The sequence below is a fragment of the Flavobacterium sp. Root901 genome, from assembly GCF_001429765.1.
Lineage (GTDB): Bacteria > Bacteroidota > Bacteroidia > Flavobacteriales > Flavobacteriaceae > Flavobacterium.
Window position 1 is genome coordinate 230,685 of the sequence record NZ_LMJB01000008.1, and the last position, 115,343, is coordinate 346,027.

Consider the following 115,343-nt stretch of genomic DNA (forward strand, 5'->3'; position numbering starts at 1 on the left):
ATTGTTGTACTGCCATAATAAATTCGGCAGAATCAATAATAATCCCAAAATCAAAGCAAAATATAGTTTCTTCTCAACAAATATTTTTCTATGTTTAGAAAGTATAAGTGCAGGTAAAAGTCCGATTAAAAGAAAAAGAATATTGTATTTATTTAAAAACCCAAAAGCAAAAACAACAGCGCCGATGTAAAACCATTTTGGTCTTTCTGTTACAATATATTGAATTAGAATATAATAAAATGTTGTCCAGCATAAAACATCAAATGAATTTGGCTGATATAACATGTTGATTCTTAATAATGATGAAAATACTATACAAAGTGCACTTAAAATTAGTGCATAAAGATTTCCTTTTAAAGTCTCAACAGTTTTCCAGACAACTAAAAGTGTCAATGCGCCAAAAAGGGCAGAGAAGAACCTGATCCAGAAAACAGAGTTTCCAAGTAATGCTATTATGTAAGAAAACCAAGAAGTTACGGGCGGAACCGATAAATAACCCCAGGCTAAATGATTCGCCTGATCGAGATGTAAATATTCGTCTCGCTGCAAATCATATTCCGAACTTACAAGAACATATTGCAGAATAAATTTTAAAATAATAAACCCAATTAAAATAAGTAATTTTTTATTCATGTGGTTTTTTTTGGTTTTAGAGATAAATGGTTTGATGCCAGTTAATAAACTATAACGAATATAGGATTTATTTTGATTTTTAAAATACCAATAGCTGCTGTTTGAAATAAAAAAGCTCCAGATTTCTCTGAAGCTTTTGCTTAATTTTATTCCTCTATGGTTTCAAATTCCATGTGGTCGATTATTTCTTCATCTGCTTTTACAGGTTTTGAAGCTTTAAGAGCATTAAATCTTTCCAGCATTTCGGTCTCTTCTTCTTCGCCGCTGAAATAAGGAAAAACGTCCATAATGGGTGATTCAGAAATCGCAGGGATCGAATATTCTCCCATTGTGTTTTTCATTACATGAATTGTGTTGTCGAAAGCTTCTCTGACATCATTTGCCTGAACTAACATGTACATGTTTGATTTTCTTTCCTTTCCGCTTTCTTCATCGTAAGCAATCAATGATACTTTTGATTTAAACCAGCGATCTGCATTTTCAAACGGGTGAATTTCGGCATAATTAGCGACTTTAATATTCGTGATTTTAAATTCTTCACTTATATAAGCGGCCATTTCTTCATTGATTCTTTTTTCGGCTTCTGTATAGGATACTGCGTCTACCAGATAAGGTTCTGTTAAAACTTTTTGGCCTCCGGTTTCATCTGTTTTTCTATATTTTACTTTGCATTCGTACCAAATTGCGCTCATTTTTTTCTGTTTTTTAAGGATGCCAAAGATAGATTTTAAAGAAAAATAAATGTGAAATTGATGAAATAGATATTCACAATTTGAAGTTGTTTTTTGTAAAGTGTTGATTGATTTGAGATTAAGATATGTGTAAAAAACAGTCTCAAAAATAATTAAGATTTTACGGAAACTATAAACAGCAATTTTTCTAATTATAACCCATAATAAAATACGGAAATTCCGTAAAAATTATATCCCTAATTCCATAGATTCGTGCTCAAAAATAAGATTTTATTAAGCTCAATGTTGAATGCTATGAATGTGTTTTTAAAGCCTTACAAAAACTAATCAAATTTGAAATAATTATTTGATTTTCAATGGTTAAAAAACTAAATATATTATAAAGTTTTACCTTACTAAAAAAATAAAAATTTAACATTTAAAAATGCATTAATATTGTGTTCAAAATCCGTCTAATTCAATTTTATAATAATTGGCTAATTATATGATCCTTACAAACCAAAACAAACTGAAATCTGTTATTAATTATTTTCTCAAGCAAAAAAGCAATGTTTTTACTTTGTTTTTCTTGTTTTTCGGTTTAAGTGTGAGCCTGTATTCACAAAACATTTCAACTTATTCACCAAAGTTAAGCATTCCTTCTTCTCCTGAGGCAGCACTATTAGGGCGATTTGGTGATATTCCAGTTGGTTACTATACAGGTACGCCAGAAATAGCGATTCCATTATATTCAATAAAAGAAGATGGTATGGAAATTCATTTGACATTAAGTTACCACAGTTCTGGAATAAAAGTAGCAGATGAAGCAACCTGGGTTGGTCTTGGATGGGATTTAAGTCCAGAAGGAACAATATCTATAGAAATACGTGGAGAAGTCGATATTCAAAGAAACCAGCAATATACCTGTATAACAACAGATCCAGATACTAATACATTTAAAAATAGATTTATTTATACTGGTGATTACTATTCATTGAATCAAATTGGAAGATCTATGGCAGCATCTTCATCGCCTTGTCTTGAAGATGGAAATCACGGCTATTGGGATCCTTATTGCGTAATGAATGATTTAATTGGAGGTAAAAGACAACCTGATATTTTTTCTTATAATTTTAATGGTCATTCCGGTAGATTTTATATAAATCCTGATACTAATCAAATTGTAATATTGGATAATAAAAGTGAGGACGTTAGTTTTCAAGTAACTTCTTCGAGTATTACTGCCAGAACAATAGATGGGAATGTTTTTTATTTTAATGTTTTAGAAGATTCTCATGCAAATAATATGTTTGATATATCCGGTTATACATTTAAACTTAGTCAAGTTGTATTGGCCAATGGCAAAATAATAAACTATTATTATACCAATGAACAAACTATTAATTATTTCTATACTGAATCAATAGATTTTCAGGGACCTTCATCATTAATGGGACAGACTTCTGTTTTAGAAAAACATTTCTCATTTATAAATTGTAATAAAAAAACATTAAATAAAATTGTAAGTCCTACTGCCACTATTAATTTTAATTTAGAGGATAGAGACGACATTAATTCAACTTCAGCAACAAAAATTAAAAGATTAAAATCAATTGATATTGTATCGACTGTAAGTGGAACAAAAATTAAATCTTATAATTTCGGATATAGTTATTTTGCAAACAATAATACGGGTTATAATGGAAATTCTACTTACGGAGAACTTAATAAAAGATTGAAGCTTGATGCTGTAAAAGAGATTGGATACAGCACTGACGGTACTCCGGATACTAGTAAACCGGATTATAAATTCAATTATAAAACAGATATTCTTCTGCCTCAAAAAAATTCATTTGCAGTAGATTTTTGGGGATATTACAATGGTAAAAACAATACTACTTACATTCCGAATTTAGATTATTTTCATTATGATCTGGATGAAACTTTTAGTACGATTCAAAAACCATATTTTAAGTTTAGTAATAATTCTGCAAACAGATATACTGACAATATATACGCTGGAGCATATATGCTTAATAAAATTACTTATCCAACTGGTGGTTTTACTCAATTTGAATATGAACCTAATTCTTTTTCAAATCAGTTTATACCTGAGTTTTATAAAAATCAAGCAGCCTACAAAAATAATTATGTTTTAGATAACAATGACTCAGTGAATACTGTTGTACAACCATTTCAATTATCCAGAGAGGTAACAATCGTTTTTTCAAATGTAATAAACGCTTACAATGTAAATAGAGCAGCCTGGACATATGCAGAAATGTCTGGATGTTATATTGAATTTACAAAAACTAAAACTGTAAGTGGAACGCCAAGCACAACTGTTATTAGGAGATGGGATTTAACAACTGTTTTCAATACGGAGTTTACAAACAATAATGGAAAACAATGGGACGAAACGATGGTAGTTCCTTATGATTCAGATCCAACTGTGACTTATGCAGTAAAAGTATTTATGCCAGATGCTTTAGATTATTCGGGTAATACTTATCATTCTTCATCAGTTAATTCCAGATTTTATTATTATGATGATACTAATGTAGATACTTCAGTCAGTAATCAAGGAGGAATGAGAATTAAATCAATAAAAAATTATTCGGCTTTTGGTGTAGTAACTTCAAATAAACAATTTAAGTATTATGGTGGCAAACTGCTTAACAAATTTGAACCATTAACTATGCTTAGATATAGTAATAAAAGTAGTGGTGGAGTTAGCGGTGGTAATGCTTATGAATATATTGGTTTTCATAAAAAAATAGGTTTGTCTTCTGATGACTTTGGTATTGGTGGAGGAAATCCTATTGGTTATGATAAAGTCGAAGAAATAGATATTAAAGATGTTGAAACTAACAATATTGGGAAAAAGGTCTTTTATTATAATAACACTCCAAATAAAACCAAAACAGGCTTGCCAAGTATCCCCAATTTATTAAATGGATTGATTAGTAAAGAAGAAACTTACAATAGTGCTGGTACTCTGTTGACAGATAAGACTTATACGTATGATCCTATAAAACCTGTTGTAAACTTTTTTGGAATTAAACCTGTTTTAAAATCCTTTGGGAGCTATGGAATACCATGCGGAACTGATTATTATGTAGGAGGTACGATTACTGCGTATTTTAACGATAGTCCTTTAAATGGTGTTCAATATCAATATGATGTTTACCCTCTTACTTCAATTTGGTATATGCCGAGCAGTACAGTCTCTAAGCAGTATTTTAATGGCAATGCAGTTACTAAAACAGAAACTCTAACATATAATAGTCAGGGAAAAACAAGAAAATCTGCAAGCACAAATAGTAATGGTGATGAATTATCAACAACATATTATTATGCTAACGATAATCCGGAACTTTTACCAATTGAAAATACTATGATTACGAATCAGATGACAGGTATTCCGTTAGTAACAGAAAATCGTAAAAACACGGAGTTGTTATCAAGACAAAGTACACAGTATGCAAAAGATGCTACGACATCAAATTTAATTCTGCCTAAATATGTTTTTGCAGTAAAGGGAATAAATGGTCTAAGTTATCCAGCTCCAGAAAAAAAAGTTACTATTGACAAATATGATGCAGTGGGAAATACACAGCAATATACTTTGGAAAATGGGACAAGTGTAACCATTCTTTGGGGATATGGAAAAACCTTGCCTATTGCGAAAATTGAAAACGCCACTTATTCACAAGTTGCTGCGGCATTAGGTATAACTACAACTGCTCTGGATGGCTATAATGAGAGTAATTTGGTCGCAATAAATGACCTTAGAAGTAATATTAATTTGGTTAACAGTCCAATTAGCACATATACACATAAACCCTTAGTTGGCGTAAGTGTCATAACAGACCCAAAAGGAGATAAGATCACCTACAGTTATGATTCATTTGCAAGGCTTGAGAATGTAAAAGACAAAGACAATAATATCTTATCAGAGAATAAATACCAGTATCAAAATTAATTTGGAAATGATGAAAAAATACAATTATTACTTAGTGTTCTTTTTATTGATGTTTTTTGGTCAGATCCAAGCCGGAATTTATCCTAATTACTCACAAAATATTACAGTTCCTAATTTAAATAACAATGGACAAAACGGTACTGGCGGCGGTACAATTTCGATCACCAATGATGTACTGACTATCAGCATCAATGCCGGCTGGACTAATTTGAGTTATTTAAAAATTGGTACTGTTGCAACTCTCACTATTTCTCCGGCATTACCCAACATGGAACTTGGGCAGTTATCATCAGCACCAGGAAGCCCACTAGCAAATTTTGCAGCAAAAATTGAAAACAATACATTGATTTTTTACTTGACCAATTCCCCTACACAATGGAATGGCTGTTATTTTAATTTTTCCAGAAATTTAATCTGTCCAAATCCTCAGACATGGTACTACGATGAAGATCTTGACGGATTAGGTGATCCTTCAAATTTTATTGCCCAGCAATGTACAAAACCTAACGGAAATTATGTCCTGGATAACACGGACAATTGTCCGACAATTCCGGGAACAAGTGCTAATTGCAATAGTTTAATACCAGTTCTGCAAAACCGTAATTCAATTAAAAATATTGCCTATAAAACAGAAACAGCGTCAAGCATATTGACTCCAACTATTCTTCAGGCAAATCAAAATATTACATATTTTGACGGGCTGGGCAGACCGGTACAAAAAAACGCTTATCAGTCTTCGGCAACAGGAAAAGATATTATAACACCTATAGAATATGATGACTTTGGAAGACAAACTAAGGAATATCTTCCGTTTGCTTCATCACAAAACAATCTCAGCTATATAGATCCTTCTGCTTTAATTCCTAATCTGATCTCGCAGTATCAGACAAATTATGGAGCGGCAAATAATAATCCATATAGTGAAAAACAACTGGAAGCCTCACCATTAGGGCGTGTCCTACAGCAGGCAGCCCCTGGAAATGATTGGGCTTTAGTAAACAATCACACTATCAAAATGAACTATCAGACAAACATTGATAGTGAAGTAAAATTGTATTTGGCTTATGCAACATGGAATTCAGGTTTAGGTTTATATGACATATCATTAAATTATGGAACAGGTAATGGCTTTTATCCAGCAAATCAGCTTTATAAAACTATTACTTATGACGAAAATACTACTGCAGCCCCAACAGAAATTAACGGATCAACTGTAGAGTTTAAAAACAAAGAAGGACAGTTAATCTTAAAACGCACTTATGATGCCGGAGTAAAACATGATACTTATTATGTGTACGATTCTTACGGTAATTTAACTTACGTAATTCCTCCAAAAGCTGTTGATTTAATTACATCTATCGCTGCACAAAATGATGTAACATCTACTGCTGTTGTAAATTCAGGAAGTTCTCTACAATTAACAGCTACAAACTCTATTCGATTATTACCGGGCTTTAATGCGGTTGCAGGAAGTACATTCAGCGCAACTATTGTAAATAATCAGGGAGTTTTAGATAATTTATGTTATCAGTATAAGTATGATTATCGAAACCGTTTAGTAGAGAAAAAATTACCGGGTAAACAATGGGAGTTTATTGTTTATGACAAATTAGACAGAGTAATAGCCACGGGCCCAAGTTTGTCTCCATTTGCAGACATTACAACTATAGGCTGGTCTGTAACAAAATACGATGCTTTAAACCGTCCGGTAATTACGGCATGGATGCCTGCTTCAGTAACAAGTGCAGACAGAAAAACATTACAGGATACTCAAAATGGATATACTGCCAATTTTAGTGAAACCAAAATTGCAACTGCGACAAATACAACTATAAATGGAGTACCATTCAGATATACTACTGCTGCTTGGCCGACTGCTGGTTATCATGTGTTGACAGTTAATTATTTTGATGATTACAATTATCCAAATGCACCAACAATTCCTGCGAGTGTTGAAACGCAAAATGTATATTATAACACAAAAACAGCAACAACAGAAAAACCTATTGGATTACCTACAGGAAGCTGGACAAGAATTTTAGAAAATAGTACAACATACAGAAATGAACTTGCTTATACACTTTATGATGCAAAAGCAAGACCTATTCGTACTTACACACAAAATTTCTTAGGTGGTTATATGTACACTGACAGCAAACTTAATCCGTTCTCGGGACAGCTGCAGTATAGCATAACAAGACATAAAAGGTTAAGTACAGATACTGAATTAATGACTAAGGATGCTTTTACATATTCTAACCAGGATCGTTTATTGACACAAACACATCAAATAAACAGTGGAACAATAGAACTTATTGCAAGTAATACATATGATGAGTTAGGACAGTTAATTTCTAAAAAAGTTGGAAACACAACGGCTGCTCCAACCCAAAATATTAATTATACTTATAATATTCGTGGCTGGATGACCAATATCAATGATATTAATTCATTAACAAATGGGGTAGATCCTAAAGATCAATTTGCATTTAAAATAAATTATAACACAATATCAAGTGGCATTACAGGAGTAAAAGCTTTATACAACGGAAACATTGCCGAAACCTATTGGACAAGTGCCTCAGAAACAACACCAGTTATTCGTTCGTACGGTTATAAATACGATAATTTAAACCGATTGAAAGATGCAGTTTTTCAAAGAGCTGCGACTACAAATAATGCTTATAACGAAAGTTTAACGTATGATAAAAACGGAAACATTCTGTCTTTAATACGTAATGGTAATAATGAAACCACTGCTGCTCAGATTGATAATTTGATTTACAGTTATGGAGTGTCCAACCAAACCAATCAGCTTACAAAGGTCGTTGACAATGCGCCAGCGGCTTCTAAAGTAAATGGTTTTGCAGATAGTACTGCAAATACTGTTGATGATTATAGTTATGATGTTAATGGCAACATGATCAAAGACAATAACAAAAACATAACGTCAATAACATATAATAATCTTAATCTTCCAGCTCAGGTAACGTTTGCTGCAACAGGAAATATTGTTTACCTTTATAATGCTGCGGGGGAGAAGGTTCAGAAAGTAGTAACAGTTACCTCACCGGCAGGTGTTACTACTACAGATTATTTGGGAGGGTACCAATATGTGAATACAACACTTAAATTCTTCCCAACAACAGAAGGATATGTAGAAGCAGTAACAGCAAGTTCTTTTAAATATATATATCAATACAAAGATCATTTAGGAAATATTCGTTTGAGTTATGATAAAAATCTTGTCACACAGGAAGAGAATAATTATTATCCATTTGGATTAAAACAAGAAGGGTATAATATTCTGAAAAATTCTTCCAATGATGGATTAAAGTATAAGTACCAAGGACAAGAGCGTCAGGATGAGCTATCATTGAACTGGGACAGCTTTAAGTGGAGAAATTACGATTATGCTATTGGAAGATTTATGTGTATTGACCCACTAGCAGAGAAATATACATATAATTCGCCATACGCTTTTGCTGAAAATAGAGTTATTGATGGAAGAGAGTTAGAAGGATTGGAATGGGTTGATGCGAAAGGTAATACTATATACAATACCAATAAAGACAATGGTAAAGTTGGATACACAAGTTATGCAACGGCAGAACATAAAAACTTAGGAAATTCGCTTAGAAGTACTGATGCCGGCTCTCAACAATTTAACAAGTTGGTAAGTATGACTCATCCTGTTGAAATTGAAGTTAACAAAACAGATGCTCCAACTTCAAAAGGAGAGCCTGTATTAGGAGCGACGATTACTCCTAAAGAAAACAATCCTGATGGTAAAACTACGATTACGCTTTTTGATAAAAATATAAGTGCTTTGGTGAATGATGTAGCGGCTGGTGTTGAAGCTGGTGGTACTTCAGTACAGCCATTAAGTGATGGAACTGAATTATCAATAAATGGAATAACGAAAATGGGAATGACAGGAGTTACATTAGGAGAAGAAATTGAACATGCAACACCTGAGAATATTAAGTTGCAACATTCAGGAGCTTCGAGAGCAGATGTAGAGAAAAAACCAAATGAAGTTTCTGAAAAAATATTAAAAGAAACTATGAAAAATTAATATGAAAAAAAACTTTTTATTAAGAAAATCGATGATAATAATCTATTTATTATCATTAAGTGCTACCTCTCAGAGTTTAGAAAATAAGACTTCTACTGGAAAGATGAAAGTAGCCATAAAAGAATTCTTCATTAAAAATGGAGAAATTGATAAACAAAATGGCTTAGATATTGAGGCAAGAGAATTACTAGATGGTTCAGATATTGGAAGTAAAGCTAAAGGTATATATCTTATAAGAACAGTTTATAGAACAGATGGCACTGACTATTTATTTTTTAAAAACGGAGAAGACTTTGAGATTGTAGCTTTAAATGATTTAAAAATAATTTTAAATAAGAGTATCTTACTTTTTAAAGATGAGTCTGACTCAACATTAATGGAATATATTCCTGAATTAATTAAATGGTATAAAGACGACAAGACTGCACATACTAGAAAAACTAAATTTTTAAAATAGGTGCAATCATGCATGACTTTGAAGGCCATTCCATTGGCGGAGAAATCACGGAGATTTATCCTTATGCTTATGCTCTAAATAATCCTGTGTTTTTCATAGACCCTGATGGTATGATGGTTTCTCCTCCTGATTGATTTGTTAATAATGAAACTGGAGCAGTTGTACATGTGGAAGGTGAGTCAAAACTTACTCAAACAACGGCTAATAAAATTGGAGCTGGAGATGCAAAAAAATATGATAGACTTGGAGCTGATATATGTTTGGTGAAAATAATGAAAAGGCAAATAAAATTAGAGAGCTTGGTGCTAGTGTAGTTGAAAATTCAGAGAAATTTATGGAAAAACAAGGATATGCGAAAGCTGACAAAGTAGTAATGAAATCATTATCAACCCTCTCAAAAGGTGGGTTTGGTTCTGAAGAAAACATAAAACAATCTGCCGACGGCTCAAAGCCTATAAGCGATACAAAGATTACATATGTAAAACCCGAAGAATTAGATAAAAAAACAAATCTTAAAGAACGCACACATAACGATAATTTTAGTTCTATCACCACGTCGACTTATACTCTTACAACGCACATGGTAAAAAGATTCATCATCATCTTCGACTACAAATTCACTTATAATGGATTCTTTAAAAATAACCCGATAACGCAGATTTGTAATCTGTGCCCGCAAAGTAAATCGACAAAGATTACCATAAAAAGTACAGTTTTATACTGTACTTTTATATTTTTATGAAAGAAATGGGTAATGTATCAGATGTGTTGGTGGTTAATTAGTGACTCTAACATTTACAGAAAATCAGATATTTATATTAATATCGCATAAAAATTAAAACAGCCATTGGGCTGTTTTTTATTTTATAATGCCTTAATCCAAGACGAGATGGGGCTTGGGGTGTACGACTATGGTGCTAGATTTTACGACCCCGCAGATGGTCGTTGGTGGCAAATTGATCCATTGGCAGAGAAAATGCGTAGGCATAGTCCATATAACTACGCTTTTAACAATCCTATGAGGTTTACTGATCCTGATGGGATGGCTCCTTCAGATCATTGGCGATTAAATAATCAAGGAAAACTGGAAATGACAAAGAAAACAAATGATAACTTCAATGTTTTCTTTGATGAAAAAGGAAATAAATTATTCCAAACCAACCAGCAAAGTACTGAAATGACATCTAAAAAATGGGAAGGTAAAGGAGATGAATACATAAATAAACTAAAAACAGCTTTTATCAATATTGCAGAACAACCTGGAGTGTTTACTACAATGACTGAAAGAGCAAAAGAAACAGGTTTTGATAGTAAATTTGTAACTTTACCTCAAATGAAAGAAGTTGGAGAAACTTATAAAGAAAACGGAGCCGCAATAGGTGGTCTAGAAATGTTGAAACAAATGCCTAAATTCGCAGTAGGTCAAATTTTTGCAGATGCAGGGCCAAATGGTTTTTTACAACAAACTGCGAAAAGTATTTATACCGGAGTAACAGGAACAGATATTACACAAGATGCAAAATCATATTTCCATCAAGCAGCTGAAAGTCTAAAACAATTTACTAAAAATATCGAAGCAGGATTTAATCATGGTATCAATCAAATCAAAATGGGAGCTTTTAAATTTATATTATTATTAGTCTTTTCAGCTTTAATTATGTGCTGTAAAACAAATAAGAAAACAGGTATTGCAAAAGATTGCAATGATATTGATTGTGAAGTTGGCGTATATAAAAACAATCAAAAAGACGGTGTTTGGAAACGGTATGATAAAAGCGACAATTTAATTCAAATATCGAATTATTCAGAAGGTAAACTAAACGGGGCTACTGTTAGTTTCTACAGTAATGGAAGAGTTTATTCAACAGGGAATTATGTTAATAATGAACCACACGGCAATATTACTATATATTCTGAAAACGGGAACATAAATCTTTTGGACAATTATTTTTATGGTAAAAAAGAAGGGTTTAGTTATTTATACTATAAAGATGGGAAACTACAGTCTAAATGGTTTTATGTCTCAGGAAAACGAGATGGGGAACAATATGAGTTTAACGAAAACCAAGATACATTAAAAATTGAATATTATAAGAAAGGCATTTTAACTAATGAGAAAGTATTTAGTAATTAATTTACTTATGCTTTCTTGTTATTGTCATTCTTCTTTTTTGAAGATTTAAGCAAACCAATATATGTTAAAATTTCGATTATCATTTCTATCATAATTGTAAAATTTAATAATTAATCAGATTTTTATATAGTACCTTCTAAGCAAAGGTACCGTATCTGAGGTATCTTTATCATTTTAAGTTTTTAATAATTAAAATCAATATTAAAAATATTTTATCAAGTTATAAAGGATGGATGTAAAAGTTCACCCGATAGCGCAGATTTGCAATCTGTGCCCGCAAAGTAAATCGACAAAGATTACCATAAAAAGTACAGTTTTATACTGTACTTTTATATTTTTATGAAAGAAATGTCTCAAGTACAAACCAACAACCAGCAATATTACTAACAAAGTGATAGCTTTTGTGAGCCAATCTTTGCGGGCACAGATTGCAAATCTGCGCTATCGGGGATTATACTATTAGAAATTTAAATAACTTAAAATAATTAATTATGAAAAATATAATCTTTTTAAGATTGTTATTTATTACCATTATGTTTGCAAGCTGTAATGGTCAAGTAATAAGTAAAGAAGATATTAACGAATATATTAAGAGTAAAGGTGAATTTGACAAAATTTTAACTTCTCATTTTCCAAATAAACTTGTTGCATATCCATATATAATTATCAACAATAAAAATAAATCTAAAAATGATATTTGTTTCATGTTGTATGAGAATGATGTAGATTCATTAAAAATTGATTCAATAATAAATAAATATCATTTTGTTGCAAAATATACATACCAAGATTCGTGTCTTTTTTTAATTAATAGATTTGAAACAAAAAATACCTATGAAAATAGAAAAAAGGTTGAAATATTAGATTCTCTATTAGTAAATAGAGACTGCTATAAAATGAAATATCCAGTACCAAATTTTAAGGTTTATAATCCTACAGATGGAAGAGACTTAAAGCTAGATGAGAGTTTTAATATTTATGTATTAGATGCTAAATCAGGAAATCGCTTTGAAAATTTCAATTTGCTTCCTAATTTACAAATGCCACCTGAATGGCAAAATGGATATTCAAAAGGAATAGCATTTAGCAAAAAAGATAAAACTTTAATATACTGGGGCATTATTTGGTAAATAATATGGATAATGCGTTGGTAGTTAACTATTTTATAAGTAACAATTTTATTACATCATTTTCCCCTCTTTAGCATATTCTTTTTTAATTCCCTGAAGAAGATGATTGAGATTAATACTTTCATTTTTATCTTCTAAGGTTCTTAAGCAGGCATATTGAATAATATTTACAATATTAGCGCCTGTAATATCGTATTTTTTTGAAAGTTCATTCAAGTTTACATCTTCTGCAATTTTGATTCCTTTTGGCAGATTATTTTGCCAAAGCTGTAAACGCTCACCATACGAAGGCACTTCAAACTCAATAATAGACTGAAATCTTCGGGTGAAAGCAGCATCAATATTGGTTTTAAAATTAGAAGCCAGAATAACCAATCCCGGATGATTTTCAATTCGCTGCAGTAAATAAGAAACTTCCTGATTCGCATATTTATCATGTGCATCCCTAACATTGGTTCTTTTTCCGAAAACAGCATCAGCTTCGTCAAAAAAGAGGATCCAGTCTTTATCGGCTGCTTTGTCAAATAGGGAAGAAAGATTTTTTTCGGTTTCGCCAATATATTTCGAGATCACCATCGACAAATCAATTCTGTAAACATCTCTTTTCGTATATTTTCCTAAAAGTGAAGCTGTAAGCGTTTTTCCTGTTCCTGGCGTTCCGTAAAACATAACCCTGAAACCGGGTTTTATTTTGGCTTTCATATCCCATTCATGTAACAGAATTTCGTTGAATTTCAGCCACGTTTCTATTTCTTTTATCTGATTTAAAGTATTGGAATTCAAAACCAAGTCGTCCCAGTCTAATTGTGTTTCAATTAATTGCGCAGGGAATACACTGCTCATTTGGGGCTTAAGGATTTTTCCGGTGATGAATTTTTCGATGTATTCCTCTTCTAAGATTAATAAACCGCTTAATTTAGGTTCGCCATTTGGAACAGATTCTATTTTGATAATTCCCTTTTTATAGAGAAAAGATTGATTGTGTAAATAATTATAAAATGATATTCGGTTTTCCAGATCATTTCCGGCAGCTAAAAACTGAGCCGTTTCTCCGGTTGGTAAAATCCCGCGATGATTCTTGGTTTTTATTCCGCCAAACTCTGGAAGCTCTCCGCCGTTGGGCAGATATTCGGCAATAATCGAACTTAAGAAATCAGGCTTAATGTGAGGAACAAGAGCAAGTCCCAGAATAAGAATATCCATTTCAGACAGATTATTTTCGATAATAAATTCGCCCAGAAAGCCATTTGCATCAAATTGATTTAAAATGGGTTTACCTATCGGATTTTCGGTCTGAAAAAGAGTATCAAGCTGAAATACGAATTGATTTTTGATATATGAGAATACATTTTCCATTTTTTTATTGATTGAGTTAAAACAGACAATTTTAGATAGTATCTATTGGTACATTTTGGCATTTTTAATGAATTTGTCCAGTTCAGGACGATCTATAAAATCATAATCAAATTTGTCATTGTCAATAATTTCCTTTACTAGTTTATTATGGTATGGTTTTATTTTAAATAACGCATTGAGAATTGAAGCGTTGAAAGCAAAATCATTTTTTTTGTACTTTTTTAAAACAGAATTAATAATTTCTTCAATCTCATCTTTATACGTTGGCTCTTGAAGAGCTATTTCTATTAATCCGTTAATTACGATTACTTTATCACCCCATAAATGTTCTTTTTTTATGAAAGCGGATAACGGTTTTATAGCTTCATCTCCAATTTTTCTTATTACAAGAGGCAATTCAATACGATACCAAAATGCCTCCTGATTTTTGTTATCAATTAATGAATTCAAAAGCCCCTTTATAGATTCTTTTGACTGTAATTGCCCCAATGCCCGCCATGCATGCATTGCAGCAAATTCTTCAATTAAAGCTCCCGTTGTAATATTACTAAGGTTTGAAGAAGCAACAATTTGTATAAGGGTTTTTACATCTGTTTTTTTTAAATCCAGCTTTTTGATGTAATCAGGCCAGGTTCTATCAAAGGATGTTATACCAAATTCGTTTAGTTTTTTTAATATTATATCTGATCTTTTCATAATCATTTAATTTTAAGAAGCATTAGGATCAACGTAATAATTGTTACCAACGCGGGTTATTTTTTTAGAAGCTGTCAAATTCTCAAGTTTTATTCGTGTAGCCTCTTGACTCTTAGAAATATCGCCTGCCAAAGTAGAATAGCTAGTGTAAGTTGTTTGGTTATATGTTATGCCATTTATTACCGATGTGTTAGCATTTGTACTGGCTTTTAAGCGGGTCATAATTAATTGACCGATATCAGCAACTCTGCCAATATCCGGGAAGGCTGGTGCCTGAGCATTTGCACTTCCAAGAGAGGTTTTTGAGCCATCATCATTTATTTTATTAATTGGACCGGTAATCGATTTAGCGACATAAAATCCAATTGCTTTTTTCACATCGTCAGTTGTTGGGTTTGCATTTGCAGGAAGAGCATCAGTGGCAGTTTTATCATTTTCGTGATATTGTACGGTCATATCATATTCTATAGTACTTCCTTTATTATCACTTGCAATCTTTTCTGCTGACTTCATTTGTTCATTTAATGTTTTTAGACCAAAAACAATATTAGATGAATTCCATTTTCCAAATAAATGGTGCGCTACAATGTGTACACCTAAAGCAGTTGATTGAGGATGTTTAACGCCAGTTTGTGCTACCCATTGATCAATTAGATTTTGCCCCACAACTATTGATCTGCTTCCGGTTGCCTGACCTGGGCCATCGACTGGTTGTTTACTTGTTAAAGGATTTGCGGTTACTCTGGAAGGTCTTCCATCGGCATCAGGAACTGCATTTATAACAGAAGAAACTACAGTTTTCTTAGGTACACTTTTAACTGCTTTCTGAATATAAGTATAATCCCATGTTTCGCCTCCATCAGCAACAGATGAAATATCAATTACGGAAGAATGATCATTGTTTACTTTATTTTTAATTGCCTGAGCCTCTTCCTGAGTTATCTGACCTTCATCTTTTTCCTTTTCAGATTCACTATCGATCTCGGCTAAAGCGCCTGCAATTGGACCTGCAGCTTCAGGTTCACCTCTTCCCATCACTCTGTCCAACAATGCCATTCCCGTATCCACCGCTTTGTTCACCAGCCAAGTCAGCGCCTCATCAACCATTTGTTGCACAGAAACAATCATTTCACCAATTCTTGCTCCAATTCCGGTTAAACCAACCTGATTTGCAAGGAATCCTATCACGACAGGCATAGCTTGCCCCATAGTTCTTTCGAGATAATTGGCGGCTGTAGTGACATTACCTCGGGCAATATCTGCCACTCCGTTGACAAACGAGTTGACCACTTCGAGCATTTCACGCAGGTATTTGATAAAACTTTGTATCGCATTAAAGAAAGCCATAGCGCCGTTTATCACTGCCATGATTCCGGTTGGGTCCAGCATGCTTAAAAGTCTGGCTGTTATTCTGTTCACAATACGTTCCATGACAAAGTTTTTCACAGCATCCAGAACGGTATTCCACAAATTACTAAGCTGTTCCTGTATTTTATCCCAAATGGCAGCCATACCGCGTTCCTGAACGTCTTTGATAAATGTCCAGATGCCTTCGAGCGTATTAATAGCGCTGCGGAGTCTGGCAACTCTTGCGGGTCCAATTCTAGGATGTGCAGCCAGTTTTTCCCAGATTTTTTCCATCGAGATATTAAGCACTTCCATTACCCAGGTAATAACCCCTCTCAAAGAGAAATCAGTAAGGACCGGAATATTGGCGTCTTTTAACTCGCTCATCAGCCAGCCGGTTACACCGTTTATTAAATGGGTTACGATATTGTCAAAGAACTGAATAAATCCTTGTTTTAAAGCTCGAAGAATATTTTTCAGGAAACCAATTGGATCTTTTTTGATGTCATCAATAGCTTCTAAGGCTCTTGTTATGATATTTCCGATGAGATCGAATGGAAAATTCATAATTTCAAGGATAGCTACAATAACGATTCGAACAATTTCTGCGACAAAAGCAATCAATCGTCCAATAGGTTCTCCAAATTTTTCAATGATTCTCATGAAAGCATCAATCGGGTGAATCAGGTCATCGATAGAAATAGAATCCCAAATGTCTGTAAACAATTGTATTATAGATTGCGGCGTCATGTTAAGTGTCGCTACTGCGGCTTCAATCTGGCCTGCAATTCTGGCTATTGCACCAGATTCAACCATTTGCGCATATTGCTCTTCTCCGCCATCCATAAGGCTCATAAAACCTCGTATTAGATTTGGAACTGTGCGAGGTACAGCTTCCTGTGTAAAAGGATCTCTTCCAATAATCACTTTAATAAGCGAATAACCCCTTACAGTAGCGGCTTGAGAAGACAACCATCCTAATAGTGATTCTTTCACAAGTTCTAACACTTTGAGTGCTACACCTGACGCAAAATCCCAAACGCGCTGCAGAAATCCTCCTGCCTGATCTGCAAGTGCTGAAATATTATCGGCAATGTTAGCCAGATTAGATGGCTCAATAGCATCCCAGGCTGCGGTTATAAGTCCGCGAAGCTCACCTAACAATGAATTAAAAGTTCCAACCTGAGTATCAAGCCAGTCGGCAGTTTTTTGCAGCGTGCCTTTTTCACGCATTTGCTCAAGTTCTGTCTGCTTGTCTATAAGTAATAAGAAATCTTCTAATATTTCGACCGTTGTTGCATTGACAGCTTCGTCGCGCAGCGGATCATATTTGATTATTTTTTTGATTAATGACCAGGCTTTGTTTTCTGCGAGTATAGGCTCTGCTACACCAATTAAGGCTTCTTTAATCCAGGTAATCACCTGATCGACTGTTGCACTTACAAAAGAAGTTATTCTGTTAACTAGTTCATTAAATTTTTCTGTAACTAAATCAATTATACCGGTGTAGGGAAATGATATTTCATCCCAAACCTGTTCAACCAAATCGAGAATACTGTCTATTGTTAATCCAAGTTCCCCTAATTTTCCTTCTACCCAGTCGAAAACCTGCTGAAGAATTCCGTATTCCTGAAGTTTATCAAATATGGCAGTTCCAAAAGGAACAAGTCCCATTAACCCTTCAACCAGATTAATCGGAGTTCGTTCTACATCCATTTGCCGCAGCGGATCGTAACCAATAATTACGGTAAAAAGAGTATAACCCGGAATATGTCGTGCCTCATTGATTATCCAGTCCGGAACGTAATCGAGGAAAGAACCCTGAATCATTTCGGGAGCAGGGGATATAGCTTCCGGTTTTTTTCTAATGGCAGCGCCCTGCTGTACGGTATGGGTTAATTCGTGGGCTAGTAAATGCTTGCCATCTTTTGAATTTGGATTGTATTTCCCTTCGTTAAAATAAATATTATTTCCGGTCGCAAAAGCCTGGGCTCCCAATTGTTTATTCATTTGAACAGCATTAGAATCATTGTGTATGCGGACATTGCTGAAATCGGCTCCAATACCGGATTCCATCTCGGTTTTTATTCTTCCGGAGAGTGGAGAACCTCCGCCTTTACTGCTGTTTAAACTGGATTCTAAATGGGAATTATCGCCGGGACTGGCATCTCCGGCACTACTTTTTTGTATTTGTTTTTCCTCGTCTTTGCCTTGTTTCTCTTCTTCTTTTTTCTGCTGTACATTTTCTTCTTCCCCTTTATTTTGGATTAAAGGTTTAAGTGAAAGTGTGTTTGCAGAAACAGTTTCGGCTTTTTTGACTTCTGTCTTATTCTGAACTGTTTCTTCTTTTTTCTGTACTTTATCTTCGAGTTTATGCTGAATTAACGTTTTTGATCCTGAAAAAGCCGGATTGGTTTCTCGTTTTTCTGTTATTCTGGAATCTAGTTTGGTTTGGATTGATTCCGCTTTAAGCTGTACAACAGGTGTTATGGTTTCGGCTGCCGTTTTTCGCTGAATTTCTTTGTTTTGCTGTTCTTGTTTTTGAACATTTCCTGCTAATTTTTTCTGTACTACTGGCGATGGCGAAAAGAAAGTGTCTGTGTTTGCCGTTTGTTTATTGGAAACGACCTGGTCTGCAACCCTGTCGGCTTCTACTTCATATTTGTCATTTGATTTTCCTATATTGAGTTTTGCCTGAACACCAAAAAAAGAGTCCTTCCCTTTGTCATGATTTGACGAGGAATGTGAAGGATTTGATTTTGATATTTGTTTGAATACAGACATTTTATTAAAGAAATAACCTTATTTAATGACGTTTAATGCTTCCACTTACAGTAAATGTGTCACCCATTCCTTTACATTGCTCCGGCATAGTAAAAAATAATTTATGGATATCGTCATGATTTTTCATTGTAAATGTTTCTTCGAAATGACCTTTTCCGTTGTTATCAATTTTTATTGTTCTTTTTGTTCTGCCAACATGATCTATGCTGATTTCCAAAGTTGAACAATTATGAAACTCAACGATCTGGGCAACAGCATCTATTGTAATGGTAACGTTTGGACATTTTGCAGTACTGAAAAAACCGGCACTTGCTTCACTCTGAAACGGACCTTTATTGAAATTAACAGTACTCTTACAGCCGCCTTTTTTTTCTCCTTTTTCTGCCACCAGTACATTGTCTAATGCGCCTATCGTTTCCGGACCAACAAGACCATCAATTTTATTCAAACTGTTTTCTGTTTGAAAGCCAATTACTGCATTTCGTGTTTCGGTTCCAAAATCTCCGTCTGCTCCAAATTTTGGCAGACTTTGACCTGCTTTCATTAGTCCTTGCTGTAATTCAGAAACATATTGTCCTTTCTGACCCGTAGAAATGAGCATTTGATTATCATTGGCTTTTTCCAATGGAGGGTTGCCCCTGAATTGTGGATTTTGAGGTCTCTCTGCTTGTAAATCTTCAGAATGGTTTTCGATTGATGTTTTTTGTATGGTTCCTGATTTTGATTTGCCTCCTGTTTGCTGTATGGTATGTGTGAGTTCGTGCGCAAGTAAATGCTTACCTTCTCTGGAGTCTGGATTGTATTTCCCTTTATTGAAATAAACATCGTTGCCGTGTGTAAAAGCTTGTGCGCCCAGTTCTTCGCTCATTTGAACGGCTTTGCTGTCTGTGTGGATGTTTACACTGCTGAAATCGGCTCCAAAGCCAGATTCCATTTCCTGCTTTGTGTTTTTGTCCATGCCATTGCCGCTGCCTTTTGAGCTGTTGAGGTCACTTTCAACTCCTTCATTTACAGAATTTGATTCATTGAATTTGGCTTGAATTTCTTCTTTTTTCTGAGCTTTTTTGTCTTCGGCTTCACAATCAGCACATTTTTTCTGCACTTTCTTGTCGTCTTCTTTTTCTCCTTTCTTCTGTATTTTTTTGTCCTCTTCCTTATCAGATTTCTTTTGCACTTTTTTGTCTTCTTCTTTTTCCTTGCCCTTTTTTTGTAGAGGCTGTTCTTGTACCAGATCTTGTTTTTGAACCGTTGAAATGGTTTCTGAAATGGGTTTTTGCTGTACCGCTTCTTCACTTCTGGATTGCAAAAGTCCTCCCGTTTTGCGTTTATTTACTACTTTGTCAGCCACATTATCGGCTTCTTTTTCGTACTTGTCTCCAACAGTTCCTGTGGTTAGTTTTTTTTGAACTTTTGGTCCAAAAAAAGGAGAAGAGGAGTTATTAGCTGGTTTTTTTTGTTCAAATTCTCTCATGATGTATTATTTTACCATTTTGGATTAATAATTTGTTTTAATAAACAAACTGCGGATTATTCGCCATAACACCTTCTTTCTCTAATGCGTTTTTTATTTGCATATACCAATACGGAAATATTTTAGAGAGCCGAAGTTCAATTTCGTCAACAACATATTTTTCATATTTTTTCATTCCAAAAAAATGCGAATACCCAATAGCATCTGCATATTTTCCCTGTTCTGTTATATTTTCTCCTTTCAATAATATTTCAGGATTATTGTTTTTATATTTTAAAAGCGATGCGAGCGTATATTGTTCGATTAAAATGCAGGTTTCATAACCTTCTTGTTTCAATCCGGAAAAGCTGGTTTGGTTTTCTAAATATATTTTCTCCAAATCATAATAGCTTTTTATAAATTCATCGCGGAGCCTGAGATCGTTAAAACCAAATATGCCGCAATTGTATGAATAGCCTAAATTGGTGTTCCAATACGGCAGATTCTGAGTGTATTTACTAAATAATTCTACCTGTTTTCTGTAATGGATTTCATAAGTATCTTCCTTTCGTTCTACAATTACATCATTAAAACTAAAATCTATTTTTTTCCTAATAAATATGTCAGTGTCTATGTGCACAAATGGTTTTGTCTGCAGTTCCATGGCATTGATTTTCGATTTCATCCAAAGTTCAATTCTGTTCTCATTTTGCACTTTGGTAACAGCACAAGGAAGCATATGCAGGAACTTAAAGCCAATTTCGTCTACATAAAGCTCAATTTCTTCATACCACAAATGGCTATATAATATACTCAGAGCAGTCATGTAGATTGTCTCCTTTAGTTTGTCTCCCATATTCCATCTGTTGTTCATTACAGGGAGCACATCAAGGCTGTAAATCATTTTGTGTCTTTGTTTCATATATAGCTGTTTTATAACTTTATTTTAAACGATCCCTTCTTTTGCTAAAGCATTTTTTACTTCTTTGTACCAATACGGAAACAGTTTTGAGAGTCTGTTTTCTATTTCCTGCACAATATCGATCCTGTATTTTTTTTGACCGGCAATGTGTGTATAGCCAATTCTATCTGCCAGCTGACTGTTTTCGTATAAGTTTTTTTTCCAGAGTAATAATGTTGGTTTAATATTTTTATGATGTAATAATGACGCCAGATTATACTGTTCTAAAACAATACAGGGTTCTATTCTTGTTATTCCCGGATTATTATTTTTTATAAAAATATCCTCCAAAGTATAATAAACCTCCAGAAACTCATCCCGAAGTTTTAAGTCTCTAAAGCCTAATACGCCGCAGTTGAAAGCATATCCTAAATCTGGTTTCCAATACTCTAAATCCTGCGTATATTGGTTAAAAAAATCCAAACGATACTGGTACATGCTGTATAATTCGTAATCATTTTGTTCTACAATTACTTTATCAAAATCAAAATTTATTTTTTTCTTTATAAAGGCATCATTGTCAAGATGTATGAAAGGTTTGGTTTGCTTTTCCATGACATCAATTTTCGATTTCATCCAAATAACAGTGTCTTCATTACTGCTTATTTTAGTAACTCGGCAAGGAAGCATATAAAGAAATTTGTACGCAGTTTCATCAGCATAAAGTTCAATATCCTGATACCATAAATGGCTGTATAGAATACTTAAAGCAGTCGAATAAATCGTTTCTTTAAATCTATTGCCTTCATTCCATCGATTATTGCTGATAGGAAATGCATCTAAGCTGTAAATTATTCTAGGCTCTCCCTTCATAAAATATTTTTTTTAATTGTATGAATTAAGTTTTTCTCTTCCAGGAAAGTTATATTGTTGTACAAAGAAGCTTTTCGGCTGTGTTTATACAATCGTCTCCATTGATAGTCAATACCTTTTGCTTCTGAGGTGTTTAGATGGATTTCATTATTATGATTTTTTTTACTGTCATCAAATGAGGTATGCCAGACCATTTTCCCCAACAATGGCGACTGTGTATAAGTTGCGTTAGAAAAGTCCCTTGGAAAACTGTCTATATTAATTGAGTTTTCTCCAACTCTGAATATGTTTACTAACGCTTCTCCGTTTTTTGTTTTATAGAATTTAGAGATATATCTTTTTGTTGCCAATTTGTTTGTCATGGGTTGTAAATCCAGCTCGTTTTCAAAAAGCAGATCGATATCATTAATGGTAATGTCATAATATTCGCGAAGGTTAAGATAGTCTGCAACACCTCCGCAAAAGACTACTTTAGACATGTTTACATTATTAAATAAAAATTCTAAAGCCATTTGCTGAAGGCCGCGAATATTTTTTTTATCGTATTCTAAAAAAGAGGCATTTTCAATATTCATACTTTTAAATTTTACCAGTTAACATATATAATTCGTTTTTTCCAGGCCAATTTTATGATGCTCAAATTCCAGCTTAATTTGTCTAATAAAATATCTTGTGTTTTTCGCTCTATGATTACTGTTGGATTTTCGTCTCCATTAATATTTAGTTTTCCGGTACGCTGTAAAAATTCATTTTCAAGCAATTCTGCCGATGATGTTTTCATGGCATCCCAATTGCTCAATACCGCTTGCAGCATGGCGGCTCCTTCTTTTTTCATTTCTTCAGAGAGTACAATGTTTCTTTCAATAGGCTGGTCTATTGGAATATTGCATAAGAATTTTTCGAAAGCCATTGCATTCTCATAATCCTGTTCTTTTCCGGTTGCTATATAATGCAGAAGATGTGCGGCAGTTTCCGGATTATTGATAGTATTGTCTTTATTGAGCAGTCTGCAATTTTCAAAAAGAGATTTCAAAAAGGGATGAATCAGGACCAAACCGGCATTGTCAACATACAAACCGCTAATATCCGGATCTCTTATATCTTCTTCTTTTTCAAATAAATCATCTTTTTTATCGATTACTTTTTCGTTTTTATTTGAGGTTTTTTCTTTTAAGTCATTTGATGCGGATTCTATATTTTTATCGTCTCTGTCAACAGTATTTTCTTTGCTTTTTAACAAAATTAAATCCGGATCAGATGTTGTCTTTTCATTGTTGTCCTTAATTTGTCCTGTCTCTTTTTCTGTCTCATTTTTTATTTCTTCCTGTTTTTTTGGGAAAGTTTGTGTTCCTTTTTCTTTTTCTTTTAAAATAACTTTGGCTAGTTTTTTTTCGATAATCAAAACAACTGCATCAAGATTAGCAAGCAGTTCCAGTTCGTTTTGGTTTTCTATCTGATTTTCAATTTCTTTTAGAAAAAGTTTTTTGTTTTCGAAAAAACTGTTCTTTTTTTGAAATTTAAAAACACTGCAAATCAATCCGGAAAGCTTTTGTTTTACAATTGCATCGCTTGTTCCCAAAAGATTTAAAATGACTATTTCCCACGTTAAAAATCTTTGATTCGTAATCAACTGGTTTTTTGAAATACTAATTTCAATTTGTTTTTTTATAGTTTCAATTCGGATTATTTTGCTGCTGTCAATATTATTTTTTTTAACTAATATTCCTTTTTTGATAATGGTTGCAATTTGACTATCACTAAATTGTTTGATAAACCTTGTTCTTGCCATTGGTTTTTGAACTGCATTTTTCCATTTAAAAGAAAAACTTTCATCGTTTAGCACCTCATCAAATGTTGTGTCATCTATAATTTTAAAATCATGATTTGAGGTTGTCCACCAGGTATTTGTACCAGTTTCCAGAAAATGAAAAAAGCTTTCTATTTCTTTTTCCTGCGGTCTGATGCGTTTATAACCTTCTGTATTTGAATCTTCTTTCTCAAAAACTTCTTCAACTTGTTTGGTAATTTTCTTGAGAATCTGCTCTTTGAAATCTTCGAAATCCAGATTTTGATTTATAGCAATATCAATATTGAGTTTTTCTAATTGTATGCTGTATGATGGGTTTTTCGAATCCAGTTCATTAAAGTAATTTTCTAAAAACGAGAATATTTCCTTTTGCAAAAACGCATCAATATTGTCCTTGAGATAATATCCCTTTTCTTTAGAATTGGTATTTATCTCAAGGAAAACCTTATTGATAATATGTTTACTTGAGCTTAGCATTAGTTGTAAGGTCTGTTATTTGGATATTTAAATTGGTTAGTATAAAATCGATTTTTGCAAATACTTTCAGCATGCTCGATAAGAACTTTTTCAATGATCCATCAGTATCTGCATTGAATTTTATTTCGACGAAACTTTTAAATAAATTATTAAACAGTAATGCTGCCGGAATAATTTGTTTTTCAGATGCATTAAGAACTTCTGCATCCTGACATTTCAAAATAGTATAATACAAAGAAGTATTTACCGATATAAGGGTTTGTACCGCAGTAGTCTGGTTAGCATTCTGCTGATTAATTGCAGTGGACACAACTGTACCTATAAAATTGAAATATTCCTGCGTAAAGAATTCAGACAATTTAGCATTTGCTTTACCGCTGATGTAACCTTCAAGGTCTTTTTGAACTTCTAAAAGTCTGTTTTCAGTTTCAGAAATGAATTTAACAGTTTCTCTGCTGAATTTATTTAAAATGGCAGTTTCTCTTAAATTGGTTATGGTTTCAATTGATTTTTTTACAAATAAATCTGCATTGTCAAGACATGGATTGGCTTCAGCCGGTTTGTTGATCTCGATAAGTCTTGGACCATCGGTTACTGCTCCGCATTTGCCTTCAGCAGTTAATGAAACAGAAATAGACGATTCATTAAATAAAGAAATTGGTCTTGATAATAGTTCTTTTTTGTCTGTTTTTACTATTTCCTTATTAATTTCCCAAGTATACGACGCTGCATTTATTGAGTTGTTGATTAAATTCAGCATTCCGGCAGGGTCTATATTGAAAGTAAAATTGGCTGTAGGCAGATCTAAAAGTGTGATAGTAAGATTGGATGGTTTGCCGTCTATCAAAATGCTTACACTTGTGATATCGGTAGAAACACCAGCCGGATTAAACTGAAATCCACCTCTTGTTGTTATAACTCCTTCTCCCGAAATAACGGCTCCTTTTATATTTGGTTCAAGTGTAAGCAGCACCGCTTTATCGTTTCTGCAAAAAGATATCTTGTTTATCAATTTGTTATCTACCAATACTTTTGGGTCTTCAATTTCAAAACTCACCGGATGAGTGATTTGGAAACCGCAGTTGCCATTATCAGCACTAAGGATAACATCAAATGTGAATTTTTTTTGTGATTCACTATCGTACTTGTAGAGGTGTTTTATTTCTGTTTTTTCATCTGTAACAGGATCGCTTTTATCTCCAAAGTTCCAGGTATATTTATTACCGGCAAGATTTTCTCCGGTTACGGTAAAAGTAATTTCGGTTTCGCTAATTCCTGAAGGATTTGAAGGAACAGCGATAAAATCGAATTTTGGTTTTTCAAAAATGGTTATGACACATTCGGTGTCAAAATTATTAACTGTAAAAGTTATTGGCTGACCTATTAAATCTTTGCTTACTAAATTTGGATCAAAAACCAGTACTCCAAGTTCATTTACCGCTATTCCTCCGTTTTGATCAGGTCTGACATTGGCTTTTACAAAACCTCCTGCTGGAGATACTTTAAAAGGCAGAGGCGGTGTTTTGCTGTCAAAACAGATTTTATCTACAGGTAAAGTAAGACCTATGTTGTTTTCGTCACAACATAAATACGGTAACGAAAAATCAGCAACAATTGGATTTAAAATTGGGATGCCTTCAGTAAATTTTTCAAAGTCACCCGTTAAAGATGGTCTGCGAGTGTTATAATAGTAATAATATGGTACTTTTTCTTCCAGATATATCATTATAAAGGTACCTCCGGGAGCTACGCCCGCTTTATGCTCGTACCCATTGTTTTTGTTGAGGTAATATTTGGTAAAATTCTGGACGGTTTTATCCAGTTCATTAGCATTTACGGCCAGGATCATTATATTAAATCCTAATCCGTTTTCTAATCTAATTTGCTGGATAGCTTTTAGAGCCTCTTTGTAATTGCGTCCCTGATGACCTTCAATTCTATAAAAATCACTATCGAGGTGGATTTCGAGCGGTTTTTTGGTATTTAATAAATCATCATGATAACTAACATTGTTTTTTTGCAATCCTAAAATTGTTTTATCAAAATCCCAGGCTTTAATAAGCGAATCGTTTACATTATTGTAAAAAGGAATGGCTTTTTTGCCCAATTTACCCAACTGTAGCGAAGGTGTAATTTTTATAAAATCATATAATGGATTGTAGTTTTCTAATAATTGGGCACTTCGCAGAATAAGACTGTACATTCTTTGTCTGGCTGTGTTTTCGCTATAGCATATTTTTATTTCATCTCCTTTAAGCTCTTTTTCTTCTGAATCTTTATCATCTTCAAGGCAGTCATTGCAGGCGGCAAGACTTTCTCCTGTAAGCAGCGGAGATTTGTAAAAGGCATGACGGAATTCAAAACAAGGTTCCGTTTTTATTAATTCTCCCAGCATTAAGTGTTTTGGAAAAGCATTAATATCGGGAAAGCAATTACTATCGTTTATAGTAAGCAGCAATGCTTTGGTTTCGTTGTAAGTATCGACAAGATCGTTAAGCAGATCATACAGATATTGAAAATCTGGAGGAAGTACCGGATCTCCTTCAAAATTAAACAGCTCGGTTATTTTTTTTTGAATAGCCTCTAAAACGAGCGGCATATTTAAGCCTGTCAGCAGCTTATTGTAGCCATCCTGCAAATCCTGAACAACATTATTTTTGAAAATTCCTTTGCTGAAAGTTTGTTTTATAGACTCAAGGTGAACAAAATCGTCTGGTTTTAGTACAATTCTGTTTGATTTTACGTCAGGTAATGTATGGTATAAATTAACATAATTGATCTTGCCAATCATGCTGTCATGATTCATTATTTGTGCGGCAACGGCTTTGCTGACAATTAAAACTTTAAAATTGCCTACAATTTCCAATCCCTGATTGTCACATGAAAGACTTACGCAAAGGTCAGATTCTTTTTCATACGACTCCAGATACAATAGCACTACAGCTTCTTTAAAATCAAATTTTGTATTTGCGGTAAATTCTGTTAAAGCAAAATTGGGATCTTTTTCTTTTTTTTGCTGTTCTTCTGTCAGAAGTTCAAAAAGAGGCAATTGCTTGTTTGCGCCATCATAGAAAAAAGGTTTATAAGCCGCTTTTGTATTATCATAAATTTTGCAATCCGTATACGTTTTGGAGTCAAAATCAATTTTTTTGTTTCCCAATACATCTGCCTGATATAATTTAAAAAGATCACCATCAGTAGTTACACCTGTTCCCTGCGTTATTGAAATAGTATTTTGTGTCTCATCATAAGCTGGATAAAGTCCGCAAACTATACCAACTCCGCTCAGGTAAATGCGGGACAGGCGATCCTGGTCGTCAAAAAAATCTACAACCTCATTAAGGTTTCCTTCTGTAAGTACCTGATTCTTTGTGAATCGACGGTATTGTGTTGTTATTGTTGAAAGTTTAGCTGACATTGGAATTGTTTTTATAGTGATCCTAAATTCGTTTTTCCTAGTATAATTTTATCTGACAATCGCTCGTTTTCATCACTGCAGTCAAATAGTCGCCCTGTTGGGTAAACATTGTCCAGACTTGTTAAGGCCTTAATAAAGCTGATTAATTGAGGTTCCGGCTGCTCCTGATTCAAAGCTGTTTTGGCGAATAAATAGTCTTTATATGTTTTTTCAAATTGAACAAGCTGGTTTTCTGCGGGATCTTTTACATCTTTTTCCCTGTATCCAATCCAGCATATTTTTGCCAGAACGTGCGCAGGCAGTTCTTCCTTAATTATTTTTTCTATATAATTTCTAAAATCGGTATTGGCAAATCGCAGTGTATATCCCGGCAGCACCACACTTACACGGTAGGAGTAAGGGTCTATTGGTTCGCAGCTATCGCACTCATCGGCGCAGATAGGCATGAAAGTGTCAGGATTAACGGTTGTCAGATTTACATCAGGACGGAGCATCATATGTTCTACCAAAAACATTCCTTCTTCGGTAAAATCTTCTTTCATGAATTGAATCAATTCCAGAATCGATTTTTCTAAATCCGACAGATTATTATAGTATTCAAATCTGCGGGCAATAATGCGATTTGGGTTTTTCTTGTCTTTAATTGCCGGATTTATAATGTCATAAGAATATTTTCCGGCATCGGACTCTTGTATTAAAATATTGTCGATAATCGATAAATCTTTTACAGTACCGTTTTTAAAAGCCTCTTTTATTTTATATTCCCGAGTCTGAATAATTTGCAATACGGCAAAATAAAGTTCTTTATTCGCTGCCGAAGTATCGAAGTATTCTGCGGTTGAAGAAAGTACAATCTCATTATGAGTGTCCAGAATACGCCATCTGTAAACAGATTGATTGTCTGAATCAATAAAATTGTACATTTCGACAAACGAATTAGAAAGGTTCCTGCGACTGTAATCTTTAATACCAATAAGTCTCGAAATCCTTTTTTCTGCTCCCGAAACATTATTCGTATTCCATAAATTGGCGATGGGCTGTTTATAATAATCAAAAGCGTTGCCGCGGTCTTTGCTTACTACTTTATAATCTTTCAAAAAGTTTTCTTTGTCACGAAGCACTACCTGATCTGTAGTGTTTCCATAAATGGTTTTGTTAACAAATACGTATTCCGAAAAATTTTCGGCAAAACGGGACAAGAGATGGTCTAAAATTTTATTTCTTCGTTCAATATTATTATCCTGCTGGTCAAAAAGCAATGCTGTAATCGTTTCATCGTCGTAATTTTCATATCCGTTTACAATGTCATTTGCACCTTCAATGTCTTTAATGACCTGAGTAAAAAGGGTTCGGGTCAAATTTCCGCTTACTGAAAGCAATTCGCTGACCTGACCCAATTGTTTAAAATAACTTCCTAATATCTGATCAAAAAATAAAAGATACCCTTTTAGTTGTTTTGCCTTAGCTTTACGCTCAACAGAAGCTCTGGAAGGAAGTCCCACTTCACCAATACCATAAGTTTCAGGAAAATCATTTTGTATGGTAGTGTAAAAATCGGTGTTAAGATATTCGCCATTTGGGATGTCTAGTTCTTTATTCTGGCTGGCGTTGGTTGTAGCTTTATCTTTTTCGGCTTTTATGGCATCTAAATAAATTTTTACCTGCGCCTGATTGATATTGAGAGGCAGTAATCCTTTGTTGTAGTTGAAAACACTTTTGGCACAAATAACAGGTTTTTGATATTCTGAAAGACAGATTAGCCATTTGTTTTCGAGATCATCACCGCCGCAGTTTCCCAGAGAAATATCTTTAATTAAGATTACATCCGGCACCGACATTATGATTCTCATAATATCTGAAAGACGGACTTCATTTCTTAAATCGGCTGTTAGTAATTCTTTTGTGTCAATAAAACCGTTTTCTAAAGTTGGACCGTCAAAGATTTCAAGAGTCGAATAGCCTTTGTCAATCATTTGCTTAAGCGAATAAAAATTGACTGTTGTCGATAAGTAACTTTCCAAAGCATGAATGACATTGGCATGAACCAGTTCTTCATCGGCTTCATTATCTACTTCAATATCGGCACATATTTTTATGGGGTAATCAACCACTTTTTTTATCTCGACAAGATCTTCACAAAGGTTTCTGTTAGCATGATACTGCTTTCTTATTTTTTCTTTAACGATCTCTATTTCTGCAGGTTTTGAACTTTCAAAATCTACATAAAGATCATATAAGCCATTGAGCTCAAAAGATTTTCTTAAATTTGGAGTTGCTGATAGATTTTGATAATCCTTAATATCATAAGAAAGTTTATCATTTTTGCAGTCTACATAGACTGTTTTTTCATGTTTTGCGAGCCAGCAGTTTCGAACTCCCTGTATGTCTATAAATAGTTTTCGGTAATCATTTTGAGTCACAGGACTTGATGACAATACTTCTGAAGCTTTGAAAAATTGTTTTGGAATGCCTTTATTACTGTCATCAGATTCTAATATATTTTCTATTGGGAGATTGAGTCTCATGCCAAGATCCGAAATGGCGTAGCAAAGCATCTCCAGCATTGTAATACCGGGATCATGCTCGTTAAAATCGGTCCAAAATTTGCTGCCAAAAGACTCTATATATTCGATTCCTTTTTTTCTCAAATAAAAGAAATCCAAATCGTCCTCAGTTGCTGACTTTTTAGGAATGGTGATATGTTGGTTTAGTATCGACATTTTTCAGGTTGTTCTGGTATTGGTTCTTTGCAAGTTTTTATATTGGTACTGATAATGTGGTTTTTAACAGAGACTAAAATATTTTTTGGACTCGATGGGGACAGTGTGTTTAAAAAGTCTAAAAGGTTTACATTGGCCTCGTTGTTTTCGGTATCTTCTAATGGAACAGGCTCATCTTTATTTGTTTTTTTATCGATGTAGATCGCCATTTCAAGCTTAGATAAAAAATCTACATAATATAAATTTTCAATATATTCGATAACAATGCTGCGCTGTAATTCGACTCCAAATATGATTTGTTTTGAGGTGTCAAATGCCCAGGGCGATAAAAATTTTATGAGATCTTCATTGAGCTGTTTTTTATAAAAATTCTCATCGTACTGCGGGTAAAACTTCACATCCAGTTTTATGATAACTTTTTCATAATCAGGATTAATTGCTTTTGCGTACACTTGCATCGAGTTTTTAGAATTAATAAAACTCTCTATGCTGTTTAATGTGGCTGTGCTCACTCTTGGCTCATAAATATCGAATACATTTTTGTCCACAATGTCGGGAATGACTACCAGTGTTACTTTTCCCGGGGATAAAAAAGAGGTGTTTGTACCCGAAATAAAAGTATGGTTAAGGCATTTTACCCTAAAAACACTTGGGAATTCCTGTAAAATAAGATGCTCATAATCCCAAAGTGTTATCGCCCTGTTTTTGTGGCGCAGGCGTTCGCTTACACGCAGATAATAAGAAGGATCTGACTCCAACGGTTTCCCGGAAAATGAATTAAAAGGCTGTTCAATGCTCTTAATTTGCGGAACTCTTGTAATTAATTTCGATATAGTTTTTGCAGGCAAAGTGCTGTCTAAATGTGCCAGATTGTTGTTGTTGTCAAAAAATTCTGCGGTAACAACCTGTGTTTTTACATCGATAACTTTACAAACGGCATCATAGTCTTTGTGCATTTTTGCTTTTATCCAAATTGCATTGGCCGGAAATAGTGTATTATCATTAGCTGCCTGTTTTGGAATAGTGAATTTTACAATACCCGATTTTAAAAAGTTATCGATACCATTTGCCAAAATATCTTTATCCAGATTTTTCCAGTAATTATCGCATAGTATGTACCATTCTACTTTTTGTTTTCCTGTAAAAGTGGGTACGCTGGTGTTTTCGCTTCCTTCTAATATTTGAAATAATAGTGAAATTTGCTGCGATATTTCAGCATCCTGAAGGCCGACATAAAATTCGCCTCCATCACAATAATCCGGAACCAGGCAATTCGTAATTGGTGTGGCTGGATCTAAAATTTCTTTATTTATAGCTTGTTGTTTTAAATAAGAATGCTCTTCGCGCTGACCGAAAGGAGCTTCGTGAAATAATTTTATTCGGTTAGAATCGTAGGCAGAAACAGCAAAATCTATAGTTTCCTCAGCAGAATAATTCAGGCTTATACTTTCTACAACAGGTGTGTAAGGTTCATTTGGAATTGGCGTTAACGGATTTGTCGCCACATTCATTATGGCAAGAGTATATACTTTTGGAAATAAAGAATGCAAAAACGATTGGTTTAATGTCAATCGTATAGGTCCGCTTTTTCCAATCGCATAAGTGTTTCCTTTTACATTGATATTCGATTCAAATACTTTATCCTCATCGGTATCATCAAATAAATTGACGTCAGTTTTTTGATTTTCCCAGACTTCTTTGTTTAAAACAGATAATGTTGCTTTAAAATAGCCCTTTGTAACTATTGGATCGCTTGTGGCTGGTGTAGTTGAATTATCAGTTTCTGCAGCAGCTTTTAATTCTAAATCTGTTTTTTTTGCAATTCCGTCTTCAGGCTGGTTGACATTCATTTTGGCTTCAGCGTTCAGCTTTTTAAACATGGCAGAATTAAAAATATCCTGACTGATCGTTTCAAGAAAGCTTTTTTTGTAAGCAGCATAATGAGTTTCAAATGATAGGGGAGTGTTTTTCCATTTGATGTTAATATCAGCTTCTTTCCATTTTTTAGAAAAGATTTCGGGATAGTTTATTATAAAAGAACTGTTTTTTTCGGGTTGAGTTGTAAAAGGGTAAAATGGTTTTGATGCATTAAGTAAACCGTTATCACTTTCTAATAATAAAGATTTTACATCCTTAACCTCAACTTTTGCGGTAATAGCAGCTATTTTATTTATAACTAAACTTCTAAAAAGATTATGTCCTTTTGTATCGTGCGTATTGATTAAAAATCGAATTACAGGAAGTTCTGTAGAGAAAAATTCTCCTAAAACTTTCTGATCATAGCCAACAATTGACGGGTCATCTTTTGGTATCTGAAAAACCAATTTTAATTGTTTGCCGCCAATTCCTGAAGATTCATTTCCAGTTTTAAAAATGACGCTTTTACTAAGTTTAAAATTTCCAATCCATCCTTTTTTACCACTATATAAAATACTGATATTTGCCTCAAGATCGTCTGCAGAAAATGGAATATAAAAAGTTAAGTCATCAATAAAAGTGATGGTGACAGCGATATTTCTGTCGCCTTCTTTAAGATTAAATAATTCTGAAGCTATTGCAAAACCTAATTTGGCATCGTCCAATTCCGGGTATTTTTTTTCATTGGATGTATATCCAAAAGGGAACCAATATTGAGAATCTTCTTTTAAAGGTTCACCTTTTCCGTCAAGGGAATTGGCAATTTCGCTGTATTTTATTTCGCCGAGATCAACGTCATTATACACACTTTTCAGGTAAGCTATACTGGCTTTATTGGCAATAAAATCTTCTGTGGTTTTGTATATTAATTTTTTGCCATCAGGATCTTTTCCTGCATCAAGTTCTGTATTTACGGCAATTTTTTCTTCGGCAATTTTTTTGGCCAGTTCAAAAATGATATTCACCTTATCTGCTTTTGCCGGAAGTTTCTCGATCTGAAGTATGTCTTTATAAAAAAAGTCTAAATGCTTTTTTGTAATCAGGTTAAGTTTGTTTTGTGATAATTCCAATAATTTCAGGAAACACACAAACAAAGTCATGTGAGGAGTAAGGTCTTGATTTACAAAAGCAGTAGATAATGTTTTCGTGATACTTTCTTTTAAAGCAGCATATTCCTTATCAGTTCTTTTCGGAATACCATCCGGAAGATCGTCTTTTGAAAACCCGAAATAGCTGAAAAATTCCTGCCAGTCGCCTTCTGGATTTTTATCGTTATCAATATCGAAAAAATTCACCTGCTTGGCAAAATTATAAGCAAATAGCAGCCAATCCTCAATAGTAAAATCATGAAGTTTCAGGTTGCCTGGCTCTAGTGCGTCACTAAAGCGTTCTTCCTGGTTGACCCCATTTCTTTTAAAAATAACATTATCTATCTGGCCGCTGTTGGTGCTCATAGCTTATAAACTTTTAAATATTAGTGCCTTCTCCTTTGTAAAATGGATATACAAGATTGCTTCTTGAGTTTGTACTTCTTATTTTGTAATCGATTATGACCAATAATTCTCCTTCTAAATCATCGCCTTGCGTGATGTCAATTTTTTCAACATCAATTCGGGGTTCGTAATATAAAATGGCCGTTTTTATTAATTCTGAAACATAGGTTTTAAGTGTTCTGTCTAATGTTCCAAAAATTAATTCATCCATATTGCATCCATATCTGGGCAGCATAATGCGTTCGCCAATTTTGGTAGAAAGTAATATCTCCAGACTGCTTTTAATATCTGCCTCGTCCGATGTCATTACGACTGCTTTGATATTCTTTTTAAACTCTGGAGGAAAACTCCATCCGGTACCTAAAAATGCTTCTTTATTTTCCATAATTAACCTATTAAAACGGTTGGGCATCCTATTATAATTGTTCCGCCATGTGCAGTTGAATCTCCCATTCTTGCTGCTGGTTTTCCTCCAATCAGTACTGTACTTGATCCCGCTATAATACTATCCGGCGGTCCTGAACAAACGATCATATCTCCTAAGCAGGCTGCTGGCATACCGCCTATCAATACTGTAGGCGATCCTGGCGGTATTATTGGTCCGCCTACATGAGGTACAGTTGCTGTTACCATTGGGCAGACATGCATATCATTGATTCTTGCGGCTGGTGCTCCCATAATTATTTATTTTAGGGTTAATGTATCTGTTTATGAGTTTAAGAACAGACAGAAAGAAAACACAATAATTTAATTGATCTGTACAATACTGCCTTTAACTATCGCCACCGCAGCCGATGACATTTCTGCTCCGGCACTGCCTTCGGCTTTAAATTGAGCAGTTGCTTTTAGATTTACATTCGTACCTTCAATTTTTACATCGCCTGTTGCTTTTATCGAAATATCGCCCGCACTTTCCATCTTTATTCCTGCGCTGTCAATGGTAATTACATTCGAATTTTCATCTTCCACAACTATAGATCCTTTGTCTTCGTCGAGTGTTATTTTTTTGCCTGCCGGCGTTTCAATGGCTATTGATTTTTTATCATCATCAAACAGGACTTTCATTTCGCTTCTTGTAAAAATCCCTTTTTGATGGTTATCATCAGATGCTTTCAGAGGAGCTGGTTTTGCACTGCTGTGGAGCATTCCTAATACAACCGCATCATTAGGATCTTCATTGATGAAGCCGATAATTACTTCGTCCTCAATTTCCGGCCTGAAAAAAGTACCTCTGTTATCACCTGCATCCAGCGCAGCGACTCTGCACCAAATTCCCTGTTCTTCGTTATTGATAATTGGGATTTTTACCAAAATTCGGTCTTCGCTGTCAGGATCATCCTGAAGCTGGGTTACAATACCAATATGCAATCCTTTTATGGATGGAATTATTCCAGAAGCTGATGGAGTATTGATATCATAAGTTTCAGAAAACCATTCAGGATTTAATCCAAACTGTACGTTTACAGTCCAGTTGCCATTTGCAATTTCATGAAAAACTCCTGTTATATATGCTTTGCCGTTAAAACGATCTCCAACGCCTTCAAGTGTAATAATGGTGTTGGGTTTTACAGCGGGAATGCCTTGAAATTTTACTCTTCCACGAACTTTTGAAAGCTGCTGAAATAATAATTTTGCATCGGCCCAATCCTGCAGTGCAGTATCGGTAACATGACCGCCGTGTCGCAATTCTAAGTTTTCCAGTTTTACGATATCGGATAAATCCGAAGGAGATAAATTTCCGTTCAGGCTCACGCTGGGATCTTTGGCTTCAATTTCTAATAATTCCTGATTTGATGCATTCCAGCTGTAAGAGGAAACTTTGGCAAACTGATTTCTGGCATCAATTTCGGCATCAAAATCGAGCATACTGGAACCAAAAGATACCGTTTCGACTGGTTCAGAAGTGAGATCTGGTTTTTTAATCGATATTTCGCCGTTTTCAACAAAACATAATTTTCCGTTGGCCTGCGCACGTGAGACAATAAAATCCCAATCGGAAGTATTATACTGTACTAACTCTTTATGACTATAATTAGTGCTTTCCACCTCTTTTTGTAACCCGTAAGTGCCTATAATATCTTCAAAAGCATCACTGTCTTTTACATCATAAAAATATTTGCTTTTTCTCCCAATCGTCAGTTTTACGGCTTCGTCTTTGCATTCTACAATTAACAGGGATGAATTATCTTTTATTTTTATGGAATGTTTTACAACTATTCCTTTGTAAATAGTTTCATCATCGCTGTGATAGCCCACTTTTATTTCAATTTTTTTCCCGGGAATGAGCAAATCTTCATTACTTAATTTAAAATCTCGTGCAGCAGCATCTCCATCAGTCAAAACAATTTGCGCCATAGGTACTCTGTTCACCTCATTATGAACAACAATGCTCATCACCTGGTAAATACCGGACAGCTCAGTTCCTTCAATGAGTAATTTGTGCGTTACTAAATCTGCACTTTTACTGGTTTGTATGACGCCGCTATTGTTCATTTATTGTTGTTTTTGCAGAGGAGGAAAAAATATTTTCTGACCAATTTTTAATTTTCTGAAATTGATAAGCTTGTTGGCTCTTGCTACTTCGAGATAATATTTTGAATCGCCATAGATTTTAAAAGACATTAACGGCAGTGTATCGCCGGCTTTTACAATTCTGGTATGTGTTAAATCAGGAGATTGATTGTTTTGCTGTTTTGCTCGTAATTCATCCTCAACAACTCCTTTAAATTTGCCTTTTGCAATGGCTCTGATCGGTGTTCCATCCGGTCTGAAAAGTTTATACTCAATGGTCATTTCGGTGAGAGACCCTTTGAATAACAAGCTTCCCCAGGCAATTTTTAAATAGTTTGGCTTATGTTCTGTACCATTATATTCAAGAATTAATTTTCTAAAATGCTCAATGTCTTCAATTACACCATTTTCGGTAGTTTCCTTGCCGGCAATAACACCTGTCCGGTCAAATAGAAAATCCAGTTCTAATTCTTCCGGAGCAATTGCTGTAAATCTTGGCGCAGGACTGCTTGTTCCGGCAGCCTGAGTTGTATCTTGCTCAATCTTGTAATGAAAAGTATATTTTTCGGGATTCATCAGCGTAACGAACTCTTCAATATCCGAAATTGGATTATTGAATTGAGGATCGCTATAGGCAATGATCTTCAGTTTTTTTAATTCACCAGTAGTTGTTGCCATCAGCGTTCTTTTTTTCGTTCTATAATCTTCATTACCTGCTCGACACACTCAGCCACATTATCTTTTTCATTGTTAGATGAAGAAGAAGCTGGTTTTGCACCCGAATTTGCGTTTTCGTTCACGTTTATTTTAATGTGAAGCTCTTTAATTTCAATTGGCATGATAAAACTATTTTTTATGAAGTGTGAAATAATTATAAGCAAGCTCAAAGCTTTCAATAACAATTTTGCTTTCTAAAGCACTAAAATCTTCAACAGCCCATTTTACTGGATAGGCATGTATTACTTTCCAGTGCATTAAAGGTTCGTGGTCCTGATTCAGGAGTTTTACCGTTAAGTCTACGGGCTTAAATTCAAAATTTTCTATTGCTTTTCGGCACCATTCAATTACATCAGAATCAATAAGTATCCCCCTTTTTAAAACCAAATTGGGATATTTGGTTTTTACAGGAAGTTTGTGTTTGAATCTGTTTTCTCCACCCTCGACAATTTCTTCCGTTTCAAGATCCACAGAAAGTCCGGATACGGATTGAAATTCATGGTCTTTTTCTTTTGTGCCCAGTTGATCAAATTCAACCAGAAAATGAAAGCCTACGGGTGGATAATAATTAGCCATGATTAGTCATTTTGAATAGATAAACCTTCATGAACCAATTCTATAGACTCGATGGCAACTTCGTTTCCATCGGCTTTTAAATCAGTTGACTGAACTTTTGTAGGCCATGCATTTTTTACTTTCCAGGTAATCACCGGTTCGTGCTCCTCGTTAAGTAATTTAATGGTAATATCGCGTCTTTCGATGGTGTTTAGTTTTACCGTGTTCCACCAGGCGTAATATTCATTATCACTTTTAAAAGTGCCTCTTTTCATGGTAATGTTAGAGAACTTCTGCATACCCGGCATCTTGATTTTACTGTATTCCGGACTTGCGCCCTGGCGGTACTCAATAACCTCGGTTTCTACATCTAATCCGGAAACTTCTGTAAAACCTATTTTTGTTCCACCCCAGTCAACTGAGAAATGAAACTTTGCTAATGGATAACTCATGATCTATATTTTTTTAATGATGATTTAATTAAGATTCCTGCATTTTGTGAGAGAAACGAAGAATGATGAACTCAGCCGGACGAACTACTGCCATACCGATTTCGATTATCATTTTACCATCTAAAATATCCATCGCAGACATGGTTTGTCCCAGCCCAATTCTTACATAGAATGCCTGCTCTGGTTTTGCTCCGGCCAAAGCCCCGGCTCGCCATTGAAGAATTAAGAAATTCTCAATCATAGCTCTTACTCTTATCCAGGTATTGGCATCGTTAGGTTCAAAAACAAACTGCTCGGTTGCTTTTTTAATGGATTCTTCGGCCATATTAAAGAAACGTCGAACGGGTACATAACGCCATTCACTATCGTTACCGGCTAAGGTTCTTGACCCCCAAACCAAGGTTCCTTTGCCGGTAAAGGTTCTGATAGCATTGATAGATTTACCTGCGACAGTATCAACATTCAAGTTGTCCTGAATGGTATTTGTTATTTTAACGGTTGGTTGTATCACATAGTTCAGACTTACATTTGCAGGTGCTTTCCATACGCCTCTGTCTCTGTCAACTCTGGCATAAACTCCCGCAATAGCTGAGCTTGGAGGAAGTGTTATTGGAAGGTTGTAAATTTCAGTAAGGATCTTATTGAAGGTCACATTGTCAATACTTTCTAAAGTGCTTAATTTTCTTCCGTTTAGTGCTCCATTATTTACATCCTTTCCATTAACAGATTTAATGGCATTTAAAAGTGAAAGCAGGTTTGCTTTAATACCGGAAAAATTATTTGTAACTACCGTAATTGCAGTTTGAGTATTCAACGGAGTATAATCTACAAGCTTTTTCAATTCTTTCTCAAAACTTACAGTATCTGTTGATATGATTTTAAGCAGTTTGGCGGTTGCATTCTCATCCTGTATTTTCTTTTTTAATGTTTTTAAATTTTTATATACAGAGTCAATTTTATTTGCATCAGTGAAGTTCAGATTAAATGTAGTCAAAGCACTTGTAATAGTATTTGCAATAACCATATCTTCATCAGATATTGTGCTGATTGCTGCATTTGCTTCGTCGTTCAGCGAATTTCTCAAAAGCGATAAACTTTCTAATGAAGTAAGCAGCGTATTCAGTTTATTCAGAAAAGCTGTTTTTTTGGCTGGGTTGCTAACAAAGGTTCCGCCTAAATCAAAACCGGTTGCATCGTTACTGTACATCTGTAAAAACAAATCGCTCATTTGTCCGGAAATATTTCCGGGAACAGTGGTAACATCAATTAATTTGGCTACAGTCGCATCAATCCCTGTAGTTGGATTTTCAATAGTTACCAGTCCCGCAGCGATTTGATCATACGCTTTTGCAGTATAGGAGTAATGTTTTAAGATAATTTTACTGCTGTCAAAAGCATAGTCCAGAATGGTTTCCAGATGAGGATAATAAACAGCTCCGTATTTAATAGTATCTTTTTCAGAACTGATCTTATCTCTTAAAGCATCTATGTTAGAATCTGTCGGACTTGACTCATCATAACTTAAAGTATCTATTAAGGTAAATCTGTCCTGAAGATTCTGGCATTGCATTAATGCATTATTGTATAATCCGTAGAAATCAGTTGTAGTTATTCCGCTTACTTGTGTGGCATCGGGAAATACAATTAGTGTTGGTTCGTCTACTTTTTCTAATTCTTCTAATCCGTCGTTTAATGCAGTGCTGTTATTAATTGCTGCAACAGGAGTGTCTGTCTCATCTAAATCATTTCCATAACGCCCTACCGAAATAATGTAGCAAGGACCACCGCCATTTGCAAAAAACAACTGCATTGAATAATACATCAGAAAAGGCTGTTTTAAAGTTGGCTGATCCACAACGATAGATCTTGTATCTCCATTATCAGTTGAAACATCATTAATGGTAACACTAATTGTTGTTTCTGGTTTTGCAAAGCCAAAAAAGCGTTCGTATTCTAAAAGAGATGTTATCCTTGTAGGTTTTAATTTCAAATCTCCATTAATCTTGTTTGTGGCTTTTTCAGTATAGCCAATAAAACAGGGAATCGCTGTCTCTACCTGGGCAACAGAAGGAGGAAACTTTACGATTTCCTCAACATATACTCCAGGCGTTTTGTAAGTTGTTGCCATAATTGATTTGTTTTTTAATTATTAAATAAATATTTCCGAATAGTAATCACTATTGATTTTTGTTATTGATTTTACAGATGGATTTGGATATTGACTTTCTGCCGGCTGTGCGGGCGTAAAATCGGTAAGCGGGTCAATTTCAACAAAACCGGAGCGCGTTAATGGTTTTGCGGCATTGGTTTTAATTTCGGTTCCTGCTTTGCGGTTGATATATTTCCAAAGTGTTTTTCGATTATCGAAATGAATTTTAAAATTCGGACTTACCATTTTTCCCAAATTGTTTACAATGTTTCCGGAACTGTTATCGCCTTTGGCTGTGAGCGAAATAAGCCCAAAGACACTTTGTTGTTCTGACGGCTGCAGTTTTGAAATCACATGGGCAGTAGTTTCTTCAGATACTAAATACGCATTAGAAATTAGTTTGTTGTCACTTATCTTTGGAAGATATTCAAATGAAACGGGTTCAGTCAATGGTTTGACATTACTGAAAAGATATGCCTGAGTAAAAGCAAAATCAAGATTAGTATAATTTTCAAATTGAGGATCATTAATTTTAATTAAAAATTTTAAGTTCAAATCTCCGGGGATTTTTATAAAGGGATCAAATTCATCTGTTTCTTTTACTTTGATGTATATTCTGAAACCTGTTTTGGTTTTCTTAAATACCATTTTGTAGTTTTTGAATACAATATTGGTTTCTATAGCTGGTGTTATTGTTGCAAATACATCTGTGTTAAATGACTGCAGCATTTTTTCTTTATCAGCATTTGTCATACTTGCAAAAGTCTCTTCTCCATTATTCAAAAAATAATTATGAAGAAGTGTTACTTCAAACAACAATCCATATGAAGCAGTATAACTCATGACTGTTCTTTTCTTTTGGTTATTCCTGTAAATTCGCCAATGAGCTGTCCTTCTGCTTGTACAATATTGCGTTCAATTTGGATCATGCTTACTTTATATAAAGCCGATGGAAGCTGTTTACCGCCCAACGTTCCCCAGATATAATTTAGTTCTTCAAAAGTGGGAGTGTAGAGTTCAACCGTAAATCTAAAGTTGTCCAGATTGTTCATGGCACTACTGTTTCTGTTGTAGATGGTATTGGCTTGGGTAAAAAGTTTTTTCCCTTGGAAAAATTCAATAATTTTCGAAATATCATTAAGAGAATTGATATACTTATCTCTGTTAGCGCTAAACAGCAAATACAGATTTAAATTGATGATGCTGTTTCTATAAATAGTTTTAGTGTTTTCAACAATATGATTTGGGAAGTTTTTTAAAGTGGCTTCTTCATCTAAATTAATTAGCGTTAGTGCCACACCATCTTTTAAAGGATTTTCCAGATCATTATTTTGTGCTTCTAAAAAAGCAATATTTTCAGGCACAACTGTTTTCTCTAACCCGATTTCTTCGAGATAGCTGTTTACTTGCTCTGCAATTATTTGAATCACTTCATAAATCATCTTGAAATAGCTTATGATAATACTTTAATAAAATTCTACTGAGAATCAGTTTAACGGTGCAGATTGGAAAACAGAGATGGGGTTCTGGTTTTACCTAAACTTGTAATGAAAACAAGGCTTATATATTTGGCTAAATTAGAACAATGAAAGGCTATGATAAAAGGGGAAAATCCCCCTTTTTTTAGCGTATTTTCACTGTTTAAAATATTGAAAATCAAATAATTGTTTGTTATCGTGAGGCTTTTTGGCTTTGATCAAAAAGAAGCGCCAGACGTACAAAAAACATTGGAATTTTATGGAAGAGACTTCGAAAATAGTTGAGTTGAAAATGAAGTGTTTCGGTATTTCAGAGGAGTTAATTTTGTCAGTAAAAGTTATTTGAACTGCAAAATTAAAAATAGAAGAGTGAGTAAGCTTTGATTTTATAAAATAAAAAAAGAGAACTTAAGAATAAGTTCTCTTTGTAAAATTGGATAAAGAATATTTCTTAAAAATTAGTATTTATCTTTTTAGAACGATCTGCAATGTAGGAGATAAGCCAGATTACCTGTCCTTCTTTTACAAAGTATATTTTCTTTGCATCTAAATTTGGAATACTTTCCAGACAAGTAACTAATATATTATTTGCTGAGATAAGATATTTTTGGTCATAAGTGCTTAAAACTCTTGCCGCTTCGCTGTTTGTTTTAGCAAGAGTAGTAAACTTAATAAAATTGTTTTTTAAAATAGCATCATAATCGATAACGTCCTGTAAGCTTAAAGTAACATAATGTTCTTTAATATTTTCGTTATAATATAATGTCGAAAATGCCCAGACAGCTCCACCAGATAAATATAATTTATCCTTTTTTTGTAAAGGAGGATTGGCATCAAACAATTCTTTTGTTTTTTTGCGCAGGATAGGGTTAAAGTCAAAAGATTTTTCCTGGTAAGTCGACATATCATTTACCTGGCTTTTGTTTACAACTGTTTTCTCAACTGCATCAGTAAGTGTCATTGTACCAAAATCCAAAGCTAAAGGTATAAACTCTAATTTATTGTCTTTAAGTTCATCAATATATCCGCCTTTAGTAGTCTGCGCTCCAATGTCAAGAAGAAAAGCGTTAGAATAATCAACCGGAGGTATAGCGCCTTTAACTAGTGTTTTTGCTTCTTCATTAACATCCAGTATTTCTAATTCTTTGTTTGTAAGAGAAGAAATTTTGTTTTTTAAAACATCAACATTACGCGCAGATTGAAAAACGGGAGCAGCAACGATAAAGATATTTTCTTCGAGAATTTTATACTCTGCTCTTATTTTTTTTAACTGATCAGCAACTGTGGAGCTTGTTCTGTTAATGTCTTCTGTGGTAAGTTCTCCGGAAGCAGCAATATGATCTGCAAATGGAATTCTTTCAGTCCAGAAAGAAAGAATTTTATAATCCGCTTTTTTAATATTGCTAACATCTAAAACAGAAACTTTGATGGCTCTGCGTCCAATTTCAATTCCGGCATAAATACTTTTTTGAGAAAATGAGCTAATGGAAAAAAATAAACTTAAAAGAATATAAATCACAATTTGGGGGTTGTTTTTCTTAAGCATGGTATTTAATTATGGTTTTTAAAATATAAAGTATGATAATAATTTGTTCTCTTTTTTTGTAAATCCGAATATTAAGCGATAAATCATTAATCAAATGCCACTTTTTTAACGAAATGATCTTTTACTTCAGAATATAAAAAAAGCTTCAGATTTCTCTGAAGCTTTACTTGGTAGCGGGAACAGGACTCGAACCTGTGACCTTCGGGTTATGAGCCCGACGAGCTGCCTACTGCTCTATCCCGCGATGTTTCGGGTGCAAATATACGCCGATTTTTGTGAATTCCAACGAAAATTTTAAAAAATGTTTTATTTTCTGTATTAACTTGATATGACTACCTTTGCAAAATAAATTATACTCAAAATGTCACATAAAGCAGGTTTCGTAAATATCATTGGAAATCCAAACGTTGGAAAATCAACTTTGATGAATGCCTTTGTTGGAGAAAGATTATCAATCATAACATCAAAAGCCCAAACTACACGTCATAGAATTCTTGGAATTGTAAATGGTGAAGATTTTCAAATGGTACTTTCAGATACTCCCGGAATCATTAAACCGGCTTACGAAATGCAGGAGTCGATGATGAACTTTGTAAAGTCGGCTTTTGAGGATGCTGATGTTTTAATTTACATGGTCGAAATAGGAGAGCAGCATTTAAAAGATGAAGATTTCTTTAATAAAATCTTTTATGCTAAAATTCCGGTTTTGCTATTGTTAAATAAAATCGATAATTCGAATCAGGAGCAATTAGAAGAACAAGTTGGTTTTTGGAAAGAGAAGCTGCCAAATGCAGAAATTTTCCCAATCTCAGCATTACAGAATTTTAATGTTCCCGAAGTTTTCGGAAGAATTATCGAATTACTTCCTGAATCCCCAGCCTATTATCCTAAAGATCAGTTAACAGATAAGCCGGAACGTTTTTTTGTTAACGAAACCATTCGCGAAAAAATCTTGCTGAATTATAGTAAAGAGATTCCGTATGCAGTTGAAATCGTGACCGAAGAATTTTTAGAAGATGAAAATATCATCAGAATCCGTTCTGTAATTATGGTAGAGCGCGATACTCAAAAAGGAATCATTATTGGGCATAAAGGTGCCGCTTTAAAGAAAGTAGGAATGGATGCCCGTGTTGATTTAGAGAAATTCTTCGGAAAACAAATTCACATTGAACTTTATGTAAAAGTGAATAAAAACTGGAGAAGCAACGCCAATATGCTGAAAAGATTTGGATATAATCAGTAGTAAATTTTGGGCGTGTCCCTCCGGGCCGGGCTATCCGTTACAATCTTTTCCGCCGAACCCCGGCGCAAAAGGATTTTCACTTCTATCCCTCACGCATAGAAAACTCATAAATTTAGATTTTTAAAAGAGACTAAATGAATATTAGAAAAGTGACGCTGTTAATTGTTTCAGTTTTAGTTTTGGCTTTTGCAGGAATAAAAACTGTAAAAAAAATAAACTTAAACTTCAATTATAAAATAGGTCAGGCAATGGATAGCTTACATGGTGTAAAAGTTTATTACAATGGCGGTGTTGACAATGTTGTAGAAAGAAACGTTACAAAAGATAATTATAACTTAGGTCTTAAATATCAATGTGTTGAATTTGTAAAAAGATATTATTACGAACACCTCAATCATAAAATGCCGGATTCATACGGACATGCAAAAGATTTCTTTGATCCTAATGTTAAAGATGGCAATTTGAATCCAAAACGAGATTTAATCCAATATATAAATCCCAGTATAGCAAAACCTGAAGTTGGAGATTTAGTAATTTTTTCAGGTTCATTATGGAATAAATTTGGTCACGTAGCTATAATTTCTAAAGTTTCTGAAAATGAAATCGAAATTATTCAGCAAAATCCCGGGCCATTTAGCAGTTCACGAGAAGTTATTGCTTTTGATAATCAGGAAGGTAAATACAAAATCGAAAATAAAAGATTATTAGGCTGGCTTAGAAAACAATAATTTAAATTTTTAAACGAAATATTCCTGAAACCGTGATGTCCTAGCCCAGATGGAAACGGCATCCTTTTGTGGCGGGGTTCGCCGCAAAAGATATAGTGGACAGCTGGAAATAGCTCCTAAAAAACAGGATCGTTTTATTTTTCAGTTTTTAAAACCTGAAAGCCAAAACTTGAAACAAAATTTAACAAAAATCTCAGGTACTTAGAAACTTATTAGCATAGCAGCTTTTTTTAACTACCTTTGCAAAAAATTAAAACACAGCATTTTGGATTAACGGTTTATACGATTTTGCTCAAAACAAAATCTAAAATCTAAGATCCAAAATCTAAAATTCAAAAAAATGAATAACATTGTTGCGATAGTAGGAAGACCTAATGTAGGGAAATCGACCCTTTTTAATAGGCTGATACAAAGAAGAGAAGCTATTGTAGATTCAGTATCTGGGGTTACCCGTGATAGAAACTATGGTAAAAGCGAGTGGAACGGAAAAGAGTTTTCTGTCATTGATACCGGAGGATACGTTCGCGGATCTGATGACGTATTTGAGGGTGAAATCCGTAAACAGGTAGAACTTGCTATCGACGAAGCCGATGTTATTATTTTTGTAGTGGATGTAGAAGAAGGTATTACACCAATGGATGAAACAGTTGCAAAGCTGCTTCGTAAAGTAACAAAACCGGTTTTATTGGCTGTAAACAAAGTAGATAACGCAATGCGTGAAAAAGATGCGATTGAGTTTTATAATCTTGGTTTAGGAGATTATTTTACTTTCGCAAGTATTTCAGGAAGCGGAACAGGAGATTTATTAGATGCTTTAATTGATGCCTTTCCGGAAAAAGAACCAGTTGAGGTTACAGAAGAATTACCTCGTTTTGCAGTTGTAGGACGCCCGAATGCCGGGAAATCTAGCTTTATTAATGCATTAATAGGTCAGGATCGTTATATCGTAACAGATATTGCAGGAACAACCCGTGATGCAATCGATACAAAATTTGATCGTTTTGGTTTCGAATTCAATTTGGTTGATACTGCCGGAATTCGTCGTAAAGCAAAAGTTAAAGAAGATTTAGAATTTTACTCTGTAATGCGTTCTGTAAGAGCAATTGAGCATGCAGACGTTTGTATATTAGTAATCGATGCAACCCGTGGTTTTGAAGGCCAGGACCAAAGTATTTTCTGGCTGGCAGAAAAAAACAGAAAAGGCGTTGTAATCTTAGTAAACAAATGGGATTTGGTTGAAAAAGATACCATGTCAAGCCGTGATTACGAAGAGAAAATCCGTAAAGAATTAATGCCTTTTACAGATGTGCCTATTTTGTTCGTTTCGGCTTTAACAAAACAACGTTTGTTGAAAGCTTTGGAAGCTACAGTTCAGGTTTTTGAAAACAGAAAACAAAGAATTGCGACTTCTAAATTCAACGAATATATGCTGAAAGTAATTGAAGCTTATCCGCCGCCGGCAACCAAAGGTAAATATGTAAAAATTAAATATTGTATGCAATTGCCAACGCAGACACCTCAGTTTGTGTTTTTTGCCAATATGCCGCAATATGTTAAAGAACCATATAAAAGATATCTGGAAAATAAAATTCGTGATAACTGGGATTTCGCAGGAGTCCCGATCGATATTTATATCAGAGAGAAATAAAAAAAGTCCCCATTTTTGGGACTTTTTTTTATAATTAATTTTTAATGGCATATTATTTGAATAAATGTAAAAACTACAATTAAACCTTTTTCGTTTTTTGTAGTCTAACCATCTGACTAACCAAATTTTTATGACCAGAATTTATTCATTTTTATCGTTTTTCTTCCTTTTTGTCTCTGCTGCTACTGCACAGAATGATATTACTATTAAAGGAGCAATTTTAGATGTCAACACCCAATTACCGTTGGAAATGGCAACTGTTTATTTCACTACTGTAAAAGATTCCACCGTTATTGAATATGCGACCACAGATAAAAATGGCGCTTTTAGGATGGATATTAAAAAATATGACAAACCTGTTTTCCTAAAGGTAAGTTATATGGGATATCAAACTTATTTTGAAGAGTATAAAGGACTTACAGAAAGCAAAGATTTTGGTAAAATATATATGCTTGAAAATGTAAATGCCCTAAACGATGTTGTTATTAAAACGGAAGCAGCGCCTATAACAATAAAAAAAGATACTTTAGAATTTAATGCAGCATCCTATAAAGTTCGTCCGGACTCTAATGTCGAAACGTTACTAAAACAATTACCGGGTTTTGATGTCGATAATGATGGAAAAATTACGGTAAATGGCCGGGAGGTTAATCAGGTTTTAGTCAATGGAAAAACATTTTTTGACAAAGACGGAGCCATTGCGATTAAAAATTTACCGGCAGATATTATTAAAAAAGTTCAGGTTTCAGATTTTAAAACCAAAAAAGAAGAACTGTCAAAACAAGAATCAACTTCTGATTTTTCGAGTATTAATATCACAATCGATGAAAAGAAAAACAAAGGTTATTTTGGAAAAGTAATGGGCGGTTACGGCACAGACGATCGTTATGAAGCCAATGTTAACCTGAATTATTTTAATAACAAACAAAAAATCAGTCTTCTGGCTTCGTCAAACAATATCAATTCGACCGGATTTTCTATGGATGATGTTTTTGATAATATGGGCGGCGGAAGAAACAGCAGGGGAGGAAGTTCCAACTCAGGAAGCAGCGGTAAAGGAATTACACAATCAAATTTACTGGGATTGAATTATTCTGATGACTGGACAAAAGATCTCCTTGCTATGGGAAGTTATAATTTTTCGAATACAATTAATAATAACGATAGTAAATCGAACCAGCTTAGTTTCCTGCCAACCGGAAATATAATTACCGAATCAGATTCTAAAACAAGAAATGAAAGTACGGGAAATAATGTCAATTTTGAATTGGAATATAAAATTAATCCAAGTATTCGAATTGTTGTGGCGCCAAAATTAAATCAGTCCCGGACAAACAGCAATTCGACTTCATCAAGTTTTTCTGAAGATGAAAATGGAAACGCTTTAAATGAAAGTAATTCAAAGTCTTATGCCGAAAGTGATAATCTTAATTTTGGAAACACGATTAACTTTAATAAAACTTTTGAAAAGAAATCAAGAAATTTAAGTTTTGTTTTTACAAATAACAACACAAACAGTGAGTCAAATGGTTTAAATATTTCAGAAACCATTTTCTATCAGGATAATCAGCCAAATGACGAAAGAAATCAAACTACTAAAAAGAAAAACAGCAGCGATTCTTATTCGGCAGATATCGAATACACAGAGCCTATAACAGATTCTTTAAGAGTGAGATTTGGATCTGATTTTGATTGGAAAAGTACGGTAAATGATGAGAAAACGTTTAACTTTGATCCTGATACACAAGAATATAATGATTTAAATTTATCTTTAAGTAATTATACAAGTTCTGTGCAAAACTCCATTACGCCAAAAGTTGGCATCACATTGCAAAAAAATAAATTTACGCTGAATCTGGACAGCAGAACATCAATTGTAAATTTTGATAATCATTCCTTATATCTGAATAATGCAACAGATTTAGAAAAAAAATATGCACTGCCTTTTGCCACAGCGATATTCAGATACAAATTTAATCGTTCTAAAAACCTTTCATTCAAATACGATTATTCCAATGCATTACCATCAGCAGCACAATTAATGCCGGTTGTAAATCTTAATAATCCGTTGAATACAATTGTCGGAAATCCAGATTTGCATCCTGTTGAAAAAAGCAGTATTAATTTCAATTTCAAAAATTATGATTTCCGTTCTCGTTCCGGTTATAGTGTGTATTTAAAAGGAGATTATTATGATAACGATATTGTGTCGACTTCTATTTATGATGAAAGCGGAAAAAGAACGACCACTTATGTAAATATTTCTGGGGTTTATAATGCATCTATTGGTGCAAACTGGAATCAGTCTGTAAAATCAGGTGCTCATACTTTACGATATGGATTAGGTTTAAACGCAGGATACACTTTTGACAAAGGATTTACAAATGCAGTTTTATACAATGCAAAATCGACTTCGATTACACCAAAAGTATATCTGTCCTATGATTATGGAGAAATATTAACCATTGCACCATCCTATAATTTATCTTATAACCAATCGAAATATGAAAATTATTCAAGAGATGCAACTTCAAATGTTGTACACCGAATTAATTTGCAGACCACAACATACTGGCCAGAAAATTTAATTTTTGGAAATGATTTTGGTTATACATATAATTCTAATATTTCCGGAGATTTCAAAAAAGATTTCTATTTATGGAATACCAGTATATCTTATGGATTTTTAGATAAAAAACTTTATGCCAAAGTAAAAGTGTATGATGTCCTAAATCAGAATTTAAGTGCTACAAGAACTATTTCGGCAACAGCCATTCGAGATGAAGAAAATACGGTTTTAAGACGTTATGTAATGTTCTCTCTGGCTTATAAAATTGGAAACTTTACAGGATCTGAAAAAGGTGGAAAGAGAAGACAAAGAGATTAGTTTTTTGATAAGCAACAAAGTTTTAGAGGACTAAGGCGGCAAGTCTTATCAACTCTAAATAAAAACTTCCGGTCAATTCTATGGTATAAAGTAAATCGTATGATATCGCGGTCATAAAAATCTACTCCGCTGGAACGTCTTTGATAACTTTTTAAATAACCTAATTCCAGACCAATATTAGGATTAATGTGATAACGAAGTGCAACATAAAAGCGATTCTGATCGAAAGTATTTCGTTTATTATCTTTTCCGAAATTGAATAAAATTTCATCGGAAATAGTTCCTTTTAAACTTCGTTTTTCTTTTGCCCAAAGATTAAAAGTTGACTGTAACCGATAACGGAAACGATAGGCAAATGAAAAATCATGGAGTAATTCTGTGTTTGTGGCTTTTTGTATAAAACGTTCTTCAAGCTGAAAACGGTTATGAAAGGTAATTTTTGAGATATCGTTGATGAATGTGATATCTTGTTGTGAACGATATTCCGGAATCGAAAAATCAGGATCAGTATTTGGATTTTGTGTATTTACATTGAAATAAGCAATTCCTCCTCCCAGATCAACAATTTTAGAAGCTCGGTATCGTCCCTGCGCTCGGATTACAAATAAATTTTGATGAATTGGATGAATAAAGCTTCGGTTATCGAATTCGGAATGGATCGACCATTTTTGAGAAAGGGGAAAAATATTGTAATAGCGAATCCACGTAAGTGTTTGATGATCTGTATTTTTTGCATTTTGTGCCGATAAAAAAGGACTTATCACGCCCACAATCAATAGTAATTTAAAAATCTTCATCAAACAATAATTCAGGCAGCGAATATATACAACAACAATTAATTTAAAGTAGAATAAAATTTGTTTTAAATATTATTTTGTGATTTGAGACAATTAAAAACGAGCTATATATTACATAGCTCGTTTCTGTAATTATTTAGAGATTTATTTAAATTATTTATTAAACAAATCTTCCGCATTGATATTTTGGCGTTGTGCTTCTGCTGCCATTTGCCATTCGTGTTTTGTAAACCCACACTTAGAACCAATTACATTTCCCGGAAAAGTACTAAGACCGTTATTGTAATCAGTAATAGAGGCACTTAAATAGCGGCGGCCAGCAGAAATTTGTTCTTCTGATTCACTCCATACATACTGTAAATTACTGAATTGACTGTCTGCTCTTAATTCAGGATAATTTTCTACCTGCAGCATGATTTGTTTCATCATCTGGCTAGACTCACTATCTACGGCATATTCAGTTGTATTGGATTTTAATTGACGCAATTGCGTTATTTTTTCCAACACATCTTTTTCGTAATTAGTATATTGTTTTACAATTGTTATAAGATTTGGAATAAGTTCACTTCGTTTGATAAATAAAGCATCTAAAGAAGAAAACGCATTTTGAATTTGATTACGTCTGGTATTAAGCGAGTTGTAAACAGAAATAATATATATTATAATTGTGACAATTACAGCGATGCTTAAAATGAATGCAGTCATGATTGAAATGTTTTAATGATTATTGTTTCCAAATGTTGACATTAAGTTTTAAATCATCAATAATAGAAAATTGTTTGTACAGATCATCGTAAAATGAAACTAACAACTCCGGTTTTAACTTAGTTGTAACTCCTGTTTCAAATTTGTTTGTACGATTATTGTTTGCAGCTATTACTTTATTATTAGTGAAAAAGATAAAGAGATTTCCTTTTGCTTTACTGGAAATATCCTTGATGTATTGCATAGTGCTTGGCGTTAAGATGTAACGGGCTTCTATTTGATCATCAGAATAAACATCAAACATTTTTGTAAATTCAGGATCTTCCAGCATTATTTTAGAAGAAGGCTTCACTATATTCGACGAAAAAGAGTTACCTGTAATAAAACCTGAAATTCCAGTTTTTGGAGAAATTACAATTTGTGTATTAAATGTTTTATTGAATTTTGCTATAAAAAATTGTCCTGAAAAGACTTCTGTAGGTGATTCATTTTCCATACGAATGACTGGCATATAGGTAATATGCAAATCACTATATTGAAACGGAACTCCATTATGACTACCGAGTATTTGATCATTCCCGGTAACGTCATAATTTTTATCTTTAAGGATTCCCAATTCGTATAAATCTTTTGCTCCGATGTAGCCGTGTTCTACATATTGAAAAGAAGGATTAATAAAGCCAATCATTTTCTTGAAAATTTGTTCCTTAAATGAAGTATAATTTTCTCCTGAGTTACCAATCTGCTGATGCTTTTTCTTCATTATGGGCATATATACTAGATAGATTAAAGCGCAAACTATTGCGAAGCCAATTATATAACTTGTAAATGTTGAGCTTCCATAATCTGTATTAGTAGTAGTATTTAATGCTGTTGTATAATTGAAAATCATAAAACCCCCAACTATTAAAATGCAAAAAATTGTAGAAATGATATAAAAGCTCATTCCTTTTTTACGGCTTTTTTCGAGATTATCCATAATGCTGGCTAATTCATTATCAGCATACTCTTTAAATTCGGCAATTGTTTTTAAAGGTACAGATTCCGTAGTCTTAATTATTTCAGCATTATTAAGATTTTCTTTTAGGTTATTGACGTGATCTATATTTACACCGCTTAGTAAAACCTTAAAATCTGGTTCAATACTAACGGGTACCGGTATTGTGTAGACTTGATTTTGTACTGAGAAAGTAAGAAAATTTATTGGATTAAGTTTGACTTTGATTTTTCCTAATGGTAATATTAATTTATACTCCACAAATTGTGTTATTGAGGAAGCTTTTTTTCCTGTTTTCAGATCATTAAAAAGCTGCTCTATTAATAAATGTCGATCATTAAGCGCTTTTACTTTTTTAAATATCGAAAACCCAAATGCAATAATCATGAAAGGGATAATCAATTTGTAATAAATAGGAGTATCTGTACTTCCTTCTCCATTAAAACGAGACAACAAAATATTGGATAAAACAATTATAACCAAGACGCCAATTATTGCATAAAAGGCATAAGCATAATAGGTTAATTTTTTATCACGATTATGTTCTCGTAAAAGGATTTCTTGTATGTTATTATTGTTCATTTTATTTTAATTGTGTATTTGTTTTTCAAACATTGTTTCTTTGATTATTATTTACAACCAGTTAATCAAATATTTTTTATGCAGAGGGGCTTTTTTAGTCCCTCTGCAATAATTATTAAAAAATATATTTAAGGATTACTTTAATGGATAGGTGTTCCAAATGCTTTTTTTGTCGCTAAGCATGTTTAGTATTACAGCTGCAAAATTTGCAGGGCTGCCTCCATACATAAAGGCACGTCCTGTCATAAATGATGACGCATATTCTGACCAGTTATTATATCTTTCTTTCGCCATTTTAGCAGCAGTTTCCAGATATTGAAGACAAGTTTGCTGATCTATAAAACCAGCAGCATAGCAGTAACGCGCTACAGACGCTATCCTTTCTATATCCCATGCATCAATGTCTTTCGGACTTCCTTTTTCGTCAATATTTAATTTTAATGGAGATAAAGCTTTTTCGTACTCTTCGATATCATCCTGAGTATCTTCATCAATTTCAGCTTCTTCTGCCCGATGTCCTTCCTCTTTCAGCCAATCAAGTGTTTCAATTGCATCGTCATTTTCTGTAATATTCCAGGCATTTTCGAGCATAGCTTTTAAATCACTTTTATATCCATGTATTTCAAATGTGTCTGTAGGATGCTGATGTAATATTATAGCGCCGAAAGCAAGCAGTTGTTTTTTATCGTCAGGGACCGGTTCGATATTTTCGAATTCATCTTCTTCGTCATCATCTTCATCATCATTACCATATAAGCCTGCAAAATTATTCATAAGCTGGCTAAAAGTTGAATTACCTGATGAAGCATTATCTTCTGAGCCTGATAGTATAGATGAGAACTTTGGAGATAAGGAAGGATTACCAAAATACTGCATATAAGTTGACATGTCAGTCATGGCAGCAAATTGATATTTAGTACATACTTCTGTCCACTGTTCATCTGTAATGTTTAATGCTTCAGCTATTACGTCGAAGCTAATTAAGTGAGTTGACATTGCCCCTAATGCGGCAGCATAGTCTGGAAGGCTTACGCCATGAATTGTATCACTCATTTGTTTTTGTATTTAATATTATTAAAGGATTATTTCCAGTCTTTTTCTAATTTTGTATTCCATTTTACCTGAAATGGACTTTTCGTGTCTTTTTTTAATTCAGCAATAAATCCTTGACGTTGAACGTATTTAGATGAACTGTCTTTTGGGTCTTCATTACTCCAGTATAAATAGCCATACATATAACTTCTATTGTATTCGTCCCAAGATTTAAAAGTTTTTTGAATACGTTTAGCCACTTCTAATGATTTGTCTAAAGCAGTATTTTCATCTGTAAAATCAGCTACATAAAAACTAGTTAATAAAAAGTTAGCTCTGCCAAGATCCCATCCTGTAACTGCATTGTAACCAAGATCATGATAAGCGTCATATAATAATTGGAAATGAATTTTTTCCTCTTGGTCTGTAATTGAAGATAATTGTTTCTGAAACTCTTCTTTAGACATTTTATCAATACCAAGTTCTTTTACCTCACTAACAAATTCTTTACTTTGCATACCATTTTCAGAAGTAAGTTCCTGTACTTGTTTCATTCCTGAATTTAAATCAGATACTGACCACCATTGCTGCAGCATTTGTTTTATAGATGCTTTTATAGATGCATTTTTTTCCTGACCACCCACTAAATTATAATCTCCTTGATTTTGCATTGTCATAACTGCATAAGTACCATTTATAAAACGGACGCTTTCTGATGTGTTTTCGCTGCCAGAATCAGTTGTTTCTCCTGATTTATTTCCTTTTCCACATCCTGTTAATAGAAAGCACAATGCAAATACAAGAGTTATACTTAAATTAAAAAACTGTTTTGCTTTTTTCATTTTGTTCATTTTATTCATCTTTAATATTTAATAATTAGGTTAACTTTTAAGTATTTTATCTTTTTCAATTTTAAATTCTTCTTCTGACAGAATCCCGGCATCAAATAATTCTTTAAGATCCAATAAAGCTTGTTTCTTTAAGGCCATATTATCGGTTGTTCTGTTTAAGTCATTTTGTTCATTCTTTACAGGACTACTTGCTAAAGTGCTTTCTGAAGAGCCGGCTTTTAGAAGGAGTTCCGTAATTTCATTAAAGCCTTTTATGTTAGAATAGTCAATAGCTTTTTGTTCCTTTATATTCACAACATTGAAGTTGGCTTTTTGATCTAGTAAAAACTGAACAATATCTTTTTTCCCATTGGCTGCTGCGTAATGGAGAGGAGAATTACCAGATTCATCCTGTATGTTTATATCTGCATTTTTTTCTGTTAAAAGTTTCACCATGCTCAGATTACCTTTTTTAACTGCAATATGAAGCAGGCTTTCGCCTCCGTAATCGTAAGAATTGTGTAAACTGAAACTAGACTCTACTGATAATGAAGTAGCTGTAATTACCCATTCCAGATAACTTTCCATACTTGTTTCATTTCCGGAAAGTGGTTTGCTGAAATTAACATCAAGACCATTATCAATAAATAGGCTTACAATTTCTTTTTGATTATTGGAACATGCATACCAAATAGGAGAGAGGCCATCTTTAGTTACTGCTTTTAAATCAGCACCATGAGTGACAAGTAACTGCACCATGGCACGGTTTGTTTCATAACATGAAATTAAAAGAGAACTTTCTCCAGCATGATTTACATGATTGATATCGACACCATTTTCTAACAACAGCGATATCATTGGAATGTTTTTCGAACGAACAGCTGCGATTAATGAGTTTTCACCATTCTTATTTATTGAATTGACATCAGCACCTTTATTAATTAATGCCTGAACAACTTCTTTATTTCTTTGTCCGGCAGCAATTAACAAAGCAGTATTACCTTCCTTGTTTTCAGCATCGATTTCTATATCTTTTTCTATCAGCTGCAGCAGTACTTCTGTTTGCCCTGTAAATGCTGTAAGATGAAGCAGACTATTACCGTGCTTATCATTGATATTTATGTTTGCACCTTTTTCAATTAAGTATAAAGCAATTGTTTTTTGCTTTTGCAGGCAGGCAAAATAAAAAGGGGTTTCTCCATTGTGATCTTCATAATCAAGATCAGCACCTTCTTCGATTAATATTTTTACAATATCAAGGTAACCGTGATGTGCAGCATAATGTAATGCTGTTCTGCCTTTTTCATCCGTATATTTAATATCAGCTTCTTTATTTTTTAGAATAAGTTCGGCTATTTTTCTATTACCATTTTCACAGGCAATTATAAAAGACATTGACATTTTTTTTTAATTTAAAGGTTAATACACTGGTGTTTATGCCATTTTTTCCATTAGCAGCTCGACAGTCTTTATTTTTAAATTGTCTTTCGATGCAAGCATTAAAGGTGTCTCGTTATTATTATTTGTAATAGTGACATCCGCACCTTGTTCAATCAATAATTTTGCTTTTCTGTAAACTTCTTTAGCGGCTTCTTTTTCGAACCGGATATCAAATGCACAAATTTTATGAAGTAGTGTATTTCCTTGATTGTCAGTATTGTTTAAATTTAAATTCCCAGATTTCAAAACACTTTCTAAAACTGCTGTATTTTTCTCTGAAAGCCAGTCTACACCAGATTTTAAATTGCTGTAATAAGGAGCTGATTGTTCTAAATCTGCACCTGCATTTAAAAGCTTTTCTAAAATTTTTATTTCTCTCTCATTTCCGCTCATAATTTGCATAAATGATGAAATAATAGTTTGTTTTTCCTGATTTTGAAGTTCAAAATCGGGACTGTCATATTCAAGTAATATTTGTAATATTTCCAGGTTTAGTGTTTGAGCAGCGGCATAATAAAATGCTGTATTTCCTTTGTTATCCTGTTCATTCGGATTAGCATTGTGTTGTAAAAGCAAATCTGTAATGTCTGGTTTTAAATTGTTTTTTACAGCTAATATTAAAGCAGTTGTACCTTCAATATCTTTACAGTTAATGTCTTCCCCGTTTTCAAGAAGTATGTTTAGGTAAGAGACTGTTTTTTCAGTACTTGCTATTCTTTTATTAAGAACTTGTAAAATTAAATTTTGCTCAAAATTGTTCTTAAAATTAGTTTGACAGCCAGCATTAATTAAGCATCTGATAATTTCAGGATCTGCTTCTTCTTCTAACATAAAGCCAAGTAAGGTTTGGTCGCTTACTTCATCATTAATGTTTTTAAAATTTGATAAAAAATCAGTTAATGAATTAATAAACAGTTGATCACAATTGATATGTTTCGCTATATTATAAAAAACAGACTTTTTGAAACTGTCATATTCGTAGAGGTCTGTTTCGATCAACTCTTCTTTTATTAATGCGTTTAAAAATTGAAAAGCATTAGCATTTAAAATATTTCGATAAAACATTTGAAGATTATTGGCAGGAAGTTCTTCGAAAGTGCATTTCTCTTTTTCAAGAAGCTGTTCTGCGAGATCTATTTTATTATTTAAAATTGCCGTAAATAAATTGTTTTCTGCCATTGTATGATTTGTTTTTGTTTTGCTGTCCAACAGGAAATAATACCTGAAGATTTAGAAATGTGAATTGAGATTTTAAATGGTTTATATTTATAAGCCATTGAAAAATAATTTGTAAATCAGATGGAATATATCTGACATGCAAATTTCGAAGAATGATTTTTTAGGAATAGCCCGTATAAGCCTTAAAAAGAACATTATACGGTTGGTTTAATGTATATTTAAACTTAAATCAAAAACTTATGTGTTTAAGATGCAGCATTTTGTAAACCATTTTTTAAAAGTTCTAAAAACACATCCGGACTTGTGATCTGCGAATAACGAATAACAAACATTTCACTCTTGTTTTTATCAAAAGCTACAATATTGCTGTCATTCGTTATGACGGCAGTTTGCATATCATTAAATAAAAACTCTTTATTGTCAATAAGTACTTTTGTCTTAGATACAACAATGTTTTTATTGTATTTGCTTAATCTTGAATGAGGTAAATGAGTAAGCTGGCTGATTGTTAGATTATCTGATGATGTCCTGAAAAGAATACTGCTGCCGTTATTTTGCTGCTGAACGACGATTGGCGTGCGGTGTTTATGGTAAAGATTTTTAAAGTGGTTGATTAATTCCATGTACTTCTTCACTTTCGGATTAATTATGTGCCACTCATCGCCATCATTTTCTTGAAAAGCAAGGTGTAATAAAGCCATTTTGCCACTGTAAAAGCTTACTTCATTTGTAATATCTTTAATAAGTATCTGTTTTCTTTCTTTGGTTTTATGATTGATAATCGTAATGTCATTTTCTGATAGTTCAAAACTTTCTTTTGGACGCATTTTGCGGGACAGTACGAAAAAGGAAATACCGCTGATTAGAAAAACAAAAAGACTCTTTTTAAGCAGGGCAGCCAATTCTGATGTGTTATCAGAAATGCTAAATAATAATAAAAAGCAAAGAGCACCAATTGCCAATGATAATATTGCTGCTACCATTAATATAATGCTATTTAATGCATTTGAGGTATATATTTTTCTCATACTTTTATTTGTTATTTAAAACTGCAGCAAACGAGTGCGCAGGTAATTTTAAAGTTATTTGAAATAAATGATTGCTGTTAGTATTGCAGCAATTATAAGACCGGTAAAAAACCAAATTTTTGGAAATGGAAGCTTTGCTTTGTATTCCTCGGTATACGATTCGGGCATTACATAATTATCAGTACTATATCCGCAATTACTGCAAACAGTTACACCTGAACGGGATAGAGGATGCACGGGAACAAACCAAATGTGATAGTATTTTTGATAATATTGAATTTGTGTTGTATGTGTTTTACCGCACTCGGCACAGGTAATAGTATCTGCCTGCTCTTTTTTTGTTTTTACTGTACGTGTTCCGTAAACAATCATTGGTAGTTTTTTTAAAATAGTGATTACTTAAATTCAGAATTTATTTTTCAATAAATAACTGATTTATAATGTTTTATGAAAAGCTGATGAAAATGATTGCAAATTTCTGATTTAAAGGTTTTTTGTAAAGCCTTTAAAAGCCTAAAAATTAATAGAATAAGATATTTGTTTGTTGTAAATCTCGTCCATTCACAGTTTGAAATAAAAAAACCGAAATCAAATACTTGTTTGATTTCGGTTTACAATAAAAAAAAACGAGATACGCTTTTATACGTATCCCGTTAATTTAGTTTTAGCTTTTAATTCTATTTATAAGTTGTATTTCAATGTAATACCGTATGTTCTTTGGTCACCTAACACACCTGCGTATTGTCCGGAGTTTCCGCCTGCTGGTAATAATTGTTCGTAGTAATCTTTGTTCAAAAGGTTACGTCCCCAGAAGTGAACAGATAAACCTTGTGTTGCGCGGAAACCTAAACGCGCATTAAAAATAGCATATCCCTGAACGACTAAATATTTTGAAGCCGATGGACTTGAAGAAAATTCAGAACGGGCATAACAATCAACAGCAAGGAAAACTTTTCCTGCGTTTCCAAAAAATCTTGCGCTTTGAGATAGTTCACCTCCTAAAGATCCTGCCCATCTTGAAGCACCAGGAAGATTAGTTCCGGAAACATCTTTGAAAGATACTGGTGCTCCGGTTTCTTCTAAAGGAAGCGGTGCATTTGTAAATTTCTCATAAGTTCCATCTGTATATGTTACTGCACCATTAATAGTTAAATTAGAACTTACCACAAAACTTCCATCTACTTCAACACCTTGTACACGAACTTTATCTGCATTTGCAAGATAACCGCGGTTTACACCTAATTCAGCTGCCTGAACATTAGTTTGAAAATCCTTAATATCTGTTCTAAACACTGCTACGTTGAAAATTGAATTTCTAAAAGGAGAAGTTTTAACCCCAACTTCAAAATGATTTACTTTTTCCGGTCTGATTACGGCAAGATCCAGCAATGGCGCACCTTTTGAATCTGTTGGAAGCCCGGCAACATTTACACCAACCGGTTTGTAACTTTTGGCATAAGTTCCATAAGCATTGATTTTGTCACTTGCTTTAAAAGTAACTGTTATATTTCCTGAAAAATCTGTGTTGTCAGTACTTGAGTCAAATGCCTGATCAGAATAAACCAGCTTTTTTAAAGCCAATAATTGCGGATCTGTTGTTTGAAGACCTCCGTATGTTGTACGCGCATAATGAGCGTCTTTTTTATCGAAATTATATCTTAAACCTGGTAAAATATGCAGACGATCTGTAATCGCCCAGTCAATTTGTCCAAATACTGCGGCACTCGAAGCTCTGATTCGTGCATCGGTTTTAATTCCGTATCCTTCAAATAAACCAGGAGTTTTCCACAAATTGCTGGTTGTACTTTGAGAAAACCTCCATTGTGCATTTCCAGATTCTTCTGTACCGTTAGTCTGAGATGTTTGGTCGATAAAGAATACTCCTGCAACTCCCGTAATTTTAGAAGTTAATTGTCCGGCGTAACGAACCTCCTGTGTGATTTGAGTTTGTCTGGTTGGATTTTGAGATTTAGCCAATACTTGTAATCCTGTAAAATCCCTGTCATTTGAAGGATCCCAGTTCCAAAAACGCCATGCTGTAGTCGAAGTAAGAGTTCCGCCTCCAATTTTTGTATCAATATTCAAAGATAGACCTCCCATATCCTGATTTGAACGCCACGGTGTATCCTGATCGATTCTGCGGTCAAATGCATTTCTGCTTGGAAGCTGATAATTCAAATCTTTAATAATAGCGTCAAATTGGCGATAAGCCGCTCTTTGTGTTGGAGCGACACCGGCAACTACCTGAGCATATCCGTCAGGACGTTGTGTCGTAATATCAGCAGCAAAAATAACATTGGTATTAACAGTTGGTGTCCAAAGTAATTGACCTCTGATACCTTGATTATTTAAGGTATTGGTTGCTCTTCCTGTTGCTACATTGTCAATCAAACCATCACGCTGTGTACCGGAGAAAGATAATCTTCCGGCTACTTTTTTTCCTAAAGCACCTGTAAGAGAAGCTTTTGCCTGAAGGAAAGAGTAGTTTCCATAACTCACTTCAAAATCAGCACCTGAAGTAAAACTTGGTTTACGTGTTGTAATATTGAAAGCTCCTGAAGTTGTATTTTTTCCGAATAAAGAACCTTGCGGACCACGTAAAACCTCAATTTGCTCTACGTCGATAAAGTCCAGGGTAGTGGCTGCCGGACGTGCATAATAAACACCATCAACATAAAAACCAACACCCGGATCAATTCCGTCATTTGTTAATCCGAATGGAGAACCCAAACTTCTTATATTGATACCTGTATTTCTTGGGTTAGAAGAATAAAGCTGTACAGAAGGTACTAATTCTTTAATACGGTTAACGTTAAAAGCTCCGGTTTGTTCGGCCTGTTTTCCTGTAATAACAGAAATCGCGATTGGCACATCCTGAACTTTTTCTATTCTTCGTCTTGAAGATACTACTACTTCTATAAGTTCATTTTCTTCTTTTAAAGCAACCTGAATTGGATTTACCGGTATTGAAGTAATTTCAATTTCATCGGTTGTGTAACCTACATACTGAATCAAAAGTGTTAATGGTAATCTTCCTTTTGAGTCAATTATAAATTTACCGCTGTTATCTGTCACAGCGCTGATAGTAGTTCCTTTAATTACCACATTTACTGCTTCTAAAGGGATGTTTTCACTTGTTGTTACTACACCTTCAATGTTTTGTGCGAATGAGATAGAGAAGGTTAAAAAGGATAATATTGTAAAGATATTTTTTAAAGATGTTTTCATTTTTTATATTAAGTATATGTGATTAGTAGAATTTAAAATAAATTTTTTTTAAATCAACACATACACATTAAAGATGAATTTCTTTTTACAGAGGCAGAAAGCCTTGTTTGTTTATTTTGCAAAAGTTTTGATACACCTGATGAACTAAAATGTACTTTCATGAGTTAAAATTGTGTAAATGGTTTGTTAATTATTTTCTGCAAATATAAATATTAATTCTATCGATTTACTAGGAATTAGAAAATATTTTTTTATTTATTTACTAATGAAGCGATTGTAATACCTTCCATTGCCTTCAAAGTTTTATCTCTAATCAGCATTAAACCGTGACGCAGACTGCATTCAGACTCGGTTTTACAATCAGAGCAAGGCTCGTAAAAATTTAAAGAAGCACATGGCAAAAGCGCAATTGCACCGTCAAATAATCGGTGAATTTCTGCCAAAGTGATATCATTTTTAGATTTTATCAGATAATATCCGCCAAATTTTCCCTGTTTACTGCTCACAAAACGACCACGTTTCAGATCTAATAAAATCTGTTCTAAAAACTTTTTAGGAATGTTAGCGCCATCAGCGATTTCTATCGTTCTAGAAATGTGATTTTCGTCTTGTTCTGCTAAATAAAGTAAGGCCTTTAGGGCGTATTTTGCTTTATGTGATAACATCTATTATAAGTATTATTTTTTACAAACTTCGGTTATTAAATCTTTTGCGGGCAAATAACCTAGGTTAAGGGCTGCTTTAAGATCAGAGCAATAATCTTTTTTTATTTTGAAATTAATATAATATAAAGCTCTATTGTAATATCCCTCTGGATTTTTTGGAGCTAAAGCTACGGCTGTATCAAAATCATTTAGAGCATCTTTAGCATTTATCATAGCTTTAGAAACTGCTCTATTTTGAAAGCATTCTGCAGATTTAGGATTAGCTTTTATTACTTTATCAAAATCGAGTATTGCATCTCTGTGTAAATTTAGTTCTTTTTCTATTAATCCCCTATTTTCATATGCGAGAATATATTCAGGATTGATTTTTATACAATGTGAATAATCATTTAAAGCCCCATTTAAATCACCAATCTTTGATTTTGAATATGCTCTATTGAAATAAGCTTTATATGAATTTTCATCTACAGAAATAGATTGTGAAAAATCATTAATAGCCTCTTTATAATCTTTTAATTTAATATATAAATTTCCTCGGCTAAAATAAGTTTTAAAGTCATTTGGATTTAAAGATAATGATTTATTGTAATCAGAAAGTGCTTCAGAATAATTGCCGATGTCATAGTTATAATATCCTCTGTAGTAATAATTATCGACATCAGGGAATTTTTGTATTAAACTGTCTAGTACTTTTAAATTTTTAGTGTTTTCTATTTTTTCATTGTCAAAAAACTCTTGAGAATAGCAAGAGAAACAACAGCTAAAAATAAATAAAAAGAGATTATTTTTCATAGATAATTTAAAACAAAACTAAAACAAAACTTTCTACCAGCTTCCGCCAGAACCTCCACCGGAGAATCCGCCTCCGCCAAATCCGCCTCCGAAACCTCCGCCTCCGCCAGATGATCCGCCGCCGAAACCTCCAAATCCACCGCCGCTGCTTCTTCCAAGACTGCTTAACAGGATTACATCCATTAGACTTGGGCCGCCACCGCTGCTGCCTGAATTTCCTCCGCCTCTTTTGCCTCGTGAAATTAAAATTAAAACAATTACAACGATTATAATAAAAGGTAATATTGGAAAATCTTTTCCTTTTGACTGTTTTCTTTCGCCTTTATATTTTCCTTTAAAAACATCAAAAAGCGCATCGGCACCTTTATCAAGGCCGCGATAATAGCTTCCTGCCTTAAATTCAGGAATAATAATATTTCGGGTAATTTCTCCGCCAATTCCTGCTGTTAAACGATCTTCTAATCCATAACCGGGAGAAATCCAGATTCTTTTTTCGGCTTTAGCCAATAAAATCAAAACGCCATTATCTTCTTTTGCTTGTCCAATTCCCCATTCATGTGCCCATTTTGGTGTAAGGATTCCAATATCCTCGCCTTTTAAACTTTCAATTGTAATAACAACAATCTGAGTAGAAGTGGAATCAGAATAACGAATTAATTTTTCTTCTAACTGTGTTTTTTCATCTGCACTTAAAACATTTGCATAATCATAAACAGAAGTTTGAAAATCGGGTTTCTTCGGAATATCAAATTGGGCAAAAATAGTATTGCAGGTAAAAAACACGATAAATAAAAGGGTAAACTGAAAAATTCTATTGGAATTTAAAATTTTAATTGTGGAATTTTTCATCATTTATCCTTTTGAGATTTCGTTAGATAATTCGTTTGTGTCATCTTCTAATGAAGGAAAATATTTTTTAAGCTGTTCGCCGGCATTTAGAATGCCATCAACAATACCTTGTTTAAAATTTCCGGATTTAAAATGGTTGGTCATGACATCTTTGGTACAATCCCAAAAATCATCAGAAACCACATCATTAATTCCTTTATCTCCGCAAATCACGAAGTTTTTATCTTCAACAGCAAAATAAAGCAGTACTCCATTCTGCAATTTGGTTTCATTCATTCGTAATTCATGAAAAACTTCTAAAGCTCTGTCAAAATGAGCTTTAGAAGTTGTTTTTTCTATATGAACCCTAATTTCGCCAGAAGTATTTTCTTCAGCCATACGAATAGCTTCAATGATTTCGTGCTCTTCTGTTTTGGTTAAAAAATCTTCTACTTTTGACATTTGATTGATTTTAGAGTTAATATTATTGATTTTTAGATTTCTCTAAACTGTTTAGAATTTTACTTCGACTGGTTTATCAGCACCTGTAGACGCTTCGAAATATGGTTTTTCTTTGTATTCGCTCAGGAACCAGTTGTTTGGAATCTTTAAAACGTATCCGTTATAAGTTTGTACTGCTTCATTAAAACGAGTTCTTGCTGTCAAAATCTGATTTTCTGTACTTGCTAATTCGTCCTGCAATTTTAAGAAATTCTCATTTGCTTTTAAAGTTGGATATTGCTCCACAGAAACCAATAATCTTGATAATGATGAACTTACTCCGCTTTGTGCCTGGTTGAATTGTGCTAATTGCTCAGGAGTTACATTACTTGGATCAATTGTTACTGATGTCGCTTTTGCACGGGCTTCAATAACAGCAGTTAAGGTTGATTTTTCAAAATCAGCAGCACCTTTTACGGTGTTTACTAAATTCCCAATAAGATCATTACGTCTTTGGTAAGCCGTTTGAACATTTCCCCATTCTTTATTTACAGCCTGACTGTGTTGCAAAGCAGTATTTTTAATTCCAATCGACCAAAATGCGATGATAGCAATAAGTACTACAATAATTCCTACCGGGATTAACCACTTTTTCATATTTGTTTTAATTTAAGTTTATTTCTATTTTTAATTACAATTCGTTTTTGATGTCGTTCAATTGCGTTTTTATGGATTCTAATTTACGTATTATTTCGAATTTATCTAACGTTTTTTTCTGGCCTTCTTTTAAATGCGTTTTGGCTCCTTCCAGCGTAAATCCCCTTTCTTTTACTAAATGATAAATCAATTGAAGGTTGGTTACATCTTCCGGAGTAAACATTCTGTTGCCTTTGGCGTTCTTTTTTGGTTTTAGAATATCAAATTCGCTGTCCCAAAAACGTATCAATGATGCATTGACATTAAAGGCTTTGGCAACTTCGCCAATGCTGTAATATCTTTTATCTTTTGAAAGCTCAATATGCATGTTTTTTTATTTCTAATTTATTTCAAAAATAATACTTTTTGCAGTATTAATCTAATGACTGATTTTCCTGGTTCGCCATATGCGAAATCGCTACATATTCTGCCGCCGAAATATTTCCGTAATAGAAATTCAGCGGATTTACAACTTTACCATCTTTATGTACTTCATAATGGCAATGCGGACCTTCAGATCTTCCTGTACTTCCAACATATCCTATCACATCGCCGCGTTTGACATGTTGTCCGGGTCTGCAGTTGTATTTGCTTAAATGCGCGTACAAACTCTCATATCCAAAACCGTGCCTGATCACAACATGGTTTCCAAAGCCAGATGCTGTGTTGTCAGCTCTGGCTACAATGCCGTCACCAGTGGCATAAACCGGTGCGCCGGTGTTGGCAGTAAAATCCATTCCGTTGTGCATTTTTCTCACTTTCGTGAAAGGATCGATCCTGTACCCAAAACCAGAAGCGACACGTTTTAAATTTTCATTCTGCACCGGCTGAATCGCCGGAATAGCTAATAATAAATTTTCCTTCGCGCCGGCCAATTTCACTATTTCGTCTAATGACTTAGACTGAATTGCTAATTCTTTTGAAAGTTTATCTATTCTTTTTGTGGTATTCAAAACCAATTGAGAATTGTTGTAACCTTCTAAAACTTTATATCTTTCAGGATTTCTAAAACCTGCTTTTCTAATAGAATCCGGAATTTCTGCTTTATTAAAATATACTCTGTAAATATTATTGTCCCGTTCTTCCAGAGCATCCGCGGCAGCGTCAATTTCGTCCAGTTTTTTATTCAAAATAGAATACTGCAGTTTTAAGTTTTCAATTTCACGTGCCTGCAAACGATCTTTTGGAGTTTCAAAATAAGGAGTATTAATTAAAAGTACAAAAATTAAAAAACCAAAGAGCGCTGAAGCCACTAAAAATAACAAAGCATAACCAATTTTGATTCTTTTTCTGGTTTTTATTTTTGTATAAGCCAGATTTTCTGAGTCGTAATAATATTTTACTTTCGCCATATTTTAAAATACGCTATTTTTGCAGCTTGTAAAATGAATTAGACGAATAAAACTGCTAAATGTTTCAGTTGCTCGTTACTTTTTACAAGAACATAGGTTAATTAGATAATTGGGGTAATTAGATAATTAGATAATGCGCAAAATAAGGAATTTATTGTTTTAAACGATTAGTTTTTTATTATCGATTTCGAAATTAATACATTATCAAATTCACAAATTATCTAATTGTCTAATTTTCAAATTGACACATTAAAACAGATACATTTTCTAATTTAAATATGAAATCACAAGACGTACGTAAACAATTTTTAGACTTTTTCAAGAGCAACGGACACTTAATTGTTCCATCTGCTCCAATCGTGCTTAAAGACGATCCAACCCTTATGTTCAATAACTCTGGAATGGCCCAGTTTAAAGAATATTTTTTAGGAAACGGAACGCCAAAAAGTCCAAGAATAGCCGATACACAAAAATGTCTTCGTGTTTCAGGAAAACATAATGATCTTGAAGATGTAGGTTTTGATACTTACCATCATACGATGTTCGAAATGCTGGGTAACTGGTCTTTTGGCGATTATTTCAAAAAAGAAGCGATCAACTGGGCATTGCAATTATTGACAGAAGTATATAAAATCCCAAAAGAAAATCTTTATGTTTCTGTTTTTGAAGGAAGTAAAGAAGATAACGTTCCGTTTGATCAGGAAGCCTGGGATATCTGGAAAACGTTAATCGATGAAGACCGAATTATTCTTGGAAACAAAAAAGACAATTTCTGGGAAATGGGAGATCAGGGACCATGCGGACCTTGTTCTGAAATTCACGTTGATTTGCGTCCTGAGTCTGAAAAAGCTTTGGTTACAGGAAAAAGTTTAGTAAATAATGATCACCCGCAAGTAGTTGAAATCTGGAATAATGTATTCATGGAATTCAATCGTAAAGCTGATGGTTCTCTTGAAAAGCTTCCTGCGCAGCACGTGGATACCGGAATGGGATTTGAGCGTTTGTGTATGGCATTGCAGGGAAAAACATCAAATTATGATACCGATGTTTTCACGCCGCTTATCGAAAAAGTTGAGCAAATTACAGGTTTAAAATATACGTCTGATGAAGTTAAAAACATCAGCGAAGAACAAAATAAAATCAATATTGCGATTCGTGTTGTGGTAGATCACGTTCGTGCGGTTGCGTTTGCAATTGCAGACGGACAATTGCCATCTAACACAGGAGCAGGTTATGTAATTCGTAGAATTTTGCGTCGTGCAATTCGTTACGGATTTACATTCTTAAATACAAAAGAACCTTTTATCAATAAACTGGTAGAAGTTCTGGCAAACCAAATGGGAGAATTTTTTCCTGAAATCAAATCGCAGCAGCAGTTGGTAACAAATGTAATTCGTGAAGAAGAAGCTTCTTTTTTAAGAACTTTAGAACAAGGATTACAATTGTTGGAAAATGTGGTAACAGAAACTTCAGGAAAAGAAGTTTCAGGAGCTAAAGTTTTTGAGTTATACGATACTTTCGGTTTCCCAAAAGATTTAACTGCTTTGATTTTAAAAGAAAAAGGATTCTCTTATAATGAAGAAGAATTTGAAGTTGAATTGCAAAAACAAAAAGCACGTTCCCGCGCTGCGTCTGAAGTTTCGACAGAAGACTGGAATGTTTTGATTCCCGGAAATGTAGAAACATTTGTTGGCTATGATAAAACAGAGAACGAAGTAAAAATTACCCGTATCAGAAAAGTAGATTCTAAAAAAGATGGTATTTTGTACCAAATCGTTTTAGATAATACGCCATTTTATCCGGAAGGAGGAGGACAAGTTGGAGATAAAGGAACATTGGTTTCTGCAAATGAAACCATCGAAATTATCGACACTAAAAAAGAAAATAACTTAATTCTGCATTTTGCAAAACAGCTTCCTGAAAATGTAGAAGCAGGTTTTACAGCAAAAGTAAATACAGATTTAAGAACTTCGACTTCTAAAAACCACTCGGCTACGCACTTGATGCATTTGGCTTTGAGAAACATTTTAGGAACGCATGTAGAGCAAAAAGGTTCATTGGTTAATCCAAATTATCTGCGTTTTGACTTTTCTCATTTCAGCAAAGTTTCTGATGAAGAACTTAAGCAGGTTGAAGCTTCTGTAAACGCGCAGATTGAAGCGCAATTACAATTAGTTGAGCACAGAAATATTCCGATTAAAGAGGCATTAGATAAAGGCGCAATGGCTTTATTTGGTGAAAAATACGGAGACAATGTTCGTATGATCGAGTTTGGTGACAGTAAAGAATTATGCGGTGGTATTCACGTGAAAAACACGGCTGAGATCTGGCATTTCAAAATTATTTCTGAAGGTGCAGTTGCAGCCGGAATTCGTCGTATCGAAGCAATTACCGGAGATGCAGTGAAAAACTTCTATCTAAACCAGGAAAATACTTTAGCAGAAATAAAAGAAACACTTAAAAATCCGCAGGATATCTTAAAATCTGTTGCTTCGCTTCAGGATGACAATGCAAAACTGAAAAAACAAATTGAGCAATTGCTTAAAGAAAAAGTAGGCGCATTAAAATCTGAATTAGAAAAAGATTTCACAGAAGTAAACGGTGTGAATTTTCTTGCAAAACAAGTTGATTTAAGCATGGCTTCTACGAAAGATTTGGCTTCTGCTTTAGGAAGTTCAAAACCAGATTCGTTTGTGTTTTTAGCTTCTGTCGAAGATGGTTTGCCAAATATTCACTGTTATATTGCTAAAGAATTAGTTGCAGCTAAAAGCTTGAATGCAAATGCTGTCATCAAAGAATTAGGAAAATACATTGAAGGAAATGGAGGAGGACAGCCTTTCTTTGCTTCCGGAAAAGGTAAAAATACTGGTGGAATTGCTGAGGCTCTTTCTAAAGCAATTGAATTTGTGAAGTAATTTTTTTAGTTATAAATTGAATATTTATGTTTACAAAACTAAAATTAATAATTATAATTTCAATTGTTTTTACATCATTTAGTTATTCTCAAAGGTATAAAATCTATGAAGGATCATTTGAAAATTTAAAAGATATTAAATCATTTAAAGCAGAATTTAATTATGACAATATTCAAGTCCATGGTTTTGAATCAGAAGAAGCTTTTATAAAAGAAAAACAAGAAAAAAGAAAATCTAACCCTGAACAAGCTGAAAAATTCAAAAGGGATTGGTTTTTAAATCGAGATAAATATTACAATCCAGCATTTATAAATTACTTTAATAGTTATTTTAAAAAAGAAGAACGTAAAATTGTTGATGAATCTCAATATTTAATGAAAGTGCACTTAACCTGGATTTATCCGGGTTATGCCTTAGAGCCGGCTAAGTTGTCTGCAGATATTGATTTTATAGATACGTTTAATTCTAAAAAATTACTCGCAGTTCATTTTGATAAAGTTATCGGAATTGAGAAAAAGACAATGGAAACTGTTGAGTATGAAAGAATCATTGGCGCATTTGAAAAACTGGCCAAAAACTTAGCGATACAATTAAAGTAGTAATTTTAAGGTTGAAAAAATAAAAAAACAAACCCGACAAGTTTTAAAAACTTGTCGGGTTTGTTTTTTTTAATAAATATTCTAAAAATTGAATTGCCTCCAGCTTTAGCTGGGGGATTTAAATTGGTTCGGCAAGGCTTTAGCCAAATTTTCGGCTAAAGCCTTTAAAATTATTATAAAAAAACCTCCAGCTAAAGCTGGAGGCAATTCAAAAAATCTTAGTCCCTTAGAACCTTAATATCTTAGCATCTTAAAAAAACTACTTTCTTTCCCCAATCTGCTGGCGCCACATTGCGTAATACAACCCTTTCTCAATAATTAAATCTTCGTGTTTACCTTGCTCGATGATTTTACCTTGTTCCAGAACAAATATTCTGTCAGCGTGCATTACGGTTGACAAACGGTGAGCAATTAAAACTGTAATTCTGTTTTTATCAGAAATATTTCTAATGGTGTCGTTAATTTCTTCTTCGGTAATAGAATCCAAAGCAGAAGTTGCTTCATCAAAAATCAATAAATTCGGATTCCTAAGAATAGCTCTGGCGATAGATAAACGTTGTTTTTCACCACCTGAAACTTTGATTCCGCCTTCGCCAATTGTGGTGTTTAAACCATCTTCTGCACGCTTAAGAAGCTTATCGCAGCTTGCACGTTTTAAAGCATCATATAATTCTTCGTCCGTGGCATTTGGTTTTACGAATAGTAAATTTTCGCGGATTGTTCCGGAGAATAATTGTGCATCCTGAGTTACAAAACCTAACTGTTTTCTTAAATCGAGCAAATCAATTTCTGTTGAATCAATATCGTTATAAAAAACCTGACCTTCAGCCGGAGTATACAAACCAACTAATAATTTTACCAAAGTCGTTTTCCCGGAACCTGACGGGCCGACAAAAGCAACAGTCTGGCCTTGTTTAATTTCGAAATTAATGTTTTCAACAGCTTTAAATTTGGCTGTTTTATGCTGGAAACTTACGTTAGAAAATAATAAAGACTGAATTGCACCAACATGTTTTGGACTCTTTGGACGAAATTCTTTTGGAGCACTTAATAAAGTTTTGAAATTTTCCATTGAAACTTTAGTTTCATTCAATGCAATAATGAAATTTCCAAGCTCCTGAAGCGGACCAAAAATGAAAAATGTGAAGAAAACCATTGTCAGCAAATCGCCCACAATAATTTTTCCTCCAAACAAGAAATAGTACAAAGTAAAGACAACACAGGTTCTTAAAAAGTGAACCGTTGTTCCCTGAATAAAACTCAGACTTCGAATAAATCTGATTTTTTCTAATTCTAACTGCAGGATTTTAAAAGTATTTAAATTCAAACGTTTCTCTTCCTGATACGTTAAACCAAGACTTTTTACAAGTTCGATGTTTCGTAAACTTTCGGTTGTAGAACCCGCCAGAGCATTAGTCTGATTAACGATTTTCTTAGAAACAATTTTAATTTTTTTACCTAAATAAGAACTTACCAAAGCAATAATTGGTGCCGTAATTAAAAAGATAATCGAAATTCGGTAATCAATTCGTGCAACGTAAAGAATTACAAAAATGAATCCGATAATGGTTTGAAAAATAAGTGAAATAGAAAGTGTGATCAATTTTTCAGAATCTGAACGCACTTTGGTCAATTTGCTTAAAGTTTCACCGCTTCGCTGATCTTCAAATTCGGCATAAGGTAAATCAAGCGATTTTTTAATTCCGTCAGTATACATTTGAGCACCGGTTCTCTGAATTACAACATTGGTAAAATAATCCTGAAAGTTTTTTGTAATTCTGGAAATCATGGCAGCACCTAGTGAAAGCCCAAGCCAGAAAGAAAGAGATTTGATAAACCCAGCTGCATTTCCATCATATTTATGCAGTCCGACACCGCAGTCCTGCATTAATTTACCGGTAATAATAGAATCTGACAAACTGAAACAAATGTTGATTGAAGCCATAATCAGCGCAAAAAGTAAAAGCATTTTGTGTCTGATTATATAAGTATATAGTAATTTCATAGATAATTTAAAAAAATGGAAGATGCAAAAGTAAGCAAATGTTTTAGTTTCTGAACTTGATTATTGTTATTTAATATCTAAATTATTTTGTTAATGGATTTACCTTTTTGAGGGTTAATTTATCTCATAAAGATAAAGAGTTTAAGAGTTAATTGTTACTTTTATCCTATAAAGACTTAGAAAATTCACTTCAATAATTTTTCTGTCTTTTCAGAAATTTATTTTGTAATATTATGCAATTCAGAACCCAGATTCCAATTTCAAAAAGCAACAATCCAATCGATTATAATTCGAAGATACTTTCTGTGGGTTCTTGTTTTGCAGAAAATATGGCGGAGAAATTTGATTATTTCAAGTTTCAAAATGAAACAAATCCGTTTGGAATTATCTTCAATCCCGTTTCAATTGAGAAATTGTTCAGCAGAATCTGCAAGAAAGAATTGTTTATGGAAAAAGACGTTTTTTTTCACAACGAACGCTGGCATAGTTTTGAAGTACATTCAGACTTAAGTAATGCCGATAGACAGGAATTATTAGAATCGCTCAATAAAGCCGTTACAGAAACAAACAAAAAAATAAAAGAAGCTACACACATCATTATTACATTTGGAACTTCATGGATTTACAGAAATCTTGAAAGCCGCGAAATCGCAGCAAATTGCCATAAAGTTCCTCAAAAACAGTTTTCCAAAGAATTATTATCTGTTGAGGTAATTCAAAAAAGTATTCAAAATACAATTGATTTGATTCAGACTTTAAATCCTGATATCAACTTCATTTTTACCATTTCGCCTGTACGCCACATCAAAGATGGATTTACAGAAAATCAAGTAAGCAAATCGCATTTATTTACAGCACTTCACCAGGTTTTAAAAACTCATAACTACTTTCCGTCTTACGAAATCATGATGGACGAACTTCGCGATTATCGTTTTTATAACGAAGATATGCTCCATCCAAACCAAATTGCGATCGATTATATCTGGAAACTTTTCAGCGAAAATTATATCTCGCAAGAAAGTATTTCTACAATGCATGAAGTAGATGAAATTCAAAAAAGCCTGCGTCATCGCAGCTTCAATCCGGAATCTGAACAGCATCAAAAATTCCTTGCTAAACTTCAGCAGAAAATAACTGTTTTAGGAGAAAATTTGCCACATATTAAATTTTAGTGAATAATCTTTTTTTTGCAATTAAACATTAGAATAAAATCACAAAAAACTTTGTGCTTTACGTTTTTGCGGTCAATCTCAAAAGTAAGAAATTAACTATTTAACAGTAAAATTTTAGAATAATTAGTAATAATTATGTAAATTGTTAAAGGCTTAAATTTTACATTTTTGTAAGATGTGTAACCATGCTTTTTTCAGAAGCAATTAAATCCTGTATTTTATTGACCTATGAATAAAAAATCCATTCATTACGTAAAAAAAACACTTCGTGTACTATTATGGTGCGTGGGTTCTATAGTTGCACTTTTACTACTTCTTATTATTTTAATTCAGGTTCCGTCAGTCCAGAATTTCGCCAAAGACAAAGCGATTTCTTATCTCCATAAGAAAATTAAAACCAAGGTTTCTTTAGACAGAATTGCTATTAAATTTCCTAAAGATGTAGTTCTGGAAGGTTTTTATTTTGAAGATCAAAAGAAAGATACCCTTTTGGCAGGTAAACGTTTAGAAGTTGATGTTGATCTTTTTAAACTCGTAAGGAGTGAACTTGAAATTAATTCTGTTTCGCTTGAAAACGTAAAAGCGAATATTTCCAGAAATAAAGATGGCGTTTTTAATTTTGATTATATTATAAAAGCATTTGAATCTAAAGAACCAAAGGTTAAAGATCCAGATGCAAAACCATTCAAAATATCAGTTGTAAAAGTCAATCTCGATAAAGTTAAATTTAATTTTAAAGATGATTATTCAAAAAATGATATTGCGGTAAAACTAAATCATTTCGATACAAAATTCAATAAATTCGATTTGGACAAAATGAATTTTGACATTCCAAATATCGATCTTGATGGCTTAAAATTAGTTTTGAATCAGGATGTTGTCGAAAAAATTGCCGTTGTTTCAGTGCAGACTGTCGATACCATTTCAAAACGAAAAGACTTCAAATTAAAACTGGGAAAAATCAGTTTGTCAAAAATTGATGTTGCATATGATAACAAAGATTCAAAATTAGATTCGGGAATAAAATTAGGAAACTTAAATTTAGCAGTAAATGAAATCGATCTTACAAAACAGCTTTTGGATTTTGATACTTTTGAAGTTAAAAATCTTAAAGGAAATTTACGTCTGGGTGCAAAAGATAAACAAATAAACGCACCAAATTTAGACACAACAGCCATAAAACAAGCAGGCTGGAAAGTCAGGTTAAACACAGTCAATATCCAAAATATTGCTTTTAAATTTGATGACATGCAATCGAAACCAACCTCGAAAGGGATAGATTACAGCCATTTAGATTTGAGCAAATTTAATCTTGAAGCCGGGAAATTGTATTATGGCAATGATACTATTTCTGGAAATGTAAAAGCACTTGCCGCAGTAGAAAAAAGAGGTTTAAACATTCAGTCTTTAAAAACAAATTTTTTCTACGGGCCTAAAAATGCATCTTTAAACGATTTGTATTTAAAGACACCACAAACACTTGTAAAAGACAAAATAAAAATTGAATACAAATCACTCGCAGCCCTTAAAAAAGATATTGCAAATCTTGCTGTCGATGCCAATTTAAAAGATTCGAAAATTGGATTTAAAGACATTTTGTTATTTGCTCCGGATTTACAGAAAACAAATCCTTTTAAAAGCAATCCAAACGCCATTGTTTACATAAACGGCCGTGTGAGCGGAAAAGTAAAAGATTTGAATATTCCGAAATTTGAGATGAGCGGCATTGGAACCACAAAAGTTTCCCTTTCGGGAAAAATAATTGGATTACCGGATGCACAAAAAGCGTATTATGATCTGGATATTAAAAAGATAGCAAGTACGTCAAAAGACATAAATATGTTTGTGCCGGCCGGAACTATTCCGAAAAATATTCAGCTTCCGTCACAAATAAACCTGCAGGGAAAATTTAAAGGTTCTGTTCAGAATTTCAAAACCAATCTCGCTTTAAACAGCAGTTTTGGAAATGCAAAAGTGAATGCTTTATTTGACCAGCGTGTTAAGAAAAAAGAGAAATACGACGCGACGGTATACTTACTCGATTTTGATTTAGGAAAATTAATCAAAAACGATTCGATTGGAAAAATTACGCTCAAAGCGAAAGTAAAAGGAAAAGGCCTTGATCCAAAAACGGCGCAGGCAGAATTAGACGGAATCGTGCAGAAAGCTGTTTTTAATCGATATACTTACAGGGATTTAGCTTTAAAAGGAAATATCGAAAACGGATCATTTGCAGTAAAATCAGGAATGAAAGATCCTAATTTGAATTTTAATTTAACAGCAAGCGGAAATACGCAGGAAAAATATCCGGCGGTAAAATTAAAACTGAATCTTGATATTGCAGACCTGGAGAAACTGAATCTTCATGCAGGACCTATGAAACTTCGAGGTAACGTTGATGCAGATATTGCCAATAGTAATCCTGATTTTCTTAACGGGAAAGTATTTCTTTCAAACATTCAAATTCTGCAGGATAAGGAACCAATTGTTTTAGATTCTGTCCGTGTCATTGCTTTTTCAGACAATACACGAAATAATATTAAAATCTCTTCTCAGTTTTTAAAAGCCGAAGTAGACGGAAAATACAAATTGACGACATTGACAGCGGCGATCAAAAAATCATTGTCAAAATACATCGATTTGAAGAATCCAAAAGCAAACGGAGAATCTGATGAGCAAAGATTAGCTTTTACATTAACGGTTGATAATGATCCGATTCTTTTTAAACTAATTCCGAAATTAACGGGTCTGGAACCAATTAAAATTACCGGAAAATATAATAACGTTACCGATTCTTTAGAAGTCAGAGGAACAATTCCGAGGATTGTTTACGCAGAAAATACAATTGCCGATGGAAAAATTAATATTGAAGCAAAAGAAAGTGCTTTAGAATATTCTATTTCTGTCGCTACAATCGAAAGCGGTTCATTAAAAGTTCCGTTTACCAGTTTATCCGGAAAAGTAGAAAATAATGTTTTGGATTATGCACTTGAAGTTCAGGATGCAAAAGACAAACAACAATACTTTATTGCAGGAGAATTTAAAGCGGAAGATTCTAAAAACATCTTTAAAATAGATGCCGAAAACTTCATTTTAAATTATGATAAATGGAATATTGATCCTGAAAATGCAGTTGAATTTGGAGACAAACGATTGTATGTCAATAAATTTTTCCTGAACAATAACGGAAATGAATTGAAAGTGCAGTCGCAGGGAACAGAGAATAACGCACCGCTGCAAGTCGATTTTGTCAATTTCAAAATCGAGACCATTATGAATATGGTTAAAAAAGATAAATTATTGATGCAGGGTTTAATTAACGGAAATGCCGTTGTTGAAAACGTTATGACAAGCCCAACTTTTACTTCTGATTTAAAAATTGACGATTTTGCTTTTAGAGGAGAAGCGGTTGGCGATGTTGAAATAAAAGTAGACAATAAAACCAATAATTTATTAAATGCCAATGTAGCCTTAACCGGCGAAGGAAATGAAGTGAATTTGACCGGAAATTATAGATTAAACGACGGAAATATTGATTTCAATTTAGATTTGAATAAATTGTACATCAAGAGTATTCAGGGTTTTACGATGGGCAATGTCACAGATGGAACAGGATATTTATCAGGGAATTTTAAAATTGCCGGGAATGCATCTGGTCCAAAAGTTTCGGGAGAATTAAATTTTAATGATACAGGTTTTAGAATCACCCAATTGAATTCTTTATTTAAAACAGATCAGGAAAAAGTCACTTTTAATAATGATATAATCACTTTTGATAAGTTTACGCTCAATGACGAAAATGGAAATGAATTATCTGTAGACGGAACGATTCAGTCGCCTGATTTTAAGAGTTATAATTTTGATTTAGTTGTTGCGGCAGACGATTTTAGAGCTATACATTCTAAAGAAGCCGATAACGATTTGTTTTATGGCGACATGTTTTTAGATACAAAATTGAATGTTAAAGGAAATCTTGACAGCCCTGTAGTCGACGGAACAATCAAAATTAATAAAGAAACAAAGTTTACAGTTGTGCTGCCTCAGTCAGATCCATCGATTGCAGACCGTGAAGGGATTGTAGAATTTATCGATGAAGATAATATGTATTTGAGGCAAACTATTGATATGCAGAATCAGTTAAATCAGTCTGACGTAAAAGGAATGGATCTAAACGTGGCCATTTCGATTGATAAAGAAGCTGAATTGACTTTGCTTATTGATAAAGGAAATGGTGATTATTTAAAATTAAAAGGTGAAGCAGAATTAGTTGGCGGTATCGATAAATCAGGAAAAACTACTTTGACCGGAAAATATGAGTTTACAGATGGAGCTTATGAAATGAATTTTAACGGAATTCGCAGAAAATTTGATATTCAAAAAGGAAGTTACATAACCTGGAACGGCGAGCCTACAATGGCAAATTTAAATATTACCGCAATTTATAAAATAAATGCTGCGCCAATTGATTTGCTCGGAAATCAGCTTGGAAACGACGATGCGGCCATAAGAAACAGATACAAACAAAAACTTCCGTTTCAGACTTTATTGAAAATGAACGGAGAATTACTAAAACCGGAAATCTCTTTTGGAATTGTGCTCCCTGAAGGAAATTACGATGTTTCTTCTGATGTAGTCGAACTTACACAGTCTAAACTGAAACAATTAGAACAAGATCCGGCAGAATTAAATAAACAGGTTTTTGCACTTTTATTATTAGGCCGATTTGTTGGAGAAAATCCGTTTGCGAGTGAAAGCGGCGGTACAAATGCAGAATCTTTGGCAAGACAGAGTGTTAGTAAAATCCTTTCACAGCAATTAAACAACCTCGCAGGAGAATTAATTACGGGATTTGAAGTCAATTTTGATTTGGAATCTACAGAAGATTACACTACAGGAACAATGGAAAACAGAACCGATTTGAATGTTGCAGTTTCTAAAAAACTGCTCGACGACAGATTGAAAGTAACCGTAGGAAGTAGTTTTGGTGTTGAAGGACAGGAACGAGCGAATGAAGAAAGTACCAATATTGCAGGAGATGTAGCACTTGATTATCAGCTTACAAAAGACGGTCGTTACATGGTTCGCGCTTACAGGAAAAATCAATATCAGGTTGCGGTAGAAGGTCAGGTTGTAGAAACAGGTGTCGCTTTTATCGTCACAATGAGTTATAATAAATTCAGAGAACTTTTTCATCGTTCAGAGCAGGAAAAACAAATGATTAAGGAAGAAAAACTCCGCAAGGAAAGAATAAAACAAAAAGAGAAAGAAGAAAAAGAAAGAGAAGAAAAAGAGCAGAACCAGAATCAGGAAGAAAACAAAATTGAAGGCAATGAGCAAAAAACATAATTTTATAAAAACTTACTATGTAACGTATTTTGTACTGTTCTGCCTGTTTTTTGTTATGGGCTGCAGCAATACTAAATACCTGCCGGAAGGCGATTTGCTTTATACAGGAGCATCTGTGAAGGTAAAAGACTCTTTGATAAAAAGAAAAGAAAGAAAAGCACTCGAAAAAGAATTAGAAGGGTTACTTCGCCCAAAACCAAACAAACAAATTTTAGGATTACGCCCTAAATTGTGGATATATAATATTGCCGGCGAACCTAAAAAGCAAAAAGGAACGAGATACTGGCTTCGAAATAAAGTAGGGGAGGCGCCGGTACTTTTTAGTAAAGTCGATTTAGATTATAATGCTTCTGTTTTAAGAAATTTTACAGAAAACAGAGGTTATTTTAAAACCCGCGTTAGTGCCGATTCTACAGTTAGAAACAAAAGAGTAACGGCAGAATATACCGTAATTCCTAAAAAACAATATATTATTAAAAGTGTCACTTTTCCTGATGATTCATTGGCAATGTCAAGAATTATTGGGAGATCAAGCCGAAGAAGTTTATTAAAAGTTGGAAAACCATATGATTTAGATGTCATAAAAGCCGAAAGAGAACGAATTGATGCAAGACTTAAAGAAAAAGGTTATTTCTATTTTAATCCGGATTATCTTCTGGCGCAGGTAGACAGCAGTAAAGGCGATCATGAAGTAAAAGTCAGAATTGTAATAAAACCGGATACGCCGCCAAAAGCACTGACAGCTTACAAAATCAATAATATTTTTGTTTACCCAAATTATTCTCTTTCAAACGACAGCGCAGTTTATAGAAAAAGGGATATTACAAAATATAAAGATTTTACAATTATTGATACAACCGAAACCTTTAAACCAAGAGTTTACGACCGAACAATATATTTTAAGAAAGGCGATTTATACAATAGAAAAGATCACAATCTTACCTTAAATCGTTTTGTGAATCTTGGTACTTTTAGTTTTGTTAAAAATGAATTTAAACCTTCTGACAGTATAAAAAACACATTAGATTCATATTATTATTTAACGTTACTTCCGAAAAAGTTTATTAGAGTTGAGGTTTTAGGGAAAACAAATTCAGCCAGTTATACGGGAACGGAAGTAAACCTAAACTGGAATAACCGAAACTTTTTTAAAGGTGCTGAACTCTTTACGGTATCCGTTTTCGGCGGTGCCGATTTCCAGCTTGGAGGAGTAAACAAAGGAAAAAATATTTATAAACTGGGTGCAGAAACAAGTTTAACCTGGCCAAGGTTTATAACACCATTTCATATTCAGGGTAACAGCGAATTTGTACCAAGAACTAAAGCAACACTTCGATATGAATACCAAAAAAGAACACAGTTGTATGCGCTTAATTCCTTTAATGCATCTTTTGGATATTTATGGAAAGAAAATATCCGCAAAGAACATCAGTTAAATGTTTTAGATGTGACTTATGTAAGTCCAAATCATGTCACTGATGAATATTTAGAGGATATCCAGCAGGATCCTGCATTAGGGAAAGTTATCGAAAAGCAGTTAATTTTTGGACCGACTTATAATTACACTTATACAAATACAATGCAGAAGCGCCGCAAAAACACGATCTACTTTAATGGAGAATTAGATTTAGCCGGAAATATTACAGGGTTAGTTACAGGTGCTAATTATAAAAAAGATAATGTAAAAACGATATTTGATGTTCCGTTTAGCCAATATGTAAAAATCAAATCAGATTTCAGGCATTATTTAAAACTAAGTAAAGAAAGTGAGTTAGCGAGCCGGTTAATCGTAGGTGCAGGGTTTGCTTATGGAAACTCAAATACGCTGCCAACATCAAAGCAGTTTGTAGTAGGAGGAACCAATAGTATTCGTGCTTTTAGAGCGAGGACTTTAGGACCGGGAAGTTATGTTATTCCGCCCACGACCAATAATAATTATACACCAGATCAATCTGCTGATTTAAAACTGGAGTTCAATACAGAATATCGTGCAAAATTATTTAGTGTTGTAAGAGGTGCTTTATTTATTGATGCAGGAAATATTTGGCTTTTAAATGCAGACCCAAACAAACCCGGAGCCGAAATTTCAAAAGATTTTATGAAAGAGCTTGCCATTGGCGCAGGTGCAGGTTTACGTTTTGATTTATCGTTTCTGGTTTTAAGAACAGATTTAGCTTTTCCTCTTAGAAATCCTGCATTGCCTGACGGGCAGCGATGGGTTATTGATGACATTAATTTTGGAAGCGGGCCCTGGCGAAAAGACAACCTGATTTTGAATATCGCGATTGGATATCCTTTTTAGAAAAAGTTTGCCACGAATTTCACCAATTTTTTTGAGATATTAATTTATGAATTGACCCATAAATACAACACATAGAGTTAGTGAAATTATTGAAATTCGTGGCGAAAAAACTTTAGCAGGCTTCAAAAAAAAGGAGTAAATTCGTTTAAATTTAATCGAATGCAAAACTTAATTAAAAAAATTATTGGTGTCGGCACTATCGTTTTAGTTATTATTCTGGCTTTTAAATATTGCCAGTTTAAAAAAGACGACGATTCTTCAATCGATTATAACACCAATTTAATTCAACAGCAGATTTTAAATGTTGGAAAACTGGTTGTTACCGAAGGTCATTTTTCAGAGGTGATTACGTATAAGAATCAGCAGAAGTATTTGATGAACATGATTTCATTTGAAAAAAAGGCGCTTATTGTAGTAAATGCCAATGTTACGGTTGCTTACGATTTGCATAAGATGAAATACGATATCGACGAAAAAAACAAGACCATTACAATTCTCAGTATTCCAAAAGAAGAAATTAAAATCAATCCTGATATTCAGTTTTATGATGTCGAACAAAGCAAATTAAATCCGTTTACGGGAGATGATTACAATAAAATCAATAAATCGGTAAAAGCCAATCTGGCAAAAAAAATCGAAAAATCAACCCTAAAAACAAACGCCCAAAACAGACTTATAAGCGAATTGTCTAAAATTTTAATAATGACAAATTCAATGGGCTGGAAATTACAATATAATGGCAAAACTATTGAATCTGAAAGTGAATTAAATCAGGATTTGAAGCTTTAATTTGAGGTTCAAAGGTTTTTGCCCACGGGTTTAACTGATGGAACGGATTTTCACTGTTATTTTTTAAAACTTAATTAACCACTTGGTAAAATCCAATACTTTGCGACTCCGCGACTTTGCGAGATTAAAAAAAATCTGCGCCCATCAGTTTAAATCAGTAAAATCTGCGGGCAATAATTTAAACCGCTTCTTTAGAAAAAATCAAATCCAACCCGCCGGAAATCAAATGCGCAATTTCAGGACGTTTTTCTTTCAACTGATCCAGATGAACCAATACTTCCTGTAAAAGCTGTTTTTCATCTGAATCTTTTAAAAGTTCCGCAATTTCAATAGATAAAAGCCAATCGTTTGAATGATTGTTTTTTAGGTTTTCAAAAATAGATTTCAGTTCCATTTTAGAACCTTTATTTTTTCTAATATCTCTTACCGAAGCATATAAATTCTCCAATTCATCACGCTCTTCAGTATGTTTCGCTTTAATCGTTTTTGTTGAAGGAACAATATTGATTAAATCGAAACTATTTACATCGGCAGGACCAGAAAATGCAGAAATTACTTTTTTACCAATCGCCATATCGTAATTTCCCCAATCAGGCTGAAACAAAACAGTTTCGCCATGCGTTACGGTACAATTTCTAAAACTAATTAAAATAATTTCTCCGTGTAAGTTTCGGGAACCCGTAATAATTTCACCTTCAACAATAATATTGCCTTCAAATTCCAGTTTTACCGTTTCGTTTTCAACAATACTGTAAGCCTGTAAATCTTTTGGGCTCATATCTTCAATTGCCAGATTAAAGCCTTTTAGTTTTCCAATTGGACTTCCAAATCCGTGTGGATGCGTTAAAGTTCCGTGACCTACTAATTCCTTTTCACGATATGATAAGGCCGTTTTTCCGGTTGTCTGAATGTAAACCGGTTTTCCTTCTTCTTCAATAACATTGGTAAAAACTCCAGAAATTTGTAAACCTGTACTCAATTCAATTGTTCCTAAAGCGTTTGACTGAATTAGTTTTTTAATTCCTGAAAGTCCTCCGGTACGAAGTGCCATTTTATTGGCAAATTCTTCCAGGACTAAACTTAAATAAGAAAAAGTAGGCGTTACATAAAGCTGGGGCTGAAGCTGCGTAATATCAAAATTCTGATTCGCAGCAGAAATATCATAAGGAATCTTCTTTACATTATCTGTCATACACCAGGCACTTTCACCAATTGAAGAAAGTAATCCGGCACCATAAATTTTTGGATTTTCAACCGTTCCAATCAAGCCATATTCTACTGTCCACCAATGCAGGTTTCGAATTTGCGCCATTTCAGACAATTCGCCCATATCATTTTGTAAATCGGCAACTGCTTTTTCGGCTTCATCGATTTTTTCCTGCGGAGTATCTTCGGCTTCCTTCAAAATAGAAAGCAAACGAATCGCTTCATACATTTGATAATCTTTATGAGAAGAAATAGCTTTACAGCCAATTTCACCAAAACGTCTCAAATATTCTGCATATTCAGGATTGGCAATAATGGGAGCGTGGCCGGCACCTTCGTGAATAATATCCGGCGCAGGTGTGTATTCAATATGTTCTAATTGTCTAATATCTGATGCAATAACCAAAACGTTATAAGCCTGAAACTCCATAAAAGCATTTGGCGGAATAAATCCGTCAACGGCAACTGCAGCCCAGCCAATTTCGGTAAGGATTCGGTTCATTCCGTACATACTCGGAATAGAATCAATTTCGATTCCCGTTTTACGTAAACCTTCCAGATAAGAATGATGCGCCACTTTCGAAAGATAATCTACATTTTTGCGCATAACATATCGCCAGACAGCCTGATTAATCGGCGTATAATCGCTGTAATCCTGAGGTTTAATAAACTGTTTTAAGTGCTTTGGCAATCGTTCTAATAACGGATTTGTTTCTATAGATGCATTCATTTCGAAAACGTTGTAGATTAGAATGTAAAATTACGAATTTAGGTCGCTATTTTTTGCTGTTTCTAACAAAATTTTTATTCGAAAGTGATTTTTTTTGCGTTTTTATAGATTTTTCAGCTACTGAACAAAACCGGATTTTAGCAGTCATTATTTTCGTAATTGACCTTCTCCATGATTTTTTCGTAGTTTTCAAGTTCTTTTTTCGTCATAGATGCTTCTTTCAAATCTACAGGTAATTGCTTTTTAGCATCAGAACTTATCCATAAACCGGTATAAGTATTTCCGGTTTTCTTTAAAATTAAGACACCGCTAAAATCATGTTCAACTAAAACAAATTCATTTTCTTTCTTTTTATTTTGAGTAATATTAAGCTGAATCCAGTTATTCGATTTATTGTAGCGATACATTGCGGTAAACATTAAATCGGCCGTGCATTGATTTTCTTCTGTTTTGATGTAAACTGTAACAGGAATTTTTCCATCAACTGTTCCTTTGTATAAATTAGAAACAGGAGCTTGTGATTGTGCGTTTGAATGATTTAAAAAAGAGAAACAGATTATAAAAAACAGAATTACTTTTTTCATAAAATAAAATATTGATTGGATTTTGATTCGACTTTTTATGTTTTAAGCTAATCAAATTTATCTAATTAGGAATAGTAATCCAATCAATCTCAAGATTAGTTACGATTTTCCGGATGAATTTCGCAATTCGTTTTCGGCATTTCTAAAATATTCAATTTTGTGGCTGAACATAAAAGCCATATTTGCGGCACGCATTTTAGCTTCTTCTGTAATAACTCCTGCAAACTGCGCATCGATTGTAGTATTAAAAATCTGAATCCAGCGGTCAAAATGAGTTTTATCTACAGGCAATTGTTTGTGCGGAGGAAATGGCGTTCCAGAATAAGCGCGAACATCAAATAAAATAGTCTGCCAAAAACCATACATTTTTTGCAAATGCGGCTCCCAGCGATCCTGTAGTTTATCATTGAAAACAGGACCAATTAGATCGTCTTTTCGAACATTATCATAAAAGCTGTTAACCATTTGTTTTATATCTTCTATAGTCGAAATATCTTTAAGCGTTTCCATGTTTTGTAATAAAATTGAAATGCAAAAATACGATATAACTTCAGGTTGCATCCATGATATTTGTCATTTATGAAATAATTATAAGCTGCATTTTAGGATCAAAAAAGATAATTAAAGTCCTGATTTTTTAAATTTAGTAAATATTGAAATTTAAATGTAAGTTTTTTATGGTTTTAAATATTTTAAATAATTGATAATTAAATATTTGAAAAAAATAAAGATGTGTTTTTGTTAAGGTAATATTTACAAATGATGTGTATTTGTAAAGTTGCAATTATAACGATTTCGTGAAAATTGATATATTTTTGAATCGTTTTAATAAAAATAATCATAATAAAATGAGAAAAATTTAACTATCAACAAACCACAAAAACCACAAAAATGATGCACAAAACTACTCAAAAACCTACAAACCGGATTAAAGCTTTTATGACACAAGTCATTATTTTAATGCTTTTATTTATTACCAAAACAAATGCACAGACGGTTACACCTTTTATAACATCGGGTGATCAGACGAGATTATTACAACAGCAGGCTACTGTAAGTTTCGGGACAAATTCAGGAACAAATCCTTCTACAGTTACTGTAAATGCAGGAACAACTTACCAGACAATGGACGGCTTTGGCTATACTCTAACGGAAGGAAGTGCAGAAGTCATCAGCGGAATGGCAGCGACACAGCAAAACCAGTTACTCAATGATTTATATAATCCTAATACAGGATTAAACGCAAGTGTAATTCGTATTAGTATTGCAGCTTCAGATTTAAGCAATTCTTCGTATAGTTATAATGAAACTTCCGGAGATACAAATATGAACAATTTCAGTTTGAATGGACCGGATTTGACTTATTTAATTCCGATTATTAAAAAAATTCAGCTGATAAATCCAAACATTAAAATATTAGCGACACCATGGTCAGCACCACGCTGGATGAAAACCAACGGATCGTGGGTTGGCGGAAGTCTGCAGACACAATATTACGCTGCTTACGCAAAATATTTTGTAAAATATATTGCAGCAATGCAGGCGCAGGGAATTCCAATTTGGGCGATTACACCGCAAAACGAACCTGAAAATCCAAACAATGAACCAAGTATGCTGATGAATTCTACAGAGCAAAAGAATTTTATTAACCAGCAGCTTGGACCTCAATTGGCTGCAGCGGGTTATGGCGGTGTCAAGATTATTGCTTTTGATCACAATTGTGACAATACAGCCTATCCAATTGATGTTTTAAATAACAGCAGTTATGTTGACGGAGCAGCCTTTCATTTGTATTTAGGAAATATCTCAGCGATGTCTACAGTTCGAAATTCAACTAATAAAAATGTTTATTTTACAGAACAATACACAGGTTCTGGCGGAAGCTTTGGAGGAGATTTTGGCTGGCACATGCAAAACGTTGTTATCGGAAGTACTAACAACTGGTCGAAAACTGTTTTAGAATGGAATGCAGCAAATAATTCAAGTTTAGGACCTCGTACTCCGGGTGGCTGCAATACTTGTCTGGGTGCTATTACGGTTAATAACAGTACAAGCTATACTAAAAATGTAGCCTATTATATTATTGGACAAATTTCAAAATACGTAAAACCCGGAGCAGTAAGAATTGGTTCTTCAAGCACAAGCGGCAGTATTTTGTCAGTTGGATTTAAAAACCCTGATGGATCGATTGCCCTTGTAATTTACAACTCAGGAGGATCAAATACTATAAAAGTGGTTTCAGGATCATCAGCATTTAATTATACGGTTCCGGGATCATCAGCAGTTACTTTTACGTGGGGAGCCGGGACACCACCTCCAACAGGCTTTCCCGGATATTATAATATCATTTCAAGAAACAGTAACAAAGGTCTGGATGTTGCCGATAATTCGACTACAAGCGGAGGAAGAATTCAGCAATATGATATTACCAACGGAGGAGGAAACAACCAACGCTGGAAATTTGTTTCAGACGGAGCTGGAAATTATTACATCATCGTAAAATCGACCGGAATGTATCTTGCAGTTGAAAACAACGGAACGGCAAATGGGCTGAAAGTTCAACAAAGAACTTTTTCTAACTCTAATGAATTTAAATGGACTGTTGCCAGTCTTGGCGGCGGATATTATAAAATTACCAATGTAAATACGGGCAAATCTCTGGATGTTGAAAATGTGTCTACAGCAAATGGAGCTAATATTCAGGTTTGGGATTATACAGGCGGGCTGAATCAGCAATGGCAGTTTGTTCAGGTGGAATCGACAGCGAAAAGAGCTTTATCAATCAATCCGGAAGAAAATGAAAATATAGTGGATATGGCTATTTTTATTGATGAAGCGAGCGATAATTTAAAAATTGAAACCAGTCACGAAGGAAGTGCCGATGTGCAGATATTTAATATCAACGGCCAAAGCGTGTTGAAACGAAATGTAAATTTTGTAAAAGGAAATCTTTCTGAAATTGAAGTTTCAAGACTTCCAAAAGGAGTTTATATAGTGAGAGTAAGTGATAGCCAGGGTTCTTATTCTAAAAAAATATTGAAACAATAATTACAAATCGAGAATTCAATTAGTAATTTTATATTGATGCTTAAAAGGCTGTCTAATTTTTAGGCAGCCTTTTATTTTTATCCAATTAATTGGGTAAACAAATCCTGATTGTCATTTAAATATTGAAATTCAAATCCGTATTGAGTCATTTTCATTTTAATAGGCAGAATATCTTTTTTCTTTTTCAACTCTAAACCCACAACGACAGAGCCAACTTCACGGCTGTTTTTCTTGGCAAACTGAAAATAAGTTATATCATCATCAGGTCCTAAAATATTATTTACAAACTCTTTTAATGCTCCGGGACGCTGCGGAAACTGAATCATGAAATAATGCATTAAGCCTTCATAAAGTAAAGAACGTTCTTTAATTTCGGCCGTTCTTTCAATATCATTATTGCTTCCGCTGACAACACAGACAACATTTTTGCCCTTAATTTTATCTTTATAAAAATCCAAAGCAGCTATTGTCAAAGCACCTGCGGGTTCAACAACCATGGCTTCTTCATTGTATAAACGCAAAATTGTCGTGCAGACTTTTCCTTCGGGAACCAGAATAATATCTTCCAGATTATAGCGGCAGATTTCAAAAGTTTTATCACCCACTTGTTTTACGGCCGCGCCATCAACAAATTTGTCGATTGTTTTTAATGCGGTATTTTTATTTTCTTCAATAGAAGTTTTCATCGAAGGTGCGCCTTTTGGCTCAACGCCGATAATTTTAGTATGCGGACTCAAATGTTTAAAAACTTCAGATAAACCAGAAGCAAGTCCGCCTCCGCCAATCGGAACAAAAACATAATCGATTGGTTCTTTAAAACTTTCGAGAATTTCTAAACCAACAGTTCCCTGTCCGGCAATAACTTTTTCGTCATCAAAAGGATGAATAAACGTTTTGTGATTTTTAATGGCATCGGCAGTTGCAGAGGCATAAGAGTCATCAAAAGTATCTCCTGTCAAAACAATTTCAACAAATGATTTTCCAAACAATTGTACTTGTTTTACTTTTTGTTTTGGAGTTGTTTTTGGCATATAAATTTTGCCTTTTATATGAAGTAAGCTGCAGGAATAAGCAACTCCTTGGGCATGATTTCCGGCACTGGCACAAATAATTCCGTTTGCTTTTTCTTTTTCGCTTAACGAAGAAATCTTATTATAAGCGCCTCTGATTTTATACGAACGGACAATTTGTAAATCTTCACGCTTTAATAAAATAGTCGATTTAAATTCGTCTGAAAGATTTAAATTTTGGGTTAGAGAAGTAGCGGCAACTACATTTTCGAGCTGCTTTTTTGCGTTTAGTACTTCGTTAAATAAACTCATGTTGTTTTGTTTTTTATTTTTTGCCAAAGATTTAAAGGATTAAATTGATTTTAAATCTGTGAAATCTGCGACAAAAAATCTAATGTTTTTAAAATCTTTTTAAAATAAAAAACCTCCCGGTGCGGGAGGTTTTTATAAATTATATTTTAATTATTTATATAACACCTCGCCATCACTGCAGAATTGCAATAATGCTGATAATAGCGATAATAATGTTATTAAAATTTTTCATTTTTAATCGATAGATTAACAAATATAATTATTTTTTCTGAAGCAGTTAACAGCCGTATTTAAGTTTTATAAAAAAAAATAAACTGAAAATTGTTAACCGGGGCTGAAAATTATTTTTTGACTGGCGGATACTGCGCTAAAATTTTGTTTACAAACTCAGCGATCTTCTCATCTTTCTTATCTACGTTTTTGGTCAGTGTGCCTAGACCTTCGCCCTGCCAGATCATTTCTTTCTTTTTAGCATCAATCAAATCAATGTATAAAGTTCCTTCTGTAGAAGTAGAAACTGTAGTCTGACCGCCATACATCATATAAGGATTCCATCCCCATCCCCAGCCGTAACCCCATCCGGCACTAAATTGGTTAACGTTTACTTGTTCTCTCGATTTGGTAAAAATGTTTACTAACAAATCCGGATTATCACTTTTTGTGAATCCTTTTGCCTGCATTTCATTATCAATAGCGTGAAGAATACGTCTTTTATCCAAATCAGAAATTTCAACCTTGTCAATTCCGGGCTTAAAGAAAGCGTAAGTTTTATAAGGCGCAAAATCGACATTCTTGTCGTAATCAGAATAAACAGTAATACTGCTGCAGGATGAAAGTATCAAAAGCAGAAAAATCGGAACTAACTTGAATGTTTTCATAATTATTAGAAATTTAATGTTCTCTGTTTAGGAGTAACTTTAAAGCAAACTCTCGTCTACCATATTGGGCAAAGTTACTTTTAATAATGGCTGAACTTCCATTGCTCTTTTTATGGCAAAAACAGCACCTTCGTTTCGAGCCCAGCTTCGTCTTGAAATTCCGTTGTTAACATCCCAAAAAAGCATTGATGCTAAGCGGTTTGAAGCTTCTTTAGAACCATCAAGAACCATACCAAATCCGCCGTTTATAACCTCTCCCCAACCAACTCCGCCGCCATTATGAATGGATACCCATGTTGCTCCGCGAAAGCTGTCTCCAATTACATTATGAATCGCCATATCGGCAGTAAAACGGGAACCATCGTAAATGTTTGAAGTTTCTCTGTAAGGCGAGTCGGTTCCCGAAACGTCATGATGATCGCGTCCTAAAACCACAGCGCCAATTTCGCCTTTTGCAATCGCCTGATTAAAAGCTTCTGCAATTTTGATTCTGCCTTCTGCGTCAGCATATAAAATACGTGCCTGAGAACCCACAACCAATTTGTTTTCCTGCGCACCTTTGATCCATTTGATATTATCCTGCATTTGCTGCTGAATTTCGTCCGGAGCTGTTTTTGCCATTTCTTCTAAAACCTGACATGCAATTGCATCGGTTTTTAATAAATCTTCCGGTTTTCCAGAGGTACAAACCCAGCGGAAAGGTCCAAAACCGTAATCAAAACACATTGGTCCCATAATATCCTGAACATAACTAGGATATTTAAAATCGATATTATTTGTAGCCATTACATCAGCTCCGGCACGTGACGCTTCCAATAAAAAGGCATTTCCATAATCAAAGAAATAAGTTCCTTTTGCAGTGTGTTTATTGATGGCATCGGCGTGACGGCGTAATGTTTCCTGTACTTTTTCTTTGAATAATTCCGGATTTTCGGCCATCATTTTGTTGGCCTCTTCAAAAGAAATTCCAACCGGATAATAACCTCCGGCCCAAGGATTATGGAGTGAAGTCTGGTCTGAACCTAAATCGATTTTGATATTTTCTTTGTCGAAACATTCCCAAACATCCACCACATTTCCTAAATAAGCAATAGAAACCGTTTCTTTTTTGGCTTTCGCCGAATTGACTCTCGCAACCAATTCTTCGGTCGAAGTTACAATTTCGTTAATCCATCCCTGTTCATGACGGATTTTGGTAATTTTTGGATTCACTTCGGCGCAGACCGTAATACAGCCGGCAATATTTCCCGCTTTTGGCTGTGCGCCAGACATTCCGCCCAGTCCGGAAGTTACAAATAAACTTCCTTCCGGATTTTGTTTTATTTTTCTGAAACCATTCAAAACCGTAATGGTAGTTCCGTGTACAATTCCCTGCGGTCCAATGTACATATAACTTCCTGCAGTCATTTGGCCATATTGCGAAACGCCCAATGCATTCATTTTTTCCCAATCGTCCGGTTTTGAATAATTCGGTATTACCATTCCGTTGGTAACGACAACTCTGGGAGCTTCTTTATGCGAAGGGAATAATCCCATCGGATGTCCTGAATACATGGTTAAAGTCTGTTCGTCTGTCATTTCAGAAAGATACTGCATCGTCAATAAATACTGTGCCCAGTTTTGGAAAACAGCTCCGTTTCCGCCATAGGTAATCAATTCGTGCGGATGCTGCGCCACAGCATAATCCAGATTGTTCTGAATCATGTGCATAATCGCTTTTGCCTGCAGGGATTTTCCCGGATATTCATCAATTGGACGCGCGTACATTCTGTAATCAGGACGAAGACGATACATATAAATACGTCCGTATTTTTCCAATTCTTCTGAAAATTCCTCAATTAATTCGGCATGATGTTGAGGTTCAAAATAACGCAAAGCATTTTTTAGAGCCAGTTTTTTTTCTTCCGCAGAAAGAATTTCTTTTCGTTTTGGTGCGTGGTTTATTGCCAAATCGTATGCGGCCTTTGGAGGTAATATAGATGGGATTCCTTGTTGTATTTGTTCTTTGAAAGTCATTTTTTTTAAAGATGCTGAGTTGCTAAGGTCCTAAGTTGCTAAGATATTTAACTTAGATTAACAACAGATTAATTTTTCGTTTTTATGCTGCCCCAATGGGGATCAAATGCGAGAGATCATTAATTAGTTCTATAGATATGTCGCTCCTAAAGGGACTATTAAATTTGCCAAACCAGAAATAAAGCCTTGGAAAGGCGAAATTTTATAGAAATTATGATCGCCAATACAAAAGCTCCGGCAGGAGCGGTACAACAATTTAAATTTCTAATAAATAATTATCACATTTTCAAATTGCGGTATCTTCTAATTAAAATGACTAGGGATAACGGATATCCGACCTGTGATAAGACTTGTGGATTTTAATCCTGAATTTTCTTGAATGGATATCCATGTAAAATATTTTAGATTTCTGATTTTAGATTTTAGATTTGAAAAATTATCTAATTTTCAAATTGCCGCATTATCTAATTTTCTTTATTTCTCCGGTTCGTTTATCAAAACCGTATGGACAATGACGACAGCCGCTTTTACAGCAATAACCTCTTTTTAAATGATGTTTTTCGGTAAAACATTTATAACCTTCAGGGGTATAGTAAAAATCTTCGCCTTCTATTAATTTATTTTCATTACTTTGCTCTTTCATAGATCAGCTTCGAGTTCGTGTTTTGATAACTTTAAATCAAAAATAAAAATATTTGATTATGATTTTATTGAAATCAAACAATTTTATAGCTGCAAATTTATAAATTTTACAGCCAATGTTTCTGATTGTTGCCAAATATTTAATTCCAAAAGGATATCGCGGAATGGCTGTGTTTCCGTTCATTTTAATTAAATATTATAAAGATCAGGTAAATGTTGTTTTTTTAAATCATGAAAAAATACATTTAAGACAACAGCTGGAAATGCTGGTAATTCCGTTTTTTATCTGGTATTTTTTGGAATATATTATTCGTTTAATTCAATATAAAAGTACAGACCTTGCTTATAGAAATATTAGTTTTGAAAGAGAAGCTTACGCCAAAGAAACCGATTTAAAGTATTTAAATAACAGATCTTTTTTTCAGTTTTTACATTACATCAAAAGCCATAAGCTTAGGCTTTAAGATAATTATGACTTTCAACTTTTGACTAAAAAAAATGAATCCAGTTTTCAATCAACCTGTAAATATCCGTTTTCCAAATAATATTTCTTTGACAATAAAGCGAGAAGATCAAATTCATCCTTTTGTTTCGGGAAATAAATTCAGAAAATTAAAATACAATTTACTTCAGGCGAAAGCCGAAAATAAATACACTTTATTGACTTTTGGCGGAGCATTTTCCAATCATATTGCGGCAGCTGCTTTTGCCGGAAAAGAGCAGGGTTTTAAAACCATCGGGATTATTCGTGGTGATGAGCTTTCAGATAAAATTGAAGAAAATCCAACTTTGAAATTTGCTCAGGAAAACGGAATGGAATTTGAATTTATTTCAAGAGAAGACTATCGTTTAAAAAGCGAAAATTCATTTATAGAAAAATTAAAAGCGAAGTTTGGCGATTTTTATTTAGTTCCGGAAGGAGGCACAAATGAACTCGCAGTAAAAGGCTGCGAAGAGATTTTAACCGATGAAGATTCGGTTTTTAATTATGTTTGCTGTGCTGTAGGAACCGGAGGAACAATTTCGGGATTAATAAATAGTGCAGTTCCAAATCAGAAAATTTTAGGTTTTCCGGCATTAAAAGGTGATTTTTTAAAGGATGAAATTCGTATTTTTGCAAAAAAAGATAACTGGAATTTAATTTCTGACTATCATTTTGGCGGATATGGCAAGGTAAATTTAGAATTAATCGAATTTATCAATTCTTTTTTAGAAGAAAATAAAGTGCCTTTAGACCCAATTTATACAGGAAAGATGGTTTTTGGCGTTATAGATTTAATCAGCAAAAATTATTTTCCTGCACATTCAAAAATTTTACTCATTCACACCGGCGGACTGCAGGGAATTGACGGAATGAATTTGAAGCTGAAGCAGAAAAAATTACCAATACTCAAAAAGAATGTTTAAAAAAATAATACTCCTCTTTGTAATCGCGGCACTGGCAAGCTGTTCTTCAAGTAAGCCGGCTATTGCCACAACCAAAAAAGCTGCTGCAGTGCAGAAACCAAGAACGGCTTCGACTAAAAAAGGAGTTACTTCTAAACCAACGGCAAAATATCCTTCTACAAATAATACAACTGAAGTTATTCAGTCGACTTCAAAAACAGTTGTAACCAGCGATTTAATTAATAATTATGTTTTGCAATACAAAGATATTGCAATGGGAAATATGCAGAAATACGGTATTCCTGCAAGTATAATTCTGGCACAGGGAATCTTAGAATCCGGTGCGGGAAAAGGAGATTTGGCAATTGAAGCCAATAACCATTTCGGAATAAAATGCCACAACGACTGGCTAGGAGAAAGTGTTCGACATGATGACGATTCGTCTCAGGAATGTTTTAGAAAATACAATGAAGCTTCAGAATCTTACCGTGATCATGCTTTGTTTTTAGTGGGCAAAAAAAGATACGCAGCATTATTTACTTACGAAAAAGACGATTATAAAACCTGGGCAAAAGGCTTGCGTGCTGCAGGTTACGCGACAGATCCTAATTATCCGGATAAATTAATTGGTTATATTGAGCGTTACAATCTGCATCAGTACGATTGTCAGGTTACGGGAAAAACGTATGTAGCTATTAATAAATCAGCTTCGACAAGAAGTTCGTCTTCAGGTTCAGGTTCAAATTCGAATGATCCTAATTTATATGAAGTTCAAAAAGGGGATACTTTATATTCTATCTCAAAAAAATTCAATTTATTAGTCGATGATTTAAAACAAAAAAATAATCTGACTGATAATGCGCTTTCGATTGGACAGAAGTTGAGAGTGAAGTAGAGTTTTCAGTCTCAGTCTCAGTTTTCATTCCGAGTAAAATCAATCTAAAATCTAAATTCAGAAATCTAAAATCTTAATAATGATTTATAAAAGAAGTAGTCAGCTTTTTGCTGAAGCAGAAAAAGTAATTCCGGGAGGAGTAAATTCGCCAGTTCGTGCTTTTAAAGCCGTAGGAGGAACTCCAATTTTTGTAAAAAGTGCCAAAGGTGCTTATTTATACGACGAAGACGGAAACAAATTAATAGATTACATTAACTCCTGGGGACCAATGGTTCTGGGTCATGCGTATCAGCCGGTAGTTGATGCTGTTATTGAAAAAGCAAAACTGGGTACTTCATTTGGAATGCCGACAGAACTGGAAACAGAAATTGCAGCTTTGGCCGTTTCTATGGTTCCGAATATTGATAAAATTCGTTTTGTAAATTCGGGAACAGAAGCTTGTATGAGTGCGATTCGATTAGCCCGCGGATTTACAAAAAGAGATAAAATTATCAAATTTGCAGGCTGTTACCACGGACATTCGGATTCATTCTTGATTCAGGCCGGAAGTGGCGCCGTAACTTTTGGTTCACCAAACAGTCCGGGTGTTACAGAAGGAACGGCGAAAGATACGCTTCTGGCAAAATATAATGATTTGGAAAACGTAAAAACGTTAATCGAAGCCAATAAAGGCGAAATTGCAGCGATTATTATCGAAGCAGTTGCCGGAAATATGGGCTGTATTCCACCTCAAAAAGGTTTCCTTGAAGGATTAAGAGAGTTGTGTACCGCAAACGGAATCTTATTGATTTTTGATGAGGTAATGACCGGTTTCCGTTTGGCAAAAGGCGGGGTTCAGGAATTATACAACATCAATGCGGATATTGTTACTTTTGGAAAAGTAATTGGCGGCGGACTTCCGGTTGGAGCTTTTGCTGCACGCGAAGAAATCATGAATTATTTAGCACCTCTTGGACCAGTTTACCAAGCTGGAACATTATCCGGAAATCCTTTGGCAATGGCTGCAGGATTAGCGATGTTACAAGCTTTGAATAATGACGCAGCAATTTTTACACGTTTAGAAGAAAAAACGGCATATTTAGAAGCCGGAATCGACAGAGTTCTAAAAGCAAATAACGTTGTTTTTACTATTAATAGAGTAGGTTCAATGATTTCAGTACATTTTGATGCAAATCCGGTTACTGATTTTCAAACCGCGGCAAAAGGTGATAACGAAACCTTCAAAAAATTCTTCCACGGATTATTAAATGAAGGAGTTTATATCGCGCCATCGGCATACGAAACATGGTTTATTACCGATGCACTTACCTATGAAGATTTAGACTTTACAATAAATGCGATCGATAAAGTTTCGAAAACTTTTTAATACAAAAGAGGCTTTTTTAAAAGCCTCTTTTTTTTGATCTCAATTACATTTTATCTTTTCGGTGATCTTTCATTTTGTCTTTATGTTCTTTTTTAATTGCAGTCCATTTTTTATATTGATCTGCATTTAAGATAGATTTCATTTTTGCGTCATAAGCTTTAAAATCTTCTTTCATCTGTTTTTTCATGGCCGCTTTTTCGGCATCAGTTGGTTGTTTGTCACCTCTGCTTTTTTTAAGCATTGCCATTTTTGTGCTTCTGTCAGATAAAAGTTCGCTAATTTGTTTTTGTTGATCTGCATTTAAGTTTAGATCGGTTGTCAATTTTTGCAAATGAGCCTGATCGCGTTCTTGCGGTGTTTTAAAATCACCTTTTCTGTGGTGGCCTTTGTGTTCTTTTTTAAGAGCCGTCCATTTTGTATATTGATCAGCGTTTAAAATAGCTTTCATTTTAGCATCATTTGCTTCTTTATCAGCTTTCATTTGTTTTTTAAAAGCTTCTCTTTCTTCAGCAGTAGGTTTTGTTTTATTGTCTTTTCTTGCTTCTCTGAATTTTTCTGCTTTCGCACTTCTTTCAGCTAAAAGTTGTTTTACCTGTTCCTGCTGTTTCTTATCTAAATTTAAATCAGAAGTCAGCTTTTGTAAATGCTTTTCATTACGCTGTTCCGGAGTTAAATTTTCTTTTTGATCACGTGTCGGTTTCTGATTGACATCTTGTGCAAAACTTATCATTCCAACGAACAATAAAGCTGCGATAAATATTTTTTTCATTTTTTTTATTTTTAAAAGGTTTATAGCAATTAGATGTTGATTTATCTTTTAAGTTTAAAACGATTTTCAGGTTTATCATTTATTTAACGAAAACTATTAAGAAAACTATAATGTTGTTTAAAACAAAAAAGAGGCTCTAAAAAGCCTCTTTAATTTATTGATTGTCTCTGCGTTCTTTTATTTTTTCTTTCATCTTATCTTTTTTTTCAGCCTGCAGCGTTTTCCATTTTGTGTACTGATCTTCTTTTAAGATTGCTTTCATTTTAGCATCATTAGAAGTAACTTCATCTTCCATTTGTTTTTTGAAGGCTGCTTTTTCTTCAGCAGTAGGCTTTACGTCACTGTCTTTGCTTGCTTTTCTCGCTTCTCTGAATTTTTCAGCTTTTGCACTTCTTTCCGCCAAAAGTTGTTTTACCTGAGTCTGCTGATTTGCATCTAAATTCAATTCGGTAGTCAATTTTTGCAGTTGTTTTTCGTTACGTTGTTCCGGAGTTAATCTTTCTCTAGGTTCGCGTGCCGGTTTTTGATCCATGTCTTGTGCAAAGCCTGCTATTCCAGCAAATAGCATCGCTGCAATAAATAATTTTTTCATAATTCGTTTTTTAAGGTTATAGCATTTAGACAGTATTAAACTGATTTGGTTTAATTTATATTGTTTGAATTCCGATTTATTAATTTTAAAGGAGGTTTTTAAGTATTTGTTTATCAGTAAAAAAGTGCCCTAATCTGTTTTTTACATAACTTATCATGGCAGCTTGGAAATAGTTTTTAATGTAAGTTTGCAATAAGAAAAGAATTGAAAAACAAAAGAAATGCAAGAGTTTAATAAAAAAAATAAGAATAGAGTTCTTAACGCTGTAAATGGAGAGATGTCCTATAAAAAACTGACTGCTCCTGAACTACATCAATTTGTTTTGCATTGGAATTACGATGACGGAATTGAACCTTTTAAATGGATCATAAAGCAGAAATACCTTGATAAAGGGACAGCTCTTTGTTTATACTGGATGTTGCAGCCAGATTATTTTTGCAGATTTAAGAATGAAAGCGAAATAAAAAATCAATTGAATTATGAGAATTACAAACTAATAAAAGAAATTGAGGAAAAATATGTCTCTGGTTTTTATACTGATGAAAATTTTTCATTTGATCCTAAAAAAGAATTTCTGGATCAAAATATCAATATCAGTTGTATTCCATCTTTAATGACTGTAAAATCTGCGGGAACTGTTTTTGAAAGACAAGATATAGAATTTGCTTTTTTAAGAAAACCAACTGAAAAAGAATTAAAATCGGTTATTTCAAAGATAGGCGACGCAGTAAAAATTATTCAAATCTCAAATCCTAATTTTAAATATAATCAAACAGATGAAGCAATAAAAGCAATAATTGAAAGTGTAGAATATTGGAAAGAAAAAGATTCAGGAATAATCAAAATTAAAAATCTTTCTTATTTGTGGCTTGATTGCGTGTGCAAAAGCTATAATTGGGAATGGATTGTCTGGGATTGGGAAACTGGAAATAATATCGGCATTACAAACCCTTCGAAAGAACTAACATGTCTTGCAGACACTATTATAAATCATACGATTGATGGATTTCAAAAATCATCAATTATTTCTGATCTATACGAAGACCTGAAAGGAGTAACTAATTTTTTTGATTTAAAAAAAGATCCTTATTCCGGTATAGGTTTACTTTTTAGTACAAATCATTTAAAGTTTAGAGAATAAAAAAAACATAGAAAAAGTTCCATTAGGGACTTTTTTTTATAGCCAGAAATTTACTTCAGAATTAATTTATTAACTTTAATTAGAAGTTATAACCAAAACAAACTATTATGAGTTTATCTGGAGCATCAAATAACAAAATTGCCTTTTTCTCAACACAGCCTTACGACAAAGCTTTCTTTAATAAATACAATGAATTTGGTTTTGAATTGGATTTCTTTGAAACACAATTAAATCCCCAGACAGCCATTTTAATTGAAAATGCTGAAATCGTTTGTGTGTTTGTAAACGATATTGTAAACGAAGTCGTAATTAAACAACTAGCAGAAAAAAACGTGAAAATTATTGCATTGCGTTGTGCTGGTTTTAATAATGTGGATTTAGAAGCAGCGAAAAAACACAATCTGAAAGTCTGTCGTGTTCCGGCGTATTCTCCTCAGGCTGTCGCCGAACATGCCATGGCGATGATTTTGACTTTAAACAGAAAAACACATAAAGCGTATAACAGAGTCCGCGAGCAAAACTTCGCCTTAAACGGATTGTTAGGTTTTGATTTATTCGGAAAAACAATCGGCATTATCGGAACAGGGAATATCGGAAAAGCTTTTGCAAAAATCGCCTTAGGTTTTGGCTGTAAAGTTCTGGCTTACGATATTGTTGAAAATCAGGAAATGATCAAAGACGGAGTTTCTTTTGTGAGTGTAGAGGAGATTTTTAAATCGAGTGATATTATTTCGCTTCATTGTCCGCTAAATGATCAGACGAAACACGTTATCAATAAAACTTCAATTTCTTTTATGAAAGAAAATGTTATGATAATCAATACCAGTCGTGGCGGATTGATTGAAACTTCGGCGGTTATAGAAGGTTTAAAAGAAGGCAAAATTGGTTATTTGGGTATTGACGTTTATGAACAGGAAGAAAAACTCTTTTTCAGGGATCTTTCAGAAGATATTATTCAAGATGATAATATTCAGCGATTAATGAGTTTTCCAAATGTTTTGGTAACAGCGCATCAGGCATTTTTTACTAATGAAGCTTTGACGCAGATTGCGTTGGTAACTTATAACAATATCAAATCGCTGCTGGCTGATAATGATATTGAAAATAAAGCAGCCTTGCTGGTATAAATGTTAACCAATAGGTTTTGCAATGGATTTTGAAATTACATATGATAAAAAACATCAGATATGAGAAATAAAATTTTAGTTCTGGTTTGGATTTTGGCGTTATGTTCCTGTCAAAGTAAAAATGATTCAAAGAATATTATTAAAACTATTGTTCAGGATACTTTGTCAAAAACAATGGGAGGAACTGCAGATGTAAGTAATGCTCCTGCAAAGGAAGATAAAGCAGTCGAACTCATCAGGAAACAATTAAGTATTTTATTAGAGAAAGATATTAAGGTAATGAAAAAAGAAGACCGATTTTTTTATTACGATGCTTTTGATTTGAATAATGATCAAAAAAACGAATATTTTGTGGGTTTTTCTAATGCTTATTTTTGTGGAAACGGAGGCTGTTCCGGATACATTTTGAATAATGACGGAAGTGTAATCAATTCTTTCACCGTTACCGATTTTCCAATTTATATAACAACATCATCAACAGAAAAATTTTATGATCTTTTAATGAAAAGCGGCGGCCTTTTTCATCAAATTAAAATGAAAAACGGAAAATATCCCACAAACCCTTCAATAGAAGAAAAATGGAAAAATGAACTTCCAAAAGAAAGTACAAAGGTTTTGGATATTTATGATATGAAATATAAAAAATATCCGTTTTAATAATAAAAACCCGACAGGTTTTTAAAACCTGTCGGGTTTGAAATATGTAAAATCCAATTTTGGAATTTGGAATTTTCTAATTGAAATTTAAATTTTTATCCCACCAATTCCACAAACTTAAATTCACCTTCAACAGCCACTTTAGTCAAGCCGTGTTTAGATAAATTTTTCATAGAAGCATCCCATTTTTTACCACTTAAATTAGCAGTAATTTTTAATTGCTGAAGATCCATTTTATTGTCATTTCCTTTCAATAAATCTACAATAAATTTCTCTTCATCAGAAAGTTCAATTACCTGCTTTTTCTCCGGACGCATTTGTGGGAACAATAAAACTTCCTGAATAGAAGCATTGTTTGTTAAATACATGATCAAACGGTCCATTCCAATTCCCATACCGGAAGTTGGCGGCATACCGTATTCAAGGGCTCTTAAGAAATCTTCATCGATAATTCCGTTTGCTTCGTCATCACCTTTTTCAGACAAACGCATCTGATCTTCAAAACGTTCTCTTTGGTCGATTGGATCGTTTAATTCAGAATATGCATTTGCAATTTCTTTACCACAAACCATTAATTCAAAACGCTCAGTCAAATCTGGGTTGTCACGGTGCTCTTTACAAAGCGGCGACATTTCTTTTGGATAATCGGTAATAAAAGTCGGCTGAATATAATTTCCTTCACATTTTGCACCAAAAATTTCATCAATCAATTTTCCTTTACCCATTGTTTGGTCAACCTCAATTCCCATTCCTCTGGCAGCTTCAAACAATTCTTGTTCTGTTTTTCCGGAGATATCAAAACCAGTAAAATGTTTGATAGAATCTGTCATCGTAACGCGTGTATAAGGCGCTTTAAAGTTGATTTTATGTTCGCCAAAAGTAACTTCACTGGTTCCGTTTACGGCAATTGCACAATGCTCCAGTAAGCCTTCTGCAAATTCCATCATCCAGTTGTAGTCTTTGTAGGCTACATATATTTCCATTGCAGTAAATTCAGGATTATGCGTTCTGTCCATTCCTTCATTACGAAAGTTTTTAGAGAACTCATAAACACCTTCAAATCCGCCAACAATTAATCTTTTTAAATACAATTCGTTTGCGATACGCATGTAAAGCGGAATATCAAGCGAATTATGATGTGTGATAAACGGACGCGCTGCAGCTCCACCCGGAATTGGCTGTAAAACCGGAGTTTCAACTTCAATATAACCTGCGTCATTAAAATAACCGCGCATTGCATTAAATAACTTTGTACGCTTAAGGAAAGTTTCTTTAACATGTTGATTTACTGTTAAATCTACATAACGCATTCTGTAACGCAATTCGGCATCGTTAAATGCATCGTGAACGTTTCCTTCTTCATCAACCTTTGGCAATGGTAAAGGGCGTAATGTTTTACTTAAGAAAGTAAAACCAGTTACACGAATACATTTTGCACCAACCTGCGTAGTAAACAATTCTCCTTCAATACCAATAAAATCACCTAAATCGGTTAATTTTTTAAATACCTGATTGTATAAAGTTTTATCATCACCTTCACACAAAACATCGCGGTTCACGTACAATTGAATACGTCCTTCGCTATCCTGCAATTCGGCAAAACAAGCTTTTCCCTGATCTCTCACACTCATCAAACGTCCGGCAACAATCACCTTCTTACCTTCTTCAAAAGACTCCTTTATTTGCTTCGAAGTATGATTTACAGGAAAAAGATTAGCTGGATAAGGATTGATTCCTAAGCTGCGTAAGTTTTGAAGTTTTTCTCTTCTGATGATTTCTTGTTCTGATAATGCCATTTTGTGCTCTTTTTTTAAGTGTGCAAAGATAAAGAAAAGAATGTAGATTTTAGAATGCAGTTTTTAGATTTTTTGCAGCAGCAATTTATTGGATTTCAATGACGTTTTGTCCCGCTATTCGCTTCAATTTGTTATTGCGGGAATGAGGCAATCTCACTGCAAAACAAACTTCGCAGAAATAAAATGAGATGGCTTCGTTCCCCGCAATGACAAAAACTCAGTATCTTAGCCACTCACAATTTTAGAAGCTTCAAAAATAAATGAAAAAAATAATAGCCTTTTTATCTTTTATTTTGATTACAAGCTGTCAGATTACAGAAACAATTCGCCTTAATCCAGACGGAAGCGGCGATATTGTAAGTGAACAGTTTCGGGAAGAAAACAGTTATATGGAACTGGCAGGAGAAAGCTACGGAAGCGAAAATATTTTTCAGGACACCACTTATGTTTTTAACGCATATATTGAAAAATACAAGGAAACATTTTTAAAATACACACCCGAAGAGCAAAAGCTATTTCAAACGTACGCAAATGTAAAAGTCCATCTTAAAAAGAGTTCGTTCGAAAAGGAATTTCGAAATACATTTTCGCTTCATTTTAATAAAGTTTCTGAAATTCCGGATTTGTATAAAACAGATGATTATGCAGACGATCTTGAAAACAATTATGCCTTAACAGCCGAAACTCATTATTATAAGATTTCATATGATTTTGACGGGAAAATTTTTAAACGTTCCGTTTCAATTATAAATGCAGAAGAACTTCAAAAAGCAAAAGACGGGTATAAAAACTATGAGTCAAAATACGGAAACTTAAAACTGATACAATTTTATACACTGCAATATCATTTTCCTCAAAAAATAAAATCTGTTTCCAATGAAAAAGCAGTAGTTAGTTCTGATAAAAAATCTTTAACATTAGAATTTAAACTTTCAGATTGTTTGCGAGACCCCGAAATGACAAATTTAGAAGTCGTTCTGGAATGAGTTTATAGACCGCAGATTTTACGGATGAAACGGTTTTACACAGATTTATATTTTTGAAGTTTAGACTAAAAAAGTACTGCATAAAACTGTTTCATCCGTAAGATCAGTGAACTGTTTTTTAAATTTACAGATTTAAAAGCCATCAAATCTTAGTGTCTTAGAATCTCAGAACCTTAGTATCTTTAAATAAAATACTCTTCGTATATTTGATAAAAATTTTCACAACTATGAAATTATATAAATTACTATGTTTCTCCTTTTTAATTGCAGTTTTAACAAGCTGTACTTTCACTGAAAATATAACGATCAACGATAACGGAACCGGGAATTTTGCTGTCGATATGGACGGTTCTGCTTTAATGGAAATGGCAGGCGATCAAATTGGAAATCAAATGGGAGCTGATGCTAAAAAAGACATCGATTCTACCTTTACTTTCAAACAATTGTTTGCAGACAAAAAAGACAGCATTGCAAAAATGTCTCCGGAAGCACAGCAAGAAATTAAAAAACTCGAAAATTTCGTAGTTCACACCAAAATGAGTGCTGAGAAAAAACAGTTTTTAATGACTTTTACTACTGATTTTAAAAACGTAAATGAACTTCAGGATATTTTACAAACAGCAAGTACACTTCAAAAACTGGAAGGCGGTGCAGCTGCAGCAAGTCCAATGGGAAGCGGTTTTGGAAATAACAACAGCAAATTAAGTTATACTTACGACGGAAAGAAATTTATAAGAAAAGCGACAATCGATCAGCAAAAACTGAAAGAAGTCAAAAAAGATTCGGCGGCTGCAATGTCTAAAATGATGTTTGCTTCATCCAATTATGTGATCAAATATCATTTTCCAAAAAAAATAAAGAAAGTATCGAACCCGAATGCCTTATTTAGTGACGATAGAAAATCAATTACAATTCAGTACACTTTCACGGATTATATGGAGAATCCTGACAAACTTAACTTTGAAGTCGAGTTTGAAAAATAATAAAAATGAATACAAAAATTCAACTTCAGGATCTTGGAAACCGGGATTATAAATCGACTTGGGAATATCAGGAAGAACTTTTCAAGGATATTGTCGATTTAAAAATCAAAAACAGAAGAGAAGAACTTGACTTGCCAACACCAAATTATTTGTTGTTTGTAGAACATCCGCATGTTTATACTTTGGGCAAAAGCGGCGATTTAGAAAACTTATTATTAAACGAAAAACAGCTCGAAGCAAAAGGAGCGACCTTTTATAAAATCAACCGGGGAGGTGATATTACCTATCACGGCCCGGGACAAATTGTTGGATATCCTATCCTTGATTTAGAAAATTTCTTTACGGATATTCATAAATACCTGCGGTTTCTGGAAGAAGCTATTATTCTCACTTTAGCAGAATACGGTTTGGAATCGGGCAGAAGTGAAGGCGAAACCGGAGTATGGCTTGGTGTAGGAACTCCGTTTGCACGTAAAATATGTGCAATGGGCGTGCGTGCTTCGCGCTGGGTTACCATGCACGGATTTGCTTTAAACGTAAATGTCGATTTAGGTTATTTTGATAACATAATTCCGTGCGGAATTCGCGGAAAAGGCGTTACTTCACTAAACGTTGAACTTGGTGTTGAAAAAGTTGACGAAGAAGAAGTAAAGTCTAAAATCATAAAACATTTAACGAATTTATTTGAAGCTGAATTTATTAAATAAGTTCCTGAAATCTATAGTATGAAAAATGCTGAAGAAAATAACAATTACAGAATTGCTGTTCCTTCAGCATTTGAAACTGTTTTTTCGCACTTCTATTTTGCCGAAAACAAAACAGAATTTCCCATTACAAAAACGCTGCTTCCAAGTTTTCAAACCATTCTGGTTTTTAATTTCGGAGCCAGATCATTCTTAAAATCACAGCAGAATACTGTTCTTGAAGTCAAAAAATGTATGGTTTTAGGCCCGATAAAACAAGCTTTTGATTATACTTTAGAACCTGGGTCAGAGATTTTGACGGCCAATTTTAAAGAAGATGCTTTTTATAGATTCTTTGGCAATGCACTTTTTGATTCTCTGCCCATACATCCTGATAATTTACTTAATGAAAATTGTTTTACCCTTTTATGGGAAGAACTAAAAAATATTTCTGATACAAAAGAACGCGTCGATTATATTTTAGATTTTTGCAGGCCTTATTTAAAAGATCAAAATCAAATAACAACGCTTTTAACCGATTTTCAGGATCAAAATCTGAACCCAATAAAAGCAATAGCATCGCAGATCAACCAGACTGAAAGGAATATTCAGCTGAACCAAAAAAAGATTTTTGGATATACTATTAAAGAAGCAAATCGGTATGAACGGTTTCTTAAAGCAATAAATCAGATTCAGAAAAATATAATAAACGAATCAAAAACAGATTGGTTAAATATTGTAGACCAATGCGGTTATTATGATCAAAGCCAGCTTATTCATGATTTTAAATATTACATGAATATTTCCCCAACTAAATTTCTTCAATTTCAAAACGATATCTGCAGTTCAAAAGTATAATCAGGATTTCGTTTTCTTACAATTGCAGCCCAAACGTACATTATACATTTGTCATGTTCAATCTTTAAATATAGAAAAACATGAAAAATTTAATTATTTATGCACATCCAAATTCAGGAAGTTTAAATCATTTCTTTAAAAACACAATTATAGAATTTTTAGAAAAATCCGGACAAGAAATTGTCGTTCGCGATTTAAATGAAATCAATTTTAATCCGGTTCTTTCTTTGCAGGATATGCAGGGACAAAGAATGGGACAAGTTGCTGAAGATGTACAAACAGAACAGGATTTTATTTCCCGTGCAGACAGAATTATTTTTATTTACCCAATTTGGTGGACCGGAATGCCGGCTATTATGAAAGGTTATATCGATCGTGTTTTTAGCTACGGATTTGCTTATCGATACGATCAGGGCATTCAAAAAGGTTTGCTGACAGGAAAACAAACTATAATTGTAAACTCTCACGGAAAATCAAATGCTGAATATGAAGCGATGGGAATGGACAAAGCGTTAGAATTAACTTCTGATACCGGGATTTTTAAATATTGCGGATTAGAAATTAAAAAGCATTTTTATTTTGACAAAGCCGACAGAGCTTCTCAAGAAAGCATATCTGAATGGGAAAATGAACTCAAAACTGCTTTTAGAATGATTGATGAAGTTTCTGTTTTTGGATAGAAGTTCCTTTTGTAAAAGGATTATTAAAAAAAAACTAAAAATACCAGGATAAGAGCCTTAATTTTGAATGGATGGCAAATTACCGCAATAAGATGGTTTTCTAATGTTTTTGTACTAAATTTGGTTTAATACTTAAAATATAAGCTTTTAACTAAATCTAATCTAATTACTTATGAGAAAAATCTACTTCATTTGCTTCCTTTTTATGCTTAATGGTCTTTTTGCTCAAAAGAAAGATAAATTAAATGCAATTGCGGTTTACGAAAAAGTGTGGCAGGAGAAAAACAGTGATGCAAGATTAAAGCTGATTAAAACTATTTGGCTGGACGACAGTACCTTTGAAGATCCTTCGGCATCTATAAAAGGGCAGACTGCTTTGAATAATGTTATAAATGAGTTTTATAAAAAATTTCCCGATGCAGTATTAACATCAGGTTCAAAAGTTGTAAAAGACAATTATGTAACCTGGGAATGGAAGATTTTAGATTCAAAGCAAAACAAACTTATAATGGGCGGACGAGATTTTGCCAGATTAAATGGTAAAGGTCAGGTAAGTAAAATTATTGGCTTTTGGAACTCAGATGTTGCTTTGTCTGATGCGGAAGTTTTACAAAATCTTGAAAATGATAATTTTAAAGTTGCGGCGCAATATTACGAATGTCTTTTTAAAACCAGGGATTTTATTAAAATGGCTTCATTAATAGAAGATGGCGCAATTTATAATCAGGCAGAAAGCCTTCCTTATGGCGGAACTTATTCTGGTTTTAGCGAATGGACAAAAATGTTTGCAAAATCGACAGAATATTTTGATTCAGAAATTGAGAAAGAACCGGTTTATCTTAGTGATGCAGCTAAGAATGAAGTCATTATTTACTTTACTTTAAAATGTAAAGCTAAAAAATCAGGAAAAAGTCTTTCAGTGCCAATTTCAGAACATTTAGATTTAAAAAACGGAAAAATTACAGCAATCAGATCATTTTATTTTGACACTAAACAATTTGCCGAATTCTTAAAAAGCAGAAAATAAGAGAGGGTTAAAATATATTGGTAATTTAAACTAAAAAAGGCTTATCCATTGATAAGCCTTTTTTATTCTTCAAAGAAATTGAGTTCCAGCTGATCTGGCAAAAGCCTGAAACTCATTCGGTGATATTTTGTAGTGCCGTATTTTCTAATAGCGTCACGATGTTCTTTTGTTGGATAACCTTTATTTTTTTTCCAGTTATACATTGGAAATTCTTCATGAATTTGATCCATATATTCATCGCGGTACGTTTTTGCCAAAACAGAAGCAGCGGCAATACTCAGGAATTTTGCATCGCCTTTTATAATACTTTGGTTTGGGATTGATTTTAGTAATGTAATTTCTTCATGAGTAAATTGTCTTCCAAAACTATTTTTCAATCCAAGTTTGGCATTAAGGGAGCGATTTCCATCAACAATAATATATTCAGGAACATGTTTTAATTTTAAAATACATTCCTGCATTCCTTTCATCGACGCATTTAAAATATTTATTTCGTCAATTTCATCCGGAAACAAATGTGTTACGGCAAAACACACGGCATGTTTTTCAATGATTGGTTTTAAAAATGTGCGTGTTTTTTCAGAAAGCTGTTTACTGTCATTTAAAATTTCGTGTTCAAAATCTGCAGGCAGTATTATGGCTGCAGCCGTTACAGGCCCGGCAAGACAACCCCGGCCGGCTTCGTCAGTTCCGGTTTCTAAAATAAATCCTGAGAAATTTTTTTCAAGCATTTTTAAAATTTTAAAAGACAAATATGATAAAATTTTCCACAAAAATATTCGTTTTCATTCTGTCAGCCAAGGCAATTATATAAATTAAAGTGTTTTTTTATTTATACATATTTATCATTTACCTTTGCTTAGCAAATTTTGTCGAAATAATTACATATAAAGCCATCAAATGAGAATATTCATTTTTCTATATCTATTAGTTGTACCAGCATTATTGTTTTCTCAGGAAAAACCAAAACCAGCTTCTAAAAATAATTTAGATATAAATACCCAATATTCAAGTATAACGGATACTCTCAAAAAAAAGAAAGCAAAAATTGCTACTATTGACCAGTATCAAATTATTACATTAGAACATGATACTATTTATGCAGATACTTCGCTGACGATAAAAAGCGCTTATAAACAAAATCATCTTCGAAAAGACCTTTTTGGACTTTTAGAACTTTCTAACATTGGCCAGCCGCTTAATACACTGCAATATAGTTTAACTAGTTTTTCGCCGTATCCGGAAATTGGTTTTACAGCTAAACACTGGAATTACATACAAGCAGACGAAGTACGATATTATTCTGCAGCGACACCATTAACAGAATTATTTTTTAATACAACCATTAATAAAGGACAAAATGTAGATTCATTTATTACGCTGAATGTTTCTAAAAACCTTAATTTTTCTATTGCGTACAGAGGTTTGCGTTCAGAAGGAGATTATATCAATCAATTAGTGAGTGCCGGAAATTTCAGGTTTACAACCAGTTATGCAACAACAAGCAGAAGATATGCCTTAAATGCACATTATACCTATCAGGATAATTCAAATGAAGAAAATGGAGGAATCACTACCATAGAAGATTTTAGCAGCGGCGATCCTGATTTTAAAAACCGTCAGCGTCTTCAGGTTTATTTAACAGATGCAAAATCATTTTTAAAAGGAAGGCGTTTGTTTTTTGATCACGCCTTTAGGATAAACCCAACAAACGGAAACAACAATTTATACATCAATCACCAGTTAAATTACGAAAATAAATTTTTTGAATACAACCAGCCAACTGTCCTTTCTTTAGTTGATGGTATAGAAGATCCTGTACAGCGTTTTGGAGAATCTTATGTAACAAGCGGTATAAACGATCAGACACATTTTGAAAGACTTTATAATAAAGTGGGTGTGGCTTATGAGAATTCTCTTTTAGGAAAATTCAATTTCTTTCTTGATGATTACAGGTCTAATTATCAATACGATAAAATTATTGTTCATGCAGATAAAACTACAATTCCGGATAATTTATTTTTGCAGATAAACAATTTTGGAGCGCAGTACGAATATCAAAAAAACAAATGGAATGGACGATTTTTATATTCAAGATCGATTACCAATCAGTCTCTTTCTGATCTGGATGCGAAACTGCGTTATAACTTAAATGAAAAAATCCAGTTTGATTTCAGATACAGAAACATCAACAAACTGCCAAATAATAACTATAATTTGTATCAAAGCAGTTATGTAGAATACAATTGGTCAAATAATTTTAAGAACGAAAAAATAAACTCTTTAGGCGCCAACATTTTTACACCGTGGCTGAATGCTGAGGTTAACTATACGGTTCTAAAAGATCATTTGTATTTTGCAGATGCGGCAACTGATGTACAAATGGAGCAGCGTCAGCAGATTATAAAACCGTTTCAGTACGGAAATGCAATTAATTATTTAGAAATTAAAGCTAACAGAGAATTTAAATTTGGAAAATTTGCTTTGGATAATACCTTATTGTATCAAAAAGTAGATCAATCTGAAGCGATTTTAAATGTGCCGGATTTTGTCACCAGAAACGCAATATATTATTCCAATTACTTTTTCAAAAAAGCATTATATGCCCAGGGTGGAATTGTATTTAATTATTTTACCAAATATTATGGCAATGATTATAATCCGGTTATTGGAGAGTTTTTTGTTCAGGATAAAACCGAAATTGGGAATTATGCCACTTTTGATATTTTTATTAATGCAAGAATTCGCCAGACCCGTTTTTATGTAAAAGGAGAACATTTAAACGCTTTATTTTCAAGTAGTAATTATTTCTCTACGCCTAATAACCCTTATCGTGATTTTGTAATCAGATTTGGTTTAGTTTGGAATTTCTTCCAATAAATTAGTCGTAACTTCATTTTAAAACCAAATATTAAACTTAAATAAAAATGGACTTTTCAAATAATATTTTAGAAACAATTGGTAATACACCATTGGTAAAACTCAACAAAATTGTTGCTGAAATTGATGCATTAGTGTTGGCAAAAGTCGAAACTTTTAATCCCGGAAATTCTGTAAAAGACAGAATGGCTGTGAAAATGATTGAAGATGCCGAAGCTGACGGCCGACTTAAACCAGGCGGAACTATTATCGAGGGAACTTCCGGAAATACCGGAATGGGACTTGCATTGGTTGCAATTGTAAAAGGTTACAAATTGATTTGTGTAATCTCTGATAAACAATCAAAAGAAAAAATGGATATTCTTCGTGCTGTTGGTGCAAAAGTAGTGGTTTGCCCTACGGATGTTGAACCAACAGATCCTCGTTCGTATTATTCAGTTTCGAAGCGTCTGGCAGAAGAAACACCAAATTCATGGTATGTAAATCAATACGATAATATGTCGAATTCATTGGCACATTACGAACAGACAGGACCTGAAATCTGGAAACAAACAGATGGTAAAATAACCCATTTTGTGGTGGGAGTTGGAACAGGCGGAACAATTTCGGGAGTTGGAAAATACTTAAAAGAAAAAAATCCAAATATTAAAATTTGGGGAATCGATACGTATGGTTCTGTTTTTAAAAAATATCATGAAACAGGAATTTTTGATGAAAACGAAATTTACTCTTATATAACAGAAGGAATAGGAGAAGATATTTTGCCAAAAAATGTTGATTTTTCTTTAATTGACGGATTCACAAAAGTAACCGATAAAGATGCAGCAGTTTACACCAGAAAAATTGCACTCGAAGAAGGAATCTTTGTAGGTAACTCAGCCGGAGCCTGTATTAAAGGTTTATTGCAGTTAAAAGAACATTTTAAACCAGATGATGTGGTGGTGGTTTTATTTCATGATTCAGGAAGCCGTTATGTTGGTAAAATGTTTAATGATGACTGGATGCGTGAGCGCGGATTTTTAGAAGAAAACATTACAAAAGCCGAAGATGTTATTAAAGATCACATTGATAAAGAATTAATCGTTGTTCGTACAGAAGAATTAGTTTCGCACGCAATTGAGCGTATGCGTAAATATAAAATCTCACAGATTCCGGTAGTCGACATAAATGGTTTTGTAGGTTCTGTTGATGAAACTGATTTGTTTAGAAGCTATGTTGCCGATAAAAATGTAGCAGAAAAACCAATTAAAGATGTAATGGGAAAACCTTTTCCAATCGTAAAACTTGGAACTCCAATCGAAGAAGTTTCTAAACTTTTCAGTAAAGAAAACGATGCTGTTTTAATTGATTTAGGAAATGGAAGCCATCACATTATTACCAAATATGATATTATTGGTTCGATAAAATAAACTTTTATAAACATATTTTAAATCCACAAACTGATTTTTTGATCGATTTGTGGATTTTTCTTTTTGCAGACTAACTAAAAATGAATTTAATTTGTAAGAATAGTTTTAAATTTATTATTTTTAGCCTTTAATTTTATAGTCTAAGAATGAAAGAAGATTTTCTTCATTATCTCTGGAGATTCAAAAAGTTCCATACTTTGAATCTTAAAACTTTTCAAAATGAATCAATCACAATTATTAAAACGGGTGATTATTTAGAACTTTCGGGACCAGATTTCTTTAATGCCCATGTTAAAATTGGAGATCAAAAATGGGCAGGAAATGTTGAGATTCACTTAAAATCGTCAGATTGGTATTTGCACAATCATGAGAAAGATCCGGCTTATGATAATGTAATTCTTCATGTAGTTTGGGAAAATGATACAGCTATTTTTAGAGAAAACAATACCGAAATTCCAGTCTTGGTTCTTAAAGATTATATAGACAAAGAAGTACTGGCTGCCTACAACAAATTACTTTCTCCTAAAACATGGATTTCATGTGAAAAGCAAATCAGTGAAATTGATGGTTTTGTTTTTAAAAACTGGCAGGAAAGATTGTTTTTTGAACGTTTGGAGCGAAAATCAAAATTTATTTATGAATTACTGCAAGAAACAAATCAAGACTGGGAAGCTGTTTTGTTTTCCCTGCTGGCCAAAAACTTTGGTTTAAATACAAACGGATTGTCTTTTTTCCAGATGTCAAAAGCAATTCCTTTTACCATAATCAGAAAAGAAAGTTTTGAAGTTGAAAATCTCGAGTCGTTACTATTTGGGACTTTAAATTTGCTGGACAGCGAAAAAGAAGATGTTTATTTTAAAGATTTAAAGTTTAGGTATTTTTATCTTTTACATAAATATCAGCTTGAGAAACCTTTTATAGATCCTGTTGCATTTTTTAAGCACCGGCCGGATAATTTTCCAACAATAAGACTTTCTCAATTGGCTAATTTATATCACAAAAATCAAAACCTGTTCTCTAAAATAATCGATTTAAAATCAGTAAAAAGTGTATATGAGCTGATGAATGTTTCAGTAAGTTCGTATTGGCAGAATCATTATCAATTCGATAAAGAAAGCCCTAAAAAAGCCAAAATATTATCTAAATCATTTCTTGATCTAATAATTATAAACACGATCATTCCAATTCAGTTTGCTTATGCTCATATAATGGGAGAATCGGTTTCTGAAAATTTGATTGATTTTATGAATGAAGTTGCACCGGAAAAAAATGCAATTATCGATAAGTTTGATTTTTTTGGAATAAAAGCTGAGAATGCCTTTGAAACCCAAACGTTATTAGAACTTAAAAATGAATACTGCAATCATAAAGGATGTTTAAAATGCGCAGTAGGAATGGAGCTTCTCAAAAATAATTAGATAATTAAAAAAGGTGATAATAGGATAATTTGTACTTTTGTCATCCTGAATGAAGTTGAAGGAATCTAAAATCTCAACTCTAAAATTAAAAAAACATGTCAGCTATCTTAAAATTAAAATTCTTTTTTGAAAAATATGGTTTTCATGTATCTTCAAGACTTGCAGACAAACTGGGAATGCGTGTAACAAGCGTGAGATTATTTTTTATTTACATTTCATTTGTAACTGCCGGTTTAGGTTTTGGAGTTTACCTTACATTAGCCTTTTGGATTCGTCTAAAAGATTTAATACGAGCTAAAAGAACCTCAGTTTTTGATTTATAAATCTGTAATCTGATTTTACGATAAATAAAAAAACCTGTTCAATTGAACAGGTTTTTTTATGATACATCTTTTTAGATTTCTTCGATTTCGTTTTGAATATTATTAAGTTTTGCTCTTTTTTTACTGTAAGCAAAATACACAATAATACCTAAAGTTCCCCAGCATAAAAAGGCAATCCAGGTTTCATGTCTCACCTGAGTCATTAAGAATAAATTAAAACATACTCCTAAAGTTCCAACAAGATAAACTGCTGGTGTTTTATAATGTCTTTCTAGTTCTGGTTTTTTATATCTTAAAATCATTACGGCAACACATACCATTCCAAATGCCAGTAATGTTCCCATACTACACATTTCGCTTACTTTTTCGATTGGAGTAAGTGCAGCAACAATCGAAATAATTGTTCCTACTAAAAATGTGCTTTTATAAGGTGTTTTGAAATTTGTGTGCAGTTTGCTGAAAAATGGAGGCAATAAACCATCTCTTGACATTCCTAAGAAAATACGTGTTTGTCCAAGCATCATAACAAGCATTACAGAGGTTAAACCGGCAGTTGCTGCAATTGTAATAATGAATACTGCCCAAGTTAATCCGTTTTCGCTAAAAGCAGAAGCTACCGGAGCCGCTTTGTCTAATTGATCGTAATGTACCATTCCAGTTAATACTAATGATACCAGAATGTAAAGAATTGTACAAATTACTAATGAAGCAATAATGGCAAAAGGAACGTCTTTTTTAGGATTAATAGCTTCTCCGGCCTGAGTCGAAACAGCGTCAAAACCAATATAGGCAAAGAATACAATTGTTGCAGCAGTTAAAACACCGCCAAATCCAAAGTTCATTTTCCCTGTTGCATTTCCAAGTGCGTCTAAAGCAGGAACTTCTGCAGGAATAAATGGATGCCAATTTGCTGTATTAATGTAGAATGCACCACAAATAATTACAAAAAGAACAACAGCAATTTTTACAATTACGATAATATTATTTGTACTTGCCGCTTCTTTAATTCCTTTTATAAGAATTGCAGTTACGATCCATGTGATGATAAAAGCAGGTAAGTTAAATGCAAATGTAGGTACATCAATTTGATCGAGAGGGAATTCTTTATTATGTTCGGTAATTTTTTCTATAGCAGTATGTAAGTCATTACAGAGCCAGATTGGAATATTAATTCCAAACAAATGGAGAAGTTTTACAAAATAACCGCTCCAGGCGACCGCAACGGTGGTGGCTCCCATCATGTACTCCAAAATTAAGTTCCACCCAATGAACCATGCAAAAATTTCGCCGATTGTTCCGTATGCATAAGCGTACGCAGAACCTTCTACTGGTAGTACTGAAGCAAATTCAGCATAACAAAGAGAAGCAAATAAACAGCCTATACCTGCAATAACAAAGGATAGAGCCAGAGCTGGACCCGCATAATCATGAGCTGCGATTCCTGTTAAAGTGAAAATTCCTCCACCTATGATTGCCCCAATTCCTAATGAGGTTAATCCCCATCTTGTAAGAACTCTTTTTAAATCACTTTTTTTCATATCGGCCTCAAAGGCTGATATTGGTTTAACTCTCCAAATTGACATACTATTTTATTGGTTTATTGTTATTAAGCTCCAAATGTATCGTTTTTTGTAAAAAATAAAAACAATAATGATATTTTAAGTTATAAAATATTTAATTTTTTGATTTATTGTGTTACCAATCTTCTGTTAATGCTGAGTTTATTTTAATCTCTATTATATCGATTGAGTTGAAATTAATAATTTCGAAAATAATATTTTTAGTATTTTTCTTAATAAATATAAATATTATCCCTTATTTTATCGTTTTTTAATAACACAAATAATTAGTAATAATAACAGATTTCAGATGTTTCGTCAATATTTTAAATTTACAAGCCAGCAAAAAACGGGTATTTTTTTACTTTTTGCCATAATAATTACATTGCAGTTTATTTATTTTTTTGTCGATTTTAACCAG

89 protein-coding genes and 1 tRNA gene (2 of these 90 cut by a window edge) are annotated in these 115,343 nt (G+C 33.6%); 35 read left to right on the top strand and 55 right to left on the bottom strand.

What is annotated here, in order from left to right; translation table 11 throughout:
- Window positions 1-633 carry the 5' portion of a glycosyltransferase family 39 protein gene (locus ASE21_RS16585; protein ID WP_057123822.1) on the bottom strand. Its footprint begins 879 nt before the window's first position, so only the first 633 of its 1,512 coding nucleotides appear in the window; the start codon lies at window positions 631-633; its stop codon lies beyond the left edge, outside the window.
- A gap of 146 nt (window positions 634-779) precedes the next feature.
- Window positions 780-1,325 carry a DUF4494 domain-containing protein gene (locus ASE21_RS16590; RefSeq protein WP_057123824.1) on the bottom strand — a complete coding sequence of 182 codons (546 nt, stop codon included), beginning with the start codon at window positions 1,323-1,325 and terminating at the stop codon, window positions 780-782.
- Between the two features lie 484 nt (window positions 1,326-1,809).
- On the opposite strand from ASE21_RS16590, the gene ASE21_RS16595 reads away from it, so the two are divergent.
- The 6 genes from ASE21_RS16595 (at window position 1,810) to ASE21_RS16620 (ending at window position 13,088) form a co-directional block, all read left to right on the top strand.
- Window positions 1,810-5,289 (top strand): hypothetical protein, encoded by a 3,480-nt coding sequence (locus ASE21_RS16595; protein ID WP_057123825.1) that lies wholly within the window; start codon window positions 1,810-1,812, stop codon window positions 5,287-5,289.
- A 7-nt stretch (window positions 5,290-5,296) separates the two neighbouring features.
- Window positions 5,297-9,367, top strand: a complete 4,071-nt coding sequence (locus ASE21_RS22055; RefSeq protein ID WP_199858514.1) for a DUF6443 domain-containing protein — start codon at window positions 5,297-5,299, stop codon at window positions 9,365-9,367.
- Window position 9,368: 1 nt separating this feature from the next.
- Window positions 9,369-9,824 (top strand): hypothetical protein, encoded by a 456-nt coding sequence (locus tag ASE21_RS16605; RefSeq protein ID WP_057123829.1) that lies wholly within the window; start codon window positions 9,369-9,371, stop codon window positions 9,822-9,824.
- Between the two features lie 256 nt (window positions 9,825-10,080).
- Entirely contained in the window at window positions 10,081-10,566 is a 486-nt protein-coding gene (locus tag ASE21_RS16610; RefSeq protein ID WP_057123830.1) for a hypothetical protein, read from the top strand.
- A 105-nt stretch (window positions 10,567-10,671) separates the two neighbouring features.
- The gene (locus ASE21_RS16615; protein WP_242410291.1) at window positions 10,672-11,958 is read left to right on the top strand and encodes an RHS repeat-associated core domain-containing protein; all 1,287 of its coding nucleotides are present in this window, start codon (window positions 10,672-10,674) and stop codon (window positions 11,956-11,958) included.
- A 491-nt stretch (window positions 11,959-12,449) separates the two neighbouring features.
- Window positions 12,450-13,088 carry a hypothetical protein gene (locus ASE21_RS16620; RefSeq protein ID WP_128414712.1) on the top strand — a complete coding sequence of 213 codons (639 nt, stop codon included), beginning with the start codon at window positions 12,450-12,452 and terminating at the stop codon, window positions 13,086-13,088.
- Between the two features lie 51 nt (window positions 13,089-13,139).
- Here ASE21_RS16620 and ASE21_RS16625 read toward each other — a convergent pair whose 3' ends face one another.
- The 23 genes from ASE21_RS16625 to ASE21_RS16730 all read right to left on the bottom strand — a co-directional run bounded on the left by ASE21_RS16625 (window position 13,140) and on the right by ASE21_RS16730 (window position 43,979).
- Entirely contained in the window at window positions 13,140-14,444 is a 1,305-nt protein-coding gene (locus ASE21_RS16625) for an ATP-binding protein (protein WP_057123837.1), read from the bottom strand.
- Window positions 14,445-14,486: 42 nt separating this feature from the next.
- Entirely contained in the window at window positions 14,487-15,140 is a 654-nt protein-coding gene (locus ASE21_RS16630) for a hypothetical protein (RefSeq protein ID WP_057123838.1), read from the bottom strand.
- A gap of 12 nt (window positions 15,141-15,152) precedes the next feature.
- Entirely contained in the window at window positions 15,153-19,271 is a 4,119-nt protein-coding gene (locus tag ASE21_RS16635) for a DUF4157 domain-containing protein (RefSeq protein ID WP_242410292.1), read from the bottom strand.
- A 22-nt stretch (window positions 19,272-19,293) separates the two neighbouring features.
- On the bottom strand, window positions 19,294-20,742 hold the full coding sequence (locus ASE21_RS16640; protein WP_057123840.1) for a DUF4157 domain-containing protein: 1,449 nt from the start codon (window positions 20,740-20,742) through the stop codon (window positions 19,294-19,296).
- A gap of 37 nt (window positions 20,743-20,779) precedes the next feature.
- Window positions 20,780-21,643, bottom strand: coding sequence for a DUF6734 family protein (locus tag ASE21_RS16645; RefSeq protein ID WP_057123841.1), 864 nt, complete (start codon window positions 21,641-21,643; stop codon window positions 20,780-20,782).
- 24 nt (window positions 21,644-21,667) lie between these two features.
- Window positions 21,668-22,495: a DUF6734 family protein gene (locus tag ASE21_RS16650; RefSeq protein WP_057123842.1), complete on the bottom strand. Its 828-nt coding sequence runs from the start codon at window positions 22,493-22,495 to the stop codon at window positions 21,668-21,670.
- A complete protein-coding gene (locus tag ASE21_RS16655; protein WP_057123844.1) occupies window positions 22,492-23,070 on the bottom strand; it encodes a hypothetical protein in 579 nt (192 codons plus the stop codon). Before ASE21_RS16655 ends, ASE21_RS16650 begins: the two co-directional genes overlap by 4 nt.
- An 11-nt stretch (window positions 23,071-23,081) precedes the next feature.
- Complete coding sequence (locus ASE21_RS16660; protein WP_057123846.1) at window positions 23,082-24,779, bottom strand: contractile injection system tape measure protein; 1,698 nt, start codon at window positions 24,777-24,779, stop codon at window positions 23,082-23,084.
- The gene (locus ASE21_RS16665; protein ID WP_057123848.1) at window positions 24,763-28,197 is read right to left on the bottom strand and encodes a hypothetical protein; all 3,435 of its coding nucleotides are present in this window, start codon (window positions 28,195-28,197) and stop codon (window positions 24,763-24,765) included. The genes ASE21_RS16660 and ASE21_RS16665 overlap by 17 nt, the downstream gene beginning before the upstream one ends.
- Window positions 28,198-28,208: 11 nt before the next feature.
- A complete protein-coding gene (locus ASE21_RS16670; RefSeq protein ID WP_057123850.1) occupies window positions 28,209-30,917 on the bottom strand; it encodes a hypothetical protein in 2,709 nt (902 codons plus the stop codon).
- Window positions 30,905-34,288 (bottom strand): baseplate J/gp47 family protein, encoded by a 3,384-nt coding sequence (locus tag ASE21_RS16675; RefSeq protein ID WP_057123853.1) that lies wholly within the window; start codon window positions 34,286-34,288, stop codon window positions 30,905-30,907. Before ASE21_RS16675 ends, ASE21_RS16670 begins: the two co-directional genes overlap by 13 nt.
- Window positions 34,289-34,301: 13 nt before the next feature.
- On the bottom strand, window positions 34,302-34,712 hold the full coding sequence (locus tag ASE21_RS16680) for a GPW/gp25 family protein (RefSeq protein WP_057123855.1): 411 nt from the start codon (window positions 34,710-34,712) through the stop codon (window positions 34,302-34,304).
- Between the two features lie 2 nt (window positions 34,713-34,714).
- Window positions 34,715-35,005 (bottom strand): PAAR domain-containing protein, encoded by a 291-nt coding sequence (locus ASE21_RS16685; protein ID WP_057123857.1) that lies wholly within the window; start codon window positions 35,003-35,005, stop codon window positions 34,715-34,717.
- A gap of 69 nt (window positions 35,006-35,074) precedes the next feature.
- Entirely contained in the window at window positions 35,075-36,820 is a 1,746-nt protein-coding gene (vgrG, locus tag ASE21_RS16690; RefSeq protein WP_057123859.1) for a type VI secretion system tip protein VgrG, read from the bottom strand.
- Window positions 36,821-37,516, bottom strand: coding sequence for a CIS tube protein (locus ASE21_RS16695; protein ID WP_057123861.1), 696 nt, complete (start codon window positions 37,514-37,516; stop codon window positions 36,821-36,823).
- Window positions 37,516-37,677 carry a DUF5908 family protein gene (locus ASE21_RS22060; RefSeq protein ID WP_199858515.1) on the bottom strand — a complete coding sequence of 54 codons (162 nt, stop codon included), beginning with the start codon at window positions 37,675-37,677 and terminating at the stop codon, window positions 37,516-37,518. Before ASE21_RS22060 ends, ASE21_RS16695 begins: the two co-directional genes overlap by 1 nt.
- A 7-nt stretch (window positions 37,678-37,684) precedes the next feature.
- A complete protein-coding gene (locus ASE21_RS16700) occupies window positions 37,685-38,131 on the bottom strand; it encodes a phage tail protein (protein ID WP_057123862.1) in 447 nt (148 codons plus the stop codon).
- A 2-nt stretch (window positions 38,132-38,133) separates the two neighbouring features.
- Window positions 38,134-38,562, bottom strand: coding sequence for a phage tail protein (locus ASE21_RS16705; RefSeq protein WP_057123864.1), 429 nt, complete (start codon window positions 38,560-38,562; stop codon window positions 38,134-38,136).
- A gap of 28 nt (window positions 38,563-38,590) precedes the next feature.
- Complete coding sequence (locus tag ASE21_RS16710) at window positions 38,591-40,690, bottom strand: phage tail sheath C-terminal domain-containing protein (protein WP_057123865.1); 2,100 nt, start codon at window positions 40,688-40,690, stop codon at window positions 38,591-38,593.
- Window positions 40,691-40,711: 21 nt separating this feature from the next.
- A complete protein-coding gene (locus ASE21_RS16715) occupies window positions 40,712-41,554 on the bottom strand; it encodes a hypothetical protein (protein WP_057123867.1) in 843 nt (280 codons plus the stop codon).
- A complete protein-coding gene (locus ASE21_RS16720; RefSeq protein WP_242410293.1) occupies window positions 41,551-42,141 on the bottom strand; it encodes a DUF4255 domain-containing protein in 591 nt (196 codons plus the stop codon). The genes ASE21_RS16715 and ASE21_RS16720 overlap by 4 nt, the downstream gene beginning before the upstream one ends.
- A 499-nt stretch (window positions 42,142-42,640) precedes the next feature.
- Window positions 42,641-43,735, bottom strand: a complete 1,095-nt coding sequence (locus tag ASE21_RS16725; RefSeq protein ID WP_057123870.1) for an exopolyphosphatase — start codon at window positions 43,733-43,735, stop codon at window positions 42,641-42,643.
- 168 nt (window positions 43,736-43,903) lie between these two features.
- Window positions 43,904-43,979, bottom strand: a tRNA-Met gene (locus ASE21_RS16730).
- A 117-nt stretch (window positions 43,980-44,096) separates the two neighbouring features.
- On the opposite strand from ASE21_RS16730, the gene era reads away from it, so the two are divergent.
- The 4 genes from era to ASE21_RS16750 all read left to right on the top strand — a co-directional run bounded on the left by era (window position 44,097) and on the right by ASE21_RS16750 (window position 50,241).
- Window positions 44,097-44,978 (top strand): GTPase Era, encoded by an 882-nt coding sequence (era, locus tag ASE21_RS16735; protein ID WP_057123874.1) that lies wholly within the window; start codon window positions 44,097-44,099, stop codon window positions 44,976-44,978.
- A gap of 134 nt (window positions 44,979-45,112) precedes the next feature.
- Complete coding sequence (locus tag ASE21_RS16740; protein ID WP_057123877.1) at window positions 45,113-45,706, top strand: CHAP domain-containing protein; 594 nt, start codon at window positions 45,113-45,115, stop codon at window positions 45,704-45,706.
- A 340-nt stretch (window positions 45,707-46,046) separates the two neighbouring features.
- Entirely contained in the window at window positions 46,047-47,354 is a 1,308-nt protein-coding gene (der, locus tag ASE21_RS16745; protein WP_057123878.1) for a ribosome biogenesis GTPase Der, read from the top strand.
- A 130-nt stretch (window positions 47,355-47,484) separates the two neighbouring features.
- Window positions 47,485-50,241, top strand: coding sequence for an outer membrane beta-barrel protein (locus ASE21_RS16750; protein ID WP_057123879.1), 2,757 nt, complete (start codon window positions 47,485-47,487; stop codon window positions 50,239-50,241).
- On the opposite strand, the gene ASE21_RS16755 is transcribed toward ASE21_RS16750, so the two are convergent.
- From ASE21_RS16755 to ASE21_RS16835, 17 genes are all read right to left on the bottom strand, one after another.
- On the bottom strand, window positions 50,238-51,038 hold the full coding sequence (locus tag ASE21_RS16755; RefSeq protein WP_082603495.1) for a DUF2490 domain-containing protein: 801 nt from the start codon (window positions 51,036-51,038) through the stop codon (window positions 50,238-50,240). The two genes, ASE21_RS16750 and ASE21_RS16755, sit on opposite strands and share 4 nt — an antisense overlap.
- 153 nt (window positions 51,039-51,191) lie before the next feature.
- Window positions 51,192-51,743, bottom strand: coding sequence for a LemA family protein (locus tag ASE21_RS16760; RefSeq protein ID WP_057123880.1), 552 nt, complete (start codon window positions 51,741-51,743; stop codon window positions 51,192-51,194).
- A gap of 19 nt (window positions 51,744-51,762) precedes the next feature.
- Complete coding sequence (locus tag ASE21_RS16765; protein ID WP_057123881.1) at window positions 51,763-53,322, bottom strand: DUF3137 domain-containing protein; 1,560 nt, start codon at window positions 53,320-53,322, stop codon at window positions 51,763-51,765.
- Window positions 53,323-53,457: 135 nt separating this feature from the next.
- Window positions 53,458-54,318: a DUF1266 domain-containing protein gene (locus tag ASE21_RS16770; RefSeq protein ID WP_157848785.1), complete on the bottom strand. Its 861-nt coding sequence runs from the start codon at window positions 54,316-54,318 to the stop codon at window positions 53,458-53,460.
- Window positions 54,319-54,404: 86 nt separating this feature from the next.
- Window positions 54,405-55,196, bottom strand: coding sequence for a DUF1266 domain-containing protein (locus ASE21_RS16775; RefSeq protein WP_157848786.1), 792 nt, complete (start codon window positions 55,194-55,196; stop codon window positions 54,405-54,407).
- A gap of 39 nt (window positions 55,197-55,235) precedes the next feature.
- A complete protein-coding gene (locus ASE21_RS16780) occupies window positions 55,236-56,579 on the bottom strand; it encodes an ankyrin repeat domain-containing protein (protein ID WP_242410294.1) in 1,344 nt (447 codons plus the stop codon).
- 39 nt (window positions 56,580-56,618) lie between these two features.
- Window positions 56,619-57,803, bottom strand: a complete 1,185-nt coding sequence (locus tag ASE21_RS16785) for an ankyrin repeat domain-containing protein (RefSeq protein ID WP_128414713.1) — start codon at window positions 57,801-57,803, stop codon at window positions 56,619-56,621.
- A 245-nt stretch (window positions 57,804-58,048) separates the two neighbouring features.
- Entirely contained in the window at window positions 58,049-58,831 is a 783-nt protein-coding gene (locus ASE21_RS16790; RefSeq protein WP_057123886.1) for a hypothetical protein, read from the bottom strand.
- Between the two features lie 54 nt (window positions 58,832-58,885).
- Window positions 58,886-59,203 (bottom strand): zinc-ribbon domain-containing protein, encoded by a 318-nt coding sequence (locus ASE21_RS16795; RefSeq protein ID WP_057123887.1) that lies wholly within the window; start codon window positions 59,201-59,203, stop codon window positions 58,886-58,888.
- Between the two features lie 309 nt (window positions 59,204-59,512).
- Window positions 59,513-62,059 (bottom strand): TonB-dependent receptor, encoded by a 2,547-nt coding sequence (locus tag ASE21_RS16800; protein ID WP_057123888.1) that lies wholly within the window; start codon window positions 62,057-62,059, stop codon window positions 59,513-59,515.
- Between the two features lie 251 nt (window positions 62,060-62,310).
- Window positions 62,311-62,724: an RrF2 family transcriptional regulator gene (locus tag ASE21_RS16805; RefSeq protein WP_053470541.1), complete on the bottom strand. Its 414-nt coding sequence runs from the start codon at window positions 62,722-62,724 to the stop codon at window positions 62,311-62,313.
- Window positions 62,725-62,736: 12 nt separating this feature from the next.
- Window positions 62,737-63,516, bottom strand: a complete 780-nt coding sequence (locus ASE21_RS16810) for a tetratricopeptide repeat protein (protein WP_057123889.1) — start codon at window positions 63,514-63,516, stop codon at window positions 62,737-62,739.
- A 33-nt stretch (window positions 63,517-63,549) separates the two neighbouring features.
- Window positions 63,550-64,365 carry a TPM domain-containing protein gene (locus tag ASE21_RS16815; RefSeq protein ID WP_057123981.1) on the bottom strand — a complete coding sequence of 272 codons (816 nt, stop codon included), beginning with the start codon at window positions 64,363-64,365 and terminating at the stop codon, window positions 63,550-63,552.
- Window positions 64,366-64,368: 3 nt separating this feature from the next.
- Entirely contained in the window at window positions 64,369-64,806 is a 438-nt protein-coding gene (locus tag ASE21_RS16820; protein ID WP_057123890.1) for a TPM domain-containing protein, read from the bottom strand.
- 51 nt (window positions 64,807-64,857) lie between these two features.
- A complete protein-coding gene (locus ASE21_RS16825; protein WP_057123891.1) occupies window positions 64,858-65,442 on the bottom strand; it encodes a LemA family protein in 585 nt (194 codons plus the stop codon).
- A gap of 34 nt (window positions 65,443-65,476) precedes the next feature.
- A complete protein-coding gene (locus ASE21_RS16830) occupies window positions 65,477-65,809 on the bottom strand; it encodes a MerR family transcriptional regulator (RefSeq protein WP_057123892.1) in 333 nt (110 codons plus the stop codon).
- Window positions 65,810-65,855: 46 nt separating this feature from the next.
- Window positions 65,856-66,833 (bottom strand): peptidoglycan DD-metalloendopeptidase family protein, encoded by a 978-nt coding sequence (locus tag ASE21_RS16835; protein WP_057123893.1) that lies wholly within the window; start codon window positions 66,831-66,833, stop codon window positions 65,856-65,858.
- Window positions 66,834-67,111: 278 nt separating this feature from the next.
- Here ASE21_RS16835 and alaS point away from each other — a divergent pair, with 278 nt between their 5' ends.
- Window positions 67,112-69,748 carry an alanine--tRNA ligase gene (gene alaS, locus ASE21_RS16840; RefSeq protein WP_057123894.1) on the top strand — a complete coding sequence of 879 codons (2,637 nt, stop codon included), beginning with the start codon at window positions 67,112-67,114 and terminating at the stop codon, window positions 69,746-69,748.
- A gap of 26 nt (window positions 69,749-69,774) precedes the next feature.
- Window positions 69,775-70,347 (top strand): hypothetical protein, encoded by a 573-nt coding sequence (locus ASE21_RS16845; protein WP_057123895.1) that lies wholly within the window; start codon window positions 69,775-69,777, stop codon window positions 70,345-70,347.
- 259 nt (window positions 70,348-70,606) lie between these two features.
- On the opposite strand, the gene ASE21_RS16850 is transcribed toward ASE21_RS16845, so the two are convergent.
- On the bottom strand, window positions 70,607-72,352 hold the full coding sequence (locus ASE21_RS16850) for an ABC transporter ATP-binding protein (RefSeq protein ID WP_057123896.1): 1,746 nt from the start codon (window positions 72,350-72,352) through the stop codon (window positions 70,607-70,609).
- 233 nt (window positions 72,353-72,585) lie between these two features.
- On the opposite strand from ASE21_RS16850, the gene ASE21_RS16855 reads away from it, so the two are divergent.
- From ASE21_RS16855 to ASE21_RS16870, 4 genes are all read left to right on the top strand, one after another.
- On the top strand, window positions 72,586-73,524 hold the full coding sequence (locus ASE21_RS16855) for a GSCFA domain-containing protein (RefSeq protein ID WP_057123897.1): 939 nt from the start codon (window positions 72,586-72,588) through the stop codon (window positions 73,522-73,524).
- Window positions 73,525-73,752: 228 nt separating this feature from the next.
- Entirely contained in the window at window positions 73,753-78,870 is a 5,118-nt protein-coding gene (locus ASE21_RS16860) for a translocation/assembly module TamB (protein WP_057123898.1), read from the top strand.
- Window positions 78,854-81,172, top strand: coding sequence for a BamA/TamA family outer membrane protein (locus ASE21_RS16865; protein ID WP_082603496.1), 2,319 nt, complete (start codon window positions 78,854-78,856; stop codon window positions 81,170-81,172). Before ASE21_RS16860 ends, ASE21_RS16865 begins: the two co-directional genes overlap by 17 nt.
- 159 nt (window positions 81,173-81,331) lie before the next feature.
- Window positions 81,332-81,961, top strand: coding sequence for a DUF4230 domain-containing protein (locus tag ASE21_RS16870; protein WP_057123899.1), 630 nt, complete (start codon window positions 81,332-81,334; stop codon window positions 81,959-81,961).
- A 178-nt stretch (window positions 81,962-82,139) separates the two neighbouring features.
- On the opposite strand, the gene ASE21_RS16875 is transcribed toward ASE21_RS16870, so the two are convergent.
- The 3 genes from ASE21_RS16875 to ASE21_RS16885 all read right to left on the bottom strand — a co-directional run bounded on the left by ASE21_RS16875 (window position 82,140) and on the right by ASE21_RS16885 (window position 84,991).
- Complete coding sequence (locus ASE21_RS16875) at window positions 82,140-83,897, bottom strand: aromatic amino acid hydroxylase (RefSeq protein ID WP_057123900.1); 1,758 nt, start codon at window positions 83,895-83,897, stop codon at window positions 82,140-82,142.
- A gap of 137 nt (window positions 83,898-84,034) precedes the next feature.
- Window positions 84,035-84,481, bottom strand: a complete 447-nt coding sequence (locus tag ASE21_RS16880) for a hypothetical protein (RefSeq protein ID WP_057123902.1) — start codon at window positions 84,479-84,481, stop codon at window positions 84,035-84,037.
- Between the two features lie 99 nt (window positions 84,482-84,580).
- Window positions 84,581-84,991: a group III truncated hemoglobin gene (locus ASE21_RS16885; RefSeq protein ID WP_057123905.1), complete on the bottom strand. Its 411-nt coding sequence runs from the start codon at window positions 84,989-84,991 to the stop codon at window positions 84,581-84,583.
- Window positions 84,992-85,372: 381 nt separating this feature from the next.
- On the opposite strand from ASE21_RS16885, the gene ASE21_RS16890 reads away from it, so the two are divergent.
- A complete protein-coding gene (locus ASE21_RS16890; protein WP_242410295.1) occupies window positions 85,373-87,529 on the top strand; it encodes an RICIN domain-containing protein in 2,157 nt (718 codons plus the stop codon).
- A 77-nt stretch (window positions 87,530-87,606) separates the two neighbouring features.
- Here the strand turns inward: ASE21_RS16890 and ilvA are convergent, their stop codons facing one another.
- The 4 genes from ilvA to ASE21_RS16910 form a co-directional block, all read right to left on the bottom strand.
- Window positions 87,607-88,851, bottom strand: coding sequence for a threonine ammonia-lyase IlvA (ilvA, locus tag ASE21_RS16895; RefSeq protein ID WP_057123984.1), 1,245 nt, complete (start codon window positions 88,849-88,851; stop codon window positions 87,607-87,609).
- Between the two features lie 341 nt (window positions 88,852-89,192).
- Window positions 89,193-89,729, bottom strand: coding sequence for a DUF4136 domain-containing protein (locus ASE21_RS16900; RefSeq protein WP_057123907.1), 537 nt, complete (start codon window positions 89,727-89,729; stop codon window positions 89,193-89,195).
- A 39-nt stretch (window positions 89,730-89,768) separates the two neighbouring features.
- Entirely contained in the window at window positions 89,769-91,745 is a 1,977-nt protein-coding gene (locus ASE21_RS16905; protein WP_057123909.1) for a urocanate hydratase, read from the bottom strand.
- A gap of 460 nt (window positions 91,746-92,205) precedes the next feature.
- Entirely contained in the window at window positions 92,206-92,388 is a 183-nt protein-coding gene (locus tag ASE21_RS16910) for a DUF5522 domain-containing protein (RefSeq protein ID WP_057123912.1), read from the bottom strand.
- 115 nt (window positions 92,389-92,503) lie between these two features.
- Here ASE21_RS16910 and ASE21_RS16915 point away from each other — a divergent pair, with 115 nt between their 5' ends.
- From ASE21_RS16915 to hemL, 4 genes are all read left to right on the top strand, one after another.
- Window positions 92,504-92,851 (top strand): hypothetical protein, encoded by a 348-nt coding sequence (locus ASE21_RS16915; RefSeq protein WP_057123913.1) that lies wholly within the window; start codon window positions 92,504-92,506, stop codon window positions 92,849-92,851.
- Between the two features lie 34 nt (window positions 92,852-92,885).
- A complete protein-coding gene (locus ASE21_RS16920; protein ID WP_057123914.1) occupies window positions 92,886-93,794 on the top strand; it encodes a 1-aminocyclopropane-1-carboxylate deaminase/D-cysteine desulfhydrase in 909 nt (302 codons plus the stop codon).
- Window positions 93,787-94,668 carry a glucosaminidase domain-containing protein gene (locus tag ASE21_RS16925; RefSeq protein ID WP_057123915.1) on the top strand — a complete coding sequence of 294 codons (882 nt, stop codon included), beginning with the start codon at window positions 93,787-93,789 and terminating at the stop codon, window positions 94,666-94,668. The genes ASE21_RS16920 and ASE21_RS16925 overlap by 8 nt, the downstream gene beginning before the upstream one ends.
- A 79-nt stretch (window positions 94,669-94,747) precedes the next feature.
- Entirely contained in the window at window positions 94,748-96,034 is a 1,287-nt protein-coding gene (gene hemL / locus ASE21_RS16930) for a glutamate-1-semialdehyde 2,1-aminomutase (RefSeq protein ID WP_057123916.1), read from the top strand.
- A 43-nt stretch (window positions 96,035-96,077) separates the two neighbouring features.
- On the opposite strand, the gene ASE21_RS22335 is transcribed toward hemL, so the two are convergent.
- Window positions 96,078-96,803, bottom strand: coding sequence for a hypothetical protein (locus ASE21_RS22335; RefSeq protein ID WP_242410296.1), 726 nt, complete (start codon window positions 96,801-96,803; stop codon window positions 96,078-96,080).
- Window positions 96,804-96,957: 154 nt separating this feature from the next.
- Window positions 96,958-97,395: a hypothetical protein gene (locus tag ASE21_RS16940; RefSeq protein ID WP_057123917.1), complete on the bottom strand. Its 438-nt coding sequence runs from the start codon at window positions 97,393-97,395 to the stop codon at window positions 96,958-96,960.
- Window positions 97,396-97,615: 220 nt separating this feature from the next.
- Here ASE21_RS16940 and ASE21_RS16945 point away from each other — a divergent pair, with 220 nt between their 5' ends.
- The 3 genes from ASE21_RS16945 to ASE21_RS16955 all read left to right on the top strand — a co-directional run bounded on the left by ASE21_RS16945 (window position 97,616) and on the right by ASE21_RS16955 (window position 100,320).
- Window positions 97,616-98,536 (top strand): DUF4274 domain-containing protein, encoded by a 921-nt coding sequence (locus ASE21_RS16945; RefSeq protein ID WP_057123918.1) that lies wholly within the window; start codon window positions 97,616-97,618, stop codon window positions 98,534-98,536.
- 107 nt (window positions 98,537-98,643) lie between these two features.
- Window positions 98,644-99,663, top strand: coding sequence for a 2-hydroxyacid dehydrogenase (locus tag ASE21_RS16950; RefSeq protein ID WP_057123919.1), 1,020 nt, complete (start codon window positions 98,644-98,646; stop codon window positions 99,661-99,663).
- A 60-nt stretch (window positions 99,664-99,723) separates the two neighbouring features.
- On the top strand, window positions 99,724-100,320 hold the full coding sequence (locus ASE21_RS16955; RefSeq protein WP_057123920.1) for a hypothetical protein: 597 nt from the start codon (window positions 99,724-99,726) through the stop codon (window positions 100,318-100,320).
- A 95-nt stretch (window positions 100,321-100,415) separates the two neighbouring features.
- On the opposite strand, the gene lysS is transcribed toward ASE21_RS16955, so the two are convergent.
- Window positions 100,416-102,116, bottom strand: coding sequence for a lysine--tRNA ligase (gene lysS / locus ASE21_RS16960; protein ID WP_057123921.1), 1,701 nt, complete (start codon window positions 102,114-102,116; stop codon window positions 100,416-100,418).
- Between the two features lie 260 nt (window positions 102,117-102,376).
- Here lysS and ASE21_RS16965 point away from each other — a divergent pair, with 260 nt between their 5' ends.
- The 6 genes from ASE21_RS16965 (at window position 102,377) to ASE21_RS16990 (ending at window position 107,333) form a co-directional block, all read left to right on the top strand.
- Window positions 102,377-103,102: a hypothetical protein gene (locus ASE21_RS16965; protein WP_057123922.1), complete on the top strand. Its 726-nt coding sequence runs from the start codon at window positions 102,377-102,379 to the stop codon at window positions 103,100-103,102.
- Window positions 103,103-103,329: 227 nt separating this feature from the next.
- Window positions 103,330-104,085, top strand: a complete 756-nt coding sequence (locus tag ASE21_RS16970; RefSeq protein ID WP_057123923.1) for a hypothetical protein — start codon at window positions 103,330-103,332, stop codon at window positions 104,083-104,085.
- Window positions 104,086-104,090: 5 nt separating this feature from the next.
- Complete coding sequence (gene lipB, locus ASE21_RS16975; protein WP_057123924.1) at window positions 104,091-104,792, top strand: lipoyl(octanoyl) transferase LipB; 702 nt, start codon at window positions 104,091-104,093, stop codon at window positions 104,790-104,792.
- 18 nt (window positions 104,793-104,810) lie between these two features.
- Window positions 104,811-105,626: an AraC family transcriptional regulator gene (locus tag ASE21_RS16980; RefSeq protein WP_057123925.1), complete on the top strand. Its 816-nt coding sequence runs from the start codon at window positions 104,811-104,813 to the stop codon at window positions 105,624-105,626.
- 80 nt (window positions 105,627-105,706) lie between these two features.
- A complete protein-coding gene (locus ASE21_RS16985; protein WP_057123926.1) occupies window positions 105,707-106,306 on the top strand; it encodes an NAD(P)H-dependent oxidoreductase in 600 nt (199 codons plus the stop codon).
- Window positions 106,307-106,478: 172 nt separating this feature from the next.
- Window positions 106,479-107,333 carry a nuclear transport factor 2 family protein gene (locus tag ASE21_RS16990; protein WP_128414714.1) on the top strand — a complete coding sequence of 285 codons (855 nt, stop codon included), beginning with the start codon at window positions 106,479-106,481 and terminating at the stop codon, window positions 107,331-107,333.
- 62 nt (window positions 107,334-107,395) lie between these two features.
- Here ASE21_RS16990 and ASE21_RS16995 read toward each other — a convergent pair whose 3' ends face one another.
- Entirely contained in the window at window positions 107,396-108,064 is a 669-nt protein-coding gene (locus ASE21_RS16995; protein ID WP_057123985.1) for a ribonuclease HII, read from the bottom strand.
- 169 nt (window positions 108,065-108,233) lie between these two features.
- On the opposite strand from ASE21_RS16995, the gene ASE21_RS17000 reads away from it, so the two are divergent.
- The 4 genes from ASE21_RS17000 to ASE21_RS17015 all read left to right on the top strand — a co-directional run bounded on the left by ASE21_RS17000 (window position 108,234) and on the right by ASE21_RS17015 (window position 113,363).
- Window positions 108,234-110,213: a putative porin gene (locus tag ASE21_RS17000; protein WP_057123928.1), complete on the top strand. Its 1,980-nt coding sequence runs from the start codon at window positions 108,234-108,236 to the stop codon at window positions 110,211-110,213.
- Window positions 110,214-110,260: 47 nt separating this feature from the next.
- Complete coding sequence (locus ASE21_RS17005; RefSeq protein ID WP_057123929.1) at window positions 110,261-111,622, top strand: pyridoxal-phosphate dependent enzyme; 1,362 nt, start codon at window positions 110,261-110,263, stop codon at window positions 111,620-111,622.
- Window positions 111,623-111,768: 146 nt separating this feature from the next.
- Window positions 111,769-113,040 carry a DUF2851 family protein gene (locus ASE21_RS17010; RefSeq protein ID WP_057123930.1) on the top strand — a complete coding sequence of 424 codons (1,272 nt, stop codon included), beginning with the start codon at window positions 111,769-111,771 and terminating at the stop codon, window positions 113,038-113,040.
- A 95-nt stretch (window positions 113,041-113,135) separates the two neighbouring features.
- The gene (locus tag ASE21_RS17015) at window positions 113,136-113,363 is read left to right on the top strand and encodes a PspC family transcriptional regulator (protein ID WP_007810860.1); all 228 of its coding nucleotides are present in this window, start codon (window positions 113,136-113,138) and stop codon (window positions 113,361-113,363) included.
- 71 nt (window positions 113,364-113,434) lie between these two features.
- On the opposite strand, the gene ASE21_RS17020 is transcribed toward ASE21_RS17015, so the two are convergent.
- On the bottom strand, window positions 113,435-114,946 hold the full coding sequence (locus ASE21_RS17020) for an amino acid permease (RefSeq protein ID WP_057123931.1): 1,512 nt from the start codon (window positions 114,944-114,946) through the stop codon (window positions 113,435-113,437).
- A 286-nt stretch (window positions 114,947-115,232) separates the two neighbouring features.
- Here ASE21_RS17020 and ASE21_RS17025 point away from each other — a divergent pair, with 286 nt between their 5' ends.
- On the top strand, window positions 115,233-115,343 hold the beginning of the coding sequence (locus ASE21_RS17025; protein ID WP_057123932.1) for a ComEA family DNA-binding protein. 765 nt of this gene lie beyond the right edge of the window; only the first 111 of its 876 coding nucleotides appear in the window; it begins with the start codon at window positions 115,233-115,235; the stop codon falls past the right edge of the window.

What these genes read in the sequence shown, in the direction of transcription:
- ASE21_RS16590 (WP_057123824.1), bottom strand. Translation starts at nt 1,325, where the DNA reads ATGAGCGCAATTTGGTACGAATGCAAAGTAAAATATAGAAAAACAGAT.
- ASE21_RS16595 (WP_057123825.1), top strand. Translation starts at nt 1,810, where the DNA reads ATGATCCTTACAAACCAAAACAAACTGAAATCTGTTATTAATTATTTT.
- ASE21_RS22055 (WP_199858514.1), top strand. Translation starts at nt 5,297, where the DNA reads ATGATGAAAAAATACAATTATTACTTAGTGTTCTTTTTATTGATGTTT.
- ASE21_RS16605 (WP_057123829.1), top strand. Translation starts at nt 9,369, where the DNA reads ATGAAAAAAAACTTTTTATTAAGAAAATCGATGATAATAATCTATTTA.
- ASE21_RS16610 (WP_057123830.1), top strand. Translation starts at nt 10,081, where the DNA reads ATGTTTGGTGAAAATAATGAAAAGGCAAATAAAATTAGAGAGCTTGGT.
- ASE21_RS16620 (WP_128414712.1), top strand. Translation starts at nt 12,450, where the DNA reads ATGAAAAATATAATCTTTTTAAGATTGTTATTTATTACCATTATGTTT.
- ASE21_RS16625 (WP_057123837.1), bottom strand. Translation starts at nt 14,444, where the DNA reads ATGGAAAATGTATTCTCATATATCAAAAATCAATTCGTATTTCAGCTT.
- ASE21_RS16630 (WP_057123838.1), bottom strand. Translation starts at nt 15,140, where the DNA reads ATGAAAAGATCAGATATAATATTAAAAAAACTAAACGAATTTGGTATA.
- ASE21_RS16635 (WP_242410292.1), bottom strand. Translation starts at nt 19,271, where the DNA reads ATGTCTGTATTCAAACAAATATCAAAATCAAATCCTTCACATTCCTCG.
- ASE21_RS16640 (WP_057123840.1), bottom strand. Translation starts at nt 20,742, where the DNA reads ATGAGAGAATTTGAACAAAAAAAACCAGCTAATAACTCCTCTTCTCCT.
- ASE21_RS16645 (WP_057123841.1), bottom strand. Translation starts at nt 21,643, where the DNA reads ATGAAACAAAGACACAAAATGATTTACAGCCTTGATGTGCTCCCTGTA.
- ASE21_RS16650 (WP_057123842.1), bottom strand. Translation starts at nt 22,495, where the DNA reads ATGAAGGGAGAGCCTAGAATAATTTACAGCTTAGATGCATTTCCTATC.
- ASE21_RS16655 (WP_057123844.1), bottom strand. Translation starts at nt 23,070, where the DNA reads ATGAATATTGAAAATGCCTCTTTTTTAGAATACGATAAAAAAAATATT.
- ASE21_RS16660 (WP_057123846.1), bottom strand. Translation starts at nt 24,779, where the DNA reads ATGCTAAGCTCAAGTAAACATATTATCAATAAGGTTTTCCTTGAGATA.
- ASE21_RS16665 (WP_057123848.1), bottom strand. Translation starts at nt 28,197, where the DNA reads ATGTCAGCTAAACTTTCAACAATAACAACACAATACCGTCGATTCACA.
- ASE21_RS16670 (WP_057123850.1), bottom strand. Translation starts at nt 30,917, where the DNA reads ATGTCGATACTAAACCAACATATCACCATTCCTAAAAAGTCAGCAACT.
- ASE21_RS16675 (WP_057123853.1), bottom strand. Translation starts at nt 34,288, where the DNA reads ATGAGCACCAACAGCGGCCAGATAGATAATGTTATTTTTAAAAGAAAT.
- ASE21_RS16680 (WP_057123855.1), bottom strand. Translation starts at nt 34,712, where the DNA reads ATGGAAAATAAAGAAGCATTTTTAGGTACCGGATGGAGTTTTCCTCCA.
- ASE21_RS16685 (WP_057123857.1), bottom strand. Translation starts at nt 35,005, where the DNA reads ATGGGAGCACCAGCCGCAAGAATCAATGATATGCATGTCTGCCCAATG.
- vgrG (WP_057123859.1), bottom strand. Translation starts at nt 36,820, where the DNA reads ATGAACAATAGCGGCGTCATACAAACCAGTAAAAGTGCAGATTTAGTA.
- ASE21_RS16695 (WP_057123861.1), bottom strand. Translation starts at nt 37,516, where the DNA reads ATGGCAACAACTACTGGTGAATTAAAAAAACTGAAGATCATTGCCTAT.
- ASE21_RS22060 (WP_199858515.1), bottom strand. Translation starts at nt 37,677, where the DNA reads ATGCCAATTGAAATTAAAGAGCTTCACATTAAAATAAACGTGAACGAA.
- ASE21_RS16700 (WP_057123862.1), bottom strand. Translation starts at nt 38,131, where the DNA reads ATGGCTAATTATTATCCACCCGTAGGCTTTCATTTTCTGGTTGAATTT.
- ASE21_RS16705 (WP_057123864.1), bottom strand. Translation starts at nt 38,562, where the DNA reads ATGAGTTATCCATTAGCAAAGTTTCATTTCTCAGTTGACTGGGGTGGA.
- ASE21_RS16710 (WP_057123865.1), bottom strand. Translation starts at nt 40,690, where the DNA reads ATGGCAACAACTTACAAAACGCCTGGAGTATATGTTGAGGAAATCGTA.
- ASE21_RS16715 (WP_057123867.1), bottom strand. Translation starts at nt 41,554, where the DNA reads ATGAGTTATACTGCTTCATATGGATTGTTGTTTGAAGTAACACTTCTT.
- ASE21_RS16725 (WP_057123870.1), bottom strand. Translation starts at nt 43,735, where the DNA reads ATGCTTAAGAAAAACAACCCCCAAATTGTGATTTATATTCTTTTAAGT.
- era (WP_057123874.1), top strand. Translation starts at nt 44,097, where the DNA reads ATGTCACATAAAGCAGGTTTCGTAAATATCATTGGAAATCCAAACGTT.
- ASE21_RS16740 (WP_057123877.1), top strand. Translation starts at nt 45,113, where the DNA reads ATGAATATTAGAAAAGTGACGCTGTTAATTGTTTCAGTTTTAGTTTTG.
- der (WP_057123878.1), top strand. Translation starts at nt 46,047, where the DNA reads ATGAATAACATTGTTGCGATAGTAGGAAGACCTAATGTAGGGAAATCG.
- ASE21_RS16750 (WP_057123879.1), top strand. Translation starts at nt 47,485, where the DNA reads ATGACCAGAATTTATTCATTTTTATCGTTTTTCTTCCTTTTTGTCTCT.
- ASE21_RS16755 (WP_082603495.1), bottom strand. Translation starts at nt 51,038, where the DNA reads ATGAAGATTTTTAAATTACTATTGATTGTGGGCGTGATAAGTCCTTTT.
- ASE21_RS16760 (WP_057123880.1), bottom strand. Translation starts at nt 51,743, where the DNA reads ATGACTGCATTCATTTTAAGCATCGCTGTAATTGTCACAATTATAATA.
- ASE21_RS16765 (WP_057123881.1), bottom strand. Translation starts at nt 53,322, where the DNA reads ATGAACAATAATAACATACAAGAAATCCTTTTACGAGAACATAATCGT.
- ASE21_RS16770 (WP_157848785.1), bottom strand. Translation starts at nt 54,318, where the DNA reads ATGTCAACTCACTTAATTAGCTTCGACGTAATAGCTGAAGCATTAAAC.
- ASE21_RS16775 (WP_157848786.1), bottom strand. Translation starts at nt 55,196, where the DNA reads ATGAAAAAAGCAAAACAGTTTTTTAATTTAAGTATAACTCTTGTATTT.
- ASE21_RS16780 (WP_242410294.1), bottom strand. Translation starts at nt 56,579, where the DNA reads ATGTCTTTTATAATTGCCTGTGAAAATGGTAATAGAAAAATAGCCGAA.
- ASE21_RS16785 (WP_128414713.1), bottom strand. Translation starts at nt 57,803, where the DNA reads ATGGCAGAAAACAATTTATTTACGGCAATTTTAAATAATAAAATAGAT.
- ASE21_RS16790 (WP_057123886.1), bottom strand. Translation starts at nt 58,831, where the DNA reads ATGAGAAAAATATATACCTCAAATGCATTAAATAGCATTATATTAATG.
- ASE21_RS16795 (WP_057123887.1), bottom strand. Translation starts at nt 59,203, where the DNA reads ATGATTGTTTACGGAACACGTACAGTAAAAACAAAAAAAGAGCAGGCA.
- ASE21_RS16800 (WP_057123888.1), bottom strand. Translation starts at nt 62,059, where the DNA reads ATGAAAACATCTTTAAAAAATATCTTTACAATATTATCCTTTTTAACC.
- ASE21_RS16805 (WP_053470541.1), bottom strand. Translation starts at nt 62,724, where the DNA reads ATGTTATCACATAAAGCAAAATACGCCCTAAAGGCCTTACTTTATTTA.
- ASE21_RS16810 (WP_057123889.1), bottom strand. Translation starts at nt 63,516, where the DNA reads ATGAAAAATAATCTCTTTTTATTTATTTTTAGCTGTTGTTTCTCTTGC.
- ASE21_RS16815 (WP_057123981.1), bottom strand. Translation starts at nt 64,365, where the DNA reads ATGAAAAATTCCACAATTAAAATTTTAAATTCCAATAGAATTTTTCAG.
- ASE21_RS16820 (WP_057123890.1), bottom strand. Translation starts at nt 64,806, where the DNA reads ATGTCAAAAGTAGAAGATTTTTTAACCAAAACAGAAGAGCACGAAATC.
- ASE21_RS16825 (WP_057123891.1), bottom strand. Translation starts at nt 65,442, where the DNA reads ATGAAAAAGTGGTTAATCCCGGTAGGAATTATTGTAGTACTTATTGCT.
- ASE21_RS16830 (WP_057123892.1), bottom strand. Translation starts at nt 65,809, where the DNA reads ATGCATATTGAGCTTTCAAAAGATAAAAGATATTACAGCATTGGCGAA.
- ASE21_RS16835 (WP_057123893.1), bottom strand. Translation starts at nt 66,833, where the DNA reads ATGGCGAAAGTAAAATATTATTACGACTCAGAAAATCTGGCTTATACA.
- alaS (WP_057123894.1), top strand. Translation starts at nt 67,112, where the DNA reads ATGAAATCACAAGACGTACGTAAACAATTTTTAGACTTTTTCAAGAGC.
- ASE21_RS16845 (WP_057123895.1), top strand. Translation starts at nt 69,775, where the DNA reads ATGTTTACAAAACTAAAATTAATAATTATAATTTCAATTGTTTTTACA.
- ASE21_RS16850 (WP_057123896.1), bottom strand. Translation starts at nt 72,352, where the DNA reads ATGAAATTACTATATACTTATATAATCAGACACAAAATGCTTTTACTT.
- ASE21_RS16855 (WP_057123897.1), top strand. Translation starts at nt 72,586, where the DNA reads ATGCAATTCAGAACCCAGATTCCAATTTCAAAAAGCAACAATCCAATC.
- ASE21_RS16860 (WP_057123898.1), top strand. Translation starts at nt 73,753, where the DNA reads ATGAATAAAAAATCCATTCATTACGTAAAAAAAACACTTCGTGTACTA.
- ASE21_RS16865 (WP_082603496.1), top strand. Translation starts at nt 78,854, where the DNA reads ATGAGCAAAAAACATAATTTTATAAAAACTTACTATGTAACGTATTTT.
- ASE21_RS16870 (WP_057123899.1), top strand. Translation starts at nt 81,332, where the DNA reads ATGCAAAACTTAATTAAAAAAATTATTGGTGTCGGCACTATCGTTTTA.
- ASE21_RS16875 (WP_057123900.1), bottom strand. Translation starts at nt 83,897, where the DNA reads ATGAATGCATCTATAGAAACAAATCCGTTATTAGAACGATTGCCAAAG.
- ASE21_RS16880 (WP_057123902.1), bottom strand. Translation starts at nt 84,481, where the DNA reads ATGAAAAAAGTAATTCTGTTTTTTATAATCTGTTTCTCTTTTTTAAAT.
- ASE21_RS16885 (WP_057123905.1), bottom strand. Translation starts at nt 84,991, where the DNA reads ATGGAAACGCTTAAAGATATTTCGACTATAGAAGATATAAAACAAATG.
- ASE21_RS16890 (WP_242410295.1), top strand. Translation starts at nt 85,373, where the DNA reads ATGATGCACAAAACTACTCAAAAACCTACAAACCGGATTAAAGCTTTT.
- ilvA (WP_057123984.1), bottom strand. Translation starts at nt 88,851, where the DNA reads ATGAGTTTATTTAACGAAGTACTAAACGCAAAAAAGCAGCTCGAAAAT.
- ASE21_RS16900 (WP_057123907.1), bottom strand. Translation starts at nt 89,729, where the DNA reads ATGAAAACATTCAAGTTAGTTCCGATTTTTCTGCTTTTGATACTTTCA.
- ASE21_RS16905 (WP_057123909.1), bottom strand. Translation starts at nt 91,745, where the DNA reads ATGACTTTCAAAGAACAAATACAACAAGGAATCCCATCTATATTACCT.
- ASE21_RS16910 (WP_057123912.1), bottom strand. Translation starts at nt 92,388, where the DNA reads ATGAAAGAGCAAAGTAATGAAAATAAATTAATAGAAGGCGAAGATTTT.
- ASE21_RS16915 (WP_057123913.1), top strand. Translation starts at nt 92,504, where the DNA reads ATGTTTCTGATTGTTGCCAAATATTTAATTCCAAAAGGATATCGCGGA.
- ASE21_RS16920 (WP_057123914.1), top strand. Translation starts at nt 92,886, where the DNA reads ATGAATCCAGTTTTCAATCAACCTGTAAATATCCGTTTTCCAAATAAT.
- ASE21_RS16925 (WP_057123915.1), top strand. Translation starts at nt 93,787, where the DNA reads ATGTTTAAAAAAATAATACTCCTCTTTGTAATCGCGGCACTGGCAAGC.
- hemL (WP_057123916.1), top strand. Translation starts at nt 94,748, where the DNA reads ATGATTTATAAAAGAAGTAGTCAGCTTTTTGCTGAAGCAGAAAAAGTA.
- ASE21_RS22335 (WP_242410296.1), bottom strand. Translation starts at nt 96,803, where the DNA reads ATGAAAAAAATATTTATCGCAGCTTTATTGTTCGTTGGAATGATAAGT.
- ASE21_RS16940 (WP_057123917.1), bottom strand. Translation starts at nt 97,395, where the DNA reads ATGAAAAAATTATTTATTGCAGCGATGCTATTTGCTGGAATAGCAGGC.
- ASE21_RS16945 (WP_057123918.1), top strand. Translation starts at nt 97,616, where the DNA reads ATGCAAGAGTTTAATAAAAAAAATAAGAATAGAGTTCTTAACGCTGTA.
- ASE21_RS16950 (WP_057123919.1), top strand. Translation starts at nt 98,644, where the DNA reads ATGAGTTTATCTGGAGCATCAAATAACAAAATTGCCTTTTTCTCAACA.
- ASE21_RS16955 (WP_057123920.1), top strand. Translation starts at nt 99,724, where the DNA reads ATGAGAAATAAAATTTTAGTTCTGGTTTGGATTTTGGCGTTATGTTCC.
- lysS (WP_057123921.1), bottom strand. Translation starts at nt 102,116, where the DNA reads ATGGCATTATCAGAACAAGAAATCATCAGAAGAGAAAAACTTCAAAAC.
- ASE21_RS16965 (WP_057123922.1), top strand. Translation starts at nt 102,377, where the DNA reads ATGAAAAAAATAATAGCCTTTTTATCTTTTATTTTGATTACAAGCTGT.
- ASE21_RS16970 (WP_057123923.1), top strand. Translation starts at nt 103,330, where the DNA reads ATGAAATTATATAAATTACTATGTTTCTCCTTTTTAATTGCAGTTTTA.
- lipB (WP_057123924.1), top strand. Translation starts at nt 104,091, where the DNA reads ATGAATACAAAAATTCAACTTCAGGATCTTGGAAACCGGGATTATAAA.
- ASE21_RS16980 (WP_057123925.1), top strand. Translation starts at nt 104,811, where the DNA reads ATGAAAAATGCTGAAGAAAATAACAATTACAGAATTGCTGTTCCTTCA.
- ASE21_RS16985 (WP_057123926.1), top strand. Translation starts at nt 105,707, where the DNA reads ATGAAAAATTTAATTATTTATGCACATCCAAATTCAGGAAGTTTAAAT.
- ASE21_RS16990 (WP_128414714.1), top strand. Translation starts at nt 106,479, where the DNA reads ATGAGAAAAATCTACTTCATTTGCTTCCTTTTTATGCTTAATGGTCTT.
- ASE21_RS16995 (WP_057123985.1), bottom strand. Translation starts at nt 108,064, where the DNA reads ATGCTTGAAAAAAATTTCTCAGGATTTATTTTAGAAACCGGAACTGAC.
- ASE21_RS17000 (WP_057123928.1), top strand. Translation starts at nt 108,234, where the DNA reads ATGAGAATATTCATTTTTCTATATCTATTAGTTGTACCAGCATTATTG.
- ASE21_RS17005 (WP_057123929.1), top strand. Translation starts at nt 110,261, where the DNA reads ATGGACTTTTCAAATAATATTTTAGAAACAATTGGTAATACACCATTG.
- ASE21_RS17010 (WP_057123930.1), top strand. Translation starts at nt 111,769, where the DNA reads ATGAAAGAAGATTTTCTTCATTATCTCTGGAGATTCAAAAAGTTCCAT.
- ASE21_RS17015 (WP_007810860.1), top strand. Translation starts at nt 113,136, where the DNA reads ATGTCAGCTATCTTAAAATTAAAATTCTTTTTTGAAAAATATGGTTTT.
- ASE21_RS17020 (WP_057123931.1), bottom strand. Translation starts at nt 114,946, where the DNA reads ATGTCAATTTGGAGAGTTAAACCAATATCAGCCTTTGAGGCCGATATG.